Annotated in this window: 119 protein-coding genes and 4 tRNA genes (2 of these 123 cut by a window edge); 84 read left to right on the plus strand and 39 right to left on the minus strand. The window is 66.9% G+C overall.

Translation table 11 applies throughout. The annotated features are described in order from the left end of the window. Positions 1–661 carry the 3' portion of a phosphoglyceromutase gene (locus LDL21_RS01305; protein WP_067485849.1) on the plus strand. The gene continues 77 nt to the left of window position 1, outside the view, so only the last 661 of its 738 coding nucleotides appear in the window; its start codon lies beyond the left edge, outside the window; it ends in the stop codon at positions 659–661. 81 nt (positions 662–742) lie between these two features. Here LDL21_RS01305 and LDL21_RS01310 read toward each other — a convergent pair whose 3' ends face one another. The 4 genes from LDL21_RS01310 to LDL21_RS01325 all read right to left on the minus strand — a co-directional run bounded on the left by LDL21_RS01310 (position 743) and on the right by LDL21_RS01325 (position 4,466). Further along, the gene (locus LDL21_RS01310) at positions 743–1,267 is read right to left on the minus strand and encodes an LpqN/LpqT family lipoprotein (protein WP_225278485.1); all 525 of its coding nucleotides are present in this window, start codon (positions 1,265–1,267) and stop codon (positions 743–745) included. Positions 1,268–1,285: 18 nt separating this feature from the next. Further along, positions 1,286–2,191 carry a hypothetical protein gene (locus tag LDL21_RS01315; RefSeq protein WP_225278486.1) on the minus strand — a complete coding sequence of 302 codons (906 nt, stop codon included), beginning with the start codon at positions 2,189–2,191 and terminating at the stop codon, positions 1,286–1,288. A 903-nt stretch (positions 2,192–3,094) separates the two neighbouring features. Further along, positions 3,095–4,144: a hypothetical protein gene (locus LDL21_RS01320; protein WP_225278487.1), complete on the minus strand. Its 1,050-nt coding sequence runs from the start codon at positions 4,142–4,144 to the stop codon at positions 3,095–3,097. 1 nt (position 4,145) lies between these two features. Next, positions 4,146–4,466 (minus strand): hypothetical protein, encoded by a 321-nt coding sequence (locus LDL21_RS01325; RefSeq protein WP_067641924.1) that lies wholly within the window; start codon positions 4,464–4,466, stop codon positions 4,146–4,148. 189 nt (positions 4,467–4,655) lie between these two features. Here LDL21_RS01325 and LDL21_RS01330 point away from each other — a divergent pair, with 189 nt between their 5' ends. The 6 genes from LDL21_RS01330 to LDL21_RS01355 all read left to right on the plus strand — a co-directional run bounded on the left by LDL21_RS01330 (position 4,656) and on the right by LDL21_RS01355 (position 8,999). Next, positions 4,656–5,012 carry a hypothetical protein gene (locus LDL21_RS01330; protein ID WP_225278488.1) on the plus strand — a complete coding sequence of 119 codons (357 nt, stop codon included), beginning with the start codon at positions 4,656–4,658 and terminating at the stop codon, positions 5,010–5,012. Between the two features lie 7 nt (positions 5,013–5,019). Then, a complete protein-coding gene (locus tag LDL21_RS01335; protein ID WP_225278489.1) occupies positions 5,020–5,640 on the plus strand; it encodes a DUF3558 domain-containing protein in 621 nt (206 codons plus the stop codon). A gap of 2 nt (positions 5,641–5,642) precedes the next feature. Then, positions 5,643–6,992, plus strand: a complete 1,350-nt coding sequence (locus LDL21_RS01340) for a hypothetical protein (protein WP_225278490.1) — start codon at positions 5,643–5,645, stop codon at positions 6,990–6,992. Further along, entirely contained in the window at positions 6,989–7,693 is a 705-nt protein-coding gene (locus LDL21_RS01345) for an ESX secretion-associated protein EspG (protein WP_225278491.1), read from the plus strand. The genes LDL21_RS01340 and LDL21_RS01345 overlap by 4 nt, the downstream gene beginning before the upstream one ends. Positions 7,694–7,880: 187 nt before the next feature. Next, complete coding sequence (locus LDL21_RS01350) at positions 7,881–8,228, plus strand: DoxX family protein (RefSeq protein WP_225278492.1); 348 nt, start codon at positions 7,881–7,883, stop codon at positions 8,226–8,228. A 15-nt stretch (positions 8,229–8,243) separates the two neighbouring features. Next, the gene (locus tag LDL21_RS01355) at positions 8,244–8,999 is read left to right on the plus strand and encodes a class I SAM-dependent methyltransferase (RefSeq protein WP_225279200.1); all 756 of its coding nucleotides are present in this window, start codon (positions 8,244–8,246) and stop codon (positions 8,997–8,999) included. 30 nt (positions 9,000–9,029) lie between these two features. Here the strand turns inward: LDL21_RS01355 and LDL21_RS01360 are convergent, their stop codons facing one another. Beyond that, the gene (locus tag LDL21_RS01360) at positions 9,030–9,713 is read right to left on the minus strand and encodes an NADPH-dependent F420 reductase (RefSeq protein ID WP_225278493.1); all 684 of its coding nucleotides are present in this window, start codon (positions 9,711–9,713) and stop codon (positions 9,030–9,032) included. Between the two features lie 104 nt (positions 9,714–9,817). Here LDL21_RS01360 and LDL21_RS01365 point away from each other — a divergent pair, with 104 nt between their 5' ends. The 3 genes from LDL21_RS01365 to LDL21_RS01375 all read left to right on the plus strand — a co-directional run bounded on the left by LDL21_RS01365 (position 9,818) and on the right by LDL21_RS01375 (position 12,248). Continuing rightward, the gene (locus LDL21_RS01365) at positions 9,818–10,192 is read left to right on the plus strand and encodes a winged helix-turn-helix transcriptional regulator (protein WP_225278494.1); all 375 of its coding nucleotides are present in this window, start codon (positions 9,818–9,820) and stop codon (positions 10,190–10,192) included. A gap of 131 nt (positions 10,193–10,323) precedes the next feature. Then, on the plus strand, positions 10,324–11,562 hold the full coding sequence (locus LDL21_RS01370; RefSeq protein WP_225278495.1) for a sensor histidine kinase: 1,239 nt from the start codon (positions 10,324–10,326) through the stop codon (positions 11,560–11,562). Next, a complete protein-coding gene (locus LDL21_RS01375; protein WP_067484899.1) occupies positions 11,559–12,248 on the plus strand; it encodes a winged helix-turn-helix domain-containing protein in 690 nt (229 codons plus the stop codon). Before LDL21_RS01370 ends, LDL21_RS01375 begins: the two co-directional genes overlap by 4 nt. A 47-nt stretch (positions 12,249–12,295) precedes the next feature. Here the strand turns inward: LDL21_RS01375 and LDL21_RS01380 are convergent, their stop codons facing one another. Together LDL21_RS01380 and LDL21_RS01385 are read right to left on the minus strand one after the other, a co-directional pair. Next, a complete protein-coding gene (locus LDL21_RS01380; RefSeq protein ID WP_225278496.1) occupies positions 12,296–12,625 on the minus strand; it encodes a hypothetical protein in 330 nt (109 codons plus the stop codon). A 64-nt stretch (positions 12,626–12,689) separates the two neighbouring features. Continuing rightward, on the minus strand, positions 12,690–13,499 hold the full coding sequence (locus LDL21_RS01385; protein ID WP_372462147.1) for a DUF3109 family protein: 810 nt from the start codon (positions 13,497–13,499) through the stop codon (positions 12,690–12,692). A 120-nt stretch (positions 13,500–13,619) separates the two neighbouring features. Between LDL21_RS01385 and LDL21_RS01390 the strand changes: the two genes are divergently transcribed. From LDL21_RS01390 to LDL21_RS01430, 9 genes are all read left to right on the plus strand, one after another. Continuing rightward, positions 13,620–14,606, plus strand: a complete 987-nt coding sequence (locus tag LDL21_RS01390; RefSeq protein WP_225278498.1) for a Ppx/GppA family phosphatase — start codon at positions 13,620–13,622, stop codon at positions 14,604–14,606. Beyond that, positions 14,596–16,308 carry an Rv0497 family membrane protein gene (locus LDL21_RS01395; protein ID WP_225278499.1) on the plus strand — a complete coding sequence of 571 codons (1,713 nt, stop codon included), beginning with the start codon at positions 14,596–14,598 and terminating at the stop codon, positions 16,306–16,308. Before LDL21_RS01390 ends, LDL21_RS01395 begins: the two co-directional genes overlap by 11 nt. 31 nt (positions 16,309–16,339) lie before the next feature. After that, positions 16,340–17,197, plus strand: coding sequence for a sugar phosphate isomerase/epimerase family protein (locus LDL21_RS01400; protein ID WP_225279201.1), 858 nt, complete (start codon positions 16,340–16,342; stop codon positions 17,195–17,197). 82 nt (positions 17,198–17,279) lie between these two features. Then, positions 17,280–18,143: a thioesterase family protein gene (locus tag LDL21_RS01405; protein ID WP_225278500.1), complete on the plus strand. Its 864-nt coding sequence runs from the start codon at positions 17,280–17,282 to the stop codon at positions 18,141–18,143. A gap of 34 nt (positions 18,144–18,177) precedes the next feature. Continuing rightward, positions 18,178–18,996 carry a pyrroline-5-carboxylate reductase gene (gene proC / locus LDL21_RS01410; RefSeq protein ID WP_225278501.1) on the plus strand — a complete coding sequence of 273 codons (819 nt, stop codon included), beginning with the start codon at positions 18,178–18,180 and terminating at the stop codon, positions 18,994–18,996. 162 nt (positions 18,997–19,158) lie between these two features. Further along, a complete protein-coding gene (locus LDL21_RS01415; protein ID WP_225278502.1) occupies positions 19,159–19,422 on the plus strand; it encodes a helix-turn-helix domain-containing protein in 264 nt (87 codons plus the stop codon). A gap of 190 nt (positions 19,423–19,612) precedes the next feature. Continuing rightward, positions 19,613–19,714, plus strand: a complete 102-nt coding sequence (locus LDL21_RS01420) for a 30S ribosomal protein bS22 (protein ID WP_003402602.1) — start codon at positions 19,613–19,615, stop codon at positions 19,712–19,714. Between the two features lie 203 nt (positions 19,715–19,917). Next, the gene (locus tag LDL21_RS01425; protein WP_225279202.1) at positions 19,918–20,952 is read left to right on the plus strand and encodes an NAD-dependent epimerase/dehydratase family protein; all 1,035 of its coding nucleotides are present in this window, start codon (positions 19,918–19,920) and stop codon (positions 20,950–20,952) included. Beyond that, entirely contained in the window at positions 20,949–21,965 is a 1,017-nt protein-coding gene (locus tag LDL21_RS01430; protein WP_225278503.1) for a lysophospholipid acyltransferase family protein, read from the plus strand. Before LDL21_RS01425 ends, LDL21_RS01430 begins: the two co-directional genes overlap by 4 nt. On the opposite strand, the gene LDL21_RS01435 is transcribed toward LDL21_RS01430, so the two are convergent. Further along, the gene (locus tag LDL21_RS01435; RefSeq protein WP_372462125.1) at positions 21,966–22,991 is read right to left on the minus strand and encodes an HAD family hydrolase; all 1,026 of its coding nucleotides are present in this window, start codon (positions 22,989–22,991) and stop codon (positions 21,966–21,968) included. An 87-nt stretch (positions 22,992–23,078) separates the two neighbouring features. Here LDL21_RS01435 and LDL21_RS01440 point away from each other — a divergent pair, with 87 nt between their 5' ends. The 5 genes from LDL21_RS01440 (at position 23,079) to LDL21_RS01460 (ending at position 28,563) form a co-directional block, all read left to right on the plus strand. After that, positions 23,079–23,360 (plus strand): glutaredoxin family protein, encoded by a 282-nt coding sequence (locus LDL21_RS01440; protein ID WP_225278504.1) that lies wholly within the window; start codon positions 23,079–23,081, stop codon positions 23,358–23,360. 206 nt (positions 23,361–23,566) lie between these two features. Continuing rightward, positions 23,567–24,511: a redox-sensing transcriptional repressor Rex gene (locus LDL21_RS01445; protein WP_225278505.1), complete on the plus strand. Its 945-nt coding sequence runs from the start codon at positions 23,567–23,569 to the stop codon at positions 24,509–24,511. Continuing rightward, a complete protein-coding gene (locus LDL21_RS01450; protein ID WP_225278506.1) occupies positions 24,508–25,902 on the plus strand; it encodes a glutamyl-tRNA reductase in 1,395 nt (464 codons plus the stop codon). The genes LDL21_RS01445 and LDL21_RS01450 overlap by 4 nt, the downstream gene beginning before the upstream one ends. A 58-nt stretch (positions 25,903–25,960) precedes the next feature. After that, positions 25,961–26,995, plus strand: coding sequence for a hydroxymethylbilane synthase (hemC, locus tag LDL21_RS01455; protein ID WP_067484929.1), 1,035 nt, complete (start codon positions 25,961–25,963; stop codon positions 26,993–26,995). Further along, positions 26,992–28,563, plus strand: a complete 1,572-nt coding sequence (locus LDL21_RS01460) for a bifunctional uroporphyrinogen-III C-methyltransferase/uroporphyrinogen-III synthase (protein ID WP_225278507.1) — start codon at positions 26,992–26,994, stop codon at positions 28,561–28,563. Before hemC ends, LDL21_RS01460 begins: the two co-directional genes overlap by 4 nt. Before the next feature lie 56 nt (positions 28,564–28,619). On the opposite strand, the gene LDL21_RS01465 is transcribed toward LDL21_RS01460, so the two are convergent. Further along, positions 28,620–28,901, minus strand: a complete 282-nt coding sequence (locus LDL21_RS01465; protein WP_067485858.1) for a hypothetical protein — start codon at positions 28,899–28,901, stop codon at positions 28,620–28,622. A gap of 252 nt (positions 28,902–29,153) precedes the next feature. On the opposite strand from LDL21_RS01465, the gene LDL21_RS01470 reads away from it, so the two are divergent. The 12 genes from LDL21_RS01470 (at position 29,154) to ccsB (ending at position 39,229) form a co-directional block, all read left to right on the plus strand. After that, complete coding sequence (locus tag LDL21_RS01470; RefSeq protein ID WP_225278508.1) at positions 29,154–30,332, plus strand: serine hydrolase domain-containing protein; 1,179 nt, start codon at positions 29,154–29,156, stop codon at positions 30,330–30,332. Between the two features lie 42 nt (positions 30,333–30,374). After that, on the plus strand, positions 30,375–31,352 hold the full coding sequence (hemB, locus tag LDL21_RS01475; RefSeq protein WP_225278509.1) for a porphobilinogen synthase: 978 nt from the start codon (positions 30,375–30,377) through the stop codon (positions 31,350–31,352). Beyond that, complete coding sequence (locus LDL21_RS01480) at positions 31,349–31,861, plus strand: hypothetical protein (RefSeq protein WP_225278510.1); 513 nt, start codon at positions 31,349–31,351, stop codon at positions 31,859–31,861. The genes hemB and LDL21_RS01480 overlap by 4 nt, the downstream gene beginning before the upstream one ends. Positions 31,862–32,117: 256 nt before the next feature. Then, entirely contained in the window at positions 32,118–32,396 is a 279-nt protein-coding gene (locus LDL21_RS01485) for a hypothetical protein (protein ID WP_225278511.1), read from the plus strand. A gap of 84 nt (positions 32,397–32,480) precedes the next feature. Further along, the gene (locus tag LDL21_RS01490) at positions 32,481–32,702 is read left to right on the plus strand and encodes a hypothetical protein (RefSeq protein ID WP_225278512.1); all 222 of its coding nucleotides are present in this window, start codon (positions 32,481–32,483) and stop codon (positions 32,700–32,702) included. A gap of 162 nt (positions 32,703–32,864) precedes the next feature. Continuing rightward, positions 32,865–34,211, plus strand: a complete 1,347-nt coding sequence (hemL, locus tag LDL21_RS01495) for a glutamate-1-semialdehyde 2,1-aminomutase (protein WP_225278513.1) — start codon at positions 32,865–32,867, stop codon at positions 34,209–34,211. Then, complete coding sequence (locus LDL21_RS01500) at positions 34,208–34,939, plus strand: histidine phosphatase family protein (protein ID WP_372462126.1); 732 nt, start codon at positions 34,208–34,210, stop codon at positions 34,937–34,939. Before hemL ends, LDL21_RS01500 begins: the two co-directional genes overlap by 4 nt. Next, positions 34,936–35,577 carry a TlpA disulfide reductase family protein gene (locus tag LDL21_RS01505; RefSeq protein WP_225278514.1) on the plus strand — a complete coding sequence of 214 codons (642 nt, stop codon included), beginning with the start codon at positions 34,936–34,938 and terminating at the stop codon, positions 35,575–35,577. Before LDL21_RS01500 ends, LDL21_RS01505 begins: the two co-directional genes overlap by 4 nt. Further along, the gene (locus LDL21_RS01510) at positions 35,574–35,801 is read left to right on the plus strand and encodes a hypothetical protein (protein WP_225278515.1); all 228 of its coding nucleotides are present in this window, start codon (positions 35,574–35,576) and stop codon (positions 35,799–35,801) included. Before LDL21_RS01505 ends, LDL21_RS01510 begins: the two co-directional genes overlap by 4 nt. Further along, entirely contained in the window at positions 35,801–36,613 is an 813-nt protein-coding gene (locus LDL21_RS01515; RefSeq protein WP_225278516.1) for a cytochrome c biogenesis CcdA family protein, read from the plus strand. Before LDL21_RS01510 ends, LDL21_RS01515 begins: the two co-directional genes overlap by 1 nt. Then, on the plus strand, positions 36,613–38,238 hold the full coding sequence (gene resB / locus LDL21_RS01520; protein ID WP_225278517.1) for a cytochrome c biogenesis protein ResB: 1,626 nt from the start codon (positions 36,613–36,615) through the stop codon (positions 38,236–38,238). The genes LDL21_RS01515 and resB overlap by 1 nt, the downstream gene beginning before the upstream one ends. A 37-nt stretch (positions 38,239–38,275) precedes the next feature. Then, complete coding sequence (gene ccsB, locus LDL21_RS01525) at positions 38,276–39,229, plus strand: c-type cytochrome biogenesis protein CcsB (protein WP_225278518.1); 954 nt, start codon at positions 38,276–38,278, stop codon at positions 39,227–39,229. Here ccsB and LDL21_RS01530 read toward each other — a convergent pair. After that, positions 39,226–39,705, minus strand: coding sequence for a hypothetical protein (locus tag LDL21_RS01530; protein ID WP_225278519.1), 480 nt, complete (start codon positions 39,703–39,705; stop codon positions 39,226–39,228). The genes ccsB and LDL21_RS01530 overlap by 4 nt on opposite strands. Before the next feature lie 68 nt (positions 39,706–39,773). Between LDL21_RS01530 and LDL21_RS01535 the strand changes: the two genes are divergently transcribed. The 7 genes from LDL21_RS01535 (at position 39,774) to LDL21_RS01565 (ending at position 44,217) form a co-directional block, all read left to right on the plus strand. Beyond that, a complete protein-coding gene (locus tag LDL21_RS01535) occupies positions 39,774–40,589 on the plus strand; it encodes a protein phosphatase 2C domain-containing protein (protein WP_225278520.1) in 816 nt (271 codons plus the stop codon). Between the two features lie 28 nt (positions 40,590–40,617). Next, positions 40,618–40,962 (plus strand): ArsR/SmtB family transcription factor, encoded by a 345-nt coding sequence (locus tag LDL21_RS01540; RefSeq protein ID WP_255674266.1) that lies wholly within the window; start codon positions 40,618–40,620, stop codon positions 40,960–40,962. Further along, complete coding sequence (locus LDL21_RS01545) at positions 40,962–41,633, plus strand: cation efflux transmembrane domain-containing protein (protein ID WP_225278521.1); 672 nt, start codon at positions 40,962–40,964, stop codon at positions 41,631–41,633. Before LDL21_RS01540 ends, LDL21_RS01545 begins: the two co-directional genes overlap by 1 nt. Before the next feature lie 116 nt (positions 41,634–41,749). Next, positions 41,750–41,962: a hypothetical protein gene (locus tag LDL21_RS01550; RefSeq protein ID WP_225278522.1), complete on the plus strand. Its 213-nt coding sequence runs from the start codon at positions 41,750–41,752 to the stop codon at positions 41,960–41,962. An 89-nt stretch (positions 41,963–42,051) separates the two neighbouring features. Then, positions 42,052–42,831, plus strand: a complete 780-nt coding sequence (locus LDL21_RS01555; protein ID WP_225278523.1) for an ATP-grasp domain-containing protein — start codon at positions 42,052–42,054, stop codon at positions 42,829–42,831. Positions 42,832–43,535: 704 nt separating this feature from the next. Then, complete coding sequence (locus tag LDL21_RS01560) at positions 43,536–43,694, plus strand: hypothetical protein (protein WP_225278524.1); 159 nt, start codon at positions 43,536–43,538, stop codon at positions 43,692–43,694. Positions 43,695–43,803: 109 nt separating this feature from the next. After that, positions 43,804–44,217, plus strand: a complete 414-nt coding sequence (locus LDL21_RS01565) for a DUF4189 domain-containing protein (protein WP_225278525.1) — start codon at positions 43,804–43,806, stop codon at positions 44,215–44,217. A gap of 8 nt (positions 44,218–44,225) precedes the next feature. Here LDL21_RS01565 and LDL21_RS01570 read toward each other — a convergent pair whose 3' ends face one another. The 4 genes from LDL21_RS01570 to LDL21_RS01585 all read right to left on the minus strand — a co-directional run bounded on the left by LDL21_RS01570 (position 44,226) and on the right by LDL21_RS01585 (position 45,992). Next, complete coding sequence (locus LDL21_RS01570; RefSeq protein WP_225278526.1) at positions 44,226–44,666, minus strand: SgcJ/EcaC family oxidoreductase; 441 nt, start codon at positions 44,664–44,666, stop codon at positions 44,226–44,228. Positions 44,667–44,771: 105 nt separating this feature from the next. Then, positions 44,772–45,422 carry a hypothetical protein gene (locus tag LDL21_RS01575; protein ID WP_225278527.1) on the minus strand — a complete coding sequence of 217 codons (651 nt, stop codon included), beginning with the start codon at positions 45,420–45,422 and terminating at the stop codon, positions 44,772–44,774. A 56-nt stretch (positions 45,423–45,478) separates the two neighbouring features. Beyond that, positions 45,479–45,670, minus strand: a complete 192-nt coding sequence (locus tag LDL21_RS01580; RefSeq protein ID WP_225278528.1) for a hypothetical protein — start codon at positions 45,668–45,670, stop codon at positions 45,479–45,481. Between the two features lie 112 nt (positions 45,671–45,782). Next, entirely contained in the window at positions 45,783–45,992 is a 210-nt protein-coding gene (locus LDL21_RS01585) for a BldC family transcriptional regulator (RefSeq protein ID WP_019049435.1), read from the minus strand. Between the two features lie 153 nt (positions 45,993–46,145). Here LDL21_RS01585 and LDL21_RS01590 point away from each other — a divergent pair, with 153 nt between their 5' ends. The 6 genes from LDL21_RS01590 to LDL21_RS01615 are packed head-to-tail and all read left to right on the plus strand — an operon-like array spanning position 46,146 to position 49,448. Next, positions 46,146–46,460: a DUF4229 domain-containing protein gene (locus LDL21_RS01590; protein WP_067641892.1), complete on the plus strand. Its 315-nt coding sequence runs from the start codon at positions 46,146–46,148 to the stop codon at positions 46,458–46,460. After that, the gene (gene cds1, locus LDL21_RS01595; RefSeq protein WP_225278529.1) at positions 46,457–47,542 is read left to right on the plus strand and encodes an L-cysteine desulfhydrase Cds1; all 1,086 of its coding nucleotides are present in this window, start codon (positions 46,457–46,459) and stop codon (positions 47,540–47,542) included. Before LDL21_RS01590 ends, cds1 begins: the two co-directional genes overlap by 4 nt. 57 nt (positions 47,543–47,599) lie before the next feature. Continuing rightward, on the plus strand, positions 47,600–48,142 hold the full coding sequence (locus LDL21_RS01600; protein WP_225278530.1) for a dihydrofolate reductase family protein: 543 nt from the start codon (positions 47,600–47,602) through the stop codon (positions 48,140–48,142). A gap of 54 nt (positions 48,143–48,196) precedes the next feature. Next, positions 48,197–48,418, plus strand: a complete 222-nt coding sequence (locus LDL21_RS01605) for a hypothetical protein (protein ID WP_067484990.1) — start codon at positions 48,197–48,199, stop codon at positions 48,416–48,418. Beyond that, positions 48,418–48,999, plus strand: coding sequence for a Clp protease N-terminal domain-containing protein (locus tag LDL21_RS01610; protein WP_225278531.1), 582 nt, complete (start codon positions 48,418–48,420; stop codon positions 48,997–48,999). The genes LDL21_RS01605 and LDL21_RS01610 overlap by 1 nt, the downstream gene beginning before the upstream one ends. Positions 49,000–49,052: 53 nt before the next feature. After that, positions 49,053–49,448, plus strand: coding sequence for a phage holin family protein (locus LDL21_RS01615; RefSeq protein WP_225278532.1), 396 nt, complete (start codon positions 49,053–49,055; stop codon positions 49,446–49,448). Here the strand turns inward: LDL21_RS01615 and LDL21_RS01620 are convergent. The 5 genes from LDL21_RS01620 to LDL21_RS01640 all read right to left on the minus strand — a co-directional run bounded on the left by LDL21_RS01620 (position 49,445) and on the right by LDL21_RS01640 (position 53,577). After that, a complete protein-coding gene (locus LDL21_RS01620) occupies positions 49,445–50,314 on the minus strand; it encodes a 1,4-dihydroxy-2-naphthoate polyprenyltransferase (protein ID WP_225278533.1) in 870 nt (289 codons plus the stop codon). The two genes, LDL21_RS01615 and LDL21_RS01620, sit on opposite strands and share 4 nt — an antisense overlap. A 22-nt stretch (positions 50,315–50,336) precedes the next feature. Then, positions 50,337–50,801: an SRPBCC family protein gene (locus LDL21_RS01625; protein ID WP_225278534.1), complete on the minus strand. Its 465-nt coding sequence runs from the start codon at positions 50,799–50,801 to the stop codon at positions 50,337–50,339. Positions 50,802–50,893: 92 nt separating this feature from the next. Next, complete coding sequence (gene menE, locus LDL21_RS01630) at positions 50,894–52,018, minus strand: o-succinylbenzoate--CoA ligase (RefSeq protein ID WP_225279205.1); 1,125 nt, start codon at positions 52,016–52,018, stop codon at positions 50,894–50,896. Between the two features lie 259 nt (positions 52,019–52,277). After that, positions 52,278–52,670, minus strand: coding sequence for a VOC family protein (locus tag LDL21_RS01635; RefSeq protein ID WP_225278535.1), 393 nt, complete (start codon positions 52,668–52,670; stop codon positions 52,278–52,280). Positions 52,671–52,683: 13 nt separating this feature from the next. After that, entirely contained in the window at positions 52,684–53,577 is an 894-nt protein-coding gene (locus LDL21_RS01640) for a 1,4-dihydroxy-2-naphthoyl-CoA synthase (protein WP_225278536.1), read from the minus strand. Between the two features lie 141 nt (positions 53,578–53,718). Between LDL21_RS01640 and LDL21_RS01645 the strand changes: the two genes are divergently transcribed. The 3 genes from LDL21_RS01645 to menD all read left to right on the plus strand — a co-directional run bounded on the left by LDL21_RS01645 (position 53,719) and on the right by menD (position 56,738). Continuing rightward, positions 53,719–54,165: a DUF6918 family protein gene (locus LDL21_RS01645; RefSeq protein WP_067485009.1), complete on the plus strand. Its 447-nt coding sequence runs from the start codon at positions 53,719–53,721 to the stop codon at positions 54,163–54,165. Positions 54,166–54,539: 374 nt separating this feature from the next. Beyond that, positions 54,540–54,824 carry a hypothetical protein gene (locus LDL21_RS01650; protein ID WP_067485012.1) on the plus strand — a complete coding sequence of 95 codons (285 nt, stop codon included), beginning with the start codon at positions 54,540–54,542 and terminating at the stop codon, positions 54,822–54,824. 282 nt (positions 54,825–55,106) lie between these two features. Continuing rightward, positions 55,107–56,738, plus strand: a complete 1,632-nt coding sequence (gene menD / locus LDL21_RS01655) for a 2-succinyl-5-enolpyruvyl-6-hydroxy-3-cyclohexene-1-carboxylic-acid synthase (RefSeq protein ID WP_225278537.1) — start codon at positions 55,107–55,109, stop codon at positions 56,736–56,738. Here menD and LDL21_RS01660 read toward each other — a convergent pair. Continuing rightward, positions 56,735–56,989, minus strand: coding sequence for an Rv3202a family protein (locus LDL21_RS01660; protein ID WP_225278538.1), 255 nt, complete (start codon positions 56,987–56,989; stop codon positions 56,735–56,737). The two genes, menD and LDL21_RS01660, sit on opposite strands and share 4 nt — an antisense overlap. A gap of 135 nt (positions 56,990–57,124) precedes the next feature. Between LDL21_RS01660 and LDL21_RS01665 the strand changes: the two genes are divergently transcribed. Beyond that, positions 57,125–57,706 (plus strand): TIGR03086 family metal-binding protein, encoded by a 582-nt coding sequence (locus LDL21_RS01665; RefSeq protein WP_225278539.1) that lies wholly within the window; start codon positions 57,125–57,127, stop codon positions 57,704–57,706. 100 nt (positions 57,707–57,806) lie between these two features. Here the strand turns inward: LDL21_RS01665 and LDL21_RS01670 are convergent, their stop codons facing one another. Further along, a complete protein-coding gene (locus LDL21_RS01670) occupies positions 57,807–58,442 on the minus strand; it encodes a TetR/AcrR family transcriptional regulator (RefSeq protein WP_225278540.1) in 636 nt (211 codons plus the stop codon). Positions 58,443–58,524: 82 nt separating this feature from the next. Here LDL21_RS01670 and LDL21_RS01675 point away from each other — a divergent pair, with 82 nt between their 5' ends. Beyond that, a complete protein-coding gene (locus tag LDL21_RS01675) occupies positions 58,525–59,568 on the plus strand; it encodes an aldo/keto reductase (protein ID WP_225278541.1) in 1,044 nt (347 codons plus the stop codon). Here LDL21_RS01675 and LDL21_RS01680 read toward each other — a convergent pair whose 3' ends face one another. The 4 genes from LDL21_RS01680 to LDL21_RS01695 form a co-directional block, all read right to left on the minus strand. After that, positions 59,569–64,332, minus strand: a complete 4,764-nt coding sequence (locus tag LDL21_RS01680) for a bifunctional nitrate reductase/sulfite reductase flavoprotein subunit alpha (RefSeq protein WP_225278542.1) — start codon at positions 64,330–64,332, stop codon at positions 59,569–59,571. It lies immediately after the preceding gene. Positions 64,333–64,605: 273 nt separating this feature from the next. After that, positions 64,606–65,319 (minus strand): demethylmenaquinone methyltransferase, encoded by a 714-nt coding sequence (locus tag LDL21_RS01685; RefSeq protein ID WP_067485031.1) that lies wholly within the window; start codon positions 65,317–65,319, stop codon positions 64,606–64,608. A gap of 27 nt (positions 65,320–65,346) precedes the next feature. Then, on the minus strand, positions 65,347–66,489 hold the full coding sequence (locus LDL21_RS01690; protein ID WP_225278543.1) for a glycosyltransferase family 4 protein: 1,143 nt from the start codon (positions 66,487–66,489) through the stop codon (positions 65,347–65,349). A 73-nt stretch (positions 66,490–66,562) separates the two neighbouring features. Next, entirely contained in the window at positions 66,563–66,997 is a 435-nt protein-coding gene (locus tag LDL21_RS01695; RefSeq protein WP_067485868.1) for a DUF3592 domain-containing protein, read from the minus strand. Between the two features lie 40 nt (positions 66,998–67,037). On the opposite strand from LDL21_RS01695, the gene LDL21_RS01700 reads away from it, so the two are divergent. Then, complete coding sequence (locus LDL21_RS01700; RefSeq protein WP_067641876.1) at positions 67,038–67,538, plus strand: DUF2505 domain-containing protein; 501 nt, start codon at positions 67,038–67,040, stop codon at positions 67,536–67,538. Here the strand turns inward: LDL21_RS01700 and LDL21_RS01705 are convergent. After that, complete coding sequence (locus LDL21_RS01705) at positions 67,531–68,796, minus strand: geranylgeranyl reductase family protein (protein WP_225278544.1); 1,266 nt, start codon at positions 68,794–68,796, stop codon at positions 67,531–67,533. The two genes, LDL21_RS01700 and LDL21_RS01705, sit on opposite strands and share 8 nt — an antisense overlap. A 144-nt stretch (positions 68,797–68,940) precedes the next feature. Here LDL21_RS01705 and LDL21_RS01710 point away from each other — a divergent pair, with 144 nt between their 5' ends. Continuing rightward, positions 68,941–69,963, plus strand: a complete 1,023-nt coding sequence (locus LDL21_RS01710; protein WP_255674267.1) for a polyprenyl synthetase family protein — start codon at positions 68,941–68,943, stop codon at positions 69,961–69,963. Positions 69,964–70,167: 204 nt separating this feature from the next. After that, positions 70,168–71,022: a zinc metalloprotease HtpX gene (gene htpX / locus LDL21_RS01715; protein WP_225278545.1), complete on the plus strand. Its 855-nt coding sequence runs from the start codon at positions 70,168–70,170 to the stop codon at positions 71,020–71,022. A 4-nt stretch (positions 71,023–71,026) separates the two neighbouring features. Here htpX and LDL21_RS01720 read toward each other — a convergent pair whose 3' ends face one another. After that, on the minus strand, positions 71,027–71,518 hold the full coding sequence (locus LDL21_RS01720) for a YajQ family cyclic di-GMP-binding protein (protein ID WP_067485050.1): 492 nt from the start codon (positions 71,516–71,518) through the stop codon (positions 71,027–71,029). Between the two features lie 177 nt (positions 71,519–71,695). Here LDL21_RS01720 and LDL21_RS01725 point away from each other — a divergent pair. From LDL21_RS01725 to rplA, 10 genes are all read left to right on the plus strand, one after another. Next, positions 71,696–71,778 (plus strand) — tRNA-Tyr (locus LDL21_RS01725). 228 nt (positions 71,779–72,006) lie between these two features. Then, a tRNA-Thr gene (locus LDL21_RS01730) sits at positions 72,007–72,079 on the plus strand. A 59-nt stretch (positions 72,080–72,138) separates the two neighbouring features. After that, positions 72,139–72,214: transfer RNA gene (locus LDL21_RS01735), tRNA-Met, on the plus strand. 36 nt (positions 72,215–72,250) lie between these two features. Beyond that, positions 72,251–72,421, plus strand: coding sequence for a 50S ribosomal protein L33 (gene rpmG / locus LDL21_RS01740; protein ID WP_019049401.1), 171 nt, complete (start codon positions 72,251–72,253; stop codon positions 72,419–72,421). A 113-nt stretch (positions 72,422–72,534) separates the two neighbouring features. After that, positions 72,535–73,608: a fused (3R)-hydroxyacyl-ACP dehydratase subunits HadA/HadB gene (locus LDL21_RS01745; protein ID WP_225278546.1), complete on the plus strand. Its 1,074-nt coding sequence runs from the start codon at positions 72,535–72,537 to the stop codon at positions 73,606–73,608. 218 nt (positions 73,609–73,826) lie between these two features. After that, a tRNA-Trp gene (locus tag LDL21_RS01750) sits at positions 73,827–73,899 on the plus strand. 31 nt (positions 73,900–73,930) lie between these two features. Then, complete coding sequence (gene secE / locus LDL21_RS01755) at positions 73,931–74,311, plus strand: preprotein translocase subunit SecE (protein WP_225278547.1); 381 nt, start codon at positions 73,931–73,933, stop codon at positions 74,309–74,311. Positions 74,312–74,423: 112 nt separating this feature from the next. Continuing rightward, complete coding sequence (gene nusG, locus LDL21_RS01760; RefSeq protein ID WP_225279207.1) at positions 74,424–75,230, plus strand: transcription termination/antitermination protein NusG; 807 nt, start codon at positions 74,424–74,426, stop codon at positions 75,228–75,230. A gap of 239 nt (positions 75,231–75,469) precedes the next feature. Then, complete coding sequence (gene rplK, locus LDL21_RS01765) at positions 75,470–75,904, plus strand: 50S ribosomal protein L11 (protein ID WP_067485062.1); 435 nt, start codon at positions 75,470–75,472, stop codon at positions 75,902–75,904. 148 nt (positions 75,905–76,052) lie between these two features. Continuing rightward, positions 76,053–76,766 (plus strand): 50S ribosomal protein L1, encoded by a 714-nt coding sequence (rplA, locus tag LDL21_RS01770; RefSeq protein ID WP_067485065.1) that lies wholly within the window; start codon positions 76,053–76,055, stop codon positions 76,764–76,766. A gap of 69 nt (positions 76,767–76,835) precedes the next feature. Here the strand turns inward: rplA and LDL21_RS01775 are convergent, their stop codons facing one another. After that, positions 76,836–78,446 carry an MFS transporter gene (locus LDL21_RS01775; RefSeq protein WP_225278548.1) on the minus strand — a complete coding sequence of 537 codons (1,611 nt, stop codon included), beginning with the start codon at positions 78,444–78,446 and terminating at the stop codon, positions 76,836–76,838. A 410-nt stretch (positions 78,447–78,856) separates the two neighbouring features. Here LDL21_RS01775 and rplJ point away from each other — a divergent pair, with 410 nt between their 5' ends. The 6 genes from rplJ (at position 78,857) to LDL21_RS01805 (ending at position 90,505) form a co-directional block, all read left to right on the plus strand. Continuing rightward, the gene (rplJ, locus tag LDL21_RS01780) at positions 78,857–79,387 is read left to right on the plus strand and encodes a 50S ribosomal protein L10 (protein WP_067979605.1); all 531 of its coding nucleotides are present in this window, start codon (positions 78,857–78,859) and stop codon (positions 79,385–79,387) included. Positions 79,388–79,447: 60 nt separating this feature from the next. Then, complete coding sequence (gene rplL / locus LDL21_RS01785; protein ID WP_067485073.1) at positions 79,448–79,834, plus strand: 50S ribosomal protein L7/L12; 387 nt, start codon at positions 79,448–79,450, stop codon at positions 79,832–79,834. Positions 79,835–80,063: 229 nt separating this feature from the next. Beyond that, entirely contained in the window at positions 80,064–81,143 is a 1,080-nt protein-coding gene (locus LDL21_RS01790) for an ABC transporter ATP-binding protein (protein ID WP_067485076.1), read from the plus strand. A 524-nt stretch (positions 81,144–81,667) separates the two neighbouring features. Next, the gene (gene rpoB, locus LDL21_RS01795; RefSeq protein WP_225278549.1) at positions 81,668–85,168 is read left to right on the plus strand and encodes a DNA-directed RNA polymerase subunit beta; all 3,501 of its coding nucleotides are present in this window, start codon (positions 81,668–81,670) and stop codon (positions 85,166–85,168) included. Positions 85,169–85,279: 111 nt separating this feature from the next. Beyond that, positions 85,280–89,233 (plus strand): DNA-directed RNA polymerase subunit beta', encoded by a 3,954-nt coding sequence (locus LDL21_RS01800; RefSeq protein ID WP_225278550.1) that lies wholly within the window; start codon positions 85,280–85,282, stop codon positions 89,231–89,233. A 96-nt stretch (positions 89,234–89,329) separates the two neighbouring features. Beyond that, positions 89,330–90,505, plus strand: a complete 1,176-nt coding sequence (locus LDL21_RS01805) for an AAA family ATPase (protein ID WP_225278551.1) — start codon at positions 89,330–89,332, stop codon at positions 90,503–90,505. A gap of 1,144 nt (positions 90,506–91,649) precedes the next feature. On the opposite strand, the gene LDL21_RS01810 is transcribed toward LDL21_RS01805, so the two are convergent. Both LDL21_RS01810 and LDL21_RS01815 read right to left on the minus strand, forming a co-directional pair. Then, positions 91,650–92,846 carry a Fic family protein gene (locus LDL21_RS01810; protein WP_225278552.1) on the minus strand — a complete coding sequence of 399 codons (1,197 nt, stop codon included), beginning with the start codon at positions 92,844–92,846 and terminating at the stop codon, positions 91,650–91,652. 45 nt (positions 92,847–92,891) lie between these two features. Continuing rightward, positions 92,892–93,875: an EamA family transporter gene (locus LDL21_RS01815; RefSeq protein WP_225278553.1), complete on the minus strand. Its 984-nt coding sequence runs from the start codon at positions 93,873–93,875 to the stop codon at positions 92,892–92,894. Between the two features lie 38 nt (positions 93,876–93,913). On the opposite strand from LDL21_RS01815, the gene LDL21_RS01820 reads away from it, so the two are divergent. Next, positions 93,914–94,444 carry a CGNR zinc finger domain-containing protein gene (locus LDL21_RS01820; RefSeq protein WP_225278554.1) on the plus strand — a complete coding sequence of 177 codons (531 nt, stop codon included), beginning with the start codon at positions 93,914–93,916 and terminating at the stop codon, positions 94,442–94,444. 87 nt (positions 94,445–94,531) lie between these two features. Here LDL21_RS01820 and LDL21_RS01825 read toward each other — a convergent pair whose 3' ends face one another. Next, positions 94,532–95,158: a DUF8020 domain-containing protein gene (locus tag LDL21_RS01825; protein ID WP_225278555.1), complete on the minus strand. Its 627-nt coding sequence runs from the start codon at positions 95,156–95,158 to the stop codon at positions 94,532–94,534. A gap of 168 nt (positions 95,159–95,326) precedes the next feature. After that, the gene (locus LDL21_RS01830; protein ID WP_225278556.1) at positions 95,327–96,583 is read right to left on the minus strand and encodes an FAD-dependent oxidoreductase; all 1,257 of its coding nucleotides are present in this window, start codon (positions 96,581–96,583) and stop codon (positions 95,327–95,329) included. A gap of 126 nt (positions 96,584–96,709) precedes the next feature. Between LDL21_RS01830 and LDL21_RS01835 the strand changes: the two genes are divergently transcribed. Further along, a complete protein-coding gene (locus LDL21_RS01835) occupies positions 96,710–97,042 on the plus strand; it encodes an ArsR/SmtB family transcription factor (protein ID WP_067485870.1) in 333 nt (110 codons plus the stop codon). Then, positions 97,039–97,518: an SRPBCC family protein gene (locus LDL21_RS01840; protein ID WP_225278557.1), complete on the plus strand. Its 480-nt coding sequence runs from the start codon at positions 97,039–97,041 to the stop codon at positions 97,516–97,518. Before LDL21_RS01835 ends, LDL21_RS01840 begins: the two co-directional genes overlap by 4 nt. A gap of 33 nt (positions 97,519–97,551) precedes the next feature. On the opposite strand, the gene LDL21_RS01845 is transcribed toward LDL21_RS01840, so the two are convergent. The 5 genes from LDL21_RS01845 to LDL21_RS01865 all read right to left on the minus strand — a co-directional run bounded on the left by LDL21_RS01845 (position 97,552) and on the right by LDL21_RS01865 (position 100,876). After that, positions 97,552–98,541, minus strand: a complete 990-nt coding sequence (locus tag LDL21_RS01845; RefSeq protein WP_225278558.1) for a pirin family protein — start codon at positions 98,539–98,541, stop codon at positions 97,552–97,554. After that, positions 98,538–98,852: a GNAT family N-acetyltransferase gene (locus tag LDL21_RS01850; RefSeq protein ID WP_225278559.1), complete on the minus strand. Its 315-nt coding sequence runs from the start codon at positions 98,850–98,852 to the stop codon at positions 98,538–98,540. Before LDL21_RS01850 ends, LDL21_RS01845 begins: the two co-directional genes overlap by 4 nt. Positions 98,853–98,952: 100 nt before the next feature. Further along, positions 98,953–99,963 (minus strand): aldo/keto reductase, encoded by a 1,011-nt coding sequence (locus tag LDL21_RS01855; RefSeq protein WP_225278560.1) that lies wholly within the window; start codon positions 99,961–99,963, stop codon positions 98,953–98,955. Further along, positions 99,960–100,421: a MerR family transcriptional regulator gene (locus LDL21_RS01860; RefSeq protein ID WP_225278561.1), complete on the minus strand. Its 462-nt coding sequence runs from the start codon at positions 100,419–100,421 to the stop codon at positions 99,960–99,962. Before LDL21_RS01860 ends, LDL21_RS01855 begins: the two co-directional genes overlap by 4 nt. An 86-nt stretch (positions 100,422–100,507) precedes the next feature. Next, the gene (locus LDL21_RS01865) at positions 100,508–100,876 is read right to left on the minus strand and encodes a VOC family protein (RefSeq protein WP_225278562.1); all 369 of its coding nucleotides are present in this window, start codon (positions 100,874–100,876) and stop codon (positions 100,508–100,510) included. A gap of 48 nt (positions 100,877–100,924) precedes the next feature. On the opposite strand from LDL21_RS01865, the gene LDL21_RS01870 reads away from it, so the two are divergent. After that, positions 100,925–101,125, plus strand: a complete 201-nt coding sequence (locus LDL21_RS01870; protein ID WP_067485129.1) for a hypothetical protein — start codon at positions 100,925–100,927, stop codon at positions 101,123–101,125. 1 nt (position 101,126) lies between these two features. On the opposite strand, the gene LDL21_RS01875 is transcribed toward LDL21_RS01870, so the two are convergent. Beyond that, entirely contained in the window at positions 101,127–101,618 is a 492-nt protein-coding gene (locus LDL21_RS01875; RefSeq protein WP_225278563.1) for a SixA phosphatase family protein, read from the minus strand. A 117-nt stretch (positions 101,619–101,735) separates the two neighbouring features. Between LDL21_RS01875 and LDL21_RS01880 the strand changes: the two genes are divergently transcribed. Next, positions 101,736–103,394: an FAD-dependent oxidoreductase gene (locus LDL21_RS01880; RefSeq protein ID WP_225278564.1), complete on the plus strand. Its 1,659-nt coding sequence runs from the start codon at positions 101,736–101,738 to the stop codon at positions 103,392–103,394. Between the two features lie 207 nt (positions 103,395–103,601). Here the strand turns inward: LDL21_RS01880 and LDL21_RS01885 are convergent, their stop codons facing one another. Beyond that, entirely contained in the window at positions 103,602–104,372 is a 771-nt protein-coding gene (locus LDL21_RS01885) for an acyl-[acyl-carrier-protein] thioesterase (protein WP_225278565.1), read from the minus strand. A gap of 156 nt (positions 104,373–104,528) precedes the next feature. Between LDL21_RS01885 and LDL21_RS01890 the strand changes: the two genes are divergently transcribed. The 6 genes from LDL21_RS01890 to LDL21_RS01915 all read left to right on the plus strand — a co-directional run. Further along, complete coding sequence (locus LDL21_RS01890; protein ID WP_225278566.1) at positions 104,529–106,226, plus strand: serine/threonine-protein kinase; 1,698 nt, start codon at positions 104,529–104,531, stop codon at positions 106,224–106,226. A 53-nt stretch (positions 106,227–106,279) separates the two neighbouring features. Further along, positions 106,280–107,254: an NADPH:quinone oxidoreductase family protein gene (locus LDL21_RS01895; RefSeq protein WP_225278567.1), complete on the plus strand. Its 975-nt coding sequence runs from the start codon at positions 106,280–106,282 to the stop codon at positions 107,252–107,254. Between the two features lie 67 nt (positions 107,255–107,321). Continuing rightward, entirely contained in the window at positions 107,322–108,428 is a 1,107-nt protein-coding gene (locus LDL21_RS01900) for a winged helix DNA-binding domain-containing protein (protein ID WP_225278568.1), read from the plus strand. Between the two features lie 125 nt (positions 108,429–108,553). Beyond that, positions 108,554–109,858 (plus strand): amidohydrolase family protein, encoded by a 1,305-nt coding sequence (locus LDL21_RS01905; protein WP_225278569.1) that lies wholly within the window; start codon positions 108,554–108,556, stop codon positions 109,856–109,858. A 109-nt stretch (positions 109,859–109,967) separates the two neighbouring features. Continuing rightward, complete coding sequence (locus LDL21_RS01910; protein WP_225279208.1) at positions 109,968–110,753, plus strand: ABC transporter ATP-binding protein; 786 nt, start codon at positions 109,968–109,970, stop codon at positions 110,751–110,753. Further along, positions 110,753–111,313, plus strand: the 5' portion of a protein-coding gene (locus LDL21_RS01915) for an ABC transporter permease (protein ID WP_225278570.1). 288 nt of this gene lie beyond the right edge of the window; the window shows 561 of its 849 coding nt (coding positions 1–561); the start codon lies at positions 110,753–110,755; its stop codon lies off the right edge, out of view. The genes LDL21_RS01910 and LDL21_RS01915 overlap by 1 nt, the downstream gene beginning before the upstream one ends.

A 111,313-nucleotide genomic window follows, 5' to 3' on the forward strand; every position in this document is an offset into this window, starting at 1 on the left:
TGTGCACCTGACCGACAAGGGCATCGCCGAGGGCAAACGGGCAGGCGAGCTGCTCGCCGAGCACGACGTGCTGCCCGACATCGTCTACACCTCGCTGCTGCGCCGCGCGATCAGCACCGCCAACAACGCCCTCGACGCGGCCGATCGCCTCTGGATCCCCGTCATCCGCGACTGGCGCCTCAACGAACGCCACTACGGCGACCTGCAGGGCAAGAACAAGGAACAGGTCCGCGAACAGTACGGCCAGGACCAGTTCATGCTGTGGCGGCGCAGCTACGACACCCCGCCCCCGCCCATCGCCGACGACAACGAATACAGCCAGGAAGGCGACCCCCGCTACGCGGGCATCGAGGTCCCCAAGACCGAATGCCTCAAAGACGTTGTCGCCCGCATGATCCCGTACTGGGAGAACACCATCTCCAAGGAACTGCTCACCGGCAAAACCGTCCTGGTGGCAGCCCACGGCAACTCCCTGCGCGCCCTGGTGAAGCACCTCGACGGCATCTCCGACGAGGACATCTCCGGTCTCAACATCCCCACCGGCATCCCCCTGCGCTACGAACTCGACGAGAACCTGCGCCCGGTGAAGCCGGCCGAATACCTGGACCCCGAGGCCGCCGCCGCCGGCGCGGCCGCAGTGGCGAACCAGGGTGGGAAGTAGTCGTTGCATCGAACAGGTGCCGCATCGTTCGCACGGTGCGGCACCGGTTCCTTCCCCGGGGCGCTCCCGCAGGCGCAGGCCTCAGCAGCCGCGCGGTGGCCACACCACCGACAACGGTGACGGAAGGTCGATGATGCCCCAGGCGGCCGAATCCGCGGCGACGGTAGCGGTGTACTGCACCAGGTAGTCGTGGTCGAGAACATCGATGAGCAGATATTGCGTTCTGGTACGGACACGCAGCTCACCGCCGGTATAGAGACCCGAGATGGTGGCCGCCCGGTACCCGTCGCAGTCCACGAATTCGGCCGATTGCTCGATCCAGCTCGGCAGCCGCCGGGAGTCGACGAACGCGCAGTCCATCAACTCCGAAGAATCGACTCGTTCGGTGAGCCGACCGACCATGACCAGGACGTTGTCCGCCCACCCACCTACATCGGCCGACGGATTCGCCCACGCCGCGTAGACACCTGGCATCGCATCCTGGCCGATCTCGAGCCAGCCCTCCGGTGGCACGACACGGATATCCGGCGCTCCGATGGTGTCGGTGTGTACCGGGATGATTCGGATCTCGCGTCCATGGAGATATTCGGCAAGGCTCTGGTTCATACTGTGCTCCTGATTGCGTCAGCCGTTCGGCTCTTGGTGATAACGCACTGTGAACCACTCTGTTGCGGCCTCGGTCGCGAGAAGCTGTCGCGACTCCGGCTCGTCCAGGAGATGTTTCATCAGCGCCAGCAGAAGATCTGAATCGCATCGAAGGATGCAAGCCGGAATTCCTAGTTCACCCACTCTGTCGAATAGTTTGTGCTTCGGTGGCCGGGAGCTGTCTGTCAGTGTCGCCAGGACCACCGGCGCCGCACTGTATTGAGCCGAAAGTTTGCATACATCGCCCCGAATGTTCGAAATATCCGACCAGCTGATCCGTGCGGTGCCTCGCATCGGCGTCCGGCAGATTATTCCTGTCGGATACAACTCCCATCGAATTCGTGCGAACCGCGCGAAAATAATCAGGAGGAGTGCGGTAGCGCCTACGATCGAGAACACCAGTGCGCCGACCGCACCACCACTGTTGTTGCGGGAGAGCGGAAGTAAGCCGTCCGCGCCCCCCGAGTGCCATTCCCGCCAGGCGGCGAAGCCGAAGAGGCAGCAACCGGCGAGGGTCAGTTCGAGCGACAGCAGGCTGGATTCTTGTCGTAGGTGGATCCCCGATCCCCATTCTGGGTCGACAGTTCGACCTATCGAGGGGGTCACTGTTGCGGCCGCATGTGGAAACATCGTCAGCAACCTGGCACCGAACATTCCCGCAGCGCCCAGAAATAGGGCAATCGCCCCTATATGCCCGACGATTGTCATGACGTTGTTGCTGCCGTCGCCTCGGATCGCAATCATCAGCCAAACCGACGCGGCAGCTAGCAATGCGAGCATCATGATCGTTGTGAAGGCAATGACGCCCCGTGACGCTCGTTCGTGCCACTGTCGATCGATGAGTACGACCGGCGACCTTGAATGGGCCGAAATGTTTTCGCGCATGGCTACGCCTCGCCATGGTAATGATGGGTGAACCAATCCGCTGCTCGTGGATGCATGAGAAGTTCTCGAGAACTCGGATTCTTCGCGAGCTCGCTCATGACGGCGAGAAGTAAGTTGGAGTCACATTCCAGTAGGTATGCGGGGATGCCGAACTCGCCCGGGCGGTCGAAAAGTGGGTGGTCGGTGTTCGGTGTTGAATCGAGGAGCTCGGCGACGATCAATGAGGCCGAGCGAAGGTATGGTGAAATGTAACGTTCATCGCCGCGTATCCCGGAGATCGATTCCCACGGTATAAATCGCGATTTGGTAGACCCCGGTAGGGTTGTCTGTCTCAGGATTCCGGATGGGTACAGCTGGTAGGCCACACGCCATCGTGTGGCCAGGATCATGAGTACCAGGCATGCGAGCAGTGCCAAAGATATGAGAAGTGCCAGGGTCGACCCGACGGAGTTGTCTCGTGACAGCGGGAGCAAGGATTCGCTAGTTCCCCCACGCCACGCCCACCAAGCACACTGTCCATAGAGGAAGAATCCGATGAATATCAGGGTGAGCGGAGTGAACATGGTGGACTGAAGCAGTTCGACCCCGGTCCCCCTGGTCGGATCGCTTGTTTGTACCACCACTCGGCGGGTGCCCAAGTGAGCTGATTGAAAGGGAACGGCAGCGATGCTCGAGAACATTGCCGTGATTCCAGCCGAGGCGACAGCTAGGCCTACATGGCCGACGACTACGATCATGGGCTGTTCGGTCCATTCCCGTATCACGATCACGGCCCAAGTCGCGCTCAACAGCGCGAATCCGATCGCCATAAGTATCAGGAATGCCGCCATCGCGATAGGGCGATGATTTCGGTAACGTTCCGAAATCTGAAGGCGAGGTAGTTCGGGATAATCAGTCACCGTGCTACCAGAACTTCTGAATCGATTTGGAAACACCCCAAGCGGTCAGTGCACCCACTCCAGCGCCGACCACAAACCCCACGGCGGTACCGGCGCCGGGTACCACTGATCCGACCGCGGCTCCCGTGAGCGCGCCGGTCGCCCACGAGCCGACCGCAGTCCCCGCCATTGTTCCGACTGCCATTCCAGCTGCTGTGCCCGCGGATTCGCTGACGATCGCCTCGGTCGGATCCATACCGCCGTTGATGTCGTTCGCAATGGCGGGCACGGTACCGATGACGTTGCCGACAATGCCGAACCTGCCGATACCACTCGTCCACTTACCGTCCTGGCCCCACTTGCCCCAGTTCTCGACCCATTTCAACACCCCTTTGTCCGCAGCGTCCTTCGCTGCGGACTCGAGACCCATACGCGTACCTTCGGTCATCGCTCCGGCAATCGCGGCAGCGGTCATCGCTTCTTTGTCCGGTGCCCAATGCGATGCGGGGGATGTGGCGATGGAGTCGGGTATGGCCGAAGGATCTTCGTTCTTGATCGCGGTGATCGCTGCAGCGGTAGCGGTCAATGCCGACGCGGGCGCCATTCGATCGAGCTCGCTGTTCGCATCAGCGATCTTCTGACCCCACGTGGCATCGGCGGTCATCAGGGCTGACGCAAGTCCAGGTAGCCGGGCCAACTGGATACCCGCTTCGGAATTCCAGTCGTCGACTCCGTGCACGCTCCAGTCATCGGTGACCGACACTTTCCCGGTAACGTAATTCTGGTAGATGGTTTTGATGTCGGCCAGAGGTTGATTCATGGCCTGATAGGCGCCGTTGCATGCGGCCCCCAGGTCGTCGTAGGCGACCGCGATAGCGCGCATCTGGGTCTGTTCCTCGTCGGCTTTGTCTTCGGCGGCTGTTTTCGCATCGCCCTTCCAGATCAAGCCGTTGTGGATCGTGTTGTGCATGGTGCCGGCCGCCGCCACGATGGCGTCGGCGATTTCGCCCGCGCTGGTCGCCACAGCAGGCAGGTGCGAAAGATCCCAGGTGAGGACGTCAGCAGGTGGGGCCATGTCACTTCCCCTCGTGGGCGTTGCCGGAGTTCAAGTCGGCAACTGCGGCCAAGCGCCGTGCCGCATCCGCATCGGTGCCCTCGTATTTGTTCGCCGACAGGGCCATCAGGCCCGACAGGTGGTTGAATCGTGCCTTCAGCACATCTTTCGCCGTCTTGCTCCGGGAGTCGGAGCCACCGAGAGCAGAGCCGACCGCTGAGCCCCTGAGCGCTGCGGCCACCGGCGCCGCCCCCAGCTTCTTCGCATTCTCGATGTCGTTGGGGAGGAGGGCGAGGGCTGCGGCGGCCTGTCGCAAGCTGTCAGGACTGACTTCGAGCGCCATGAACCGCCTCCCCCGTTTTCTGCAGAACCTTCACACACCTCTTGGACGCAAGGTAACAGCAGATGGTTCCATCCGGATTCTCTGCCGGGTCTCGAGCCGCGGTGACGAACGGTGGAGATCGCCATGATGTCGGATAGCCTGGGCGGGCGTTAGACTGCGTGCGACCGGCCGGATGTGGGGAGGGAATCTATGGCGATCGGTGGGGAAGCTGCGGCGCAGTTGTGGAACGCTTCGTCGTCGGGGCAGTTGCGGATGGAGCCGGATGCTGCTCGGGAGGTGGCTCAGGCGTACCTGCGGTTTGCGGTGATGTGCGATGGGTGGTCTGATGCCGCCCTGCGATTGGAGAAGATCAGCGGCTTCGGGGGGTTGAAATCGTCGCTGGACCTGCAACAAGGGTTTGCGGATAAGGCGATGGCGGCCAAACAAGTGCTTGAGCAGATGGCTTTGGCGGCGAGGGGCATGGCTGATGGATACCTACAGGCGGCCGGCATCTTGGCTGAGGCGGACGAGCTAGGTGCTGCGGCGGTGCGCGCAATTGGAAACTAGGACGGATATGAAACCGGGATTCGTTATTGCTGGTGCCCTGCTGGCGGTAGCAGTGGCGGCGTGCGGAACGGCGACAGAACCTGGCGCCCCCGCGTCGTCTGCGGCCGGCGTCCCTACGCAGGCGGCTAGACCGACTTTGGCTGATCCGAAGTTGCAGCCGCCGTCACAGGACAACCAGTACACCCGATCGGCCGGGCGGCCGAGGGTGGTGTTCGATCCGTGTACATGGATCGGCGACACCGAGGTCGAGTCGATGGGGTTCGAGCCGGGGTCGCGGAAGCGTGGAGACGATCTGGTGGCCGAATACACCTTCTTGACCTGCGATTTTCGTACTGCGGATCATACGGTGTCGCTCGGCGTGGACTCGGGCAATATCACTTGGGAGGAGAACCTCCACAAGAATGGGGAATGGCTGGAGCCGACGACCGTCAATGGTCGCCAGGCAGGGTTGGTCGACGGCGAGCCTGGCAGCGAAAACGACTGCAGTGTGCACCTGCTGACAAAGGCTGGTGTGGTATTCGTTCGGAAGCACAGTCTCAGCCTCGGTCAAAGACAGAACCTCGATCCCTGCACCAACATCATGGAAATCGCCTCGGTAGTGGAGAAATCCATCGGTAAGGAGAACTGAGCATGGCGGACGGGGGAGGCGGTACGCCGGATCAGTACATCTCGGAGCTGACAGGCTTGCCGCTCGAGCAATCGGTGAGCGGGCTGCGGCAGCAGCAGGGTGCTGAGAAGCAGCAGGAGTCGATGAGTCATGGGGGGACCGATCCGAAGTACATCGCGGACTTCGAAGTGTTCGAAGGTCTTTCGCACCAGGACATCTATGACGCGGTGCAGAAGATGCAGCCAGGAGTGATGCAGCAGTTCGGTGACAAGTGGGTCGAGATGTTCACGGAGATCTCGGGTGCGGTGACCGGGTTGATGATTCAGACAGCTCGGGCAACCTCGAGTCTGGATGGTGCGTTCGCCTCGGCGGGGGAGGCTGCGGGACGGCGGTTCATCACCGACGTCACGGACGTGTACACGGTATTGTCGGTGGTCGGTCGCCGCGTGAAGGCAGCCGCCTACGGTGCAGAGGCAGTGAAAATCGCTGTGCCTGCTCCGGTTTCGTCTACGGATGCGCCTGCCTCCAGTAGCACTTCGATGCCGGCGACCCTTACCGAATTCATACTTCCCGACACAGCAGCCACCACCGCGCGGGAGAAGGAAGACCGGCGGTTGCAGGCGATCGCGGCGATGAATTCGACCTACAAGCCGACCTATGGTCCGGCTGGTGAATCCGTGCCCGCCTTCGTTGCGCCGAGCCAGCCGGGCGACGGAACGGGTGATCCTGGCTCCGGCGGTGGCGGATCGAACAATGGTGGTGCCGGTGGCGGTGGCACCGGCCCGGGCGATGCGGGCGACACCGCGACCACCGAGGACCCGAACCAGCCCGGCACGACCACGGACGACGAAACATCCAGTGCCGGTACCGATGACGACGACAGCAGCGGTACCGACGACTCGCAAGGGCAGAACAGCACCACCAATCCGGCGAGTACCGATCCATCCTCGACCACGCCCTCCGCGACGACCCCTGGCGCTGGCTCGCCGGGTACCGGATCGCCAGGCGGTAGTTCACCGGGTGGTGGTTCGCCGGGAGGTGGGTCACCGGGCGGTTCGACGCCGGGTAGCGGTACACCGGCACCGGGTGGTGCCTTGGCTGGTCGCGGCCCGGTAGTAGCCGGCCAAAACCCCGGCGCCGCAGGTTCTTCGGGTGCGGCGGGATCGAGTGGACGCGGGATGAGCCCCGGCATGATGGGTGCGCCGGGCGCGCGTGGCGGCGGTAAGGACGACGAGGACGAGCACAAAGCGCCCGACTACCTGCGTGGTGTTCAACCCGAACTGCTGGGTGACGAGCAGCATGCGGTGCCCCAGGCCATCGGCGCCGACGCCCCGGCGACCCGCCTGCCGGAACAGGAGTCCGGAAACGCATGAGCTGGCTGTTCACCCCCGACGAATTCGCGCATGTGTGGTTGCGGGAGACGGGCGACGATCGTTATCCGTTCCCGCTCACCGTATATTCGGCCGCCGCGACGGAAAGCGCGTACGAGCAGCTTGCCGCGGCCGCCGCGCAACGCTGGCCCGTCGATGCCGATCTGGACCTGAGCGCGGTACTCCGGCATGCCGCACGGCCCGAGACTGCACTGGCGCTCTTCAGTGAAACCGGTCCCCGACTGCGCGCCTACGGTGCGCGGACGGGAGATCGAGGGGTGGTGATCCGCCAGTACGAAGACCACAGCGTCGAGGTCTTCTCCGGTAGTGCGGGTCTGGTCAACCGTGCGTTCGCCGCCTTCCTCGGTGACCAGCCCGCTGGACAGGTCGGCCATCTGGTCGAGGATGTCGACCGGCTGGCCACACATTTCGAATCCTGGCAGCGCCCACCGGATTCCGTCGCCGCCCGCATGCATCGGCTCACCGAGGCGAAACGGGCGGCCGGTGGCCGGATCGAAATCAGAACCGGATTGCAGTCCAGCCGGCCCGGTCCCACCTCCTACCTCACCTGGCTCGACGTGTTCGACGACGGCCGTTATCTCTCTTACCGCCGGTACCAGGACCTGCACATCGAACCGGCCGGCAAGCAGCGTGTGATCGACGCGATCGAGGCTGCTGCATCGATCGGTGTGCATACCGGCTGACCCAGGCGCAATATCGTCGGCCGCGCTCGCCGGTCGAATCCTGATCGTCGGTCAGTGCAGTGACGGCGTAGTGACCTCTCGGTACAACCGTGGTCTCGCCTGCAATGAGGCGATGTCACACTGCCTGTGGCTGTGTCGTCGACTCTGTGAACGCCGCGAAAAGCGCGGCAGGGCAAGGAGTTGAGTCATGGAGATCGCCTACGTCGTCGTTACCGTTGTCGCCGCGCTCTGGGTCGGGTTCTCGGCGTTCTCGTTGTTGCGGCGGGCACCGTTCGTGGTGGACCCGCTGGTTGATTACGGGGTTCCGGAGAGTTGGTGGACGCCGTTGGGGGTGGCGAAGGCGGCGGGGGCGGTCGGGTTGGTGGTGGGGTTGTGGGTGCCGGTGGTCGGGGTGGCCGCGGGTGTCGGGCTGATCCTTTATTTCACCGGTGCGGTGGTGACGGTATTGCGGGCGCGGTCGTACAAGACGGTGGCGTTTCCGGTGTTGTACCTGGTGCCTGTCGCGGTGGCGTTGGGGCTCGGGTTCGCCGCCTGACCTGGCAGGGTGAGGATCATGCGGACATTCGAGGAGTTGATCGAGGAAGCGGACTCGGTGTCGGTGGCCGGGTGGGACTTCTCCTGGCTGGAGGGCCGGGCGAGCGAGGAACGTCCGTCCTGGGGGTATCAGCGGTTGCTCGGTGCTCGGCTGGCGACCGTGGCCGCCGCGTTGGATATCCAGACCGGCGGTGGGGAAGTGCTGGCCGGGGTCGACCGGTTCCCGCCGACCATGGTCGCCACCGAATCGTGGCCGCCGAACGTCGCCGCGGCCACCGCGCTGCTCCACCCGCGGGGCGTCGTCATTGTCGCCACACCGGACGAGCCGCCACTTCCGTTCGCCGACAACGCTTTCGATCTGGTCACCGCGCGCCACCCGGCCACCGTGTGGTGGGACGAGATCGCCCGCGTGCTACGACCGGGCGGCACTTACCTGGCTCAGCACGTCGGGCCCGCGAGTGCGTTCGAACTGGTCGAATACTTCCTCGGGCCACAACCGCAGGCCCGCCGGGCGCGCCATCCCGATGACGAAGCCGCCGCCGCCCGCGCGGCCGGACTGCGGATCGTCGACCAGCGCACCGAACGTCTCCGCATGGAATTCGACGACATCGGTGCCGTCGTCTACTTCCTGCGCAAAGTGATCTGGATGGTCCCCGGATTCACGATCGAGAACTACCGCGACCGGCTTCGCGAACTGCACGAACAGATCCGGCGAGAAGGACCCTTCATCGCACACTCCAGCCGCACCCTGATCGAGGCGACCAAACCCTGACAACGATCCGGGTGGGCGACAGGCCGTTCATCAATCGGCGACGGCGAAAGCGGCAGTCAGCGGAGGTATGGCGGCGCGGGCGTCCAGTCCGTCGAACCAGAGACCGACCGTGAAGACCGCCGTTGCCTCGAGGTACCTGGCGCGATGCAGGCCGCCTGCGGGAAATGGTTGCAGCGCAAGGTCTTCCGCGAGATCCGCAACGATTCGCATCGCTGTCTCGTCGTCGCCGCAGAACGGGACTGCCAGTCGAACACCGTCGAAGACGCGGTCCTCGCCCGCCCACACCTCGGCGGCGAGCAGATTGAAGGCCTTGACCACTCGGGCACGCGTGGCGCGGGACGCGATCCGCTCGGCTACCGCCGGCTCGCCGAGGACGAAGGCGGTCGCGCCGTCGGGCGCCGACTCGTCGGGCTGGAACGCATTCGTGCAATCGATGACGACACGGTCGGCCAACCGCTCGCTGTGGTCGTCGAGCAGTTCGGTCAGCGCGGCTACCGGAACCGCGAGCAGCACCACCTCCGCGAAGTCGATCGCCTCGGCGATCGTGGCCGCACCGACCCGGTGTCTGGGTTCGCTGCCGGCGTTGATGGTGTCGGCGAGGTCGCGTGCCGAGCGTGCCGAGCGGGCGCCGATGAGCAACTCGTGGCCGACATGGGCCCAGCCGCCGCCGAGCGCGGCCGCCATCGACCCTGCCCCGATGATTCCGATTCGCATGACAACTCCCGTGATCCGTCGATGCCGAGCGGCACCGGCACAACAGACGCTAGGGATTGCGTTAGGCACCTCCGGGTGCCTAACGACGCTGCCAAACTGGACACATGAATGAGCCGATCCGATTCGCTCCCTACGGCGAATTCGAGGCCGACTGTCCGGCCAGGCTCGGCGTCGATCTGTTCGGCAACCGGTGGTTGCCGGTGGTGGTGTACATGCTCAGGGATGGTCCGCAACGTCACAGCGAACTTCTGGCGGGCATCGGCGGCATCAGCCAGAAGATGCTGACGCAGACCCTGCGGCGGATGGAGCGGATGACGCTCGTACGCAGGCGTCGGTTCGCCGAAGCGCCGCCACGGGTGGAATACGAACTCACCGAATCCGGTCGCGATCTGCTCGTGCCGATTCATGCGCTGGGCGCATGGGTCGACGCGCACGGGGCCGACGTGAGCGCCGCGCTCTACGGCGAAATCGACGTTTGACACGCCCGGCGGCCCACTGAGTGCCCGCTGGGTGAACGGCGGACGAACACCACCCCAAGTGCCCGTGACCTGCGCGAAACTTCACCCCACCCGGCGCCGGTAAGTCGGTGTGCACTCGTACGATCAATAACGTGAGCGTTCCGCAGGCCGTGCTGTTGGCAGTCCTCGCGGCTGTCGTCGGACTGGCAGTCGGGGGCCTGCTGATCCCCTACGTCAATGCCAGGCAGGCGGCACGGACCCAGGAGGACACCGGGCTCACCATGTCGCAGGTGCTCGACCTCATCGTGCTCGCCTCCGAGAGCGGCATCGCCGTGGTCGACGAATACCGCGATGTGGTGCTGGTCAACCCGCGTGCCGAGGAACTCGGCCTGGTCCGCAACCGGCTCCTCGACGAACGCGCCTGGTCGGCGGTCGAGAAAGTCCTCGCCACCGGTGAATCCGCCGAGTTCGACCTCACCGCGAAGAACCCGCTACCCGGTCGCGGCCGGATCGCGGTGCGCGGCATCGCACGCAAGCTCTCGCGTGAAGAGACCAGTTTCGTCGTGCTGTTCGCCGACGACGACTCCGAACAGGCGCGCATGGAGGCGACCAGGCGCGATTTCGTCGCCAACGTCAGCCACGAGCTCAAGACGCCGGTCGGCGCGATGAGCCTGCTCGCCGAGGCCATGCTCGAATCCGCCGACGACCCCGACGCCGTTCGGCACTTCGGGTCCCGCGTGCTCGCCGAATCCAGGCGCCTCGGGAAGATGGTCACCGAACTGATCGCGCTGTCGCGGTTGCAGGGGGCGGAGAAACTGCCCGACCTGGCCGTTGTCGATGTCGACACGGTGGTGCAGCAGGCCGTCGACCGCTCGCGCACCGCCGCCGAAGCCGCGGGCATCACCGTCAGCACCGACCGGCCCAGCGGGCTGGAAGTGCTCGGCGACGAAACGCTGCTGGTCACCGCGCTGTCGAACCTGGTGGAGAACGCCATCGCGTACTCGCCGCAGGGCTCGCACGTGTCGGTGAGCCGGTCGCTGCGCGGCGATCACGTCGCGATGGCCGTCACCGACCGTGGCATCGGCATCGCGAAAGAAGACCAGGAACGGGTGTTCGAGCGGTTCTTCCGCTCCGACAAGGCCCGCTCCCGATCGACCGGCGGTACCGGGCTCGGCCTGGCCATCGTCAAACACGTGGCGGCCAACCACAACGGTGAGATCACCCTGTGGAGCAAACTGGGCACCGGCTCGACGTTCACCCTGCGCATCCCCGCCCATCTGGAAACCGATGGGGACGAGGACGCGGGGCAGGCGCCCGAGCTCGCCACGAGAGAAACCATCGCCCAGCGCAATCCCGCTGGACGAACGAACGGTGTGGAGGCACGCAGATGACGAGTGTGTTGATCGTCGAAGACGAGGAGTCGCTGGCCGATCCGCTGGCGTTCCTGCTGCGCAAGGAAGGCTTCGACGTCACCATCGCCGGTGACGGGCCGTCCGCGCTGGCCGAATTCGACCGCTCCGGCGCCGATATCGTCCTGCTCGACCTCATGCTCCCCGGCATGAGCGGCACCGACGTGTGCAAACAGCTGCGGACCCGCAGCGGCGTGCCGGTCATCATGGTGACCGCGCGCGACAGCGAGATCGACAAGGTGGTCGGCCTCGAGCTCGGCGCCGACGACTACGTCACCAAGCCGTACTCGGCGCGCGAGCTCATCGCCCGCATTCGCGCGGTGCTGCGTCGCGGTGCGGGCGACGAACTCGACTCCGGCAGCGAGAACGGTGTGCTCGAGGCCGGGCCGGTGCGCATGGATGTGGACCGGCACACGGTGCACGTCAACGGCGGACAGGTCACGCTGCCCCTGAAGGAGTTCGACCTCCTCGAATACCTGCTGCGCAACTCGGGCCGCGTGCTGACCCGTGGGCAGCTGATCGACCGGGTGTGGGGCGCGGACTACGTGGGCGACACCAAGACCCTCGACGTGCATGTGAAGCGCCTGCGCTCGAAGATCGAAGCCGACCCGGCGAAACCGGAGCACCTGGTGACCGTGCGCGGGTTGGGTTACAAGCTCGAGGCCTGAGCGACGAGACCCGGCATCCGAGGCGATGCCGGGTTTCGTCGTGCGTGTCAGATGGCGCTCCACACGACGCCCAGCGGGGTGTCCATCTTCTTCAACGGAACCCAGCCGTAGGCGTCTTCCTGCATGCAGTCGTAGATCTCCACGTCGGCGCCGTTGCCACGGCAGGCGATGGTGGTCGAGGTGCCCTGGGTGCTGGCGATGATGTACTTGCCGTTCTTCGCCGCGTCGATGGCCGCGGGGTCGGTGTAGCTCACGAAGCTCGAGGTGAAGTCGGCGTACTCGGCCGGGTCACCGTTCGGCTCGGCGTGGGCGAGGCCGGTCATGGACAGGGTGGCGCCGATCGTCAGGGTCGCGAGGTAGAGCGCTTTCTTGGACATGAGCAGCGATCCAACCCGACCTCGATGACGCGGCGATTGCGGGCAGGTGAACCGGACCCTCGGCTCAGGCGGGATGCGGGCCGTGCAGGCGTTCGGCTTCGACCGTGGCGGGGTGCACCGCGATCAGGCCGAGGCCCTCGCGGCGGCGGCACAACTTGGCCAGTTCCTCGTAGGCGGGGGCGCCGAGGAGTTCGCGCAGTTCCGGAGCGTAAGACTGCCAGACCGGTTTCGCGCCGACGTGGGCGTCGGGGGAGCCGGTGCAGTACCAGTCGAGGTCGAGGCCGCCGGGGCCCCAGCCTCGGCGGTCGTACTCGGTGACGACGGTGCGCAGGATCTGCTCGCCGTCGGGGCGCTCCACCCAGTCCTGTGTCCGCCGGATCGGCAGCTGCCAGCACACGTCCGGCTTCACCTCGAGCGGTTCGATGCCCTTGCGCACGGCCATGATGTGCAGCGCGCAGCCGGCGCCCGCGGCGAAACCGGGGCGGTTGAGGAAGATGCAGGCACCGTCGAAACGGCGGGTGCGCAGGGCGGGTTCGTCCTCGAGTTCGTCGAGTTCGAGGTAACCCTTCTTGACGACTTTGCCGTTCTCGGTGGCCTCGCCCATCAGCTGCCAGTCCTGCGGTGTGAGCTGTTTCACAGCGCCCGCGAGGCGCTTGCGGTCGTCCTTGTCGGCGAGGAAGGCGCCGTGCGAACAGCACCCGTCGTCGGGGCGTTCGGCGATGATCCCCTGGCAGGCGGGGGTGCCGAACACGCACGACCAGCGCGACAGCAGCCACGTGAGGTCGGCGACGATCTGGTGCTCGTCGTTTGCTGGGTCGGTGAACTCGATCCACTCGCGCGGGAAATCCAGCTCGACTTCCGGGGCCGGATCGATCTTCCGCCCAGGTCGGAGCCCGGTCTGCGCGATGGGGCCTTCGCCTTCGGTCACAAGTTCTGACGCTAACAGTTCAGTCGCCTGCCCTGTACTCCCGGATCACCAAGTACCGTATTCGGAGTGCGGCTAGGTGTTCTCGATGTCGGAAGCAATACCGTTCACCTGCTGGTGGTGGACGCGCATCGTGGTGGACACCCGATGCCCATGAGCTCGTCGAAGGCGGCATTGCGCCTGTCGGAGAACATGGACGGCGACGGGCGGATCACCGAGGCGGGCGAGGCGCGGCTCATCACGACCATCGCCGAATTCGCCGATCTGGCCCGCAAGGCCAAGTGCGTGGAACTGATGCCGTTCGCCACATCGGCCCTGCGTGAGGCCACCAATTCCGAGGAAGTGCTCACCCGGGTGCGGGCGAGCACGGGGGTCGATCTGCGGGTCCTCTCGGGCGAGGACGAGGCGCGGCTGACGTTCCTCGCGGTGCGCCGCTGGTTCGGCTGGAGCGCCGGGCGCATCCTCAACCTCGACATCGGCGGCGGTTCGCTCGAGATGTCCAACGGCGGCGACGAGGAGCCCGATGTGGCTCTGTCGCTGCAGCTCGGCGCGGGCAGGTTGACCAGGGAGTGGTTACGCGACGATCCGCCGGGCAAGCGCAAGATCGCGGTCCTGCGTGACTGGCTGGAGGCCGAACTCGTCGTCCCCTCCAAAACCCTGATCGAAGCGGGCAAACCCGATCTCGCCGTCGGCACGTCGAAGACGTTCCGCTCGCTGGCCAGGCTCACGGGAGCGGCACCCTCGGCCGCGGGCCCACGGGTGCGCCGTACACTGACCAGCTCCGGTCTGCGCCAGCTGATCGCGTTCATCTCCCGGATGACCGCATCGGATCGCGCGGAACTGGAAGGTGTGAGTTCGGACCGGTCCCAGCAATTGGTGGCCGGGGCTTTGGTCGCGGAGGCGAGTATGCGGGCGTTATCGCTCGACAGCATCGAGATCTGTCCTTGGGCGCTGCGCGAAGGGCTGATCCTGCGCAAACTCGATACCGAACCCAACGGGGGTGGCCCGGTGGCGATGCCGCCGGTGGAACCGGTAGGGAGACAGCATGAGTGGTGAGGATTCCAAACAGCTCTCGGTAGCCGAACTGCTCGCGCGCAACGGTGCGCAGGGCGGGTCGCCGCCGTCCTCCGGTGGCGGCAGGCGGCGCCGCAGCGGTCGTGGGGTCTCGGTCACCGACCTGACGGGTGAGAACGCGGTGGTCCGGACGGGTGGCCGCTCACACGCCGCGCCCACCGAGACACCGCCCGAACCGCCGAGCTACGAACCGCCGAGCTACGAACCGCCCGCGAGCCAACAGCCCGCGCCGTATCCGCCGCCCGGCCCCGCCGAACCGGCGTACTCGCCGATCTCCGGCCCGATCACCCGCCTCGATCCGACCGCGGACCCCCTCGCGCCCACCGCGTCCCGGTCCGGCTCCGATCCGTTCGGCCCCTTCCGTGCCGAAGCCCGCGACACCCGCCAGAACGGCAGGCTCGGTGTGCCCGGCGGGACGGCGCAACCCGTCGACCCCGGTATCGCCGAGATGTTCGGCTCCGGTGCGTTGCCCGCCGTCGGCGGTGGCCGTCGCCGCAAGGCCGACGATGAACCCCAGTACCCGGAACCGACCGCGCCGACCGCACCACCCGTCACCGGTGGCCGCGCCGCGCGCCGCCGCGCCGCCGAGGCAGCGGAGGAAGCCGCCGAACCGCCCGCCGCGAGCGGGTACGCGGCCTCGCTGCACGAGTCGGGGATCGACGCGCCCCGCGCGTTCATGGGTCGTCCCGGCCAGACCCCCGGCTTCAACGCCTTCCCGGATCTCGGATTCGAGAACCACCCGAGCGTCGAGCCGACACCCTACGAACCGCCTGCCTACGAGCCGCAGGCTTTCAACGGCAGGGACGGCGGGTATCCGGCGCCGAACGGTTACCCGCAGCCGACGCAGGCCTACAGCCCCGCACCCGAGGCCCCCGCCGATCCGCGCCCGTCGCTCGAGCGCAGACGCGATGCGGGCAAGGGCGGCGGTCTGCCGTCGTGGTCGGCCCGCAGGCACCGCCCCGCGCAGGATCAGGCGCCCGAAAGCGGCGGTGTCCCGACGGCGGCCTGGTCGCCGATCAGCCAGGAACAGCCGCTGCTCGCCGGTGACTCGGTGGCCGGCGATCTGCTGCGTCAGCGCGCCGAGATCGACGCCACCGCCGACGCGCGCACCGAGGTGTATCGCCTCGGCGGCGTGGAACCGGCGACCGACGACTACGCCGAATCCGACTACACCGACCGCGATTACGCCGACAACGACTACTCCGACACCGACTACGGCGACTACGACGAGTACGAGGACGACGACTACGAGCCCGAGCCGAAACCGAGCCGGGCGAGCAGGCGCGCCGCGACCAAGGCCGCCGCGGCCAAGGTGGCGGGTCGCGCGAGGTCCCGTGCCAAGAGCCGGGTCGCGTCGTCGCGCAACCGGTCGGCCTCGGGTGGCCGGATCTCCCGATTCACTGCCAAGGCGCCCGCCGACGATCATCGCCGCGAATGGATGATGCTCGGTGCGCAGAGTTTTGGTGCGGCCGTTGCGGGCATGTTGCTGTTCAAGGGTTTCGAGACGATGTGGGAGACGCTGCCCTGGGTGGCGCTGGCGCTGGCGATGGTGGTGATCCTCGGTCTGGTCGCGCTGGTCCGGGTGCTGCGCCGCACCGACGACATCTTCAGCACGGTGATCGCCGTCATCGTCGGCGTCTTCGTGACGCTCGGACCGCTAGCCTTCCTCCTCAGTACCAGCTGAATACAGGGAGTGGGCCGTGGGGAACATCGAGATCGGGCTGTCGACGGCGTCGGTTTATCCGGAGAACACCCAGGCGGCGTTCCGCTATGCCGCCGAATTGGGTTACGACGGAATCGAATTGATGGTGTGGGCCGAACCGGCCAGTCAGAACATCGACACCGTGCAGTCCTATGCCAAGCGCTACGGCGTCCGGGTGCTCGCGGTGCACGCGCCGTGTCTGCTGATCTCCCAACGGGTCTGGGGCGCCGACCCCGTGGCGAAGCTGGAACGCAGTGTGCGCGCGGCCGAGGCGCTCGGTGCCGACACCGTGGTCGTGCATCCGCCGTTTCGCTGGCAGCGCCGCTACGCCAGGGGGTTCGCCGAGCAGGTCGGTGAGCTCGAGGCGCACCACCCGGTGAAGGTGGCGGTGGAGAACATGTTCCCGATGCGGGCCGACACCCTGTTCCGTGAGGGTGCGGTGCGCAGGCTGGAACGTCGCGCGGGGCCAGGGCGCGCGGTGAGCGCGTTCAGCCCGTCCTATGACCCGACCGATACCGGTTTCGACCACTACACCCTCGACCTGTCGCACACCGCGACGGCGGGTACCGACGCGCTCGAGCTGGCCCGGCGGATGGGGGAGGGCCTGGTGCATCTGCACCTGGCCGACGGCCGCGGTGCCGCCCACGACGAGCACCTGGTCCCCGGCGACGGCACCCAGCCGTGCGCGCAACTGTGTGAGCACCTGGTGCACACGGGTTTTCGCGGTCACGCCGTCGCCGAGATCAACACCCAGAACGCGCGGACCACGGCCGCCCGTTCGGCCCTGCTGGCGCGCACGCTCGAATTCGCGCGCCGTCACCTCACCGGTGCCACGCCCGACCCGCATCCCCGCCACGCCGACCTGCCGTAAACCATCGCGGCGAACGCGGGAATATGCCTAGCCGCACCATGCTTGTACGCTGTACGAAAGTGCACCGCGACCAGGAGTGACGATGACGCGAGAACTCGCGACCGACGCGCCGTTCAGTCAGGTCATCGACCTGACCGAGCTCACCACCACCGATGCCGAAACCGGCCGCTACGCCGGTGTCATCGACCCCACCTGGACCATCGGCCCCAAGGTGCACGGCGGCACCATGGTGGCCGCCAGCGCCGCCGCGGCGACGCGATGGCTCACCGAGGCAGACGCCTCCTACGCCCGCATGGCGCCCATCGCGGCCAGCTCCGACTTCCTCGGCGCCCCCGATCCCGGCAAGGTCGAGTACGCGGTGCACATCCGCAAGAAGGGCCGCCAGATCTGCCTGGTCGACGCCGAGCTGATCCAGCACGACCGCACCCTGGTGCGCACCGCGTTCACCTTCGGTCACCTCGACGCCACCGCCACCCGCTGGAGCGGCCCCGACAGCGACATGCCCGCCGAACCCACCGACACCGCGCTCCGCTACACCCCGGACTCGCCGATGGGCAAGATCGTGCACGTCAGCCAGGGCGCGCATGTCCTGCTCGACCCCACCTGGGGCGAATTCCTGCGCGGTGAGACCGGTGATCCCCGGCTGCGACTGTGGATCCGCCCCTTCGACGGCGACGAAGCCGACCCCCTGGTCCGCGCAGCCTTCGCGATGATGGCCGCCGACATGAGCCCGCCGGTGCCGATGAACCTCGGGCACTTCGGCTGGTCGCCGACGGTCCAGATGACCACCTACCTGCGCCGTGTCCCGGCGCCCGGCTGGCTGCGCGTCATCGCCACCTCCCGCGAAGTCGGCGAGCGCATGTTCGACGAGGACCAACTGGTCCTCGACTCCACCGGTGCGGTGGTCGCTCAGAGCCGCCAACTGGCACTGATCCCCGCCAAGTAACAATCGCGGCCGCACCACCACTAACCTTGGCCGCATGACGAGAATTGCTGTTGTCGGTGGTGGGCGGATCGGTGAGGCGCTGGTCGCCGGATTGCTGGAAGCCGGTCGGGCGCCCAAGGATCTGGTCGTCGTCGAGACCCTCGCCCCACGGGCCGCCCAGCTCGCCGAGCGGTTCAAGGTGCGGGTCACCGGGTCGACCGCCGACGCCGTCGTGGGCGCCGACATCGTCGTCATCGCGGTGAAGCCGAACGTGGTCGACTCGGTACTCGCCGACCTGTCCAAGGCCGACCTCGACAGCGGCAGCGATCAGGTACTTGTCTCGCTGGCCGCGGGCATCACCACCGGTCACCTGGAGTCGAAGCTACCGGCCGGCTTCGCCGTGGTGCGGGTCATGTCCAACACCCCGATGCTGGTCGGTCAGGGCATGTCCGTGCAGGCGCCCGGCCGCTACGCCAAGCCCGAGCAGCTCGAAGTGGTCGGTGAGATGCTCGAGGCCGTCGGCAAGGTCGTCACGGTGCCGGAGACGCAGATGGACGCCGTCACCGCGGTCTCCGGGTCGGGTCCGGCGTACTTCTTCCTCGTCGTCGAGGCCATGATCGACGCCGGTGTGGGCCTCGGCCTCACCCGCGAGGTCGCCACCGAACTGGTCGTGCAGACCATGATCGGCTCGGCCGCGCTCATCGACGAGAGCGGGCAGAACGCCGTCGATCTGCGCGCGGCGGTCACCTCGCCCGGCGGCACGACGGCCGCGGCATTGCGCGAACTCGAACGCGGTGCGATTCGCTCCACTTTCATGGAGGCATTGCAGGCCGCCAAGCGTCGATCCGTGGAACAGGGCGCGTCCAGCGAATGACGCGCGGTCGCCCGGCGTGATAACCGATTTCTCACACCCGTCGCAGTAATCCCACTGGCACCGCTAAGCTCGTAGAAGCACGTGCGTGTCTGTTCCGCCGGTGGGGAAGCCGGCGGCGCGGACGTGCCGGAGGTCAATGGTGCCATGATGTCTGCGAACAGAATGTCCAGTAATTCACCGGCGTCCGGCGGTGGATCGGGGTCACCCGCTCCACGAGTCGGTGCCACTCCGCAACCGGTGATCGGCGGTGGCACACAGTTTCTCACCGTCGCCGAAGTCGCCGATCTCATGCGGGTGTCGAAGATGACGGTGTACCGGCTCGTGCACTCGGGTGAACTGCCCGCGGTGCGGGTCGGACGCTCGTTCCGGGTGCACGCGAAGGCGGTGCACGACTACCTGGAGACGTCGTACTTCGACGCCGGATGAGATAGCCCGGCCAGCTTGAAAGGGCGGTTTCGTCGCTGCTCTGGTGTCCCGGTAGCATGGACAATCGGTTCGTGTCCGCCTGCCGGTGGCACCGCTTCGTGGTGTCCGGTGCGCCCCGGCGGCGCGGGCACCAGACGACGCACGCGACACCGCGTGTGCATGCCGAGTAGAGAGAACGCGAGGAAACCCTATGGGTTCTGTGATCAAGAAGCGCCGCAAGCGTATGTCGAAGAAGAAGCACCGCAAGCTGCTTCGCCGCACACGTGTTCAGCGGCGCAAACTCGGCAAGTAAGCCTGCGTGCCCGCGAGAGCCCGTCACCTTTCGAGGTGACGGGCTCTCGCGATTACGGGTCGGCCTTGTTAAAAGCTGCCAGATCGTGTCGGCGGGTGGCGCGAATGCGGCTACTCTGGTACGCGGAAATCATGAGAAGCAGGGGGCTTTGAGTGGGGTCAGGTCCGGGTTCCGATACGCGGGAACGTCATGAACCGAAAGTCGTGCTGGTGACCGGTGCCAGCCGCTACTTCGGTAGCAAGATCGCGTCCCGGTTCGCCGCCGATCCCGGTGTCGAACGGGTCATCGCGGTGGACACCATGCCGCCCGGTCGCGAGGTGCGCCGTCGCCTGGGCCGTACCGAATTCGTGCGCGCCGACATCAGGAATCCGCTGATCCGCAAGGTCGTCGAGAACAACAACGTCGATACGGTCGTCCACGCGGCCCTGCTCACCCGCCCACCGGCGCGCGGCGGTCGCGCGGTGATGAAAGACCTGAATGTGCTCGGGTCGATGCAGCTGCTCGCGGTGTGCCAGAAGGCGCAATCGGTTCGCAGTGTGGTGGTGCGTTCGTCGTCGGCCGTTTACGGCTGCAGCGCCAAGGATCCGGCGAAATTCACCGAGGAAATGGGTGCGCGCACGCCACCGGCCGGTTGGTTCGCCCGCGACATGATCGATATCGAGGCGCTCGTGCGCGCGATGGCGCGGCGCAGGCCCGATATGTCGGCGTCGATTCTGCGGCTCGCTCCCATCGTCGGTCCCCGGCTGGCCGACAGTGGCGTGCAATATCTGCGGTCGCCGATCACCCCGACCGTGCTCGGGCGCGAAGCCCGGATGCAGTTGCTGCACGAGGAGGACGCTGTGGCGGTACTCGTACACGCCGCCTCGCGTGCCCACGGTGGTACCGTCAATGTGGCCGGAGACGGTGCGCTGGCGATGTCGCAGGCCATCCGCCGGGCCGGGCGGATCGCCGCCCCGGTACCTCTCTTTGTTTTCCGCACCGTCGGCCGGAGCCTGATGGGCCCGGTCATGCGCGGTTTCAGCGGGGAACAACCCGACTACTTCTACTTCGGTTGCGGTCTCGACACCACCCGCATGCGAACCGAACTCGGATTCACCCCGCGCTGGACGACGGTCCAGGCATTCGACGACTTCATCGCGGGCGCAGCGTTGCGGCCCGTCTTCGATCCGGCATGGATCGACGCCGCGGAACACAAACTGCTCGGCCTCATCGGGGCCGGTTCAGGAGCGCACACATGAACGAAGGAGCGAAAGTCATTCGTCTCGACGTGAATGTCGAGACCCGACACCGGCCGTCGTCCCGGCGTAAACCGGAGGTTCCGGTTCAACCCACCCCCGTCACCGCCCTGAGCGATCATCGGCCGGGCATGCCGACGCGGCCGCCGAAGTCGCTGACGGAAACCCTGCGCGACGCACTCGGCAAGCAGATCGAGAGCACCGCGGAATTCGCGCGGCGCAGGCTCACCGGTGACTACCAGATCGACGAATTCGGCTACGACAAGCACCTGCTCGAATCGGTGATCCTGCCCGCCCTGCGGCCGCTGTCGGAATATTGGTTCCGGGTGGAGGTTTCCGGGATCGAGAACATTCCCGCCACCGGCGGCGCGCTGCTCGTCGCCAACCACGCGGGCACGGTTCCGCTCGACGGGCTCATGCTGCAGCTGGCCGTGCACGACAAGCATCCGGCCCGCCGCGCGCTGCGCCTGCTGGCCGCCGACCTGGTGTTCGAGCTGCCGGTCTTCGGTGCGCTCGCCCGCAAGGCCGGGCACACTCTCGCCTGCCATCCCGATGCCGAACGGCTGCTGCGCTCCGGGCACATCGCCGGGGTGTTCCCCGAGGGCTTCAAGGGTGTCGGCAAGAACTACGCCGACCGGTACAAGCTGCAGCGTTTCGGTCGCGGTGGATTCGTGTCGGCGGCGGTGCGCACCGGTGTGCCGATCATCCCGGTGTCGATCGTCGGCTCCGAGGAGATCTACCCGAAGCTGGCCGACATCAAGCCCCTCGCCCGGCTGCTCGGCCTGCCGTACTTCCCGGTGACCCCGTTGTTCCCGCACTTCGGTCTGCTCGGTGCCGTCCCCGTGCCGTCGAAGTGGTACATCGAGTTCGGTGAGCCGATCGCGACCACCGCCTTCGAACCGGAGGAAGCCGACGACCCGATGACGATGTTCGAGGTCACCGACCAGGTGCGCGAAACCATCCAGCAGACCCTGTACAAGCTGCTGGCCAAGCGCAGGAACCCGGTTCTCGGCTAGCTATTTCTCGCGGTGGCGGGCGACCGCCGCCGCGACCGCACCGCCCGCCGCGCCGAGCGCGAGCGCGGTCGGTACGCCGATCTTGGCGGCCTTGCGCCCGGTGCGGAAGTCGCGAATCTCCCAGCCCCGGTTCTTGGCCACTTCACGCAGATCCGAGTCGGGGTTGATTGCCACGGCCGTGCCGACCAGCGACAGCATGGGCACGTCGTTGTGGCTGTCGGAGTACGCGGTACACCGCTTGAGATTCAGGCCCTCACGAATCGCGAGGGTGCGCACGGCGTGGGCCTTGCCGAGGCCGTGCAGGATGTCGCCGACCAGGCGACCGGTGAACTTGCCGTCGACGCTCTCGGCGACGGTGCCGAGCGCACCGGTGAGGCCGAGCCGCTTGGCGATCACATTCGCCAGCTCCACCGGGGTCGCGGTCACCAGCCACACCTGCTGACCCGCGTCCAGATGCATCTGCGCGAGCGCACGGGTGCCCGGCCAGATCTTGTCGGCGATGATCTCGTCGTAGATCTCCTCACCGAGCATCGCCAGCTCGGCGGTGGGCCGACCGGCGATGAAGCTGAGCGCCTTCTCCCGGCCCGAGGCCATATCGGAGGAGTTCTCCTTGCCGGTGACCCGGAATTTCACCTGTTTCCAGGCGACGTCGACCAGATCGGACGTCTTGAAATACTTGCGGGCCGCCAGGCCACGCGCGAAATGCACGATCGAGGCGCCCTGCACGAGGGTGTTGTCGACATCGAAGAACGCGGCGGCGGTGAGGTCGCGCGGCACCTCGGGGCCGGCGTCGGTGCCCTGTTCGGCCAGTTCGGCATCGTGCAGGGTGAGGGCGGCATCGGCACTGGCCTCACCGGCCAGATTCGCGCGCAGCTCCTCCTCGCTCGGCCCGAACGGGCTGCGCGGCAGCCGCGCGAACTGTTCCTGCAGTTCCTGGCCGAGGCGGCTGGGCTGCCACCGCGCAGGGAACTCGCCGAATCGCCCTGCGACGAATCCGGCCCTAGTCACCTTCGAACGTTCCGGCACCAGTACCCTCCGCTAGTCGCGCGAACATGTCCACAGTAACCGGATTCGCCGACATGCCGTGGCGAGCCCGGGGATTAAATAAGAGCCATGACGAATCCCACACCAACCGTGACCCTGTTGACGCGCGCCGGTTGCGGAATGTGCAGCATCGCACTCGCCCAGTTGGAGACCATCTGTGGTGATTTCGGTCTCCCGGTACAGACCGTCGATGTCGACGAAGCGGCGGCAACCGACCCGGCATTGCGTGCCGAATACGGCGATCGGCTCCCCGTTGTGCTGTTGGACGGCCGTGAACACAGCTATTTCGACGTCGACGAGCCACGTTTGCGGGCCGATCTGAGCCGTTTCGCTGGTCGCGAGCGAAAATGAGGCCAAATTCACCGACTTTGTGAACGCCTGCACAAGCGGTTACGGTGGTGGCACGCAATCCGCACCGCCGCCTTCAGCAGCGGTGGTGATCGGGTTTGTACGCCCCCCATGGCACCGGTCGCTGCCTCGAGACGCAGCGGCCCACAACCGGTGAAGCAACGACAGGTACCGGACCGCGATCAGGCCCGGAACGAGGAGCCGACGACGTGACAGAGCAGCACGAGACGCCGACAGGCGCCTCCGGCAAGGCTCTCGCGCGGGATATCCCGCAGGCCACGGTGACTCGTCTTGCTACCTATCTCCGAGTTCTGGCCGGCATGGCCGACTCCGGTGTTGCCATCGTATCGAGTGAGGAACTGGCTGTCGCGGCGGGTGTCAATTCGGCGAAGCTGCGCAAGGATCTTTCCTTCCTCGGACCCAACGGTGTGCGGGGTGTCGGCTATGACGTAGCCAAGTTGCGCACCAGGATCGAGGATGTGCTCGGTCTGTCGCAGGGACATCGGGTGGTGCTGATCGGCGCGGGCAACCTCGGCCGCGCCCTGGTCGGCTATGGCGGTTTCGGGGTACGCGGCTTCACCGTGGTCGGCATCTTCGACAACGACCCGGCGGTGATCGGTCAGTCGTACGCCGGTCTCGTCGTGCGCGACGTCGAGCTGCTCGTCGCCCAGATTCCCGCTCTCGCCCCCACGATCGCGCTGCTCGCGGTCCCCGACGAAGCCGCGCAGGACGTGTGCGACCGGCTCGTCGACGCCGGGGTGCTCTCGATCCTGAGTTTCGCCCCGTGCGAGCTGCGCGCGCCCGCGCACGTGCAGATCCGCCGGGTGGATCTGGCGATGGAACTGCAGATGCTGTCATTCGACGCCGCCCGCAACGACGCGCCGCCGCTGCCCGAGATCGCCCACGCGAGCTCGGGCCGGGTCGCGCGGCGGGTGCCGCCGCAGAACCATCCCGCCCTCAATCACCCCGCGCCGGTCGAACCGGCGCGCGGCAGGCCGCCGCGTCGCACCGCGCCGCATTCGGCCAACCCGCATGCGGCAACGCCAGCCAAGCACCCAGGGATCGGTGATCACCCCATGAGCGAGCGTCAGCGAGCGAACCAACAGGCAGGCGCGCGTGCGCGCGTGACCGAACCGGGCGAGGTGCAGTCATGAGCATTCTGCTTGTCGGGATCTCCCATCGCAGTGCCCCCGTTTCGGTGCTGGAGAAGGTGGCTGTCAGCGAGGCCGACCGGCCCAAACTGGTCGACCGATTGCTCGAGTCGAGTCACGTGTCCGAGGCGATGATCGTCTCCACCTGCAACCGGGTGGAGGTGTACGCGGTGGTCGACGCCTTCCACGGCGGCCTCGACGTGGTGGGCGAATTGCTCACCGAACACTCGGGGATGGCCTTCGCCGATCTCACCAGGCATGCCTACGTGCGCTACAGCGAGGCCGCCGCCGAGCACCTGTTCGCGGTGGCCAGCGGGCTCGACTCGATGGTCGTCGGCGAGCAGCAGGTGCTCAGCCAGATCCGCAGCGCCTACGCCAGCGCCGACAACCAGCAGGCCGTCGGCCGCACCCTGCACGAGCTGGCCCAGCACGGGTTGCGCGTCGGCAAGCGGGTGCACGCCGAAACCGGGATCGACCGGGCCGGTGCCTCCGTGGTTTCGGTCGCGCTCGACCGGGCGCGCGGCGTGATCGGCGATCTCACCGGGCGCACCGCCGTGGTGCTCGGCGCGGGTGCCATGGGTGGCCTTGCCGTTGCGCATCTTTCGCGGGCGGGCATCGGCCGCATCGTGGTGGTGAACCGCACGCTCGATCGCGCGCAGCGGCTCGCGGAGACCGGGCGGACCATGCACGGTGTCGACGCCGTCGCGGTGGAGACGGGCGGGCTCATCGACGCCATGGCCGGCGCCGACGTCGTCATCACCTGTACCGGCGCGGTCGGGGCCGTGGTGACCCTGGCCGACACCCACCGGGCCCTCGCGGGCCGGGCGAACACCGGTGCGGCCGAACGACCGCTGGTGTTCTGCGACCTCGGCCTGCCCCGCGACGTGGAGCACGCTGTGGCCGGGCTGCCGGGTGTCGTCGTGATCGACATCGAGTCGCTGCAGCGCGATCCGGCCGCGGGTGCCGCGGCCGACGACACCGCCGCCGCCCGCGCGATCGTCGCCGACGAACTCACCAAATACCTTGCCGGGCAACGCATGGCCGAGGTCACCCCCACGGTGGCCGCGCTGCGTCAGCGTGCCGCCGAAGTGGTCGAGGCCGAGCTGCTCCGCCTCGACTCGCGGCTGCCCGACCTGGCCGATCCGGCTCGCGACGAGGTGGCGCGCACCGTGCGCCGCGTCGTCGACAAGCTGCTGCACGCGCCGACGGTGCGGGTGAAACAGCTGGCGTCCACGCCGGGCGGTGACAGCTACGCCGAGGCGCTGCGCGAGCTGTTCGAACTGAAACCCGGTGCGGTGCAAGCGGTTGCCGCGCCCATGGAGGTCGCCGCGGCCGAGTCCGCGCTGGCCGACGACTTCACCGCGGGACACCTCGGCGACGGGCAGTCGGCATGACCGCCCGCGCCGCAACACACAACCAGACGAAGCCCGGACGTGCGAAGAAGGGCACATCATGACCACGACAGTGCAGGAAGAGGACACCGTGACCGCAGGAAGCACTCGTGCGCCCTGGCGGATCGGCACGCGCGGCAGCCTGTTGGCGCTGACCCAGGCGGGCACCGTGCGCGACGCCCTGATCGCGGCGGGCCAGCCCGCCGAACTGGTCGTGATCAAAACTCCCGGCGACCTGTCGTCGGACCCGGTCCAGAAGATCGGCGTCGGCGTGTTCACCTCCGCACTACGTGACGAGCTCGCTCTCGGCGGTATCGATATCGCTGTGCACTCGTACAAGGATCTGCCGACCGCGCAGGACCCGCGTTTCACCATCGCTGCGATCCCGCCCCGCGAGGACCCGCGCGACGCGCTGGTCGCCCGCGACGGACTCGTCCTCGGTGAGCTGCCCGCGGGCGCGAAGGTCGGCACCTCCGCGCCGCGCCGTGCCGCCCAGTTGCGTGCGCTCGGACTCGGTCTCGACATCCTCCCGCTGCGCGGCAACATCGACTCCCGGCTGCGCAAGGTGAGCGAGGGCGAGCTCGACGCCATCGTCATCGCCCGCGCCGGCCTGTGCCGGATCGGGCGCACCGAGGCCATCACCGAATCTTTGGAGCCGGTGCAGATGCTGCCCGCTCCTTCCCAGGGCGCGCTCGCGGTGGAGTGCCGCAGCGACGACCCGCAGCTGATCGAAGTGCTGTCCGGTCTGGACGACGCGCCGACCCGATACGCGGTGGAAGCCGAACGGGCGCTGCTCGGCGAACTGGAGGCCGGTTGCACCGCGCCGATCGGCGCGCTCGCCGAGGTCGTCGAGTCGATCGACGAGGACGGCCGGATCTTCGAGGAACTGTCGCTGCGTGCCTGCGCCGCCGCGATCGACGGTTCCGATGTGTTGCGGGCTTCGATAGTCGGCGCGCCGGAGGATGCCGCCGAACTCGGGCGCACGCTGGCCCGCGAACTGCTCGACCTGGGTGCCCGCGCCCTGCTGAGCGTCGCCGATGAGCCCGCGCCCGCCACAGACTTCCCTAATTCCAGCCCGATGGAGAACAACCGATGAGCAGCCGAGCCACCAAGAAGCAACCCGGGCGGATCCTTTTCGTCGGATCCGGCCCCGGCGACCCGGCCCTGCTGACCGTGCGCGCCCGCGAGGTGCTCGAGCGGGCGACGCTGGCGTTCACCGATCCCGATGTGGACAAGGGTGTGCTCGCCCTCATCGGCGTGGCCGTGGAACCGGCCGAGGACGGTGAACGTCCGGTGGACGTGCGTCCGGCGCTCGGCGAACCCGCCGAGGTGGCCAAGACGCTGATCGCCGAGGCCCGCAACGGCCACGACGTGGTCCGCATCGTCACCGGCGACCCGCTGACGACCGATTCGGTGATCAACGAGGTCAACGCGGTCACCCGCTCGCACATGGTGTTCGAGGTGCTGCCCGGTCTGCCCAACGGTTCGGCGGTGCCGAGCTACGCCGGCATCGCGCTCGGCTCCGGACACACCGAGGCCGATGTGCGCGGGGAAGTGGACTGGGCCGCGCTGGCCGCCGCGCCCGGTCCGCTGGTGCTGCACGCCACTTCCGGCCACCTGGCCGAGACCGCGAGCGCGCTGGTGGAGCACGGGCTCGCGCCGCAGACCCCGGTGGCGGTGACCGTGCGCGGCACCACCCGTCAGCAGCGCACCATCGAGGCGACGCTCGCCTCGCTGAACAACGCCGCTTCCGAGCTGGTCGGCCCGCTGGTCGTCACGGTCGGTAAAGAGGTCGAGAAGCGCTCGAAGATGTCGTGGTGGGAGTCGCGGGCGCTGTACGGCTGGACCGTGCTCGTGCCGCGCACCAAGGATCAGGCCGGTGAGATGAGCGAACGGCTCGTCACCCACGGTGCCATTCCGATGGAGGTGCCGACCATCGCGGTCGAGCCGCCGCGCAGCCCCGCGCAGATGGAACGCGCGGTGAAGGGCCTGGTCGACGGCCGCTACCAGTGGGTGGTGTTCACCTCCACCAACGCGGTGCGCGCGGTGTGGGAGAAGTTCGCCGAGTTCGGTCTCGACGCGCGGGCGTTCTCTGGTGTGAAGATCGCCTGCGTGGGTGAGGCGACCGCCGAGAAGGTGCGCTCCTTCGGCATCAACCCCGAACTGGTGCCGAGCGGTGAACAGTCCTCGGAGGGCCTGCTCGCCGACTTCCCGCCCTACGACGACGTGTTCGACCCGGTGAACCGGGTGCTGCTGCCCCGCGCCGACATCGCCACCGAGACCCTCGCCGAGGGCCTGCGCGAACGCGGCTGGGAGATCGACGACGTCACCGCCTACCGCACGGTGCGTGCGTCGCCGCCGCCCGCGGAGACCCGCGAGATGATCAAGACCGGCGGTTTCGACGCGGTGCTGTTCACTTCGTCCTCCACGGTCCGCAATCTCGTCGGTATCGCGGGTAAGCCGCACGCGCGGACCATCGTGGCCTGTATCGGCCCGAAGACCGCCGAGACGGCGATCGAGTTCGGTCTGCGCGTGGACGTGCAGCCCGAGACCGCGCAGGTCGGCCCCCTGGTTGAGGCGCTGGCCGAGCACGCGTCGCGCCTGCGCGCCGAGGGCTTGTTGCCGCCGCCGCGTAAGAAGAGCCGCCGCAGCAGCAGCCGCTAGCCGTCGTAGATACCCCGAAAGCCCGCCCGTCACGGCGGGCTTTCGGCGTATCAGGGTCATCGGCTGTAGCGCAGCAGCGTGCGCACGAGCCGGCAGGTGGCATCCGACGGCGCGCGCAGGTCGATCTTCTCGGCGGTGCGCCGGATCGTGTCGTTGGTCGCTTGATTCGGCAGGTACACACCGGAATCGAGCAGGGCGATGGTCAGCCGCATGGCCTTGAGCCTGCGGTTGTGCGCGATGTACCAGCGGCGCGGACGGCCGGCGGGCAGCCGCTTCTTCTCCAGCGGGACGTAGGGCTCGGTGATGAAGGTCTTTCGTTGTGCGGCAATGGCGTTCATCGGCGTCCTCCCTCGCGAACGGATCGCGCTGTGTGCTGCGCGATCCTCGAACACGCTTTCGATTGTATCGGGAGGCACCGACAAGTTTCGTCGCTCGCCGTCGGAAGTTGTTGCGCTCCTGAATGTTTGGAAGTCATCCACAGGGTTGCCGAGGGCTGTTGTGCCCGGTGGTGGTGTGCTGCCCGAGGCGATTCGGCGATAGCTGTCGGACCGCTGTGATCTAGTGGCGTCACGCGAACGGGAGGAGATGCGATGACGCTCGACCCGATAGACCAACGCCTCGGCGCCCATGTGGCGGCCGACGAGCTGCTCGGCTTGGCCTGGCTACTCGACGATTCGAACACCGTGGCCACCGGTGCGATCGGTCATCTGGATGCCGCTCGCACGGCACCGGTGCGTACCGACACGATCTTCCGGATCTCCTCGATGACCAAGCCGCTCACGGCCGTCGCGGCATCTATCCTGATCGAGGACGGCGTCATCGACCCCGCCGAACCGGTCGACCGCTTACTGCCCGAACTCGCCGATCGGCAAGTGCTCACCCATCCGGCTGCCGAGATCACCGACACGGTCGCGGCACGACGGCCCATCACGATCGACGACCTGCTCACCTTCCGGCTCGGGTGGGGCATGGATTTCACCGACTTCTCGCCGAAGCCGTTCACCGCGGCCTGTGCCGAGCTGGGCCTCGGCGCTGGTCCGCCGACCCCGGCCGAGATGCCGCCGCCGGACATCTGGCTCGCCCGGCTCGGCACCCTGCCGTTGCAGTTCCAGCCGGGGGAGCGCTGGCTGTACCACGTCGGCTCGGCGATCCTCGGCATCCTGATCGCCAGGGCGGCGGGCAAGCCCCTGTCGCAATTCCTGGCCGAACGGGTGCTCGATCCGCTCGGCATGTCCGACACCGGATTCAGCGTCGCGCCGGGCAAGCTCGACCGCTTCGGCCCGCATTTCGTCGAGGTCGACGGCGAGCGTGTGGTCTTCGATCCGGTCGACGGGCAATGGAGCAGCCCACCGGCGTTCGAGGGTGGTGGCGACGGACTGGTCTCCACGCTCGCCGATTACCACCGTTTCGCGCGGATGCTGACCGGCGGCGGTGAACTCGACGGCACACGGATCCTGTCCGAACGGTCCGTCGCGGCCATCACCACCAACCATCTGACGGCCGAGCAAATCGCTCGCGGCGGGCCCGAGCCGGACGGCAGCGCCGGCTGGGGCCACGGCGTGGGCGTGCAGCTGACCGACCGGCCCGACGGCCCGCGCGCAGGTGCCTACGGCTGGGCGGGTGGTCTCGGCTCGAGCTGGACCAACGACGGCCCGGTGACCGCGATCCTGCTCACCAACCAGATGTGGAATTCGGCCGGACCGCTACCGGTGTTCGCAACCTTCGAGCAGATTCTCGGCGAACGCAGCCGCCTGTCCGGCGGGGTATAGGCGCCGGTGCGGGCCGTATAGCGCAGGCGTATTCTGCGGGCTATGACCGCTTTCGACCGCCCGCGGCGGTTGCGCAGGACACCCGCATTGCGTCGGCTCGTCGCCGAAACCACGCTCGAGCCGCGCCACCTGGTGCTGCCGATGTTCGTGGCCGACGGGATCGATGAACCGCGCGCGATCAGCTCGATGCCCGGTGTGTACCAGCACTCGCTCGACTCGCTGCGCAAGGCCGCCGTCGAGGCGGTGACCGCCGGCGTGGGCGGTCTCATGCTCTTCGGTGTGCCGCTGCCCGAGGACAAGGACGCCACCGGCAGCCAGGCCAGCGACCCCGACGGCATCCTCAACCGCGGGTTGCGCGCGCTGGCCGAGGAGGTCGGTGACTCGACCGTCGTCATGGCCGACACCTGCCTCGACGAGTTCACCGATCACGGCCACTGCGGTGTGCTCGGGACCGACGGCGCCGTCGACAACGACGCCACCCTGCACCGCTACGTGGAGATGGCGCTGGCCCAAGCCGAGGCGGGCGCCGATCTGCTCGGTACCAGCGGCATGATGGACGGCCAGGTCGGCGCGATCCGGCGCGGCCTCGACGCCGTCGGCCGCACCGACACCGCGATCCTGGCCTATGCCGCCAAGTACGCCTCGGCGTTCTACGGCCCGTTCCGTGAGGCGGTCGGTTCGTCGCTCGAGGGCGACCGGCGCACCTACCAGCAGGACCCGGCCAACCGCCGTGAGTCGTTGCGCGAGCTCGATCTCGACCTGGCCGAGGGCGCCGACATCGTGATGGTGAAGCCCGCGATGTCCTACCTCGACATCCTGCGCGATGTGGCCGACCGTTCGACCGTCCCGGTCGCGGCCTACCAGATCTCGGGCGAGTACGCGATGATCACCGCCGCCGCCGAGCACGGCTGGATCGACCGCCGTGGCGCCGTGCTGGAATCGCTGGTCGGCATCCGGCGGGCGGGCGCGGACATCGTGCTCACCTACTGGGCGACCGAGGCCGCACACTGGCTGTCGTGATCGTTCCACCGAACAAACCGGAAACCCGTCCGATGCCCGAGGACGTGGGCACCGCCAAGCAACTGTGGTTCGCCGTCGCGGGCCTCGGCGTGGTGTACACGGGCGCGAGCGTTGTCGCCATGACCGGGCAGCGCGACGAGCTCAGCAAGCAGTTCCTCGACGAAATGCACAAGAGCGACCCGAACATCCCCGCCTCGACCGTCGATCTGATGGTGACGGCCGCCTTCGTGCTCACCGCGATCGTCGGGGTGCTGCTGGCGGGTGTCACCGTCGCCATCGCCCATCAATTGGGGCGCGGTAAGAACTGGGCGCGCACAGTGCTGACGGTGGTCGCGGTGTGGCTCGGGATCGGGGCTGTGGCCACCATGTTCAGCTTCTCCGGCGACACCGGCGCGGCCGCGATGGTGAGCGGTGGCACGTCGATCGTGCAGGGCGTGCTGGCCGTCGGCGCGGCGTACCTGTGTTTCCGACCCGACTCGGTCGGGTACTTCCAGACGAACCGGAGATGAACAACAGGCCCCATTGGCCGCTGATGCGCCGCCGTGTATCGTGAGGATTGTCACACAGTGGCAGTAATGGTGCTGCCAGGGGAGCGGAGGCAACGATGCGCGTGGTGATCGAGCAACCCCACAGTCTGCGGCGCGATTGTTTGGTGATCGGGCTGCTCGTGCTGCTCGGGCTGACCACCATCGCCCTCGTGCTGCTGCCCAGCGTCGTCTGACCCGAGGCCCTGCGCTCACTCACGGCCCTGGCAGGATCGCACGCATGAAACGCTGGATCGTCGCGGTGTCGGTCGAACTCGGCCTGGCCGCCGTTTGCCTTGCCGGTGCCGTCGCCAGTTGGGGCAATGCCCGGCGCGGTACCGAATTCGTCGGCAGCGATGAGCATCCCGGTTTCGAGGCCGTGCGGTACGTGCCGCCGATGCTGGCGTTGTCGACCGGGCTCGTGATCCTCGCCGGGTTGTTCCTGATCGACGCGGTCGCGCGAATCCTTTCGGCCCGCGAACGACGTGTAGCGTTGCGCGCCGCGGGTCCGATGGTCTGAGGGAAGTCGAATTCCGATGTGCGCGTTGGGATTCGAACACCCGATGCCGGGTCCGTCGAGGCGGGCCCACCAGGAGGAAACTCGATGACCAAGTTCACCGCAGGGATATTCGCCGTCGGCGCCGCGTTCGCCACCATCGCGCTCGCCGCGCCCGCTCAGGCCGAGGCCGGTCTGCCGCTCACCCCGATGGTGGCGGACCCCGCCGCGGGCGGCTTCGCCCCGGAGACCGGTTCGAGCGGGATCTACAACGGCATCATGTGCCAGCTGCACACCATCTCGGCCGACGTGCCCTGCATGTACACCTAGTACCTCCCGCCGCCGACGTGCGCCGCGACCTGCTGTAGCCGGGCGCGGTAGCCGTCGGCATCGCGGCGTGTCGGGCGTGTCGCCGGTGGGTCGCTGCGGTCTGGGTCACTGTGCTCCACCCTGTCGTCCGGCGTGCCGAGGCGAGCTGAGACACTGGAATTCGTGAGTTCTTCTCCGCGCGCGACCACGGCCAGTTCGTCGCAGGTACCGATTTCCGCCCAGCTCTTCGAGCGGGCGGCCTCGGTGATCCCGGGTGGTGTCAATTCCCCGGTCCGTGCGTTCAATTCGGTCGGCGGCACGCCCCGGTTCATCTCCTCGGCCAGCGGCTACACCCTCGTCGACGCCGACGGCAACCAGTATGTCGACCTGGTGTGTTCGTGGGGTCCGATGATCCTCGGACACGCGCACCCCGCCGTCGTCGAGGCGGTGCAGCGGGCCGCCACCGGCGGACTGTCGTTCGGCGCGCCCACCGAGGCCGAGATCGAACTGGCCGAGGCCATCGCCGCGCGCGTGGAACCCGTGGAGCGGGTGCGCCTGGTCAACTCCGGCACCGAGGCGACCATGAGCGCGGTTCGGCTGGCGCGCGGCTTCACCGGGCGCTCCAAGATCATCAAGTTCTCCGGCTGCTACCACGGCCACGTCGATGCCTTGCTGGCCGACGCGGGCTCGGGCGTGGCGACGCTCGGCCTGCCGACCTCGCCGGGCGTCACCGGTGCTCAGGCCGCCGACACCATCGTGCTGCCCTACAACGACCTCCCCGCCGTCGCCGCCGCCTTCGAGGCGCATCCGGGCCAGATCGCCTGCGTCATCACCGAAGCCGCCGCGGGCAACATGGGTGCCGTCGCCCCGCTGCCCGGTTTCAACGAGGGCCTGCGCACGCTGGCACACGACAACGGCGCTCTGCTCATCATGGACGAGGTCATGACCGGCTTCCGGGTGAGCGCCTCGGGCTGGTACGGCCGCGAAGGCGTGGCCGGTGACCTCTACACCTTCGGCAAGGTGATGAGCGGTGGTCTGCCCGCCGCCGCCTTCGGTGGTCGCGCCGAGATCATGAACAACCTCGCCCCCCTCGGCCCGGTCTATCAGGCGGGCACGCTGTCGGGTAACCCGGTCGCCGTCGCGGCGGGCCTGGCGACGCTGCGCGCGGCCGACGACGAGGTGTACGCGGCGCTGGACCGCAACGCCGATCGGCTCGGCGGCCTCTTCGCGAAAGCGCTCGCCGAAGCCGGGGTGGAGCATCAGGTGCAGTTCGCAGGCAATATGGTGAGCGTGTTCTTCGCCGATCGCCCGGTCACCGACTATGCCGCCGCCAAGGCGAGTCAGACCTGGCGTTACCCCGCCTTCTTCCACGCCCTGCTCGACGCGGGCGTCTACGCGCCGCCGAGCGCGTTCGAGGCATGGTTCGTCTCCGCGGCGCTCGACGAGGACGCGTTCGACCGTATCGCCGCCGCTCTGCCCGCCGCCGCCCACGCGGCCGCGGCCGCCACCCCCGAAGGATCGCAAGCGTGAGCTCCGACCAGCCCGACGCACTCCCCACCCCCGTCGCCGACGAGGCGCCGAACCCGGCGCCCGCCGCCGCCCCGCCCGGTCTCGACCACGATCCGTCGAGCGTGGAAACCATCGTCCACGTGCTGCGCCACGGCGAGGTGCACAACCCCAACGGCATCCTCTACGGCCGCCTGCCCGGTTTCAGCCTGTCGGTGACCGGTCGTTCGCAGGCCGCCGCGGTGGCCCGATCGCTGGCCGATCACGACATCTCCCTGGTGATCGCGTCGCCGTTGCAGCGCGCCCAGGAGACCGCCGCCCCGATCGCGGCCGCCCACGACCTCATCGTGCGTACCGACGAGAACCTGATCGAAGCGGGCAACACCTTCGAGGGTCTTCGCGTGTCGGTCGGTGACGGCGCGCTGCGCAAGCCGAGGCACTGGTGGAAACTGCGCGACCCGTTCACCCCGTCGTGGGGCGAGCCGTACCTGCAGATCGCGCATCGCATGCTCGCCGCCGTGAACAAGGCGCGCGTCGAGGCAGCGGGCCACGAGGTGGTGCTGGTGTCGCATCAGCTGCCCGTGTGGACGCTGCGCCGTTTCCTGCAGGGTCAGCGCCTGTGGCACGACCCACGCAACCGCCAGTGCTCGCTCGCCTCGCTGACCTCGCTGGTCTACCACGGCGACACGCTGGTCGACATCGTCTACTCCGAGCCCGCCGGCGCGTCGGATCCGTCGGTCCACGGCGCATGACACGCTGCATCGCATCGGGTAACGCCCGTGGCCATCGGCTGCGGGCGCTGACCGCCGTCCTGTCCGCCCTGCTGGTCGTCGTGGCCGCCGCGGGTTGTTCGACCGGTACCGATGCGGTGGCCACCGGTGGCGGCACGTTCGAATTCGTGTCGCCCGGTGGTAAGACTGATATCAGATACGATCCGCCCGCCACGCGCGGCACGATCGGTACGCTCGCGGGGCCCGACCTGATGAACGAGGGAAAGACCGTGTCGGTCGATGATTTCCCCGGTCAGGTCGTGGTCGTGAATCTGTGGGGACAGTGGTGCGGCCCGTGTCGCGCCGAGTCGCCCGCGCTCGAGAAGGTGTACGCGGCGACCAAGGACAAGGGCGTCGCATTCCTGGGCATCAATGTGCGCGACCACCAGCGTGACAAAGCCCAGGACTTCGTAGTGGACAACAAGATCGAGTATCCGTCCATCTACGACCCGTCGATGCGAACCTTGCTCGCCCTCGGCGGAAATTTCCCAACCAGTGTTATCCCGACCACGTTGATCCTGGATCGTCAGCACCGGGTCGCCGCGGTCTTCCTTCGCTCGCTACTGGCCGAAGACCTGCAGCCCGTGGTCGAGCAACTCGCCCTCGAGGAGAAGCAGTGAGTCGTCGTCGTCCCGGAAATCTGACCGCGTGTCGCCCCCGCCAGGGTGCCCGCCGCACGGGAGCGGGGTGGACCGTCGATGATCGTTGGGCGGGCATCGCCACCGTCCCGCGCAGCGTCGCCGGTGCGGGCCTGTTCGAGTTCGGTCCGGTCGAACCGGCCGAGACCGAGCGCACCCTGTCGTTGCCCCGCGACGAGCAGCGTGACGAGGACACCTCCGAGTGATGGTTCTCGCCGCAGTCGGGGACTCGTTCCAGCAGACCGCGGCATCGGGACCGTTGCTGTTGGCGCTGGGTGCCTGTCTGCTCGCGGGCCTGGTGTCGTTCGCTTCACCGTGTGTCGTGCCGCTCGTGCCCGGCTACCTGTCGTATCTGGCCGGCCTGGTCGGTGCCGAGGCGCCGCCTGCCTCGACCGCCCAGGTCGCCACGCTCACCGAGCAGCGCCGTAGCGCGAAGCTGCGGGTCGCCGGTGCCGCCGGTCTGTTCGTCGCCGGGTTCACGGTGGTTTTCGTGCTGGCCACGGCCACCGTTTTCGGTGTGATCCAGACGCTCAACGTCAACCGCGAGCTGCTGCAGCGCATCGGTGGCGTGGTGACGATCCTGATGGGTCTGGTCTTCATCGGCCTGGTGCCCGCGCTGCAACGCGATACGCGGATGGAACCGCGCCGGTTCACCAGCATCGTCGGTGCGCCCCTGCTCGGTGGGGTGTTCGCGCTCGGCTGGACGCCGTGCCTCGGCCCGACGCTGTCGGGGGTGATGGCGGTGTCGGCCGGTACCGAGGGCACCACCGCCGCGCGCGGTGTGGTGCTGATCGTGGCGTACTGCCTCGGCCTCGGTTTGCCGTTCGTGGTGCTGGCCTTCGGGTCGGCGGGTGCGCTGCGCGGGGTGGGCTGGTTGCGGCGTAATTCGCGCACCATTCAGGTAATCGGGGGTGTTCTGCTCGTCGCCGTCGGCGTCGCGCTGGTCACGGGGGCATGGGATCAGTTCGTCGGCTGGGTGCGTGACGGGTTCGTCTCCGAGGTGACCCTGCCGATCTGATGACTGACACACTGACTCCCCCCGCTGCCTCCGCCCCGCCCCGCCAGTCGCTTCCCGGCCGCGCCTGGGCGCTGGTCCGCAACACCTGGCGTGGCCTGACCAGCATGCGAACGGCGCTGGTTCTGCTGTTCCTGCTCGCCCTGGCCGCCATTCCCGGCGCACTGCTGCCGCAACGCAGTCTCAACGCGCAGAAGGTCGACCAGTACATCGCCGACCGGCCGACGCTCGGCCCGTGGATGGACCGGTTCGAACTGTTCGACGTGTTCGGCAGTTTCTGGTTCACCGCCATCTACGTGCTGCTGTTCATCTCGCTGGTCGGCTGCATCCTGCCCCGCTGCTGGGACCACTACAAAGCGCTGCGCACCCCGCCCGTCGCCGCCCCGCGCAACCTCGGTCGGCTGCCGCATCATTTCGACGAGACCGTCGACCGTGATGTCGACGCCGTGATCGAACAGGCGCGCGAACAGTTGCGCGGCTGGCGCACCGAGGTCCGTCCGGGCAACCGCGACGGCGAGATGACGATCTCCGCCGAGAAGGGCTATCTGCGCGAATTCGGCAACCTCGTGTTCCATCTGTCGCTGGTGGGGCTGTTGGTCGCGATCGCGCTCGGCAAACTGTTCGGGTACGAGGGCAATGTCATCGTGATCGCCAACGGTGGTCCCGGTTTCTGCACGACCTCGCCCGCGGTGTTCGACTCGTTCCGGGCGGGCAATGTCAACGACGGCACCGGGATGACCCCGCTGTGTGTGAAGGTCAAGGACTTCAAGGCCGATTACCTGCCCACCGGTCAAGCCGAGATGTTCACCTCGAACATCGACTACCAGGCGGGCGAGGACCTGACCACCGACACGTGGCGCAGCACCGAGCTGCGGGTGAATCACCCGTTGCGCGTCGCCGGTGATCGCGTCTACCTGCAGGGTCACGGTTTCGCGCCGACGTTCACCGTCACCTTCCCGAACGGGCAGACCCGCACCGAGACCATCCAGTGGCGTCCCGACGACGCCCAGACCTTCCTGTCCAGCGGTGTGCTGCGCATCGACCCGCCCGGCGGCATGTACGCCACCGAGGAGGAACGCCGCCAGAACCAGATCGCCATCGAAGGTCTCTTCGCGCCGACCGCGATGTTCCACGGCAGTCTGCTCACGTCGTCGTTCCCGAAGATGGACGATCCGGCCGTCGCGGTCGACATCTACCGGGGCAACACCGGTCTGGACACCGGCCGTTCGCAGTCGCTGTTCGCACTGGACACCGAGATGGTGAAGCAGGGGCGGCTCACCAAGGAAGCGCGCGTCAACCTGCGTCCCGGCGAGTCGACCACCCTGCCCAACGGCACCAAGGTGACCTTCGACGGTGCCGAGGAATTCGTGAACCTGCAGGTCTCGCACGACCCGGCCCAGCAGTGGGTGCTGGTGAGCGCGCTGACCATGATGGCCGGTCTGCTGGTTTCGCTGCTGGTGAAACGACGCCGGATCTGGATCCGGGCGTACCCCGCCGACACCGGGGCAGGTACCGTGGATCAACGACGAACCGTAGTAGAGATGGGCGGCCTCGCCAGAAGCGATCAAGCGGGCTGGGGCGGCGAATTCGATCGACTGCGGGCACGGTTGCTGGGAGCGGAGAAGTGATGCGGACGAGCGCACGCGACATCGAGGCGGAGTTCTGATGCCGATCGACGAAACGCTGGCACGCTACAGCGACTATTCGTTCATGTCGGCGATCGCCGTCTACACCCTGGCGACGGTGCTGCTGATCGTGCAGTACGCCTCGGCGCGCGCCAAGCAGGTCGCCGCGCGCGACCACGGCTCCGTCGATCCGTCCCTGCCCGGCCGGATCGCGATGCCCGAGGCGAAGTCGCGCGCCGAACGCTTCGGCGACATGGCGTTCTCCGTGCTCTCGGTGGGTGCGGTCCTGCACATCGCCTCGATCGTGCTTCGCGGCTTCGCCACCCACCGCTTCCCCCTGGGCAACATGTACGAGTTCACCACCATGGCCACCGCGGCCGCCGTGGTGATCGGCCTGATCTTCCTGCGCGATCAGCGTTTCCGCGCGATGTGGGCATTCCTGCTCGTGCCCGTGCTGATCCTGATGTTCCTCGCGGGCACCGTCCTCTACGCCGACGCGGCCCCCGTGGTCCCCGCCCTTCGCTCGTTCTGGCTGCCCATCCACGTCACCATCGTGAGCGTGGGCAGCGGCGTCTTCCTGGTCTCGGGCGTCGCCAGCCTCCTCTACCTCTACCGCATGCGCCAACCGGCAGGCGAAGAGTCCTCGAACATCTTCGGCACCATCGCCCGCCGCCTCCCCGACGCCCGCACCCTCGACCAGCTCGCCTACAAAACCACCATCATCGGCTTCCCCCTCTTCGGCGCAGGCGTCATCCTCGGCGCCATCTGGGCCGAAGCCGCCTGGGGCCGCTTCTGGGGCTGGGACCCGAAGGAAACCTGCTCCTTCATCGCCTGGGTCCTCTACGCCGCCTACCTCCACGCCCGCGCGACGTCGGGCTGGCGAGACACCAAGGCGGCGTGGATCAACATCGCCGGGTTCGTGGCGATGCTGTTCAACCTTTTCATCATCAACATGGTGATCTCGGGCCTGCACAGCTACGCGGGTCTGAACTAACCGCTTCTGCCAGTGCGTTCGGGTTGTGCTGAGCTCGCTTTGTGGGACTCGATTGCTGTGCTGAGGTCCTGGATAGCTGTGTCGTAGCGGATGCGGTCGAAGAGGAACGGGCCGAATGCGGTGTAGTCGCGAGTGGGGCGGTGGGGCTGTTCGAAGTGGTCCCAGACGACGAGGTCGCCGGTCAGGCTGATTCGGGTGAATAGCGGCCAACAGCCGACTTCCCCGCAACTGCACGCGAGAACGGGGGTCTTTCGAGGCTTGCGGGATCCGTGGAAATGCTCTGTCGCCGAGTCGAACCGGAAGAATTGGGGCGCGAGGCCACCGTACATGTCACCGGAAGGCTCCATACCGGCACCGATTTCGAAGGTGTCGACGAGATCGATCAGGGGGATGCTGTCGATGCGGGGCATGATTTGGTGGACGTCGGCACGGTCGAGGGATCCCGGCTGGTAATCGAAACTGATCTCGCTGGTCACGGCGTGACCGTATCCGGTGGTCGCCCATCCTGGAAGAGGATTACCGCGCGCCCGTACTCTGTGGACGTATGGGGACAACCGTCGAATCCGCACAACTGGCTGCCGGCTCCGACGAGGACCGATTGGTGGTTACCGACGGTGCGGTGATCGTCCTCGATGGTGCTACGGCTCACGATCCGGCGATGCCATCCGCAGGTGCGTACGTCGACTTTCTCGCCGCGGATCTCGCGCGGACGATCGGTGAATCATCGTCGCTGGCTGACATTCTCGCGCGGTCGATCGCGAGGGCTGTGGACGTGCTCGGTATCGAGCCGGGGGCTGCGCCGTCGAGCACTGTTGCCCTCGTCCGGATCGAACCCGACGTGGTCGATGTGCTGGTGCTGGGTGATTCGTCGGTGATCGTCGGGCTCCGCACCGGTGCGGTGGACGTGCACACCGACGATCGGCTGCCGCGATTGCAACTGCCCGAGGCAGACCTGTTCCGCCGCTTTCTGGCCGACGGACAGGGCTACAGCGGGCGCCACCAGAAGGTTTTGCAGGAGCTTCAGGTCGCCGAACGGGCGCGACGCAACCGCCCGGACGGTTACTGGATTGCCGAAGCCGATCCCCGCGCGGCCGAACACGCTCTGCGCGTTCGATATCCGCGCGATCAGGTCGAGTGGATCGTCGCCGCCACCGACGGTGCCTTCGACCTCGTTCCCACGCTCGGGGTGAGCTGGCCCGAAGTCGCGAACATGTCCACGCGGCAGCTCGAACATCTGCTCCGTGATGTGCACATCTGGGAGGCCGAAGTCGACCCGGACGGCCAGGCGCTCCCGCGGGCCAAACGCCACGATGACAAGGCCGTGGCCGTCGTGCGCATCGCTGACCGAACCGAGTCCTAGATTCATCATTTTCTGAATACAGATTCTGATGTACTGTCGCTGCGTGGATACCTTGATTCGTCGCGACGCGCTGGCACGCTTCGGGCACGCGCTCTCCGATGCCACGCGCACGCAGATCTTGCTGAGCCTGCGTGAAGCGCCGGCGTACCCCTCGGACCTCGCCGAACGTATCGGGGTGTCGCGTCAGATCCTGTCCAATCACCTGGCCTGCCTGCGCGGGTGTGGGCTCGTGGTCGCGGTGCCGGAGGGGCGGCGTTCGCGTTACGAGCTGGCCGATGCGCGCATCGGGCGGGCTCTGGACGACCTGACCGGGCTGGTGCTGGCCGTGGATCCGGCCTGCTGCCCGGACTCGGCTACGCAAGAGTGCTGCTGATGTCATCCTCGGTGTCCGAGGCTTCGACGCAGCGTCGGGCCTTGCTGGCTCGCCGGATCCGCTGGTTCGTCGCGGCCACCATCACCTACAACATCATCGAAGCGATCATCGCCTTGACCGAGGGTGCTCGCGCTTCGTCAGCCGCGCTGATCGGGTTCGGTCTGGACTCGATCATCGAGGTGTCCTCGGCTGCCGCCGTCGCATGGCAGTTCGCAGGCCGCGACCCGGAGAAGCGAGAGAAGGTCGCGCTACGGATCATCGCGTTCTCGTTCTTCGCCCTGGCTCTCTATGTCACCGTCGACTCGATCCGAGGGCTGCTCGGAGTCGGCGAAGCCCGACCTTCCCCGATCGGGATCACCCTGGCGGCGGTGAGCCTGGCGGTGATGCCGGTGCTGTCATGGGCTCAGCGCCGCGCCGGTCGCGAGCTCGGATCAGCTTCTGCGGTGGCCGATTCCAAGCAGACCCTGCTGTGCACCTATCTCTCGGCGGTGCTGCTGGTCGGGCTGTTGCTCAACAGCTTGTTCGGGTGGTCGTGGGCCGATCCGATCGCCGGCCTGCTCATCGCCGCAATCGCGGTCAAGGAAGGCCTTGATGCGTGGAGAGGCGACACCTGCTGTCCAACACCTGTTGTCATGAGTACGAGCGATCACGACTGCGCTTGCTGCGACTGATCCGCGCATTCCGCCCATACAGATGGGACCACGGAAGCGGGGTCTCGTGGTTGCGCTGATGCCCCAATAGCCTGCTCGACATGACAGTTCGAAACTCGGCGCGGTAAGGAATCTCGATGAAACGATCTTTCGCGGTGGCTACGGTGGTCGGCGCCCTGATGCTGGCACCGATCGGCTCCGCCCAAGCTGCCACTCAGCCCGTTGCACCCGTTGCCGCGTGCGTCGAGTTCCCGATCGGTGCGCCGGGTGGATGCGACTTCATCCAGAACATCCTGCAATTGCTGAGCCTCGGCTCGTCCACACTGAGCGCAGGCCCGACAGCATCCTGAATCGACTCTCGCCGCCGCAGGGATCTCGCCGCCGGTCCATTCCGGATCCCTGTCTGTTCCGGGACGCCCGCAGTGGATGATGTGTAGAAATGTCGACGCTGATCCTTTCACCCCGCTATTCGGAGGACTCGCGCGTCATGCGGGCCGCCGCCATTCGCGCAGGGTGGAATGTCGTCCGGCTGACGAATTGGCGCGTTCCCGACGATACGGCCGCGACAGCCATCTACGGCGAGACGATGTTCGCCGAGGTGATCGCCGCGCAACTGGGCATCACCTTGCTCGACGACTGGCTGCCGAATCTGCCGAAGTCCCTACTGCAGCGAAAGATCCAGATCTCCACCCTTGGTGAAGCTCGGCGCCATACCGACCCGGTATTCGTCAAGCCCGCAGACGGCCGCAAAGGATTCGCTGGCGCGGTATATCGCAACGGGATCGGTCTGCCCTCACCGCAAGCGTGCCCTGACGACACACTGGTACTTATGGCCGAGCCCGTCGAATGGCGCTCGGAATTCCGTTGCTTCGTCAAAGACGGTGCGGTACTGACGATGTCGCCCTACCTCCGCAACGGTGACCCCGCCCGCGCCGAGGATGGCAGCTGGCCGACCACGCCATCGGAAGTGGCCGCGGTCCAGGCGCTTATCGAAAAGTTGGCCGCCGAAGTACCCGTTCCGCCATCGATCGTCATCGATGTCGGTCTGATCGAGGGACGTGGTTGGGCAATCGTCGAAGCCAACTGCGCTTTCGGTGCCGGGGTATACGGCTGCGATCCGCACAAGGTCCTCGCGGTTCTCGAAAGAGGTTGCGTGCCCACAGTCGAACTGACCGCGAGCGACGCGTCGTGGGCCAGACCTGCCGCTCAGCTCGAGTGACCGATGTATGACGGCACCACGTCCTGAGGCATCTATGGCTCGAATGTCGCGGATTTCATCGCGGCGATGGAGGCCGAGGCACTGGCCCTCGCGGAGATATGACGACGCAGGCCCACGGAAGTAGGGGCGTTTCACTTTCGCTGATCGGCGTTACCGTCTGCGGTATCTACCGGTGGTTAGAGAGGTTGAAGAAATGCGTCGTGTGAGTGTGATTGCTGCTGTTGCGATTTCGTTGGGGGTCGGGCTGGCCGGTACTGCGACAGCTTCACCCGCCACAACCCCGAGCCCAGTGGCCACCGATTCGGGATCGGCCGGCCCGCTGACAGCCTCCGCGGACCCGGATTCGGGCTCGGCGGCCCTCCCCGGCGTGCTGCTGCGATGCCTGTCCACGGGCACAAGCCTCCTCATGGGAATGCCGACCTGCGCCTGACATTCAGGCAAGGGCCCTGAACGTTTCCGATGCCTCGGTGACGAGCCGTTGTCGGGCTGTGCTGGCACCATGTCGTCCGTGGTGACGATCGAGTGGGACGCCGCCCGTGAATGCCAACAAGCGGCGGCCACTTCGGAGGACAGGGATGGGACGTGATCGGCGGTCGAATGACCCTCGCCGCGCAACGCCCACCGAGTTGCAGCTGATCCGGGGTGCCCACCGCTGGGCGCTGGCGATTCACCACGATGGTGTTGGTGGGCCCGTGTGCGGATCAGTGGGCGAGCCGCTGGATTGCGTGCCGGAGCGCGCGCAAGCGGCCGCCGTCGCATCGGCTGAATTCTTCACGCGCCGCCGTCTGGCAGTCGAATGGCTGGGCACCGGCGCGAACTCGTGGTTGGGCACTGTCACCGACAGTGAGCCCGGCCTGACCTGAGCTCTGCTATGAAGCACCTTGTGCCGCAACAGAGTTGACGTCGATCACGAGGCAGGTCATGCTGTCCGGTTCGGTTCGACAGGAGCCGATGATCGACTGGAGGATCCCTGTGGGGAAGCAGATTTCGATGGTGTTGGCCGCTGCGGCGATGGTGGTCGCGGGTGCCGGGGTGGCGGCGGCCGAACCCGGGGAGGACGGGCGGTACTACGGGGTCGTCACGATGGATCGGGCCGATTCGTCGCATCTGATCTCGGCGGTGAACTACCCGAGCTGGGAGGCTGCCGAGGAATCCGCACGGGAACTGTGCCACCGGCCGAACTGCGAAGTCGTCGCCCGATTCGTCGACGAATGCGTGTCGTTGGCGAGGAACATGGTGAATGCGGGCGGGCCCGCGCGCGACGGTGACTTCCGCGCCCGGGTCGCCCCGACGGCCGAGGAGGCCGAAGCGGCGGCGATCGCCGCTGCCGCGAAGATCGGGCCCGGTCCGGTGATGGTGATGAAGACGGTCTGCAGCGGCGTGTAGCGCCGCGATCAGGACGCGGGAACGAGGGTGTTCTGGCGGGCCGACACCCACCACCGCCCGTTCTCCTTGACCAGCACGTACAGGGCGACCATGGCCGGGTGTGTGTCGATCAGTGTGCCGTCGGCGGTGGTGGCCCTGGCCTTCTTGTGAGCGATAGCGACATCGGGGCGCAGGAAGGTGATGTCGGTGACGTCGTACCGGACGTACTCGTCGGCGAGAAACCCCGCCAAGCCCCGCCGATTGGCCTCGAGCAGCGCATCCCGCCCACGCAGCACCATGCCGGCCGCATTACCCACAACCGCGTTCTCCGCGAACGGAGCCGTCATCAACTCGGCATCGTTGGTGTTGTACGCGGTCTGGGTATCGGCGACGATCCGACGGATAGCGGCGATATCGGCGGTGTGATCCACGGTGTCGTCCTCGACCACCGGTGGTTGCATCGTGTTCATAGCCCTGGACGCTATTTGCTCAACTTCGGTTGAGGTCAAGCGTGGCGGCCCGGAGACACCTGTGCCCGGGTGCTCGGGTGAGCATCCGGGCAGTTGGCGGCGAGATCAGCAGTAGTAGCAGATCTTGTTGGCCGGGAGTTCGACGTGGCAGTTCAGGCAGACCGGTTTGCGGACCGGTTCGGGCTTGGGGGTGGTGACGCTGGGGCGGGAGGTGGCGGTGCGCTTGGCTTCGGCGGCTTCCGCGGCCTCGGTGGTGGCCAGGTCCTGGGAGGTGCGCTGGCGGATGGCGGCGACCTTCGGAGGGAGGGTGGGGAGGCCGCCGTCGGCGGGGAGGTCGGTGGCGTAGTGCTGGTAGCACTGCCAGCGGGCGGCGGCCGCGTGCATCTCGAGGTCGTCGGGGATGGGCAGGCCCGCGAGTTCGAGGATGTAGCGGTAGCCGGTGCCGACGGTCTGGTTGCGGCGCACACACAGCGCGCTCAGCGGCGGCTCGTTGTTGTTGTGACAGTATTCGGCGACCCGGTCGAGCACGACCGGCAGCCAGTGCTGCCACTTCACCTGGGTGCGGATACCGGACTCTTCCTGCACCAACTCGGCCAGCTCGGTATTGACGATGAAGTTGTTGAAGCGCGACGCGGTGGCGGCGAGCACGTCGTGTGCCGCGCGCGTCCACGCCGACCGCGCCTCGGTGAACGTCACGGCGCTGCCGTCGGCCGCGCGCCAAGTGGTCGGGATGGAAGCCTGCTGCACATCGATCACCGGAATACGTTATCTACCCAGCTGTTTCGTGCGCAATGGGGGGTATGTGGGTCAGCTCACGCCTCGGGACCGAGATCGTCGCGAGGTTGCTTGCCGAGCCGCCACAGGAATTCCGGGTCGTCGTCCGGACCGAGGATCGGCCTGCGTGCGGCCGGGCCGGGATTCGGGCTCGGGCGTTCGGGGCCGAACGCCTTCCAGCACAGCACCGCGATGGCCACGATCGCGATGAGTGCCAACAGGTACGTCACGTCGCTCACCTCCTGCTATCGAGGGTAGCCGTGTCCGCACCGTGTGCACATCGGCAACGGAAGGGAAATTCCCGGCAAACGCGAGCCGAACCGGCTCGCGCCGCCGGTGAGGTCAGCGGGGGGCTGCCTCGGTGGTGAGCGATTTGAGCAGCTGCAGAACCTCGGACTCGCGGAATCGGCGGTGTCCGCCCGGCGTGCGCAGCGAACCGAGCCTGCCCGCATGGGCCCACCGAGTAACGGTCTTCGGGTCTACGTGGAACATTGCGGCCACTTGGCCTGGTGTCAGCAGAGTGTCCTGGCCGCCGACGGTGATCGCAGTCATAGCTAACCTCTCCGTTCTCGACAGTTCCCTCATCAGATGGCGCCATCGTCGCACTGCGACCCCCACGTAGTCGAACCACCTACAGTTGGTAAAGGGGAAGTAATAGACAAATGCCGCGAACGGGGCCGCGCGCGCCGGGGTTACCCTGTCAAGGTGAGTGAAGCAACTGGTCAGCAAGGTTCTGCGGGGAAGCGGCTGGCCCGCAACCTTGCCCTCTACACGCTGGCCCGGCTCGGGCTTGTCGTGGTGATCGCCGCGTTGATCGTCGGCGTCGCCAAGCTCATCGGGGTCGAGGTGCCGATCATCGTAGCGGCTCTGTTCGCGCTGATCGTCGCGATGCCGCTCTCGCTGACCCTGTTCAAGAAACTGCGCATGAAGGTGAACGAGGACATCGCCGTCGTCGACGAGCGCCGCCGCCAGGACAAGGCGCAGCTGCGGGCTCGTCTGCGGGGTGACGACGACGCGTGAAGTACCTCGACCGCAGTGCACCGCGTGACTGGGTCGACAACGCCGTGCGGCTGATCGACGCCGACGCCCAGCGTTCCGCCGACACCCACCTGTTGCGCTACCCGCTGCCCGCCGACTGGCCGGTGCAGCTATATCTCAAGGACGAATCCACCCACATCACGGGCAGTCTCAAGCACCGCCTGGCCAGATCGCTGTTCCTGTACGCGATCTGCAACGGCTGGGTCACCGAGGGGACGACGGTGGTCGAGGCGTCGTCAGGGTCGACGGCGGTGAGCGAGGCGTATTTCGCCAAGCTGCTCGGGCTCGATTTCGTGGCGGTGATGCCGGCGAGTACGTCGCCGCAGAAAATCGCGCTGATCGAAGCCCAGGGTGGCCGTTGCCATTTCGTCGAGCGGCCGCCGGAGATGTACTCCGAGGCCAAGCGGTTGGCCGCCGAATCGGGCGGGCACTTCATGGACCAGTTCACCCACGCCGAACGGGCGACGGACTGGCGCGGCAACAACAACATCGCCGAATCCATCTTCCAGCAGCTGGCTTTGGAACAGCACCCGATCCCGGAGTGGATCGTGGTCGGCGCCGGAACCGGTGGCACGAGCGCGACGATCGGTCGCTACATCCGCTACCGCAGGCACCCCACGCGCCTGGCCGTGGTCGACCCCGAGAACTCCGCGTTCTACGGCGGTTACGAGACCGGCGATGCCGGGTACGAGACCGGAATGCCTTCGCGTATCGAGGGAATCGGCCGCCCACGGGTTGAGCCGTCGTTCATCGGTCAGGTCGTCGACCGCATGATCGTGGTGCCCGACGCGGCCTCGATCGCGGCCACCCGGCACGCGAGCACCGCCCTCGGCCGACGTGTCGGTGGTTCGACGGGGACCAATCTGTGGGGCGCGTTCCACCTGGTCGCCGAACTGCTCGCGGCTGGACGTAGCGGCAGTGTCGTCACCCTGCTGTGCGACGGCGGCGACCGCTACGCGGGCACCTACTTCGACGATGCCTGGGTCGAGAGTCAGCGCCTCGACCTGACCGGACCGAGCGCCGTCCTCGCCGAATTCGCCGCGACGGGTCGCTGGACCGGCTGATTTCCCACCCCGAACCTTGACAGTGGATGGCAGGTTTCACTGTCAGGATCGTTGTTCATGACGACCACCTATTACACGGCTTCCAGTCTCGACGGCTACATCGCCGACCCCGACAATTCGCTGGATTGGCTGATGGCGGTAGCCGATGCCGATCCGGCCACCGGGGATGTCGGCGTTTTCCTGGAAGGCGTCGGCGCCATGTGTCTCGGGTCGACCACCTACGAGTGGATGGTGAACAACAACCCGCCCGAGACCTGGCACGACGAGTACGGCGACCTGGCGACCTGGGTGTTCACCCACCGGGAACTGCCCCGGCTGCCCGGTGCGAACGTGCGTTTCGTCGCCGGCGAGGTGGGTCCGGTCCACGAGCAGATGACCGCGGCGGCCGCGGGTCGTGACATCTGGGTGATGGGTGGCGGCGACCTCGCCGGACAGTTCGCCGATGCGGGGCTGCTCGACGAGGTGATCGTCGGCGTCGCACCGGTGACTCTAGGTGGCGGCGCGCCCGTGCTCCCGCGCCGCATTCTGGCCGACCGGATGCGGCTGGTGGGAGTGGAGCACCTGGGCCAGTTCGCCAAGCTCGTCTACCACCTGACCTGATCTCGCTGTCAATTTTTGTTGACAACTCCCGGAATGTCAATCAAAATTGACAGCATGACCGATGCAACCACGCTCGCCGCCGCGGCGGGCAATCCCGATCCCTCGGTCGGTCTGCGCGCGGTGCTCGCCCTGCGCAGACTGGCCGACCGGCTCGAAACCATCCAGGTGGCCAATGCCCGCGCCAACGGTTGGTCGTGGCAGGCGATTGCCGACGCGCTCGAGGTGAGCAAGCAAGCGGTGCATCAGAAACACAACCGGAAGGGTGGCACCCGCTGATGTTCGAGAAATTCACCAAAGGCGCCAAGGTGGCCGTTGTCCTGGCGCAGGAAGAAGCCAAGGAACTGGGCGCCCAGCGAATCGGACCCGAACACGTCCTGCTCGGCGTGCTGACCAACGCCGAGCCGCCGCTGCGCGCGGTTCTCGACGCCGACGGCATCACCGCCGAGGGTGTGCGCTCCACGCTCGCCGCACGGGCGAACGAAACCCCGCTCGGTGCTGACGACGCCGAGGCGTTGCGCTCCATCGGCATCGACCTCGACGCGGTGCGAGCCAGCGTCATCGAGAACTTCGGCCCGCAGGCGTGGGATCAGGCCGAACCCGAACCCAAGCGGGGGATCTTCGGCCGCGTGAAGGGCACCAACTGGGGCCATTTCCCGTTCTCGGCGCCCGCCAAGAAGTCGCTCGAGCTCGCCCTGCGCGAAGCACTGCGCCGCAAGGACCGTGAGATCGGCACCGCCCACCTACTGCTCGGCATTCTCCGCAGCGTCGATCCGGCGCAGGCCGATCTGCTCGGTGGCAGCGACGGCATCGCGACGTTGCGTGAGGACATTCACCGGATGCTCGACCGCGCCGCCTGAACTTGCCGCGCCGGACACACCGCGATGTCCGATTTCGGGCCTAGCATGGGTCTATGCAGCTAGCCATACGGTTGGTCATCAACGCCATAGCCATCTGGGCCGCGGCGGCGTGGATCGACAAGATCACTATTTCCGTGCCGCCGGAATGGTCCGATGAGTGGGGCAACTGGGGCAAGGCCCTGGTCATCCTCATCGTCGCGATCGTGTTCACCGCCGTGAACGCCGTCATCAAGCCGATCGTGAAACTTCTGTCCCTGCCGTTCGTGATCCTCACGCTCGGCCTGTTCCTGCTGGTGGTGAACGCGGCCATGCTGTGGCTCACCGCCAAGATCACCGAACTCACCGACTACGGCCTGCGGGTCGACGGCTTCTGGGCAGCGGTGCTCGGCGGTGTCATCATCACGCTGGTGAACTGGGTGCTCGGCATCATCGTGCCCGACGGCGACTAGCCGAAACCGACGGCCAGCGCGCTCAGCGCCGACCAGGCCAGCAGCGCCAGCCCGGAATCGCGCAGGGCGGGAATCAGTTCCAGCCCGCCCTTGCCCGTACGCACCGGGGCGTTGGCCCGGACTGCCAGCGGAATCGCGAGCAGTCCGGCCAGCGCCAGCGGCGTGCGGGCGATCAGCGCGAGACTGATGACGAACGGCACGGCCAGCAGCACCAGGTGCAGGGTGCGGGTGCGCGCGTCACCGAGTTTCACGGCGAGGGTGACCTTCCCGGACTCGGTGTCGGTGGGAATGTCACGCAGGTTGTTGGCGACCAGCACGGCACTGGAGAACGCGCCGACCCCGATCGCGAGCAACAGACCCACCCAGTCGACCCGCTCCGCCTGCACGAACTGGGTGCCCAGTACGGCGATCAGCCCGAAGAACACGAACACCGCGATCTCACCGAAACCGCTGTAGCCGTAGGGCTTGCTCCCACCGGTGTAGAACCAGGCACCGGCCAGGCACAGCGCGCCGAGAAGTACCAGCCACCAGGCGGTGGTCGCGGCGAGCACGAGCCCGGCGACGGCCCCCACGGCGAGGCTCACCACGGCGGCGGTGCGAACAGCGCTGGGAGAGGCCAGTTTCGACCCGACCAGTCGCAGCGGCCCAACCCGCTCGTCGTCGGTGCCGCGGATTCCGTCGGAGTAGTCGTTGGCGTAGTTCACCCCGACGATCAGGGCGAGCGAAACGAGCAGGGCCAGTAGTGCTTTCCACCAGACGGCGCCGTCGATCGAGGCGGCGGCACCGGTGCCCGCCAGGACCGGGGCGATCGCGTTGGGCAGCGTCCGCGGCCGGGCGCCTTCGATCCATTCCGCAGCTGTAGCCATGAATCGAAGCCTAGTCGCGTGTTCAGGACCCGGCTGATTCGGCGACCGTCTTCAATCGGGCCAGGCCCTTGTCGAAGTCCTTGCCGATCATGTTGTCGATCGGGAACACCTTGCCGAGCACACCCATCAGGCCCGAGTGGGTACCGGTCATCCGCCAGGTCACCTGGGTACCGCCGGGTACCGGATCGAGGGTGAAGGTGACCGTATTGGTTGCCTTGAACGGTTTCTCGAATTCCAGTTGCACGCCGACCTCGCGCTCGGCATCGGCTTTGATCTCCATCAGCCCGGCACCGGCCTTGCGGTTGCCGCGCCACGCGTACCGCGCGCCGACACCGGATTCGGGACCGCTGTAGGTGCGGGCCAGCTGCGGGTCGGAATCCTCCCAGGGCGACCACAGCCGCCACTGCCGGAAGTCGTTGATGAAACCACGGATGCGTGCCGGCTCGGCGGCGATGGTCGCGCGCCTGCTCACCTCGAAGTCGCCCATGCGAGTGAGCCTAGAACCCGGCACCGACAAATTCGCGGCATGCGGGCCGGTGTCATCGCGGCTGGTCGGCACCCACCCGTCGGCCGCAACGACTATCCGGCCAGCAGGCGTGCCCGCACGGCCGCGCGATCGGGCTTACCGGGCCCACGCAGCGGAATCTCCTCGAGCACCACGAGTTCCCTCGGCGCCGCGATCGAGTCGAGCTCGGCCACGACGTGCGACCGGATCTCCTCCAGCGTGGGGGCGGCGCCTGCGTTCGGCACGATCGCCACGGCCACCCGCTGACCGAGCCGTTCGTCGGGCAACCCGAGCACGATGCATTCCCGGATCCCCGGATGAGTGGCCAGCACGGCCTCCACCACCTGCGGAATCACCAGCAGGCCACCGGTCATGATGGCCTCGTCGAGACGCCCGCTGATCGAGAGCTTGCCGTCTTCGAACGAACCCGCGTCCTCGGTGCGGAACCAGCCGGGTTCGGCGAAAGCGGGGTGATCGGGCAGATTGCGGTACCCGCGCGCGACCATCGCGCCGCCGAGCACCACCCGGCCGTCCTCGATGCGTACGCGGGTGCCGTCGAGCGGTACGCCGTCGTACACGCAGCCGCCGCACGTCTCGCTCATGCCGTAGGTGCGCACCACATTGATCCCGGCGTCGCGGGCCCGTTCGTACACCGGTGGCGGGGTGGCCGCCCCGCCGACCAGCACGGCGTCGAGCTCGCTGAGCGCCTTGGCCGCGATCGGCGAGTCAAGCGACTTGATGAGCTGGGTCGGGACGAGCGCGGTGTAGCGGCGCGGCCCGCGCATCGCACCGACCGCCCCGGCCAGCGCCTCCGGCAGGAATCCGCCCGATACGTCGAGCACGGTCGGCTCGGTGCCCGCGAGGATGCTGCGCAACAGCACCTGGATGCCCGCGATGTGATGGGTCGGCAGGGCAAGTAGCCAGCTGCCGGGTCCGCCGAGGCGCGCGTGGGTGGCGTTTCCGCTGGCCCGCAGTGCCTCGGCGCCGAGCAGCGCGCCCTTGGGGATGCCGGTGGTGCCCGAGGTCGTCACGACGAGCGCGACGTCGTCGTCGATCGGGTCGCCCGGCTTGAGCGCGTCGGAGAGTCGGCGTGCCTCGCGACGGTCGGTCGTCGGGATCGGCAGCCATGCCGGTCCGCTGCCGTCGAGGGCTTGCCGCAGATGGGGAAGTACTTCGCCGACACCGGAACCGGTGGGCATCTGCAGCGTCCGAAGGGTTCTGCTCACGCCACCACCTCCGGATACAGCAAGCTGTGCGACCTCACGACTTCGATCGTGTCATGCGTGCGACAAGACCCGGCCAACGGGTCGGTTTGCTCTGCGGGAAAAAGCCAGGCATAGCGTCTGCGATTCAGTAGATGGACAGAACTCGCTGCGCGGTCCGGACGTCGGCGGTCGGGCGCTTGCTCCCAGTCATCGTGCTCGGGCACGCGCGCATCGGCAAATCGGGCGACCCGGCTCACTCCGGCGACCAGCGCTGGTCGCGCCGGATGGGATGTTCGGCGGGCACCTCGACCAGCACGATCGGCACGCCGTCGGGGTCGGCCACCCACATCTCCCACAGCCCCCACGGCTCGAGCACGGGTTCACGGACGATGGGAATTCCCTTCAGCGCCAGCTCCGCCGCCGCGTCGGACACGTCGCGCACCTGCAACCACAGCGCGCCGTCGAAGGTGCCCGGCTTTCCGCTGCCACCGTGCGCGGCGACCTCCACCAGCGACTGCCCGGCGAAGAACACCGTGCCGCCCGGGTACTCCCTGGCGATCGCGAGACCGAGCCCGTCGCGGTAGAACGCGAGGGTGGCCGCATAGTCGCTGGGCCGCACGATGATCCGGCTGTTGAGAATTTCCATCGCCCGTCCGTTCTCAGAAGTACCAGGGGTAGGGCGTCCAGTCGGGATCGCGCTTCTCCAGGAAGGCGTCGCGCCCTTCCACCGCTTCGTCGGTCATGTACGCCAGCCTGGTCGCCTCACCGGCGAACAGCTGCTGACCGACCAGACCATCATCGAGCAGGTTGAAGGCGTACTTCAGCATGCGCTGGGCCTGCGGCGATTTGCCGTTGATGTCGGCGGTCCACTCCAGCGCCACGTTCTCGAGCTCGTCGTGGTCGACGACCTTGTTCACCGCGCCCATCTGATGCATCTCCTCGGCCGTGTACGGCCTGCCGAGGAAGAAGATCTCGCGCGCGAATTTCTGGCCGACCATCTTCGCCAGATACGCGCTGCCGTAACCACCGTCGAACGAACCGACATCGGCGTCGGTCTGCTTGAACCGCGCGTGCTCGCGCGAGGCCAGCGTCAGGTCGCACACCACGTGCAGGCTGTGCCCACCGCCGGCCGCCCAGCCGTTCACCAGGGCGATTACCACCTTGGGCATGAACCGGATCAGCCGCTGCACCTCGAGGATGTGCAACCGGCCGGCACGCGCCTTGTCGACGGTGTCGGCGGTCTCGCCCTCGGCGTACTGGTAGCCGCTGCGGCCGCGGATGCGCTGGTCACCGCCGGAACAGAACGCCCAGCCACCGTCTTTCGGGCTCGGCCCGTTGCCGGTGAGCAGCACCGCACCCACGTCCGGCGACATGCGCGCGTGGTCGAGCGCGCGATACAGCTCGTCGACGGTGTGCGGGCGGAAGGCGTTGCGCACCTCGGGCCGGTCGAAGGCCACGCGCACGGTGCCCTGTTCGACGTGCCGGTGATAGGTGATGTCGGTCAGGTCTTCGAACCCGGGGACGGGCCGCCACAGCTTCGGATCGAAAGTCACGACACCGATTATTGCCTTACCGTGTGGGGCGAGCCTACGAGGCGGTAACACCGCAGGTCGAGCGGTCGCGCGATCCTCGCGCGCGCGGGTGCGTATAGTTGCGCCTGCTCGTTCATCGAACCGATCCGGAGGAACCTGAAAGTGGTTGCAGCACTGTCTGAATCCCTGCTCGACGACGCCAAGCGTCCGGCTTTCCTTGCTGACGCCGTCGAGGTTCTCGACGCCGAGGTCTCGGACAAAGGTGGTGCGTCCGGCCTGGCCGTGAAGGGTGGATACGCGGCGGTCAAGAAGATCAGCCCCACCATCGTTCCCGACGCGCTGGCCTCGCTGGCGCCGAAGCTGCTCGACCAGCTCCAGCCGTACTGGGCCGAATTCACCGCCTCGGGCACCGGCACCTTCGCCGATCTGCTGAGCGCCAAGTCCGACGAGGTCGCCGAGTCGCTGCTGGCCGTCACCGACGCCCGCGCCGAGGCGTCGACCCGTCCCGCGCTGCAGAAGGTGTACTCCTCGATGCGCGGTTCGGCCAAGAAGCACGTCATCGAGGCGCTGCCGCGCGTCGGCGATCTGGTGCAGAAGCACGCGGGCTGAGTTTCCCGCACACACCGCGAAGGCCGGTGTGGTTCGTACGCGAACCACACCGGCCTTTCGCATGTCCTGTGACCACTGTCACCCCGAAGGATTCGCCGGATCCGTCCGCTACGGCCACGCCCGGTCGCGGGTAAATTCCGCCGCCGCGACTGTGAGCGAGATAACCGCGCCGGTAAACGGCGGGAAAATTGCGGGTTGCCGTGAATTATGGAGCGCGCGAGGATGCCGCGAACGATTGGCTACTGCCGACCGGAATCGATTACCGTGCCTCTCGAGCGGTTCGGAAAGAGGAATTGCTTGCTGCGGAAATCGCATCTTCCGCTGGGTACAGATGAAATGACTGCATTGCGCAGGTCGAAAGGAAGTCCGGTCACATGATCTCTCGTAAGGCCCTCGCCGCCACCGGTGCCGCCGCTACCGCCGCCGTCATGTTCTTCGGTCCGGCCGCTATGGCGAACGCTGAGGACAGCGGCTCCGCCAGCGGTTCCGCCGAGCTGCTCGAGCTGTCCACCGGCTCGGCCGGCCTGCTCGAAGGCCCCGCCGCCGGCTCCAGCGTGCTCGAGTCGGGCAGTGGCGCCATCGACGGCCTCACCTCCGCCGTCCTCAACATCGTCGACGCCGTCACCGGCATCAAGGACCTCACCGCTCCCGCCGAGTGAGCTGATCCCACCGTCGGCCCTTGTGCCGAAACGAAATCCGGCGACCGGGCCACGGCCTCGTCGCCGGATTTCTTTGTCTTGACGACTTGTTTGCGAACCGATGTATCTCGAACAGATAAACATAGTAATAGCCATACCTTTCGAGTCATCGGCAGCTAATTGCCCGGAACCGCCGGGGAATTGGTCTCCGGCACCATGACGGTGCCGAAGGGCTCCGGCGGTGACGTATCCAACGTGGGCCGGAGGCAGACGCGCCCCGCCCCGTCTGACAGGCTGGTGATTGTGAATCCGTCAACTGCGCAGGCACGAGTGGTCGTCGACGAGTTCGTGCGCGGCGGCGTCCGCGAGGTGGTGCTGTGCCCCGGATCGCGCAACGCCCCGCTCGCCTTCGCCCTGCAGGCCGCCGACGCGGCCGGTCGGCTGCGGCTGCACATGCGCATCGACGAGCGCACCGCGGGATTCCTCGCGATCGGCCTGGCGGTGTCGTCGGGGCGGCCCGTCCCAGTGGTGATGACCTCCGGTACCGCCGTCGCCAACCTGGCCCCGGCCGTGCTCGAGGCGAACTATGCGCGGGTGCCGTTGATCGTGGTCAGCGCGAACCGGCCCTACGAGATGCTCGGCACCGGCGCCAACCAGACCGTCGAGCAGCTCGGCCTGTTCGGCAGCCAGGTGCGCGCGACCATCAGCCTCGGTCTTGCCGAAGGCGAGGCCGGTGAGGCGAGCTATCCGAGGCAGAACAGTGTGTGGCGCTCGGCCGTGTGCCGGGTGCTCGCCGCCGCGCGCGGTACCCGCTCCGGCAACGCGGGACCGGTGCAGTTCGACATCCCGCTGCGCGAGCCGCTGGTCCCCGAGCTGTCCGACGACGTGATTCCCGTCGGCCGCGAGGGCGACAAGCCGTGGACGGCCACCCAGTACGCGACGCTCGACGTGCCGCTCGACATCGACCTCACCCCCGACACCGTGGTCATCTCCGGCCACGGTGCCGGCCTGCGCCCCGAGCTCGCCGCGCTGCCGACGGTCGCCGAGCCGACCGCGCCCATGCACGGCCCGGCCCTGCATCCGCTCGCGCTGTCGCTGCTCGCGCCGAAACAGGCGATCATCACCGGTCGGCCCACGCTGCACCGGCAGGTGTCACGGGTGCTCGCCGATCCGAACGTCACCGTGTACGCGCTCACCACGGGGCCCCGCTGGCCCGATGTGTCCGGCAATGTCGTCGGCACCGGCACCCGCGCGGTCACCACCGGAACCCCGGATCCAGCTTGGCTGGCCCGCTGCTCCGACCTGAACAACCAGGCCGAAGCGGTGGTCCGCGCCGAGCTCGCGAGCCACCCCAAGGCCACCGGCCTGCACGTCGCCGCCGTGGTCATGGACGCGCTGCGTGAGGGTGATCAGCTGCTGCTCGGCGCGTCGAATCCGGTGCGCGACGCCGCGTTGGTGTCTAGCCCGCGCCAGGGCGTGCGGGTGCTGTCCAACCGTGGCGTCGCGGGCATCGACGGCACCGTCTCCGGCGCGGTGGGTGCCGCGCTGGCCCACCCCGGTCGCACGATCGCCCTCATGGGTGACCTGACATTTCTGCACGACGCATCCGGTCTGCTCATCGGCCGCGGCGAACCGCGCCCCGGCAACCTGACCATCGTGGTCGCCAACGACGACGGCGGCGGCATCTTCGAGCTGCTCGAACAGGGCGACCCGCAGTACGCGGGCGTGTTCGAGCGGGTGTTCGGCACACCGCACGGCATGGATCTGGCCGCGCTGTGCGCCGCCTACCGCATTCCGCATCGTGGCGTCGACCCCGCCGAACTCGCGGAGGAACTCGCCGCCGACGCGCACGGCATGCGTGTGCTCGAGGTGGCCACCGAACGGTCGAGCCTGCGCGAGCTGCACGCCGCCGTGCGCGCCAAGATCGCCGGCTAGAGCTCGTCCTCCTCGTCGACGAACGCGTCACCGTCGTCGAGCGGCACCTCGATGCTCTGCTCGATCACATCGGCCGGATTGGCCCGGTCGGCGTCCTGATCGACCCGGGCCGCCATCTCCTCGGTGTAATCGGCGCTGTCGACGAAGGCCGGGTCGTCGGGGACATCGTCGTGGAAGGCCGACTGCTCCTGTTCCACGCGATCGGCCTCGGGGACCTCGTCGAGCGGGCGGGCGGTGTCGTAGTCGATCATCGGTACTCCTCTGTCGTCGTCGTTGCCTCGGACGGGTGTCGCTGATCGGGTCGTGCGCTGTCCAGAGTGCGCCGTTCGCCGGTTCTCGGCAACCCGCACCGATGATTCCGGCACCGTCGGGTCGTCTCGTTCTGTATGGAGCCGCAATTCGATTTCGCCCCTGCCGCCCGTTCGCTGGCCACCGTCGTCGCCGGGATCACCGACGACGACTTCACCGCCCGCACCCCGTGCGTCGGCCTCGACGTTCGCGATCTGCTCCGCCATGTCGTCGAACTCACCGAAGCGTTCCGCCAGGCCGCGACCAAGGAGTCCGTCGGTCGGTCGACGCCACCCGGTGTGGTCGACGACGAGCTGGCCGCCGATTGGCGCACCAGGATTCCCACGCAGCTCGACGCGCTCGTGGAGGCATGGCGGGTGCCCGAGGCCTGGGACGGTGAGACCGAGGCCGGTGGGGTGGTGATGCCCGCTGCGGCGATGGCGGTGGTCGCGCTCGACGAACTCGTCGTCCACGGGTGGGATCTGGCGGTGTCGACCGGTCAGGTGCTCGAGGTCGACCCCGGTCATCTGGGGATTCTGCTCGAGTTCCTGGGGGAGACCGACCCGGAGGGGACGCCCGGGTTGTTCGGGCCGGTCGTCGCTGTCGCCGAGGACGCGCCCGCACTCGACCGGGTGTTGGGGCTCACCGGTCGTGATGCGGGATGGAAGACTCCGGCCTAGCGCTTCGGGGTGGAAGCCGCGGGCCCAGCGCTGCGGGGTGGAGCCGCTGGCCCGGGCGCTGTGGGGCCTGTGCTGCCCGACCTCGCGGGTCGAACGCGTCCTACGTCCGTTGGTCCGCGTAGGCCGCGTCGACGAAGGTGCCTGCGATTGTCGCCACGGTCGCGGCGCGCGCGGCCCGGTCGGCTGCCTCTCGATCGATCGGATCGCCGCTGGCCAGGAGGCGGTAGTAGAGCGGTGCGGAGACCGCTGACAGCACGGCGCGGGCATCCGTGCCCGCGGGGGCTTCGCCGCGAGCGACCGCGTCGTGGACGCAGGGCGCCCACTCGTCGAGGCGGGTGTCGTAGAAGGCGTGCAGCGCGTTCGCGGTGTCGGCGTCGACGGTAGCGGCGGCGATCACGGCCCGGAACAGGTTGCCTTGGCGTGGGTCGGTGAGGGTCTTGGCGACCAGGCGGGCGTTGGCTGTCAGGTCGTCGAGCAGGGCGCCGGTGTCGGTGCGAGGGAGAGATTGCTCGGCCATGTCGATCAGGAGGTCCGCGACCAGGCCCGCGGGTGTGCGCCAGCGCCGGTAGACGGTGGTCTTCCCGACGCCCGCCGTCGCCGCGACTTCGGTCAGATCGAGTCCGGCCAAGCCGCGTTCGGCGAGCAGATCGCCGGTCACCTGCAGGACGGCTTCACGGACCCGCGCGGTGCGCCCACCTGGGCGAACAGACCCGGGCCAAGCGATATCGTGCTGCATAACGGAACTCCTGTTTCATTTACGGCGAATCGGGTGTACTGTCCGAAGCGTTAACGAAACTATAGACCCTTTAGGAGTTCTCATGGAGTATCGGCGGCTCGGCGCTTCGGGTCTGCACGTTCCGGCCCTCGGTTTCGGGGCAGGCACCTTCGGCGGGCGTGGTCCCCTGTTCAGCGCGTGGGGCGATACCGACGCGGCCCAGGCCAGGCGGTTGATCGACGTCAGCCTCGAGGCCGGGGTCACCCTGTTCGACACGGCCGATGTCTATTCCGACGGTGCGTCCGAGGAGGTGCTCGGTGCCGCGATCAAGGGCAGGCGCGACAAGGTGCTGCTGTCCACCAAGTCGGCGCTACCCACCGGTCCCGGCGTCGACGACGCCGGTGCGGGCCGGGCCAGGCTCATCCGCGCGGTCGATGCGTCGCTACGCCGTCTCGGCACCGACTATCTCGACCTGTTCCAGCTGCACGCCTTCGACGCGGGCACACCCCTGCTCGAAACACTCTCGGCGCTGGGCGATCTCGTGCGGGCGGGCAAGATCCGCTATGTCGGTGTCTCCAACTTCGCCGGTTGGGAGCTGATGAAAACCCTGGCCACCGCCGAGGCGCACGGCCTACCGAAACCCGTTGCCCACCAGGTGTACTACTCGCTCATCGGGCGCGATTACGAGTGGGAGCTCATGCCGCTCGGCGCCGACCAGGGTGTCGGCGCGGTGGTGTGGAGCCCGCTCGGCTGGGGCCGGCTCACCGGGAAAGTCCGTCGTGGACAGCCACTTCCGGCGGGCAGCCGACTGCACGACACGGCACAGGCAGGCCCACCCGTCGATGACGAACACCTCTACGACATCGTCGACGTGCTCGACACTGTCGCCGCCGAGACCGGCCGCAGCGTCCCGCAGATCGCCCTGAACTGGCTGCTCACCCGGCCCACCGTCGCCACCGTCCTGATCGGCGCCCGCAACGAGGAACAGCTGCGGCAGAACCTCGGCGCCGTCGGCTGGCAACTCGATCCGGAACACCTGGCGGCCCTCGACGCGGCAAGTGCCACCACACCCCCGTACCCCTACTACCCGTACCACCGCTTACCGGACTTCGCCCGGCTCAACCCGCCCGTGGTCCGCGCGGCCTGATCAGTACACGTCGCGCACGTAGCGCTTCTCGGCGACCAGTTGCTTCTTGAAGGCCAGCGCGCCCGCCTCGTCGAGCTTGCCGTGGATCTGGGCGATCCGCAGCAAGGTGTCGTCGACATCCTTGGCCATGCGGGCGGCGTCGCCGCACACGTAGAAGTGGGCGCCCTCGCACAGCCACGACCACAACTCGGCACCGTGCTCGATCATTCTGTGCTGCACATAGATCCGCTCGCGCTGATCACGAGAGAAAGCCAGGTCGAGGCGGGTGAGGAAGCCCGAGCGGAACATGTCCTCCAGCTCGGTGCGGTAGTAGAAGTTGTGTGCCGCGTGCTGGTCGCCGAAGAACAACCAGTTGCGCCCGGTCGCGCCGACGGCCCGGCGTTCGTGCAGGAACCCACGGAAAGGAGCGATACCGGTACCGGGGCCGACCATGATCATCGGCACGGTCGGGTCGAGCGGTGGACGGAAATGCGGTGCCCGCTGGAGGAAAATCGGCACCTCGCCACCAGCTCGGTCGGCCAGGAAGGTCGAGCACACCCCGCCTCGGCGCACCGAATCACCGACGGGGTCGCCGTAGCGCAATACGCCTACCGTCAACTGCACCTCGTCCGGTGTGGTGAGCGGGCTGGACGAAATCGAATACTGGCGGGGCTGCAGCTTTTTCAGTGCACCGAGCCAGTCGACCAGGTCGGTCCGCACCGGGAAGTCCCGCAGCACGTCCACGGCTTGGCGGTCCCACAGGTAACTCGCCAGTTCGTTGCGGTTGTCCCGGCGTAGGAGTTTGGCCAGCTGCGGGTGCGGATTCCGTTCGGCGATGAACCCGAGCAGATCGTTGCTCGCCTTGGTGATGTCGTAATGCGTGCGCAGTGCGTCGGCGAGCGGCAGCTCCCGCCCGTCGACCTCCACCGCGCGTCGTCCGTCGAGGCCGGTGGTCTCGAGCCATTCCGCCACGAGGTCGTCACCGTTGGTCGGCAGCACGCCGAGGGAATCACCCACCTCGTAGGCGGCATCCAGGTTGTGGAGGTCGAAGCCGAAGCGCCGCACCTCTTTCGGTGATCCCGGCGCGCTGAGCACTTCGTTGCGCATGAGGGTGGCGAGTACGGGGGACTGACGGGTGAAGGGTGCGGCGGGTGCTCGCCGCGCAGGTGTTGTCTGCGGGCGATCGAGGACGGAGGCGCCGCCTCGACCACTGGGCCGGCTCGCGGCCTGCGCGGGATAGGTCTGCGGCGCGGACCCCTGCGCTGCGGAGTGCTGGGTCGTCGCCGTGAATCCAGGGGGCCACGTCCCTGTTGGTACAGGTCCGAATCCCGGCGTGGCGGGGGCCGTCGATCCGGGTACAGCGCCGCCGAAGTGACTGCCCGTGAGAGCTGAGGGGGAACCGACGAGTGGCGCTGCGGACGGGTAGGTGTCTGCGTGCGGGACGGAGGCGAACTGGGGCGTGCCTGCGGTTGAGGAGATGCCGGTCAGAGCAGATCCCGCTGGCCTGGTGCCGAATGGTGTGGGAGAGCCGGTCGGTGAACCGACTTCGGACGCCGAACCGGGGCCGGACGGCGGGGTGTGGTCCGGGGTGAGGACAGCGAGGACGTCGGTGAGCCACTGGTCGGCGGCGTCGTCGAAATCGGGTTCGCTGTCGACGCGGGGGAGCAGGCGGTGGGCGCCACGGGCGGCGAGGAGGGTGTCGAGGGTGCGGCCGTGGCCGCAGAAGTCGTCGTAGGAGGAGTCGCCGAGGGCGAAGACCGCGTAGCGGACTCGGGGGAGGCGGATGGCGGTGTCCTCGAGCCGGGCGAGGAAGTCGGCACCGTTGTCCGGCGGACCACCGTCACCGAAGGTGCTGGTGACGACGAGAACATCACCTTCCAGCGCGGTGGGCTCGCAGGAGTCCATGTCGAGCAGCTTGGGCGCGAAACCGCCATCGGCGAGCCGCGCCGCCACCGAGGCGGCCAGCTCTTCCGCGTTCCCGGTTTGCGAAGCCCACAACACCGTCACGGTTGTGGATAACGCACGACCCGCTCCTTGCTCGGCTCCGCCCGCCGAGACGCCTACGGCACCCGGTCGGTCGAGAACCGCATCGCCGGTGGGTCCGCCGTCGGCTACCGCACCGCCTGAGCTGAAGTCTCCGAAGGGAGGGTTACCGAACGGCTGGCCACCGACCGGCATTCCGGTGCCAGGACTGCCGGCGGATTCACCGGCAGTGCCGGCACCCCGGGAGTACATGCCGGCCAACATGCCGTCGATCCACAAGCGGGCCTGCGGTGACAGCGGGGCGGTCGCCGGCAGCACGGGCTGACCGGACACCGGAAGAGATTGCAGCGCAGCGAGGTACCCACCGAGATAGATGCGCTCGGCTTCGCTGAGCAACGGCGAGATCCCCGTATCGAGCCCGAGCATGACAGCCAACGGATGCGGACCACCGTGACCGGACCCCGGGATCGCCGGGCTCTCCGGGGCGAACCGAACCGCATGACCGGTGTCGGCTGACGGCTGACCAGCGTGCGCTGTCGGCGGCGCGGGTTGCCCGGCCGACATGGTGTGTTGGGCCCGCTGGCCAGTCTGTGGCGACCCCTGCTGCGTCGGAATGCCCGCCGACGCCTCGGGCGCCGGACCCACACGGCGCAGCGCCACCGCACAGGCCTTGAACTCCGGTTGCAGGGAGGTGGGGTCGACGGCGTCGTTGGTGACGGCGTTGATCGTCAGATATTCGCCCTGTTCGTCATTCCAGTGGAAAGGAGCGAAGCAGTCGCCGGGACGGACCCGGTCGCTGATGCGGACCGGGAGAACGGCTCGCCCACGGCGGGAGGCGATTTCGAGTTGGTCGCCAGGTTTCAGATCGAGGCGGGCGGCGTCGTCGGGGTGCACCTCGACGAACGGTTCCGGGTTGAGTTTGGTCAGTTTGGTGACCTTGCCGGTTTTGGTCATGGTGTGCCACTGATGTTGCAGCCGACCGGTATTGAGCAGGAAGGGGTAGTCGTCATCAGGGAGTTCAGCAGCGGGCAGGTGGGGGCGTGGGAAGAACACCGCGCGCCTGCTCGGCGTCGCGAAGGCCAGGGCGGGAGTGTGTCCGTCGGCTTCTACGTGCAGCGGCTGGTGGATGCCGTCGTTGCGGTAGCGGATCGGGTTGCGTGGGCTGTCGCTGTCGTTGCACGGCCACTGCATCGGGCCCTCACGCAAGCGGTCGTAACTCATACCACTCAGGTCGTAGCCGGTGGCGGGATTGGTGAACCGGCGCAACTCGTCGAAAACCTCGGCGCTGGAGGTGAAGTCGAAACCGGGGAAACCCATGGCGGTGGCCACCTGTGCGATGAGCAGCCAGTCGGGCCGGGCTTCACCGATCGGGTCGACGGATCGGCGCAGCAGGGTGACATTGCGTTCCGAATTCACCATCACCGCATCGCTTTCCGCCCACAGCGTGGCGGGCAGGAGCAGATCGGCATAGGAGTTGGTGGCCGTCTCGGTGTAGGCGTCCTGCACCACCACCAGTTCGGCCGCCTCGAGCCCGGCGATCACCGTCTTCCGGTTGGCAACGGTGGCAACGGGATTGGTGCAGATGATCCACGCCGCCTTGATCTCACCGTCGGCGAGACCGGCGAACATGTCGATGGTTCCCGGCCCCGCTTCGGTGCGCAGTGTGCCCTCGGGCAGGTCCCACGCGGTCTCGACGAAGGCGCGGTCGGCGGGGGAGAGCAGGCTGCGCTGGCCGGGCAGCCCCGGTCCCATGTAACCCATCTCGCGCCCGCCCATCGCGTTGGGTTGGCCGGTCAGCGAGAACGGGCCGCTGCCGGGTCGGCAGATCGCCCCGGTTGCCAGGTGCAGGTTGATCAGGGCATTGGTGTTCCAGGTGCCGTGCGTGGACTGGTTGAGCCCCATCGTCCACAGCGACATCCACTCGCCCGCCTCGGCGATCATGGCCGCCGCGGTCCTGATGTCGGCTTCGGCGAGCCCGGTGAGTTCGGCGACCCGTTCCGGCGGGTAGTCGGCGAGGAACTCGGGCATCGCCTCCCACCCCTCGGTGTGTTCGGCGATGAAGTCGGTGTCGATGGCGCCGTCGGCGACGAGCAGGTGCAACAGGCCGTTGAGCAGGGCGAGGTCGGTGCCCGGCGCGATCTGCAGGAACAGGTCGGCGCGGGCGGCCGTTTCGGTGCGGCGCGGGTCGACCACGATGAGCTTGGCGCCGGCTTTGAGCCGGTCGGCCATGCGAAGGAACAGGATCGGATGGCAGTCGGCCATGTTCGCGCCGGTGACGAAGAACAGGTCGGCGAGTTCGAAGTCGTCGTAGGAACCGGGGGGCCCGTCGGCGCCGAGCGACTGCTTGTAGCCGGTGCCGGCGCTGGCCATGCACAGCCGCGAGTTGGCTTCGATGTGTTTGGTGCGCAAGTACCCCTTGGCGAGTTTGGTCGCGAGGTATTGGGCTTCCAGCGACATCTGCCCGGACACGTAGAGCGCGATGGCGTCGGGCCCGTGTTCGTCGAGGATCGCGCGCAGCCGGTCGGCGGTTTCGCGCACCGCGTCGTCCACCGGCAGCGCGACAGGCGCCTGTCCACGTTCGGGACGGTGGTAGGCGGTGGTCATCCGGCCGGGCGCCGCCATCATCTCCGCGTGCGTCGCGCCCTTGGTGCAGAGCCGGCCCGCGTTCGCGGGGTGCAGTTTGTCCCCGCTCACCTTGGCGATCACGGGTGCCCCGGACTGGTCGATCGTGGTCCGGACGGAGATGCCGCAGCCGACGCCGCAGTACGAGCACTGCGTGCGCACAGAGTCGTCGCCGGTCATGCGCGTCCCCCTCGGCATGCTCGGGCGCCCTGCGTGGTGACGCGGGTAGGCGTGTCCGAGCGCTGACCTGTCATGGCACCGATCATCCGCACCCGGCGTTGCGCTCGATTTAACGAACGTTATGTCCAGGTGACAATCGACCTCACCGGTCGAAAATCCGACTGTGAGGTTGCCACCGAAATATAGTCCCTGATCAGGGGATCTTTCGAGGTTTGCCGCAGATCCGAGCGGGTGCCGAAGGTGACCGGACTCACCCGGTGAAATCGGGGCAGGTCAGCCCATTTTGTAGCCGCGATGCAGGGCGACGACACCGCCGGTGAGGTCGCGCCACTGCACCGAGTCCCAGCCCGCGTCGGCGATGCGCCTGGCCAGCCTGCGCTGGTTCGGCCACGCCCGGATGGACTCGGCCAAGTACACGTAGGCATCCGGGTTGGAGCTCACCGCGCGAGCCACCCGGGGCAGCGCCTTCATGAGGTACTCCATGTAGACGGTGCGGAACGGCCCGAACACCGGGGTCGAGAATTCGCACACCACGAGCCGACCGCCCGGCTTGGTTACGCGCAGCATCTCGCGCATCGCCAGGTCGATATCGGCCACATTGCGCAAACCGAAGGAGATGGTCACCGCATCGAACGAGTCGTCGGCGAACGGCAGCGCCATCGCGTCGCCGGCCACCATCGGCACCTGCCGGAAGCGGCCCGCGGCGAGCATGCCCTGGGAGAAGTCGGCGGCCACACACCAGGCGCCGGACTTGCCGAGTTCCACGGTGGACACACCGGTGCCCGCGGCCAGGTCGAGCACCCGCTCACCGGGGCGCAGCGCGAGCGCGCGTCGCGTCGCCCACCGCCAGTACCGGTCCTGACCACCGGAGATGACCGTGTTGGTGAGGTCGTAGCGTTTCGCCACACCGTCGAACATCGACGCGACCTCGTGGGGTTGCTTGTCCAGCGAAGCCCGAATCGGTTCCCGCTGCTCTGTTGTCGCCACGATTCGAGCTTATCCGCACGCTTGCGGCTAGGCCGAGCGCGGCAACCGCTGCCGCATCCCGGTGACGTCGGCGTAGTGGCCCATCAGTTCGGTGCAGACGGCGGGCCAGGTGCGGTGCAGCACCGACTTGCGTGCCGCTGCCGCGAACCGGGCACGCTGATCGGCGTCGCGCAGCGCCGACACCGCGCTCGGCAGCAGTTCGGCGAACCGGTCCACCGGCAGGAGATAACCGTTGCGGCAGTGGGCGATCAGGTCACGCGGGCCGCCGGCGTCGGGCCCGATCACCGGCACCCCCGACGACAACGCTTCCTGTACGCCCTGGCAGAACGTCTCGTGCTCGCCCGGATGCACCATCACATCGAGGCTGGCGTAGTGGGTGGCCAGTTCGGACCCGCCCAGTTCGCCGGTGAACACCGCGCGCGGCATCAGCCTGCTCAGCCGCGCCCGCTCCGGCCCGTCACCGACCACGACGAGCTGAATGGAGGGGTCGTCGGCGAGCGCGGCCAACCGGTCCACATGCTTCTCCGGCGCGAGCCTGCCGACGAACCCGACCACCAACCGCTCGCTCGATCCCAGCCAGCTCGCCCGCAATTCGGCACTGCGTGCGGCCGGGTCGAACCGGTCGATATCGACGCCGCGCCCCCACCGGTGCACCCGGGGAATTCCGTGTTCGGCCAGGTCGGCCGCGGCGGCCGACGACGGGGCGAGCGTGCGCGTCGCTCCCTCGTGGATCCGGCGCGTCCACGCCCAGGCCGCCCGCGCAGCCAGTCCGAGCCCGTAGCTCTTGGCGAAACCGGCCACGTCGGTCTGGTACACCGCGATCGAGGGCAGGTCGAGGCGGGTGGCGGCGGCGAGCCCGCCCGCGCCCAGCAGAAATGGCGAGGCCAAATGCACCACGTCCGGGTCGAACTCGGCGATCGCGGCGGTGATCCCGGGTTGTGGCAGGCCGACGGGCAGCGAACTCACCTTCGGCACCATCATCGCGGGCACCCGATGTACCGGGAACCGGCCGTGCAGGCGCGGGGCGGGCGGTGCGCCGCGCAGCGTATCGGGCGCCACGATCATGGCATCGTGCCCGTGCTGGTCCAGGTGATCGAGCACCCGGAGCACGGAATTGACGACGCCGTTCATGTTCGGCAGGAAAGACTCCGAGACGATGGCTACGCGCACACTCCAAGAGTGACCGCCACACCGCGCGCCACGCCCACACCGACATGAAGCCGGGACGAACAGCAGGGGAAAGTTACCGCTGTCTGCGCCGCACCAGCCACAGGGCGGGCAGCGCGAGCGCCCACACCACCACGATCACCGACGCGGCGGGCACGATCGCCACCCGCGCGTCGCGTCCGGCCACCCGGACCAGGTCGGGGTCGCGGGTGCTGTATTCCACGTTGATGCGCTGACCGGCGGTGAGATTGGTGGGGTACAGGATCCCGACCTTCGGATTGTGGGTGACGCTGTCGGGCGTCACATACATCACCGCCGAACGCAGCCGCCCCGCCGAGAGCACCTCACCGGAGGTGACCCCACGGTTGTGCTCGATCTCGTAGTCGTTGCGCCACGCCGCGAGTACCAGCAGCACCATGAGCACGCTGATCACCGTCGCGGTACCGAGGATTCCGGTACGAACCCGCCGCAGGCGATCGGAGTACCTATCCGACTGGCTGGTTTCCGACACCACGCCACCCTAACGGTGGGCTGCACTAGCGTGTGCCACCATGTCCCGAAAATTCAGCTTCACCGTGCCTTATGCCGTCCCGGTCGAAGATCTTCACCGGGCACTCGTCGACGACGCGATCTGGCAGGAGCGGTTCGCCGCCGCCGAGACCGCGACGCTGGAACTCTCCCATCCCGACGGACCGGATTCGATCCGCATCGAGATGACCGAAACCCCCGGCCGGGACAAGGTTCCCGCGCTGGTCCGTAAGGTTCTCAAGAGCGATCTCGTGCTCGCCCGAACCGATGTCTGGCAGCCGCTGGACGGCGAGGTCGCCAAGGGCAGCTTCACCGGGCGCACCGGCGGCATCACCACCGAGATGTCGGGCACCTACGAGTTGCGTCCCACCGCCGAGGGCAGCGAGATCGAGGTCGTCGGCACCGTCACCGTCAAGGTGCCCTTGGTCGGCGGCGCCATCGAACCGCTGGCCGAACAACTGCACCAGCGCGTCCTCAACAGCGAACGCAAGTTCATCGAGGGTTGGTTCGCGAAGCTCAGCTGAACGGCGCCAGTTCGTCGGCGCGTAGGGAAGCGCGACCGGCCGTTCGCCACAGGCGGGCGGTCAGGTCGTCGTCCTCGTCGGTCACGAGGTTTCCCATCACGCGAACGGCGGTGCGCTGCAAGTACTTCGAACGCATCACCGGGGGGCCGCCGCGGGGGACCATCTTCGGGTGCGTGGCCAGCCCGGCCAGCCTGCGTGCCACGGAGAACGTGCGCCCGTAGCGCTCGCGCAGCAGTTGCGGCCACACCTGGGTCAGGTCCGGTTCGTCGAGCAGGTCGGCGAGCAGATGACCACCTTCGAGCCCGTAGTCGATGCCTTCGCCGTTGAGCGGATTCACGCAGCCCGCGGCGTCACCGACCAGCACCCAGTTGCGTCCGGCCACGTTCGACACCGCGCCGCCCATCGGCAGCAGCGCCGAGGCCACCGCGCGCAGTTCGCCCTCGAACTCCCATTCCTCGCGGCGCAGCCGGGTGTAGTGCTCGAGCAGCGGTTTCAGCGCGATATGCGACGGCCGTGCCTCGGTGGCCAGCGAACCGACACCGATGTTCACCTCGCCGTTGCCGAGCGGGAAGATCCAGCCGTAGCCGGGAACCAACTGGTCGTCGGCATTGCGCAATTCCAGGTGCGAGGAGATCCACTGGTCGTCGCTGCGGCCGGAGGTGATGTAGGCGCGGGCGGCGGTGCCGTAGGCGTAGCGGCGATGCCAGGTGCGGCCGAGCTGTTTGCCGACGGGGGAGCGAACCCCGTCGGCGACGACGAGCACCCGACAGTTCACGGTGTGCGTGGTGTCGCCGATGCGCACCGTCACCCCGGTCACCCGGTCGCCGTCGCGCAGTACCTCGGTGACCTTCGCGCCGTCGACCATCCGGGCACCGGACTTGATCGCCGTCTCCCGCAACGTGTTGTCGAGTTCGGTTCGCGGAACGGCGCTTCCGTAGGTGGGGAACGACCCGCCCGGCCAGGGCAGCAGTGCCTCGCGCCCGAACCCGGCCATCCGCAAACCGTGGTTCACCGTGTGCGCGCGCAACCACTCGCCGAGCCCGAGATGTTCCAATTCGGCCGTGGCGCGCGGGGTGAGACCGTCACCGCAGGTCTTGTCGCGCGGGAAGACGGCCGAATCGAGCAGCAGCACATCGCGTCCGGCACGGGCCGCCCACGCCGCCGAGGCGGAACCCGCAGGTCCGGCCCCCACCACGAGCACCTCTACGGTGTCGGGCAGCGTCGCGTGGTCGGCGGGGACGACATCCGGTGAACCCATGGCTCAATACTGGCACCTCGCGCGGTTGTGCGAGAGTGTCGGGTGCACCGGGAAATCTCACGTGTGACGGGGTTCATCGGCTGTAGCGCAGGAACACGCTAGGTTGCTACCCGTCGGGGTCGGACGCATCGCTGGGAGAAACTAATGAGCACATCGGCTGTGAGCGACGAGAGCACCGTGGTTGCCGGGGTCGATCTCGTCGATCCGGAACTCGCCGCCACCGTGCGCGACGGGTTGGCCGCAGTCGAGAAACTGCTCGTCGACGAACTCTCCGACGGCGAGGAATTCCTGCAGGAGGCCGCGTTACATCTGGCCAGGGCGGGCGGTAAGCGGTTCCGGCCGCTGTTCACGCTGCTCACCGGTCAGCTCGGCCCGAATCCCACCGATCCGGCGTTGGTCACCGCGGGCACGGTCGTCGAACTCGTGCACCTGGCCACCCTCTACCACGACGACGTGATGGACGAGGCCACCCAGCGCCGCGGCGCCGAGAGCGTGAACTCGCGCTGGGGCAACAACATCGCCATCCTCGCGGGCGACTACCTGTTCGCCCACGCGTCGCGCCTCACCTCGACCCTCGGCCCCGACGCGGTGCGCATCATCGCCGAGACGTTCGCCGAGCTGGTCACCGGTCAGATGCGGGAAACCATGGGCGCCAAGCAGACCCAGGACCCCGTCGAGCACTACCTGAAGGTGGTGTGGGAGAAGACCGGGTCGCTCATCGCCGCCGCGGGCCGCTTCGGTGGCACCTTCTCCGGCGCCGACAGCGAGCACGTCGAACGCCTGGCTCGCCTCGGTGACGCGGTCGGCACCGCCTTCCAGATCTCCGACGACATCATCGATATCTCCTCGTCGTCGGAACAGTCGGGCAAGACGCCCGGCACCGACCTGCGCGAAGGCGTCCACACCCTGCCGGTGCTCTACGCCCTGCGCGAGTCCGGCGCCGACGGCGACCGCCTGCGCACCCTGCTCGACCACCCGCTCGACACCGACGCCGAGGTCGACGAGGCCCTGGAACTGCTGCGCCGCTCGCCCGGCATGGCGATGGCCAAGGACAAGCTGCAGGAATATGCCGACCTGGCCGACACCGAACTGGCCGCCCTGCCCGCGGGCCCCGCCAACGACGCCCTCACCCGCCTCGTCCGCTACACCATCGAGCGAGTCGGCTGACCCGGAACTTCTCGCACTGCGCACCCGTTCAACAAACGCGAGCTGCCGTAGCGCACCCACCCGTGTGCGAACGCAACACCGGATCTCGTACGAACATGGGTAACTCGTCGGGAACAGGCTGACCAGACCACCACCTCTGTCTGGCCGCCGACGTGAGCCCGTACGTACCCCAGTCTGGCCAAAAGTCGCGGAGAGGCGGAACAGATGCTGCGAACGATCGGGCTGATGGTTGCCATGTCGGCGCTGATCGTTGCCATCGGCGCGATGTTCCGCAGCCCGACCATCCTCGTCATCTCGATCGTGCTGGCCGTGGCGATGAACGCCTACGCCTATTTCAACAGCGACAAGCTGGCGTTGAAGGCCATGCACGCCCAACCGGTGAGCGAGCTGGAAGCCCCGGTCGTGTACCGGATCGTGCGCGAACTCGCGACCGCGGCGCGACAGCCGATGCCGCGCCTCTACATCAGCCCCACCAACGCGCCCAACGCGTTCGCCACCGGTCGCAATCCCCGGCACGCCGCGGTGTGCTGTACCAGCGGCATCCTGCAATTACTCGACGAACGCGAGCTGCGCGCGGTGCTCGGCCACGAACTGTCGCACGTCTACAACCGCGACATTCTCATCTCGTCGGTGGCGGGTGCGATGGCCTCGGTCATCACCGGCCTGGCCAACTTCGCGTTCCTGGCCAGTTCGTTCGGCAACCGCGACGGGCAGGGCCCCAACGTCATCGGGGTGTTGCTGGTCTCACTACTCGGCCCGATCGCGGCCGGGCTCATCAAGATGGCGGTGTCACGTTCCCGCGAGTACCAGGCCGACCGGTCCGGCGCCGAACTCACCGGCGACCCGCTCGCTCTCGCCTCGGCACTGCGCAAGATCGAACGGGGTGTCCAGGCGGCCCCCCTGCCGCCGGACCCGAAGATCACCAGCGAATCGCACCTGATGATCGCCAATCCGTTCCGCACCGGCGACCGCATCGCCCGCTGGTACTCCACCCACCCCCCGACCGCCGATCGCATCAGGCGGCTCGAGGAGATGGCGGGCGGAACGCACCGCTACTGACGAACTAGCGGTAGTTCACGAACTGCAGCGCGATACCGAAGTCCTCGCCCTTGAGCAGCGAGATCACGGCCTGCAAGTCGTCGCGCTTCTTGCTGCTCACCCGCAGTTCGTCGCCCTGGATCTGCGCCTTCACGCCCTTGGGGCCCTCGTCGCGGATCTTCTTGGAGATCTTCTTGGCCTTCTCGGTGTCGATGCCCTGCACCAGCGTGCCGGTGATCTTGAACACCTTGCCCGAGGCCTGCGGCTCGCCGGCGTCGAACGCTTTGAGCGAGATGTCGCGCCGGATCAGCTTCTCCTTGAACACCTCGAGCGCCGCCTTCACCCGCTCCTCGGCATTGGCGGTGAGGACGATGGCCTCCTCCCCGGACCAGGCGATCGAGGCGTCGGTGCCCTTGAAGTCGTAGCGGGAGTTCAGCTCCTTCTCCGCCTGATGCAGCGCATTGTCGACCTCCTGCCGGTCGACCTTGCTCACCACGTCGAATGACGAATCAGCCACACTGCGCTCCTGTTCTTCGGAAGGTCCGTAAAACTCCGCGGCAAGACTGCCTCACCGCCGAGACAGTTGTACCCGCAACGCGCCGCAGCGTGCGCCCGCAGGGGGTCTGTGCAGGCGGTTTGCATCCCCGGGGTGGGTTCGTTGTAAGCTGCTCAGCGCACCGGAAACGGCGCACAAGGCAGATTGCCCGAGCGGCCAATGGGAGCAGACTGTAAATCTGTCGGCGCAAGCCTACGTAGGTTCGAATCCTACATCTGCCACATCGAACCCCGTCGATCACAGGATCGGCGGGGTTCTTTGGTTTTGCGGCGAGCTCCACCACCACGCCGGTCCCACTGCGTGTCCAGCAGGTTGAGATGCGGTGAAAAATACGTCCTGATCAGGCGATTTGGTGGTGATCGCCAGGAGTGTGTAATCTCTTTCAGGACGCCGGAGCACGGGGTCGCTCTGATCGGTTCGCCGACCAAGACTCTGTGCCACGTAGTCATGCCCCCTTAGCTCAGTCGGCAGAGCGTTTCCATGGTAAGGAAAAGGTCAACGGTTCGATTCCGTTAGGGGGCTCGCCGGATTGCCGGTGGTGACCGACTTTCCCGCCGGCCCCACCGTAATAGGTCCGCCGTGGCGGTGTAGCTCAGTCGGTAGAGCAAACGACTCATAATCGTTGTGTCGCCGGTTCAAGTCCGGCCATCGCTACCAATAACGACTCAGCCCAGACCGGAAAGAAGGCATATCGTGGCCGCGAAGTCCACCGATGTCCGGCCAAAGATCACCTTGGCCTGCGAAGAGTGCAAGCACCGCAACTACATCACCAAGAAGAACCGGCGCAACGACCCGGACCGCCTCGAGCTGAAGAAGTTCTGCCCGAACTGCGGCACCCACCGGGCGCATCGCGAATCGCGCTGATTCGAACAAAAAACATCTGCCGAAGGCCGGACGAAAGTCCGGCCTTCGTGCGTTTTCCAGACCGGTCGACAGGGGTGCGCGCGCACAAGTCGGTAATGTGCCACGCTGTGACAGTGAACACCGGAACTGACGAAGCGGTCTCGGCCGCAGCCGCCGAACCATTCGATCCCGCCGCTCACGCGGCCTCGATGGTCGGCCACCACTACCGGGTCGACGACTATTACGAGGTCGGTCGCGAAAAGGTGCGTGAATACGCCCGCGCCGTGCAGGACTACCACCCGGTGCACTGGGACGAGGACATCGCGCGCGAGTACGGCCATTCCGGTCTGCTCGCCCCGCTCACCTTCATCTCCCTGGTCGGCATCCTGGCCCAGCGCCGGTTGTTCGAGGAGATCGTCACCGGATACGACCTCAGCCAGATCATGCAGACCGATCAGATCCTGGAATTCCATCGGCCGATCCGGGTCGGCGACCGGCTCACCTGTGACGTTTATCTGCATTCGTTCCGGCAGGCATTCGGCGGCGACATCATCGTGACCAAGAACATCGTCACCGACGCCCACGACGAATTGGTGCTCACCACCTACACCACGCTCATCGGACGCAGCGGCGGCGATATCGATCCGAATATGTCGGCGGCCGTCCGCAATGTGCTCATGCACGGTCTCGGCGACGACGAACCGGCACACCACGCGCCGAGCGACGCCTTCGCCGCGATCACCCCGGATCCGGTGACCAAGGACCCGGAACCGCAGGTCAGTACCCACGCGCTCGCCTTCGAAAGCATCGCGGTGGGCGACGAACTGCCCGCGCGGACCGTCCGGCTCACCCGCGGCGACCTGGTGAACTACGCCGGCGTCTCCGGTGACGCGAACCCCATCCACTGGAGTGACGAGATCGTCAAACTCGTCGGCCTCGACAACGTGGTGGCCCACGGCATGCTCACCATGGGCCTCGGCGGCGGATTCGTCACCTCCTGGCTCGGCGACCCCGGTGCGGTGAAGGAATACAACGTGCGCTTCACCAGCCCCGTCTACGTGCGTGCCGATGCCCCGGCCGAGGTGGATTTCACGGGTAAGGTGAAGTCGGTCGACCCGGAGACCCGAACGGCCGTCGTCGCCATCACGGCGAAATCGGCGGGCAAGAAGATCTTCGGCCGCGCCACGGCAACAGTTCAGCTGGCCTGACCTGGTCGAGCGTCCCGATTGGCACATTGCCCACGCGGTAACGTACACTCGGGACTCTGGGGTCACCGGCTGCTGCGCGCTGACTTCCCGGGAGCCTGCTCCCACGGAAGCGGCGCGCGTGTTGTGTGTGATGCCAACCCTGGAAGAAACGGCTCGCAAGGGCCGATAATCGAATATCGATTGTGGTTGGACGTATCGGCCCAGGCCGGTCCAACCGAAGGGGCGTAGCTCAATTGGCAGAGCAGCGGTCTCCAAAACCGCAGGTTGCAGGTTCAAGTCCTGTCGCCCCTGCCCTGAATGCCAGCGACGAGAGAGGATCGACGTGACGGACGAGCGGGATACTCGCGCCGAAGACGGCGACGATACCGCCGCTGCCACTCGGCCGAGCGGCAAGCGGACCGCTCGTCGTGCGCGCACGTCGGATGCTCCGGCGACCACCGGTTCGGTGGCCACGCTCGACCGGCCGTCGGGCTCGCGCAAGGCAGACAAGACTGCCGGTAAGGCCAAGACGGGCAACCCGTTCAAGCGGCTGTTCAAGTTCCTGCGAGAGGTCATCGCGGAACTGCGCAAGGTGATCTGGCCCAACCGGAAGCAGATGGTCACCTATACGACCGTCGTTCTGGTGTTCGTGGTCTTCATGGTCGCGTTCATCGCCGGGATCGACGTAGCGTTCGTCAAGGGTGTCGACTGGCTGTTCGGCTGATCGCCGACACCCACGCCGGTAGCCGATCGCGGGCCGGAACGGCGGAGCGCGCCTCCGCGCACCCGACCCGGCCCAGAGGATGTACGTGACGACACAGGAAGCGAGTGCCTCAGTGAGCACCCCGGAGAACGACACCAACGACGAGTTCCCGGTTGACGACACTGTCGCGGCGGACAACGCCACCGACGAGGTCGAGGCCACCACCGAGCTCGCTGACGAGGCTGCCGACGCCGTCGTCGAGGACACCACGGTTCCCACCGAGGAAGACCCCGAAGCCGACCCCGTCGAGTCGATGAAGGCCAAGCTGCGCCGCGTCCCCGGCGACTGGTACGTCGTGCACTCTTACGCCGGTTACGAGAACAAGGTCAAGACCAACCTCGAGACCCGCGTGCAGAACCTCGGACTCGAGGACTACATCTTCCAGGTCGAGGTACCGACCGAAGAGGTCACCGAGATCAAGAACGGGCAGAAGAAGAACGTCAACCGCAAGGTGCTGCCCGGCTACATCCTGGTCCGGATGGAACTGAACAACGAATCGTGGGGCGCGGTGCGCAACACCCCCGGCGTCACCGGCTTCGTCGGCATGACCGGCGGCGGCCCGGGCGCCAAGCCCACCCCGCTGACCATCAACGAGGTCGTGAAGTTCCTGGTCCCGGCCGGTGCGCAGGCCCAGAAGAAGGCGGCCGCCGCCGCTGCTTCGGGTGGCGCCGACACCGGTGCCACCGCCGCGGGCAAGCCGACCATCGAGGTCGACTTCGAGGTCGGCGAGTCGGTCACCGTGATGGACGGCCCGTTCGCGACGCTGCCCGCCAGCATCAGCGAGGTGAACGCCGAGCAGCAGAAGCTCAAGGTGCTCGTGTCGATCTTCGGTCGCGAGACCCCGGTGGAGCTGAACTTCACCCAGGTTTCCAAGATCTAGCTCGAACCAGCTTCGCAACGGCACCGCCTCGGCGGTGCCGTTGTCGTTTCCCGACCCCTCCCGGCTGCGGCGCCCGCGACGCGGTTCGGTAGAGTGTGACAGTTCGTGTGTAGACCCCCTCCAGGCGTTTTCCGCCCGGTGTGACGGTCGTGCGCGAATGCCGGGCTTGGACCCGGCGTGGGAGCGATCCCGCAACAGGCTTACGGCAACCGTAAGGAACCGAAACCCAAGGAAGAAAGATGCCCCCCAAGAAGAAGAAGCTCGCCGGGATCATCAAGCTGCAGATCCAGGCCGGCGCCGCGAACCCGGCCCCTCCGGTCGGCCCCGCGCTCGGTCAGCACGGCGTCAACATCATGGAGTTCTGCAAGGCGTACAACGCCGCGACCGAGTCGCAGCGTGGCAACGTCATCCCGGTCGAGATCTCGGTGTACGAGGACCGGTCGTTCGACTTCAAGTTGAAGACCCCGCCCGCCGCCAAGCTGCTGCTCAAGGCCGCCGGTGTGCAGAAGGGCTCGGCCGAGCCGCACAAGACCAAGGTCGCCAAGGTCACCATGGACCAGGTCCGTGAGATCGCCAAGACCAAGCAGGAAGACCTGAACGCCAACGACATCGAGCAGGCCGCGAAGATCATCGCCGGTACCGCGCGCTCGATGGGCATCACCGTCGAAGGCTGAGCGTCAGCGCCGAAGGCGGCAGCGCAGCGTAACCACGCAGGCGCAGCGAAGCCTTCAATGGGCGCCGAGGCTGATCTTCCAGCAATCCGAGTGGGAGGGCCGGCCAGGCCCGACAACCACTTCTGAACCAGATTAAGGACAGACAAACATGGCAAAGCGAAGCAAGGCGTATCTCGCCGCTGCTGAGAAGGTCGATCGCGACAAGCTGTACTCCCCGCTGGCCGCCGCGCGCCTGGCGAAGGAGACCGCGACCACCAAGACCGACGCGACCGTCGAGGTCGCCGTTCGTCTCGGCGTGGATCCCCGCAAGGCCGACCAGATGGTCCGTGGCACCGTCAACCTGCCGCACGGCACCGGTAAGACCGCCCGCGTCATCGTGTTCGCCGCCGGCGAGAAGGCCGCCGAGGCCGAGGCCGCCGGTGCCGACGCCGTGGGCGCCGAGGACCTGATCGAGCGGATCCAGGGCGGCTGGCTCGACTTCGACGCCGCGATCGCCACCCCGGACCAGATGGCCAAGGTCGGCCGCATCGCGCGTGTCCTCGGCCCGCGTGGTCTGATGCCGAACCCGAAGACGGGCACGGTCACCAACGATGTGACCAAGGCCGTCAACGACATCAAGGGCGGCAAGATCAACTTCCGCGTCGACAAGCAGGCCAACCTGCACTTCGTCATCGGTAAGGCGTCGTTCGACGACTCGAAGCTGGTGGAGAACTACGGTGCCGCGCTGGACGAGATCCTGCGTGTGAAGCCGTCGACCGCCAAGGGTCGCTACGTCAAGAAGATCACGGTTTCGACCAACACCGGCCCGGGCATCCCGGTGGACCCGAACCGCACCCGCAACCTCCTCGACGAGGACGCGTGAGCTTCTGACAGGTAGCTCCTGATCAACCGCGAGGGTGGGAACGCACTGCGTTCCCACCCTCGCGGCGTTTCAGCGCTCGGTGTCGTCGGTGTCGCGCCAGGCGAGCAGTACGGACTCGCCGCGGTGTGGTTTCCAGGGCAGGAAGATCGCCACGATCACCGCGCAGACGAGGACCGCGCCGGTCGCGACGAGGGAGGCGGCGTGCGCGCCCTGCAGGGTTGCCGTCTTCATGGCGACGATGAGGTTCTCGCGCTGGGTTTCGAGGAACGGGGCAAGTTCGCGTTTGCGCAGCTCCAGGACGCTGAGGGGACTGGCTTTGACCAGGCTCTTCTCGTTGTCGTTCATGATGCCGACCGGGATGGCGTCGATTCGGGCGCCGATCCGGCTGGTGTAGTAGGAGGCGACGATCGAGCCGAGGACCGCGACGCCGAGGGTGCCGCCGATCTCACGGGTGGTGTCGTTGACGGCCGAACCGGCGCCCGCCTCCTCCAGCGGCAGCGCCGACATGATCGATTCGGTGGCCGGACCCTGCACGATGCCGAGGCCGAGTGCCATCGACACCATCGACGGCAGCACTCCGATCAGATAGCTGCTGTCCACGGTGACCTGTCCACCCAGGTAGAGGCCGAGGCCGGTGAGCAGCAGGCCGATCACCAGGACCGCCGTGGTGCCGACCCGTTGCGCGAGCAGGGTCGCGACGGGGGCGCCGATCGCCACCGAGAACGCGAACGGCAGCGAGGCGATGCCGAACTCGAGTGGCGTGTATTCGCGGACGCCCTGGAAGTACTGCGTGATCAGGAACAGGAATCCGAACATCGAGAAGTAGCCGATGGCAATGGCCAAGGCCGGCAACGAGAATCGCCGGTTGCGGAACAGTCGCATGTCGAGAATCGGTGCGGGCGTATGTAATTCCCAGATCACGAAGGCGGCGAGCAGCAGGGCGCCCAGCGTGGCGGTGCACAGGGTGGTGAGCGAGAGCCAGCCGTTGTGCGGTGCCTCGATGATCGCCCACACCACCAGCGTGATGCCGGCGATCGAGAGCCCGATCCCGGGTAGATCCAGCCTGCCGACCTGGTTTGCTCGCGATTCCGGCACCCAGATCAGCGTCGCGACCAATGCGGCCAGCGCCACCGGCACATTGATCCAGAACACCGAGTGCCAGCTGAAGTGCTCGAGCAGCCACCCGCCCGAGATCGGGCCGATGGCGATGGCGAAGCCCGCCATCGCGGTCCAGGCGGCGATGGCGAGCGCGCGTTCGCGCCGGTCGGTGAAGATGTTGATGATCAGGGCGAGGGTGGCGGGGAAGACTGCGGCCGCGAAGACGCCCATCGCCGCGCGGGCCGCGATGACCTGCGTCATCGACTCGGCGAGCGCGCCGCCGACCGACATGACGGCGATGCCGACCAGGCCGATCGTCATGATCCGCCTGCGGCCGTACCGGTCACCGAGGTTGCCCGCGGCCAGGAGCAGTCCGGCGAAGGTGAGGGTGTAGGCGTCGACGACCCACTGCAGGCCGGAGACGCCGGTAGCGAGCTGGACGCCGATGGAGGGGAGAGCGACGTTGACGATGGTGTTGTCGAGGACGACCAGCAGTTCGGCCAGACAGATCACGGCGAGTGCGAGGAATCGCCGGGAACGCCGGTCCAGCAACACTGGTGGAGCGACTACGGAGGTTGTCATAGGCCAGGAGTGAACCAGGTTACTGTCACCCCGCGTAACACCTTTCGAGTGCGATTGCTACCACAATGTAGGAATCAAAGTGGCCTGGCTCACAACATATTCGGGCGTTCCGGGCGCCATCGACCCGTTTTGGCAGAGGAGGGTGGGTGCAGGTACAGTGGACTCCGGTCGTCGACCTGTTCGATGACTACCCATTCGTTCTACCGAAGACCGTTGGTCGTCGATGCCGCTCGCGCGGTATTCGATCGAAGGTCCGGCGACATTGCCGGCGGCCCACGCAGGGAGAGCTGAGGCAGAAGAATTTATTCTTTCGCGCCCCGGTACGCCTTGCGTCCGGGGCGTTAGTTTTGTCGCCGGCCCCTGATTCGGTAGTGCGCGTTCACGAACCGACATCAGAGAGGAGGCGAAGTATGGCGAAGCCTGAAAAGGTCACCGCTGTCGCGGAGATCGCGGAGCAGTTCAAGAACTCCACGGCCACTGTTGTCACGGAATACCGTGGCCTGTCGGTCGGCAAGCTCACCGAGCTGCGTCGCGCGCTGGGCGCCGGTGCCACGTACTCCGTCGCCAAGAACACCCTGGTCAAGCGTGCGGCCGCGGAAGCGGGCATCGAGGGCCTTGACGACTTGTTCGTCGGACCGACCGCCATCACCTTCATCCAGGGTGAGCCGGTCGACGCCGCGAAGGCCATCAAGACCTTCGCCAAGGAGAACAAGGCGCTCGTCATCAAGGGCGGCTACATGGACGGCGCTGCGCTGTCCGTGTCCGAGGTCGAGAAGATCGCCGACCTCGAGAGCCGTGAGGTTCTGCTGGCCAAGCTGGCAGGCGCGATGAAGGGCAACATGTCCAAGGCTGCCGGGCTGTTCTCGGCTCCTGCCGGTCAGGTGGCCCGTCTGGCCGCCGCGCTGCAGGAGAAGAAGCAGGCCGAAGGCGCTGCCGAGTAATACCCCCGCACGGGTGTTACCGCCCGCGCACTCAGACATTCACCACCGAAAGGAACAATCATGGCCAAGCTGTCCACCGAAGAGCTGCTCGACGTTTTCTCGGAGATGACCCTGCTGGAGCTCTCGGGCTTCGTGAAGGCGTTCGAGGAGAAGTTCGAGGTCACCGCTGCTGCCCCCGTCGCCGTTGCCGCCGCCGGTGGCGCCGCTGCTCCGGCCGAGGCCGCTGAGGAGCAGGACGAGTTCGACGTCATCCTCGAGGGTGCCGGCGACAAGAAGATCCAGGTCATCAAGGTGGTCCGTGAGATCGTCTCGGGCCTGGGCCTGAAGGAAGCCAAGGACCTGGTCGAGGGTGCCCCGAAGCCGATCCTGGAGAAGGTCGCCAAGGACGCCGCCGAGGCTGCCAAGGCGAAGCTGGAAGAGGCCGGCGCCAAGGTCTCGGTCAAGTAATTCAGCGCTTCGCGTAGACGAACGGGCGGTCCCTCAGGGGGCCGCCCGTTTGTTATATATACGGACATGGGAAAGTGATACGCGCTGTAGCGCATGGTCGGGGTTACTCTTCAGTCATGTAGAGGTGTGCCCCGTCTCACTCATGGGTTACAGTGACCGGACCCACAGTGTCGTGACGCACCGCCGAGATGTGAGCGCGCGGTGAGCGGGTGGGGTGCTCGCAGGATCAATGGAGGTAGGCGTGGGCGTCGAGGTCAGGACCGAGGGTGTAACCAAGTCCTTCGGTTCACAGCGAATTTGGCAGGACGTGTCGATCACGCTCCCTTCGGGCGAGGTGAGCGCGCTGCTCGGCCCCTCGGGTACGGGTAAGTCGGTGTTCCTGAAATCGCTCATCGGTCTGCTGCGGCCCGAGCGCGGGTCCATCTTCATCGATGGCACCGATATCACCACCTGCTCCAACAAGGAGCTCTACGAGATCCGCAAACTGTTCGGCGTCCTCTTCCAGGACGGCGCGCTGTTCGGCTCGATGAATCTGTTCGACAACATCGCGTTCCCGCTGCGCGAGCACACCAAGAAGTCGGAAACCGAGATCCGTCGCATCGTGATGGAGAAGCTCGAGCTGACCGGTCTGCTCGGCGCGGAGAACAAACTGCCCGGTGAGATCTCCGGTGGTATGCGCAAGCGCGCCGGTCTGGCCCGCGCGCTCGTGCTCGACCCGCAGATCATCCTCGTCGACGAGCCCGACTCCGGCCTCGACCCGGTGCGTACCTCCTACCTGGCGCAGCTGCTGCTCAACATCAACGCCCAGATCGACGCGACGATCCTCATCGTGACGCACAACATCAACCTGGCCCGTACCGTGCCCGACAACATCGGCATGCTGTTCCGCCGTCAGCTGGTGATGTTCGGACCCCGCGAGGTGCTGCTCACCAGCGAGGAGCCGGTGGTCAAGCAGTTCCTCAACGGCCGCATGATCGGCCCGATCGGTATGTCCGAGGAGAAGGACGAGGCGCAGATGGCGCGCGAGCAGGCGCTCGTCGACGCCGGCCACCACCATGGTGGCGCCGAGGAGATCGAGGGCATCATCCCGCAGATGAAGGCCGAGCCGGGCATGCCCGCACGGCAGGCGGTCTACCGTCGTCAGGCCCGTGTGCGCGAGATCATGCACACCCTGCCCGCTGCGGCCCAGGCCGCCATCCGCGAGTCGCTGGCCGAGTCCGACGACACCCAGGTGATGGCCGCCTACGGGGGCAACGATCACCCCACCGAATCGTTCAAAGCGATGCCGCACGGCCAGACCAACGGCTGACAAGTTTCGTCTCGAAAGGCCCCGGGTTCGCCCGGGGCCTTTCGCGTTCCCGTGCCGGAAAGCGCCCTGACCTGGTGTTTTACGGGATGGCGCGCACGGCGTGCCGCGGGTAAAATAACCGCGGTTCGGGCGGGGATGCCCAGCGCGCCAGGCGATCTCGATCTCGGACACAGGGCCGCCGCGCCACTTGACGAGCCGGGCGCGAACCGTCACCCTATTCACAACAGCGTCTGCTGTTACAGGGGCTTCGGCGCCCGAGTTTCCGACGCGGCCAGCGTCCCGGGACTTCGGCGCGTTTGCCGTCCGAGTGATGACTCGGATGGTATGTTGACACCCCCTTGTATAGGGGTGTAAGTTTGGACGTTGCGCTGGCTGCCTCCTGTCCACACCTTGATTCGCACACGTAAGTTCCACCCTTCCGGTGTTACTTCCGCTGCTGCCTGTTCGGGTTTCGTTCGGGTTGTAACCAGCGGAATTCGTAGCAGACAAGCGACGGTCGCGGACCACCACGCGACGCGCGTGAGGTGCTGGAAGGACGCATCTTGGCAGTCTCCACCCAGACCAAGGCTGGTATCCCCGGAGCCCCGTTGAGGGTTTCGTTCGCGAAGATCCGAGAGCCCTTGGAGGTGCCCGGACTTCTCGACCTACAAACGGACTCGTTCGCCTGGTTGGTCGGTTCTCCCGACTGGCGTGAGAAGGCGGCCGCACGCGGCGACGTCGGTCTCGCAGGCGGCCTCGAAGAGGTGCTCGAAGAGCTCTCGCCGATCGAGGATTTCTCCGGTTCGATGTCCCTCTCGTTCTCCGACCCGCGCTTCGAAGAGGTCAAGGCCTCCATCGATGAGTGCAAAGAGAAGGACATGACCTACGCGGCGCCTCTGTTCGTCACCGCGGAGTTCATCAACAACAACACCGGCGAGATCAAGAGCCAGACCGTCTTCATGGGTGATTTCCCCATGATGACCGACAAGGGCACCTTCATCATCAACGGCACCGAGCGTGTCGTCGTCTCCCAGCTCGTGCGTTCCCCCGGCGTCTACTTCGATCACAGCATCGACAAGGCCACCGAGAAGGACCTGCACAGCGTGCGCGTGATCCCGTCGCGCGGCGCCTGGCTGGAATTCGACGTCGACAAGCGCGACACCGTCGGTGTCCGCATCGACCGCAAGCGCCGTCAGCCGGTCACCGTGCTGCTCAAGGCACTCGGCATGACCACCGAGGAGATCGTCGAGCGTTTCGGCTTCTCCGAGATCATGATGTCGACCCTGGAGAAGGACAGCACGCCCGGCCAGGACGAGGCGCTGCTCGACATCTACCGCAAGCTGCGTCCGGGCGAGCCGCCGACCAAGGAGTCCGCGCAGACCCTGCTGGAGAACTTGTTCTTCAAGGAGAAGCGCTACGACCTGGCCCGCGTCGGTCGCTACAAGATCAACAAGAAGCTCGGCATCAACCTCGACAAGCCGGTCACTTCCTCGGTGCTCACCAAGGAAGACATCGTCGACACCATCGAGTACCTGGTGCGTCTGCACGCCGGTGACCGCTCGATGACCGCCCCCGGCGGCGAAGAGGTCCCCGTCGAGATCGACGACATCGACCACTTCGGTAACCGTCGTCTGCGCACCGTCGGCGAGCTGATCCAGAACCAGATCCGCGTGGGCCTGTCCCGCATGGAGCGCGTGGTCCGCGAGCGGATGACGACTCAGGACGTCGAGGCGATCACGCCGCAGACCCTGATCAACATCCGGCCCGTGGTCGCGGCGATCAAGGAGTTCTTCGGAACCTCCCAGCTGTCGCAGTTCATGGACCAGAACAACCCGCTGTCGGGTCTCACCCACAAGCGCCGCCTGTCGGCGCTGGGCCCGGGTGGTCTGTCCCGTGAGCGTGCCGGTCTGGAAGTTCGTGACGTCCACCCGTCGCACTACGGCCGCATGTGCCCGATCGAGACCCCGGAAGGCCCGAACATCGGCCTGATCGGTTCGCTGTCGGTGTACGCGCGGGTCAACCCGTTCGGCTTCATCGAGACGCCGTACCGCAAGGTCGTCGACGGCAAGGTCACCGACGAGGTCAAGTACCTCACGGCCGACGAGGAAGACCGTTACGTCCGCGCGCAGGCCAACTCGCCGGTCGACGCCGAGGGTCGCTTCATCGAGGAGAAGGTCCTCGTGCGGCGCGCCGGTGAAGAGGTCGAGTTCGTCTCGCCCGCACAGGTCGACTACATGGACATCTCGCCGCGCCAGATGGTGTCGGTCGCGACGGCCATGATCCCGTTCCTCGAGCACGACGACGCCAACCGTGCCCTCATGGGTGCGAACATGCAGCGTCAGGCCGTGCCGCTGATCCGTTCCGAGGCTCCCATCGTGGGCACCGGCATGGAGCTGCGCGCCGCGGTCGACGCCGGCGATGTCGTGGTGAACGAGAAGTCGGGTGTGGTCGAGGAGGTCTCGGCCGACTACGTCACCGTGATGGCCGACGACGGCAGCCGCAAGTCCTACCGGATGCGCAAGTTCAACCGCTCCAACCAGGGCACCTGCTCCAACCAGCGTCCGATCGTGGACGAGGGTCAGCGGGTCGAGGCCGGCCAGGTCCTGGCCGACGGTCCCTGCACCGAGAACGGTGAGATGGCGCTCGGCAAGAACCTGCTCGTCGCGATCATGCCGTGGGAAGGCCACAACTACGAGGACGCGATCATCCTGTCGCAGCGCCTCGTGGAAGAGGACGTTCTCACCTCGATCCACATCGAAGAGCACGAGATCGACGCCCGCGACACCAAGCTGGGCGCCGAGGAGATCACCCGGGACATCCCGAACGTCTCCGACGAGGTGCTGGCCGACCTGGACGAGCGCGGCATCATCCGCATCGGTGCCGAGGTTCGTGACGGCGACATCCTGGTCGGCAAGGTCACGCCCAAGGGCGAGACCGAGCTCACCCCGGAAGAGCGCCTGCTGCGTGCCATCTTCGGTGAGAAGGCGCGCGAAGTGCGCGACACCTCGCTGAAGGTGCCCCACGGTGAGTCCGGCAAGGTCATCGGCATCCGCGTGTTCTCGCGCGAGGACGACGACGATCTGCCTCCCGGCGTGAACGAGCTGGTCCGTGTCTACGTGGCGCAGAAGCGCAAGATCCAGGACGGCGACAAGCTCGCCGGCCGCCACGGCAACAAGGGCGTCATCGGCAAGATCCTCCCCGTGGAGGACATGCCGTTCATGCCCGACGGCACCCCGGTCGACATCATCCTGAACACCCACGGTGTGCCCCGTCGTATGAACATCGGCCAGATCCTGGAAACCCATCTCGGGTGGATCGGTAAGGCCGGCTGGAACATCGACGTGGCCACGGACGGCACTCGTCCCGAGTGGGCGGCCACGCTGCCCGAGGAGATGCTGGCCGCACCGGCCGACTCGAACATCGCGACGCCCGTCTTCGACGGCGCCAAGGACAACGAGCTCACCGGTCTGCTCGGCTCGACGCTGCCCAACCGTGACGGTGAGCGGATGGTCGACGCCGACGGCAAGGCGACCCTGTTCGACGGTCGTTCCGGCGAGCCGTTCCCGTACCCGGTCGCGGTCGGTTACATGTACATCCTGAAGCTGCACCACCTGGTCGACGACAAGATCCACGCGCGTTCGACCGGTCCGTACTCGATGATCACGCAGCAGCCGCTGGGTGGTAAGGCGCAGTTCGGTGGTCAGCGTTTCGGTGAGATGGAGTGCTGGGCCATGCAGGCCTACGGCGCGGCGTACACGCTGCAGGAGCTCCTGACCATCAAGTCCGACGACGTGGTCGGCCGCGTGAAGGTCTACGAGGCCATCGTCAAGGGCGAGAACATTCCGGAGCCGGGCATTCCGGAGTCGTTCAAGGTGCTCCTCAAGGAACTCCAGTCGCTGTGCCTCAACGTGGAGGTCCTGTCTTCGGACGGCGCCGCGATCGAGATGCGTGACGGTGACGACGAGGATCTGGAGCGCGCCGCGGCGAACCTGGGCATCAACCTGTCCAGGAACGAAGCGGCCACTGTCGACGATTTGGCGAACTAGGTGGTAAGCGCGGTGCGGGCGTCTCCGGAAAAGGCGCCCGCATCGCGCACCGCGCTCGACAACTAGTGAACTTTTGCTCGAATTCGACCCGAACAGGGGAAAGGAAGTTACGTGCTAGACGTCAACTTCTTCGATGAACTCCGGATCGGCCTGGCCTCTGCCGAAGACATTCGCAACTGGTCCTACGGCGAGGTCAAGAAGCCGGAGACCATCAACTACCGCACGCTCAAGCCGGAGAAGGACGGGCTCTTCTGCGAGAAGATCTTCGGCCCCACCCGGGACTGGGAGTGCTACTGCGGCAAGTACAAGCGCGTCCGCTTCAAGGGCATCATCTGTGAGCGCTGTGGCGTCGAGGTGACTCGCGCCAAGGTGCGTCGTGAGCGCATGGGCCACATCGAGCTGGCCGCACCCGTCACTCACATCTGGTACTTCAAGGGCGTTCCGTCGCGCTTGGGTTACCTGCTGGACCTGGCGCCGAAGGATCTCGAGAAGATCATCTACTTCGCCGCCTACGTCATCGTCGGTGTCGACGAGGAGCTGCGCCACAACGAGCTCAGCACCCTCGAGGCCGAGATGGAGGTCGAGAAGAAGGCTGTCGCCGATCAGCGCGACGCCGATCTCGAGGCCCGCGCGCAGAAGCTCGAGGCCGACCTGGCCGAGCTGGAGGCCGAGGGCGCCAAGTCCGACGTGCGCCGCAAGGTCAAGGACGGCGGCGAGCGCGAGATGCGTCAGCTGCGTGACCGCGCCCAGCGCGAACTGGATCGTCTCGACGAGATCTGGACCACCTTCACCAAGCTGTCGGTCAAGCAGCTCATCGTCGACGAGGTGCTCTACCGCGAGCTCGTCGACCGTTACGGCGAGTACTTCACCGGTGCCATGGGTGCGGAGTCCATCCAGAAGCTGATGGAGAACTTCGACATCGACGCCGAGGCCGAGTCGCTGCGCGAGACCATCCGCAGCGGTAAGGGCCAGAAGAAGCTGCGTGCGCTCAAGCGCCTCAAGGTCGTCGCGGCTTTCCAGGCCAACGGCAACTCGCCCATGGGCATGGTGCTCGACGCTGTTCCGGTGATCCCGCCGGAGCTGCGCCCGATGGTTCAGCTCGACGGTGGCCGCTTCGCCACCTCCGACCTGAACGACCTGTACCGCCGCGTGATCAACCGCAACAACCGCCTCAAGCGACTGATCGATCTGGGTGCGCCCGAGATCATCGTCAACAACGAGAAGCGGATGCTGCAGGAGTCCGTCGACGCACTGTTCGACAACGGTCGTCGTGGTCGCCCGGTCACCGGTCCGGGTAACCGCCCGCTGAAGTCGCTGAGCGATCTGCTCAAGGGCAAGCAGGGTCGTTTCCGTCAGAACCTGCTCGGTAAGCGAGTCGACTACTCGGGCCGTTCGGTCATCGTGGTCGGTCCGCAGCTGAAGCTGCACCAGTGTGGTCTGCCGAAGCTGATGGCGCTCGAGCTGTTCAAGCCGTTCGTCATGAAGCGTCTGGTGGATCTCAACCACGCGCAGAACATCAAGTCCGCCAAGCGGATGGTCGAGCGTCAGCGTCCCCAGGTGTGGGATGTCCTCGAAGAGGTCATCGCCGAGCACCCGGTGATGCTGAACCGTGCGCCCACCCTGCACCGCCTGGGTATCCAGGCCTTCGAGCCGCAGCTGGTGGAAGGCAAGGCCATCCAGCTGCACCCGCTGGTGTGTGAGGCGTTCAACGCCGACTTCGACGGTGACCAGATGGCCGTGCACCTTCCGCTGTCGGCGGAGGCGCAGGCCGAGGCGCGCATCCTGATGCTGTCGTCGAACAACATCCTGTCCCCGGCGTCGGGTCGCCCGCTGGCGATGCCGCGTCTGGACATGGTGACCGGCCTGTTCTACCTGACTCGTCTCGACGAGAACGGTGTCGGCACCTACAAGGCCGGCGGCAAGGACACCCCGGAGTTCGGTGTGTACTCCTCGCCCGCCGAGGCGCAGATGGCCGTCGACCGCGGTGAGCTCACCGTGCGTTCGATGATCAAGGTGCGGCTCACCGAGCAGCGCCCGCCGAAGGAGATCGAGGCGGAGCTGTTCCCCGAGGGCTGGCACCGTGGCGATGCCTGGCTCGCCGAGACCACGCTCGGTCGCGTGATCTTCAACGAGCTGCTCCCGGCGGACTACGCGTTCATCAACGAGCCGATGCCGAAGAAGCGTCAGGCCACGATCATCAACGATCTGGCCGAGCGCTACCCGATGATCGTCGTCGCCCAGACCGTCGACAAGCTCAAGGACGCCGGCTTCTACTGGGCCACGCGTTCGGGTGTCACCGTCTCCATGTCGGACGTGCTCGTTCCGCCGGAGAAGGCCGACATCATGGAGCGCTACGAGGGCATGGCCGACCAGATCGAGAAGAAGTACCAGCGTGGTGCTCTCGATCACCAGGAGCGCAACAACGCCCTGGTCAAGATCTGGCAGGAAGCGACCGAAGAGGTCGGTGCGGCGCTGCGCACCCACTACCCGGCCGACAACCCGATCATCACGATCGTCGACTCGGGTGCCACGGGTAACTTCACCCAGACCCGTACCCTCGCCGGTATGAAGGGCCTGGTGACGAACCCGAAGGGTGAGTTCATCCCGCGCCCGATCAAGTCCTCGTTCCGTGAGGGCCTGACCGTGCTCGAGTACTTCATCAACACCCACGGTGCTCGTAAGGGTCTGGCCGACACCGCGCTTCGTACCGCCGACTCGGGTTACCTGACCCGTCGTCTGGTCGACGTCTCGCAGGACGTCATCGTGCGCGAGCACGACTGTGGCACCGAGCGCGGCATCGTGGTGCCGATCGCGGAGAAGCAGGCCGACGGCACGATCATCCGTGACGCGCATGTGGAGACCTCGACCTTCGCCCGCACCCTGGCACAGGATGCGGTCGACGCGAACGGCAACGTCATCGTGGCGAAGGGCGCCGACCTCGGCGACCCCGCGCTCGAGGCGCTGCTCGAGGCCGGTATCACCGAGGTGAAGGTCCGCTCCGTGCTGACCTGCACCACCGGCACCGGCGTCTGCGCCACCTGCTACGGCCGTTCGATGGCCACCGGCAAGCTGGTCGACATCGGCGAGGCCGTCGGCATCGTCGCCGCCCAGTCCATCGGTGAGCCCGGTACCCAGCTGACCATGCGTACCTTCCACCAGGGTGGCGTCGCCGGCGACGACATCACCGGTGGTCTGCCGCGTGTTCAGGAGCTCTTCGAGGCCCGTGTCCCCAAGGGCAAGGCGCCGATCGCGGAGGTCTCGGGCCGGGTGCGGCTCGAGGACGACGACCGCTTCTACAAGATCACGATCATCCCTGATGACGGGTCGGAGGAAGTCGTCTACGACAAGCTCTCGAAGCGTCAGCGTCTGCGGGTGTTCAAGCACGACGACGGCTCCGAGCGTCTGCTGGCCGACGGTGACCACGTGGAGGTGGGTCAGCAGCTGCTCGAGGGCGCTGCCGATCCGCACGAGGTGCTGCGCGTGATGGGTCCCCGTCAGGTGCAGGTCCACCTGGTCCACGAGGTCCAGGAGGTCTACCGCTCGCAGGGTGTGTCGATCCACGACAAGCACATCGAGGTCATCGTGCGCCAGATGCTGCGTCGCGTGACGATCATCGATTCGGGTGCGACCGAGTTCCTGCCCGGTTCGCTCACCGAGCGCGCCGAGTTCGAGGCCTCGAACCGTCGCGTGGTCGCCGAGGGTGGCGAGCCCGCCTCCGGTCGTCCGGTGCTGATGGGTATCACCAAGGCGTCGCTGGCCACCGATTCGTGGCTGTCGGCGGCCTCCTTCCAGGAGACCACCCGAGTGCTGACGGACGCGGCCATCAACTGCCGCTCGGACAAGCTGATCGGCCTGAAGGAGAACGTGATCATCGGTAAGCTCATCCCGGCCGGTACCGGTATCAACCGTTACCGCAACATCCAGGTGCAGCCGACCGAAGAAGCCCGTGCCGCCGCGTACGCGGTGCCGTCCTACGACGACACCTACTACTCGCCGGACAGCTTCGGCTCCTCCACCGGCGCCGCAGTGCCGCTGGACGACTACGGCTTCAGCGACTACCGCTAAGCAGCAACAGCATTCGGCCCCCGCTCGGTTCTCCGTGCGGGGGCCTTTTGCATGTACGATCAGATGAAACCGCAACGAGAAGACGTGGAGTGAAGCATGCGCATCGTGCACGTGAGCGCGAGTAATTGGCGTAACTTCAAGAACGTAAACTTCGCCATCCGTGACCGTCTTTTCGTCGTCGGTCCGAATGCTGCAGGTAAGTCGAACCTTCTTGATCTTTTCAGATTCATCGGCGATATTGCCGATACAACGGGTGGAGGGTTATCCGCTGCACTTGACCGACGTGGTGGGCTCGGTAAAGTTCGAAGCTTGTTCGCTCGCAACAATCGCAAAGGACGTCTGGTTCTAGATTTTGAACTGTTAGAAGGGGATGATCGCTGGCGATACACTTTGGCGGTAAAGGGTGAGGGAAAAGGGAAGAACAGGCCAATCGTCGAGGAAGAGCGTGTCGAACGAAACGGCGAAGTCCTTCTTCTTCGTCCAGACGAGGCGGACATCGACGACCCTGAACGCCTGACTCAGACGCACCTTGAGCAGATATCGGCAAATCAGAAATTTCGCCAGATATCCGAGTATTTCGCCAAAGTTAGATATTTTCATCTGGTTCCTCAGGTCATTCGAGACCCAGCTCGTGCTGGGCGAGTCGGCGACCCGTTTGGTGGTGATTTTATTGCGCAGATGAATAGCGTCCAACCGTTGAAGACCAGAAATGCATGGCTAACGCGGATGCAGACGGCCCTGGTGGCTGCGGTACCGGGCTTTGAAACCCTCGGAATCGAGGTCGATTCAACTGGTCGGCCACATCTGGTGGCGGGTTATAGAAACTGGATGCCGTCTCCTGCGCGGCATACCGAGGCGGAATTCTCCGACGGAACACTGAGGCTGATCGGTTTGTTATGGACGCTGGTTAGTGCTCCGGCGAATGGAGGAATTCTGCTACTGGAAGAGCCTGAGCTCTCCTTAAATGCCTCAATTGTCCGTACCCTCCCTACCGTGCTTGCGACCGTTCAGCGAGATCGAGAACTCCAGGTACTCCTGTCGACTCATGCGCCGGAGTTGCTTGACGACGAGGGGGTAGTTGCGGACGAGGTTCTGGTGCTTCAAGTTACAAATGATGGCACCAGTGCGACTCTCCTCGCTGATATTCCAGAGTCTATAGACGAAGTGGAGGCCGGAATACCGGTTTCGGATATTGTTCAGGGATTGATTTCTCCCAAGAATCTGAATGGCTTAATTGAAATCGGGTCAGGACGGTCCGGTCGACGGAAATGATAAATGTTGTAGTCGAAGGTGAATCTGACCGAGGTATGGCCGAGGCGCTTGTGCGAGCTGCTGGCCGAGAGGTCGGCAAAATTGTCGTAAAGGGTGGGAAGTCGCGGCTAGATCCGCTCGTGCCGAACTACAATCGGGCTGCCACCCGATCGTTATGGTTGGTCATGCGAGATTCTGATACTGAGTGTCCTGTTACGCTGCACGCTCGGCTGACTGCGAAGATTGACTCTATGTCGCCAAATTTCTTACTGCGTGTAGTGCATCCGATGACTGAAGGCTGGTTGTTGGCCGACCCGGCGGGTTTTGCGGAATATTTCAGTGTGCGAGTGTCTAGCATCCCACGTGATCCGGATTCTCTGATGCACCCGAAGCAGACGGTTTTGGGATTGTGTGCAAAGTCGAATTCATCCGGAGTGCGGACGGATATGGTAGCGCCCGGAGGTCGTCCCGGTCCGCTATATGTATTGCGGATCAATGAGTTCGCCTCGACTCATTGGAATGTGATTGCGGCATCCGAAGTAAGTGATAGTTTGCGGCGGGCGGTCGATCGGATTCGGAAATTGCCGGTACTGTAACGTGTAGATGGGCCGCTTCGCTGGTGGAGCGTTTGGAGTTGGGTGCGGCTCACGGAGTGACCTATAGCGACCGTTTGCTGACAGCGAAGCATCTGAATCTTCCTGCACATCACACAATGCGAACTAGAAGGCTTTCTCCTCAGTTGTTGGTTGTCTACACGGCCCGCGAACTGTTTAGCGAGCTCGAACCGAACTCGCCGCTACCTGCAGCTGCGTACTGACCCACGACCAACTCGACGTCCTCCTGCGGGCCCGAGGCCGCTGCTGCGTCAACTGTTCCAAGACCGCGCCGACCTGACCGCGACCCAGAGAACAACGGTGCCTTCGGGTCACCGGCGGGTACCAGTATTTACCGTTACCGCAATATTCAGGTGCAGCCGACCGAAGAAGCCCGTGCCGCCGCAGTGACTCTGGAGGACTACTGCTCAGCGACTACCGCTGACAGTAGCAAGGTAATAGATTTCGGCCCCCGCTCTCCGGATCGGGGGCCGTTTTCGTTCTGATCACCGCTGCCGGTCACTGGTCTGACCATCACCGAGGACGAGTACCGCGACCGGTAACGTCCGGCGTCAGTTTGCGTTGGCGCGCTTGCCGGTTCGGCGGGCGAAGTCGTCGAGGGCATCGAGGACTTCTCGGGTCTGCCAGAGGCGATTGCGGCGCATGCCGGTGAATTCGGTGAGGATGCCCGCGTCGACGAGGGTGCCGATCGCACGCACCGCGTTGGAGTCGGTGATATCCAGGGCTTCGGCGACGGTTTTGGCGTCGAAGACCGGTTGGCGCAGCGCGACATCCATCAGTCGCCAGGGGGTAGCGCCTCGGCGGGCTCGGACGACAGCTTCCCAACGGGCGCGGATCTGATGGATGTCGTCGACGAGCATCCGGGCGTTGCCGAGTGCGGCAAAGGACGCTTCGGCGACCTGCCGCACGATCGGCGCCGGGTCGCCGGCACGGTACGCGGTGAGCGCGCCGAAGTAGTCGTCGACGCGGGTCAGCAAGCCTGCTGCGATGGGAACGGTGACTTGTTCGGTGACGCCTTTGGCCCGAAGCATGGCGTGCATCAGGGCCCGACCGGTCCTGCCGTTGCCGTCCGTGAAGGGGTGGATCGTTTCGAACTGCGCGTGGGCGATGGCGGTATGTGCCAGCGCAGGGATGTTGTCACGGCGGATGAAGGCGAGAAGGTCGGCAATCGAGTCCTGAACGCGGTCGTGGTGTGGGGCGACGAAGGCCGCGCCATGGGGGCCGACATTGTCCCCACCGATCCAGACCTGCTGGTTGCGCCACCGACCCGCCGTGTCGGGTTCGTGGACCATGAGTGCGGCATGTGTCCGCAGGATCAGTTGATCGTCAATGGCGCCGTCGAGGCTCAACGCCGTCCGCATCGCTCGGACGTTGCCGACGATCTCGACGGCGTTTCGCTGATCACCGCTGCCGATCTCGGCCAACGCAATCGCCTTCGCGCCCGAGGTGAGATGTTCGATCTGCGAGGACGATGCGGATTCGGTGCGCAGCAGAATCGCCCCGAACGGCGTGAGATCGGCACCGACCAAGGTGTCGAATCGTGCGATTTCGACCGTGACTTCGTCCGCTACGGCGAGGACGTCGGCGGGCAGTCGAACATCATGGTCGGCGATAGCAGGGGCGATGGTGGCCTGGTACGGCCCTTGATGGCGCTCGCGGACCCGCCGAGAAAGGAGTTCGGCCGGAATCGTAGGCACCCAGTCATGCGATTCCCACGTGATAGCAGGCCACACGATATCTGATGACATCTTTCAACCTTATACTCAATTGTGGGATAAATGAGTATAAGAAAATCAGGTTCGGTCGAGTTGGGGTTCGGCGGTGGGGGATTCGGGGTCGCCGAGGGTGGTGACGGTGGGTTCGCCGAGGCGGACGGCTATGACGCCGAGGAGGATCAGGGCGCCGCCGAGGAGTTGGATGGGGCCGGGGGCTTCGCCGAGGAGGAGCCAGGCGAAGAGCAGGGCGGCGAGGACTTCGGTGAGGGCTACGAAGGAGGCCAGGCGGGAGCCGAGGCGGCGGGTGGCGGCGATGCCGGTGACGTAGGAGATGGCGGCGGTGACGATGCCGATGAGGAGGATGGGCAGCCACCAGGGGGTGGTGAAATCGTCGAAGACGACGGGGTTCGTGGTGGCGCGCAGGGGGACGATGCCGATGGTTCCGGCCGCGAGCAGGACCACGCCGCCGATGAGGAGACCGCCTGCGGCGAGGACGGTGCCGGGTAGGTCGCTGCCCTGGTCGGAGAGCACGAAATAGGTTGCGGCGCCGACCATCGAGCCGAGCGCCCAGATGACGCCGACGGGGTCGGTGGAGACGCCGGAGACCACGTCGAGCACCAGCATCAGGCCGGTGATACCGAGAATCGCACCGGCGACGGTCGCCGCGCCTGGGCGCTGCCGGTGCCGCACCCACAACCAGCCGACCACCGCGATCGGCGCCGCGAATTCGATGAGCAACGCGGTGCCGACCTCCATGCGCGCGACCGCGTTGAAATAGGCGAGCTGCGTGCCCGCTACGGCGACCAAACCGTAGGCGACGATGAGTTTCGCATTGTCGCGCAACAGCTTCCGGTTGTCGCGCAGATGCGGCCAGGCCAGCGGCAACAACACGACTCCTGCGAGCAGCACCCGCACGGCGACCACCGCGGCCGCACTCCAGCCCGCGTTCATCAACCCACGCGCGAGTGGCCCGGAGAGACCGAACGAGGTGGCCGAGGCGAGGGCGAAGAGCAAGCCGGTGCGCAGCCGCCGGGCCGTCGCGTCATGGGTCAAAGTCGCCATGACTAATGACGGTAGGAACCATGGCGTAATCTGTCAACATGGTTTTTGCTCATGACACCGAGGCGGCGCTGCTGTCGGCTGTGGAGCTGGTGAATTCCGCCGTCGAGCCGGATACGCTCACCGAGATCGCCCAGCTCGACGAGTTCTTCGTCCGGCACGACTACACGGGCGCACACCGAGGCGACGAGGCGGAACTGTCGGAGGTGCGTGCCCTGCGCGGCCCGCTACGTCGGCTGCTGACCAGCGACCGCGACACCGCGGTGACGCTGGTGAACGAGATCCTGCGCGAGCACCGCGCGGTGCCGCAGCTGGTCCGCCACGGCAGCGTCGACTACCACGTGCACGCCGTCCCCGCCGAGGCCGCGCTCCCGGTGCGCATCGCGGTGGAAACCGCCATGGCGATGATCGATGTCATCCGCGCCGACGACCTGAGCCGCCTCTCGATCTGCGCCGACGACGACTGTGCAGGCCTGGTCCTCGACCTGTCCCGCAACCGCTCGAAGCGCTACTGCAGCACCACCTGCGGCAACCGCAACGCAGTCGCCGCATATCGCGCACGTCAGCGGTGAGGCGGCAGCGTCGGTCGACGCCCTGAACGGGGTGCGAGCGCGCGTGACCGACGGCGGAAGGACGCGGCCTACCCGACGTATCGCGACTCAGGGCGCCCCGGTGACGTAGGCGATCGCGGTGTCGATCGCCGGCTGACCACCGGCCATCGCGTACCCCGCGAGCGCACCGATGGCAGCACCGGCGACGGTCGCCACGGGCACCGTGATGAAGTCGAGGACGAACAGCCCGAGGGGGAAGCCGAGGACGAATCCGATGGCGGCGCCGATCGCCGCGCCCTGGATGATCTCCGGTTGCAGCCGTTGGGTTTCGGCGAAGAACCGTTCCTGCGCGCTGATGTCGCGGACGGGGGTCTCGGATTCGCCGACCGGGGTGAGGGTGAGTCGCGAACCCTCGGCGTCGATGCTCGGAGTGAGCGGCACCGCGTGCTCGCCGACCCGCACGACCATCGGCAGCGCTGCCACTACCGCACCCGAATCATCGGTGATGGCAACGACTTTCGCGTCGTGGACGAGCTGGAAGCGGCCGGTGTCGATGCTGGTGACCACCGCGCGCCGATCGTCGGTCGCGCTGACCTCGTAGTTCACGCCGTTGTCGACCCCACGCAGTCCCAGGGATTGCGGGGCGGGCGCCGGCTCGGCGTGTCCGATCCCGACCCCCGCGACACCGACTCCCACCGCCAGCACCGCCGCGCCGAACACCTTGCCGAACCTCATCGCGCCATCCTCCTACTGCCCGCACCGGGCCACGCACGCCCGGTCATCGCGGCAAACTTAGCCGCTGATCAGCTTTTCGGAAAGTTCTCCCCGGATGTTGTGCCGTCGCGACTCGGGCCTCGGGCAAGACCACAACCAACAGTCGTGATCGGCGTACGAATCCACAGTTCAATGAGCCGGCTTCAGCGGGTCCGCACCGACCGGTGGACGCCGGGCGAAGTCGGGTGCGTGCTCCGGTCGAAGTCCGATACCGCCCAAGTACGCGGTAAGCCCCGCGAGCGCAGGCATCGCGTCGACCACGCGCAGCGGCAGCGGTGCGGCATACAGTTCGCCGCGGAGGGCGGGAGCGATGAGCAGCTCGTGTTCGCCGCGTTGCGAGCGCTGGGTGAAGCTCGCGGGCAGCATCCGCCTGCGCTGCACCTTGTCGAGGTCGGCGGTGGTGACGACGCCGTCGAGCAGGGGTCGGGCGAGAAGACGGGCGGCGGCGACGGCGTCTTGGATGGCGAGGTTCACGCCAACACCGCCGACCGGCGACATGGTGTGCGCCGCGTCGCCGATGCACAGCAGGCCGGGCACGTACCAGCGTTCGAGCATCCCGACGGTCACCTCGAGCAACTTGACGTCGTCCCAGGACCGGATGTGTGCGAGCGCCTCGGCCGGCCAGTCGAACAGCTCGCCGATCCGATCCCGCAGCCACTGCACGTCGTGCTCGGCCCGCAGCGTTGCGTCGCGACCCTTCTCGATGATGTATCCGGTTTGGTAGTAGTCGCCACGATCGATCGCCACTGCCGAATTTCCACTGGTGAAACGGGTCTGTACGGCACCGCTTTCGCTGTCGTCGACGGCTTTGGGGATGCGGAAGAACCACATGTCCATCGGCACATCCTCGCTTCGCTGAAGCAGGCCCGCCGACTCTCGTGCCACGGAATCGCGCCCGTCGCAGGCGATGACGAGGTCGGCGCGCAGCGTGTGCGTGTCGCCCGTCGCGTCGAGGTAGTGCACGCCGACGACCGTGCCGGACTCCTGGACGAGCCCGGTGACGGTCGAGCGCATCCGCAGGGTGAACCCGGGTTCGGCAGCGGCGGCACCGGCCAGCAGGTCGAGGAAGTCCCACTGCGGGACCATCGCGACGTGCCGGTAACGGCCGGGGACCCTGGTGAAGTCGGCGGCGACCACCATGCGGTCGCCCGCGTAGACGCGCAGGGTGGTCAGCGCGGACTGGGGGAGACGGGCGAATTCGGCGCCGAGCCCGAGCTGGTCGAGCAGCCGAATCGTCGACGGATGGACGGTGTCGCCGCGGAAGTCGCGCAGGAAGTCGGGGTGCTTTTCCAGCACAGTGACCTCGACACCCGCCCGCGCCAGCAGCAGACCCGCCATCATCCCGGCCGGTCCGCCGCCGACGATGCAGCACGTTGTCTTGTCCATCGTTTTCCCCTCCGCCGGAATGTCTACGACGAAGCGTAGTAGTAAATCCCACTGCCGGTACAGGGAATTCGGCAAACTCCCGATCGCCCCTTGACGCGCCTGGGTGCGCACGCAATACTGAACTAGATGGTTCAGTATGACTTCCTAGACGCCTCGTTCGGGGCGCTCGCGGACCCCACCCGGCGGGGCATCCTCGAGCATCTCGGTCGTGGGCCCGCCACCGTCAGCGAGTTGGCCGAGCGGTTCGAGATGACGTTGACCGGCATCAAGAAGCACATCGGGTTGCTCGAGGATGCGGGCATGGTGGTCACCGAGAAGCGTGGGCGCGTGCGGTACTGCCGCATCGGCGAGCACGTGTTCGATCGGGAGGTGGCCTGGATGCAGGGTTATCGCCAGATGCTGGAAGCCCGGATGGACCGTCTCGATGAATTCCTGCGACGAACGGAGCCAGAGCAATGAGCACCACAACTAAGGACGCGGTCATCACCTCCACCTCGGACCGCGAAGTGCACATCGAACGCGATTTCGACGCTCCGCTGGATCGGGTGTGGGACGCCTACAGCCGCGTCGAGCAGCTGTCGCGCTGGTGGGCGCGCGGCCACGAGGTCGACATCGAGCGCTGGGAGTTCCGCAAGGGCGGGCACTGGCGTTTCGTCGAGCACGAGGGCGACGAGTCCTACGGTTTCGAAGGCCGCTTCCGTGAGATCACCCCGAAGGAGCGGATCGTGCAGTCCTTCGAATGGGACGGCATGCCCGCCCACATCTCGATCGACACGACCACCTTCGTCGACCTCGGCAACGGCGGCACCCGCGTGGTCACCGACAGCATCTTCCACACCGCCGAGGAATGCGCGGGCATGCTCGCCTCCGGCATGGAGACCGGCCTCAACGACAGCTACCGCGCCCTCGACGCCCTGCTCGCCGGAAACCGCTGACCGCGCGCGGACGCACGACGCCGGCCCGGCTGCTCAGCTGTGCGAGCAGCCGGTCGCACGTTTACGCGGCTTCAACCGCAGCGGCGGCAACGGCGGAGCGGGAATCCGCTCCTGTTCCGGATGGCCGACCACCCGCCCGAACCGGCTGGTGTCGTGGGCTTCCCACGCCTCACGCGCCGCGACGATCTCCTCGTGACTTCGCCCGACGAAGTTCCACCACATCACCAGTTCCTCGGTGAACGGCTCACCGCCGATCAGGGCGAAATGCGCGCGGTCGGTGCTCGTCAAACGCACCTCGGCCCGATCGGTGCCCAGGTACAGCAGTGGTCCGGGACCGAGCTCGACGCCGTCGACGACGACCGTGCCCTCCACCACGAGCACCGCGTGCTCGAAGGCGCGTTCCAGGGGTAGCCGCACGTCCGCGCCGGGATCGAGGACGATGTCCGCGCCGACGATCGGCGTATAGGCCTTCGCCGGTGAGGTGACGCCGCCCAGCGAACCGATCAGCACGGTCGCCCGTAGTCCCGGTTCCTCGTACACGGGCAGCTCACGATGCTGCTCGAAGTGCGGTTCGACGCCGGTCGCGTTGTCGGGCAGGGCGATCCACAGTTGCAGGCCGTTGCCCGCGTTCGCGCCCGGCACGCCGAACTCCGAATGCGCGATGCCGCGACCGGAGGTCATCAGGTTCAGCTGACCCGGTTCGATCCGCACATCCGAACCCACCGAATCGCGGTGCCGGATCTGCCCGTCGAACGGCCAGGTCACCGTCTGCAGGCCGATGTGCGGGTGGGGCAGGATGTCGGGTGAGGCGCCGGTGCGGGTGACGGTGGGTGAGCCGAACCGGTCGAGGAAACACCACGCGCCGACGGTCGGCAGATCTCGTTGCGGCAGGGTGCGTTCCACATACACGCCGCGCACGCCGCCGAGCGGGACTTCCCTGGCCGGGTACAGCTCGGTGATCGGGCCGGGGCTCGGCGACGGTTCGCACAGCACCTCGGTGGGGTCGGCCTCGAGGTCGCTCATCCGGGGATGCCCTTGCCGACCACATGCGCGTCGAACTCGGGGTGCTTGTCGAGCCAGCCACGGATGAACGGGCAGTGCGGGGTGATGGTTCGCCCGCGCGCGATCACGTCCTCGACGGCGTAGCGGGCCAGCTTGCTGCCCAGGCCCTTGCCGCCGAAGGCGTCGTCGATCTCGGTGTGCACGAAGTCGGTGTCGTTGCCGCGCTCGATGTACTCGGCGAAGCCGGCGAGTTCGTCGCCGTAGTAGATGTCGTAGCGGTTCTTGTCGTCGTTGCGGACGACTCGGGCCTGCGACGCGGTGGTCTCCGACATCTTCGCGCTCCTTCCGCACCGCCAACAGGTGCGCTCGTGACTTGGTATACCGACCAACCCGGGCGCGGCGTGAGTATTCCCGCCGCGCCCCGAGCCGATGCTATTCGCGTCCCGCCGAGGTGAACGACATGTCCGCGTACCGTGGGCCCGCCACCTGTCCGGCGATCGGTTCCAGCGTCGCGAGTTCGTCGGCGCTGAGCCGCACCGCGGCCGCCGCGACGTTCTCGGCGAGCCTGCCGCGCTTGCGGGTGCCCGGGATGGGCACCACGGGAAGGCCGTGTGCCTCGGCGCGCGCGTGCACCCAGGCGAGGGCGACCTGGGCCTGGGTGATGCCGCGTGTTTGCGCGATCGCCGCCAGCGGTGCGAGTAGGTCGGCATTGCGTTCCGCGTTTTCGCCGGTGAAGCGGGGCATCCGCTGCCGGAAGTCGTTGCCGCCGAGGCTGTCCGCGTTGCGGAAGGCGCCGGTGAGGAACCCGCGACCCAGCGGCGAGTACGGCACGAACGTCACACCGAGTTCGGCCGCGGCGGGCACGGCGGTGCGCTCCACATCGCGGGAGAACAGCGACCACTCCGATTGCACGGCCGCGATCGGGTGCACCGCGTGCGCGGCGCGCAGTTCGTCGCCGGTCACCTCCGACAGGCCGAGCGCGCGGACCTTGCCCGCGGTGACCAGCTCGGCCATCGTGGCGACGGTGTCCTCGATCGGCACGGCCGGGTCGCGGCGGTGCATGTAGTACAGGTCGATGGTGTCGACACCGAGCCTGCGCAGGCTGGCGTCCACGGCGGCGCGGATGTATTCGGGGGAGTTGTCGAAGCCGCGGAACGTGGGATCGTCGGCCTTGCGGACGATGCCGAATTTGGTGGCGATCACCAGCTCGTCGCGGTGTTCGCGGACGAAATCGGACAGGAATTCCTCGTTGTGGCCCGAGCCGTAGATATCGGCGGTGTCGAACAGGGTCACGCCGAGTTCGAGGGCGTGCTCGAGGGTTGCCCGCGACTCGGCCAGGTCGGAGTCGCCGTAGAACTCGCTGATGCCCATGCAGCCCAGACCCTGGATGCCGACCCGTGGGCCGTCGGCGCCGAGGGTGGTGGTCGGCAGAGTGGTGCTCATGTATCGGTTCCTTCGCTCGTGTGCGCGGTGAGCGTGACGGGCGGGACGAACTCGGATCGGCCCTCGTACACGGCGATCTTGTAGTCCAGCACGGCCACGGTCTTCTGCAGTTCCGCGATCTTGTCGAGCACGTCGGCCCTGGTCTGCCGGAACATCGCCAGTCGTTGCGGGAAGGTCTGCTCACCCGCCCGCACCAGTTCGGCATACCGGATCATGTCGGCCACCGGCATGCCGGTCGTGCGCAGCCGCGCGATCAGCTCCAGCCACTCCAGGTCGCGATCGCTGAAGCGGCGGTTGCCGGTGTGGTCGCGACCGATGTAGTTCATCAGCCCGATCCGCTCGTACCAGCGCAGCGTGTCGCGACTGAGGCCCGACCGCTCGGCGACCTCGCCGATCGAGTATTTCGGGCGCTCCCGTTCGTTCGCGCCCTCGGTGTGCCGAACCGGTTCCGGATCCATCGTGCTCGTCCCTTCTCGTGGAACTCCACCGACGCTAGCCACCTGGAGTGCACTCCAAGCAAGCCTATTCGCGGGACGAGCCGATCTCAGTTGTACTTCGGCAGTTCCTGTACCGCCCAGCGGTTTCCGTCGGGGTCGGCGAAGAAGGTGAACAGGCCCCAGCCCAGATCCTGCACCGGACTCGCCTCGACGCCTGCCGCGACGAGTTGTTCGTAGGCCTGCTGGGCGCTCGGCACCACCATCTGCATGCCCTCGACGCTGCCGGGAGCAGCCTGGGTGATGCCGCGGCCGATGCAGATCGAGCAGCCCGAACCCGGCGGGGTGAGCTGGACGAAGCGGATGTCGGGGCTCGGCGTGTGGTCGTGATCGGCGTTGAATCCGATGCTGGTGTAGAAGTCCTTGGCCCGATCGATATCGGTGACCGGGATGGCAACGAGCTCGATTTTCCAATCCATGCGGTCAAGCATCCCACCGCCCACCGACAGAAACGTAGTGTGGATCACATGGCTAAGGAGATCGACCGCATCCGGGCCCGCTCGGCCTGGGAAACGGTGAAGGAGAGCCCGGTGATCACCGCCATCGCGGTGGCACCGGTGGTACTGGTACTCGGCGTGGTCTGGTGGCTGACGAACGGCGTGGTCGCCTTCGTGCTGCTCGCGTTGCTCGGCGTCGGGATCGTGGTCGGGGGCAAGCTGCTGAAGTAGGTCAGCGCGGCACGTGGAAGTGCGTCAGTTCGCCGGTTCCCTGGTCGACCCGCGCCCACGGCCGGTCGAACTCGAGTACCGCCAGCGCCGAGGTGGGGAATTTGCGGCTCAGTTCGGTGGCCGCGTCGGAATCGCGGTTGTTCGCGAGATCCCAAGCAGTCCAAGGGATTCCGGGAACATGACCGACAAGGAGGAGAGTCGAGACAGCATCGTCGGTGAGCTGGATCAGCTCGATCAGGGTGTGCGGGTTCGCCTCGTAGATGTCGTCGCGGTACTCGACGGGTGCGTCGATTCCGGTGGCGGCCAGGGTGAGCCGGGTGCGCTTGGCGGTGGAGCAGCGCACCGCGTCGATCGCCGGCTGGGTGGCGCGCAACCAGTCGCCCGCGAGTGCGGCTTCGCGTTCGCCGCGCGGTGCCAGTGGCCGTTCGTGGTCCTCCACCCCGTCCGGGTACGCCGATTTTCCGTGCCGCATCAGGATCAGGGTCACCGCCATGTACTACACGGTAATCGTGCACACCGGTGAGGTCGCAGTCACACTCGAGGCACACTGAAAGCTGCGTCACTCATACCCGAGGTGACGTCCGACCACACATTTCGAGGATCTGCACCCATGGCCTACGTCATCACGCAGCGTTGTTGCAACGACGCCAGCTGCGTCACCGAGTGCCCGGTCGACTGCATCCGCCCGACCCCGGATCAGCCGGAGTTCGCCACGGCGGAAATGCTCTACATCGACCCAGACACCTGTATCGACTGCGGCGCCTGTGTCGATGCGTGCCCGGTGGACGCCATCTTCTCCGAGGACGACCTCCTCGCCTCGCTCGGCAGGTACCGCGAGATCAATGCCGACTACTTCCGGCGTCACCCGCTGGAGACGAATTTCGACCCACTCGCCACCCCCGTGCGCCCACCGAAGAGTCTCGGCACCTTGCGCGTCGCGATCGTCGGTGCGGGCCCGGCGGCCTGCTACGCCGCCGACGAGCTGTTGCGGCGCAGCGATGTCGAGGTGGAGATGTTCGACCGGCTGCCGACGCCGTGGGGCCTGGTTCGCGCGGGTGTGGCGCCCGATCACGCGGGCACCAAGAACGTCGCGACGATGTTCGAATCGGCCTTCCGTCGCGACACTCTGCAGTACTACCTCAATGTCGAGATCGGCGAACACATCGATCACCGTGAGCTGCTCGAGCACCACCACGCCGTGATCTACGCCGTCGGCGCGTCGAGCGACCGCAAGCTCGGTGTCCCGGGTGAGGACCTGCCCGGCAGCCATTCGGCCACCGAGTTCGTCGCCTGGTACAACGGCCATCCCGATTTCGCCGAGCGCGAGTTCGACCTGTCGGGTGAGCGGGCGGTGATCGTCGGCAACGGCAATGTGGCGCTCGACGTGGCGCGCGTGCTCACCGTCGACCCCGACGAGCTGGCCAAGACCGATATCGCCGACCACGCCCTGGACGCCCTGCGCCGCAGCAACATCCGCGAGGTCGTGATTCTCGGCCGCCGTGGTCCGCTGCAGGCGGCGTACAGCTCGCCGGAGTTCCTCGCGCTCACCCATCTGAAGGGCGTCGACGTGGTCGTCGATCCCGCCGACCTCGAACTCGACGAGCACAGCCGCGCGATCCTCGACGACCCGAACATCGAGCCGTCGCTGCGCCTGAAATACCAGCTGGCCCAGGAGTATTCGACCGGCCGTCGCGATCCGGCGAACAAGCGCATCGTCTTCCGCTACCTGGCCACCCCCACCGAGGTACTCGGTGACGACCACGTCACCGGTATCGAGTTCGCGCACAACGAACTCACCGCCGACCTCGTCGCCACCCCCACCGACCGCACCGAACGCCTCGACACCGGCCTGGTGCTCCGCTCGATCGGCTACCGTGGCGTCCCCGTGCCCGGCCTGCCGTTCGACGAACGTCGCGGAGTGGTGCCGAGCGAGCACGGCCGCGTGCTCGCCGACACCCAGCCCCTGCCCGGTGTGTACGTGGCGGGATGGATCAAGCGCGGTCCGCGCGGCGTGATCGGCTCCAACCGGATCGATGCCGAGGAAACCGTCGAAGCCCTGATCGCCGACTTCATCGCGGGCAGACTCACCACCCCCACCGGTGACCGGGCCGCCCTGCGCGCCCTGCTCACCGAGCGTCAGCCCGACCTCGTCGACCGCGCCGCCTGGAAGACCATCGACCAGGCGGAAAAGGCCGCAGGCAAAGCGGCAGGCCGGCCCCGCGTCAAGTTCACCACCCGCGCCGACCTCCTCAAGGCCGCGAAGGGCTAGACCGACCCGCGACGGTTCTCGGTCGCCTCGATCCTGACCAAGAAGCAGGCCGAGAACCCCACCGCGAGCCCGAAAGGGCTAGGCAAAACCCGCATCCGGTTCTCGGCCGCCTTGATCTGGACTGACCGGAGGGTGCGACGAAGGAGTGCCCGGAGGGAGGGAAGATCAAGGGAACAGGCCGAGAACCCGCGGCGCCAGCCGCAAAAATCACGGCAGTGGCATGACCTTGACGACCGTGGTCGTGATCCCACCGACCACGAACCACAACCGCAACACCGGTCGCCCACTCACATCACCCGGCTCATACCGCCCGCGCACCGTGATGTGTTCCCGCGCCAGCACCGGCGCCACGTACTCGATCACCGCCCGATGCGGCACCGCGAGCAGCTTCGGGTAATCGACGAGGAACTGCTCCACGGCCTGCCAGTAGCAGGCGTTGTTCACGTGGTTGTACTGGTCGATGTCGGTGGCGCGCACCGGGAACGGCACATCGGTGTCGGATTCGCGCGGCGCCGGATCGGTGAGGTAGGGCCGCCACCGCAGCCGGTGTTCGTCGGTGGTGCGGGCCAGGTAGGCCAGGCCTTCGTCGCTGATGCGGGCGGGCAGGTTGCTCGACTCGCTGAGGTTGATCCAGAATCCCTCGGTCTCGATCAGGCCGCCGCCCTCGCTGGTGATGCGCACGCGCATGTTCGTCCACCTGGTCGACATGCTCGCGCACCACCGCGTGAGGTGTACGCGATCGGGGAAGACGACCGGCCGGATCACGTCGATGACGGTGCGGCGCACGATCCAGGTGGGGTCGGTGCGGTGCAGCGCGGTCTGATGCAGTTCCTCGTAGGCGATATCCTGCAGGTAGCGGGCGACCCCGTCGAAGCGCAGCCGATGGTACGGGTCCACGTCGCCGGCCCGGACAGGCCACGCCGTGGCGAAACCCGTGCCCTCCTGGGGTAGCGGGGCCAGTGGCTGATCGAGTGACACGTGTGCTCCTTGCGCGGTCCACACAGGTGAGCCGCGACTTCTTGCGTAGTTCTGCCCTCGACTTTACGGTGCGCAGATCACACCCTCACGTCGAGCCGGGACTAGCCCCCACCGGCGTACATGACAAGTGCTGTAGGCGCCCGGTAACCTGCTGGAATGGCCGGCGGGGCGATGGCAGGCGCGATGTTCGGTCGCTATGAGTTGCGTCGTCTTCTCGGAGTCGGCGGTATGGGCGAGGTCTACGAGGCTTTCGACACCACCAAGGATCGCGTCGTCGCGCTCAAGGTGCTCAATCGTGAGCTGGCGGCCGACCCCACCTATGTGCAGCGTTTCCGCCGCGAATCCCATGCGATGGCCAGTGTGCAGGAGCCGCACGTCATCCCGGTGCACGACTGGGGCGAGGTCGACGGTGTGCTCTACATCGACATGCGCCTGGTGCGCGGTTCCGATCTCAAGGAGCGGTTGCAGCAGCACGGCAAGCTCACGCCCGGCGAGGCGGTGCAGGTGGTCGAGCAGATCGCGGCGGCGCTCGATGCCGCGCACGAGCTCGGCCTGGTGCATCGCGACGTGAAGCCGGCCAACATCCTGCTCACGGCCAACCTGTTCGCCTATCTGGTCGACTTCGGTATCGCGCACGGTGCGTCCGATCCGCAGCTCACCAGCGCGGGCAGCGCCGTCGGTTCGATGGCCTACATGGCGCCGGAACGGTTCGAGGACGTGCCGATGACGCCTGCCGTCGACACCTACGCGCTCACCTGTGTGCTCTACGAGTCGCTGGTGGGGCGGGTGCCGTTTCCGGTGAACAGTCTCGCGGGCGCGATCGGTTCGCATCAGATGGCGCCGCCGCCCCGGCCGAGCGCGGCCGATCCGACGCTGTCGGCGTTCGACGCGGTGATCGAGCGTGGCATGGCCAAGCGGCCCGAGCAGCGCTACGGCTCACCGGGCGACCTGGCTCGCGCCGCCCGTGCCGCGCTGGTGCAAGCCGAACGCGACGCCCCCGCAACCGTTCCCGGTCCACGGGTGACGCCGTTGGTGAAGCAGCCGCCGCCGCGCTCGTTCACCGGGCAGACGCGGGTCACCGGGCCGCAACCGCCGCCGCCGACCGCTCCCTCGCCGGCTCAGCCACCCGCCGCGGCGCACCGGTCCGCACCGCAGCAGCCGATCGCCGGTTTCGCGCAGTCCGGGCGGCAGCAGACCAGGATGAGCACCGGCCCCCAGTTCTCCTCGGGCGCCTACGCCCATCCGTCGGAACCACTGCCCCTGCCGCAGCGGAATTCGGCGACGCCGATTCTCGCCGGTGCGCTCGGCGCGCTGATCGTCGTGGCCGCTGTCGGTGTGGCGGTGTGGGTGATGTTGAGCGTCAACGATTCCGGAACCGACCGCGCAGGTCAGCCGGTGTCCTCGTCCAGTCTGCAGATGCCGCCGCCGGTGGTGGTGTCGGTCAGCCAGGAAGTGCCCACCGGCATTCCGCAGGCACCGCCGACGGAGCCGAAACCGACCACAACCACTGTGCCGCCCTTGAATTCGGCCGTCACCGGCGCCGACGGGCAGGGTTTCCGCAGCGGTGGCCCGCGCTGCAACGACAACGACGCCGCCATGACGATCGCGCGCACCACCACCTCACGCGTGGTCATCTGCCACACCGGGGACGACCGCTTCTACTACAAGGGTGTCGCGGTGAGCAACGGCAACGCGATCGAACTCGACGATCCCGTCCCGACCGGTGGCGGCGGTTTCACCGCGACCAACCCGAGCGACGGAACGAAGTACCAGGTCACGCCTGCGGGCCTGACCATCATCAAGGGTGGTTCGGTGCTCTCCAGTGAGGCGATGCTGGAATTCGCCCATCGCTGAGCGTGGCCGGGATATGTTCGACAGGGGTTTGATCGTCGAGAGAGGTTTCCCAGATGCGTGCAGCTCAGGTGAGCAAGTTGGAAGGTCCGTCGTCGATCGAGATCGTCGACCTGCCCGAACCGGTCGCTTACCCGGGCGGTGTCCTCATCGATGTGCACGCCGCCGGGATCGCCTTCCCCGATGTGCTGATGACGCGCGGTCTCTATCAGATGAAGCCGGGTCTGCCGTTCGTCGTCGGCGGTGAGGTCGGTGGCGTGGTGCGCGAGGCGCCCGCCGAATCGGGACTGCGTGCCGGTGACCGGGTCGCCGCACTGACCATGCTCGGCAACGGCGTCGCGGAGGTGGCGGTGGCGCCTGCGGACGCGGTCTTCAAGCTGCCGGACAACGTCTCGCTCGAGGCGGGCGCGGGCATCCTGTTCAACGACCTGACCGTGCACTTCTGCCTCACCAAGCGCGGCAGGCTGGCCGAGGGCGAGACCGTTCTCGTGCACGGTGCGGCCGGTGGCGTCGGTACCTCGACCCTGCGGCTGGCCAAGGCGCTCGGCGCGGGCCGGGTGATCGCGGTGGTGAGCACCGAGGCCAAGGCGCAGGTCGCCAAGGCCAACGGGGCCACCGACGTGGTGCTCACCGACGGCTGGCTGGCGGCGGTCAAGGACCTCACCGGCGGGCGGGGCGTCGACATCGTGCTCGACCCGGTGGGCGGCGACCGTTTCACCGACAGCGTCCGCAGCCTCGCGGGTGGTGGCCGGTTGCTCGTCGTCGGGTTCACCGCGGGCGAGATCCCTACGGTGAAGGTGAACCGGCTGCTGCTCAAGAACGTGGAGGTCGTCGGCGCGGCCTGGGGTGAATGGGTGATGACTCACCCCGGTTACCTGGCCGAACAGTGGGCCGACCTGGCGCCGCTGTTCGCCTCCGGTGCCGTCACTGCGCCGGAACCGGTCCTCTACCCCTTGGAGCGCACGGCCGAAGCCGTTGCCGCCCTGGACAACCGGACCGCTACCGGCAAGGTCGTCGTACAGCTGCGCTGACTCGGGGTGAGGTTGTCGGACCGCCGGGGTAGCGTTCGGTTCGTCGCCGGGACCGAAGGAGCGCGCCGTGCAGTTGTCGAAGCGGGTACTGAACCGGACGCTGCTCGCGCGGCAGCACCTCCTGGAGCGGTCCACGCTGAGCACACCGCGGATGTGCGAGCATCTCGTCGGGTTGCAGGCGCAGGATGTCCCGCCGCCGTTCATCGGTTTATGGAGCCGGACAGTCGATTTCGATCCCGATACGGTGTCGCGCGGATTGGACGACCGCACGCTGGTGCGGATCACCCTGATGCGCGGCACCATCCACCTCGTCACCCCGCCCGACGCCCTTCGCATCGCCCCGCACATTCAGCCCGAACTCGAAAAGGTGCCCTTCCGTAAGGGTTTCAACTACGGCGCGATGGTCGGTCTCGACCCTGAGGAGGTCCGAGCCGACGGGGAAGCGGTGCTCGGCGACGAACCGATGGCGGCCGCCGACCTGCGCGCCGAAGCCGCCATCCGCTACCCGGATCGCGATCCGGGCGCGGTGTCGCAGACCTGGCTCTACCAGCTCCCGGTTCTGCAGACCCCGCCGCGCGGCCGCTGGCGGGACAACAGCAGGCCGGTCTGGTCGCGGGTGCAGCCTTGGCTCGGTGCCCCGCTCGACCCGGATTACCCCGTGGCCGAACTGATCCTGCGCTACCTGCGCGCCTTCGGCCCGGCCTCGACCATGGACATGCAGACCTGGTCACGCCTGCCCGGCATGAAACAGGTGGTCGCCGACCTGGGCGACCGCGTCCGCACCTACACCGACGAGCGCGGCCGGACCCTCTACGACGCCGCCGAACTCGAACTCGCCGACCCCGACCTGCCCGCCCCGGTACGCCTGCTCGGCTGGTACGACAACGCCCTGCTCTCCCATCAGGACCGCAGCCGCGTGATCGGCGAAACCATCGCCCCGCGTTCCTTCGGCGCCAATGTCTCGCCGGTCCTGATCGACGGCTTCACCGCAGGGGTCTACAAAGTCTTCGTGAAGTCGGGAACCGCCCGCCTCCGCGTGAGCCCTACCCGCGCATGGACGAAAGCCGAAGCGGCAGAGGTCGAATCGGAGGCCGCTGCCCTGCTCGCATTCCTGGAACCGGAATCCGCTCCGGCCGTCGAGATCCTCGACCCGGAGGCCGACCTCCGTCCGTGACACGGGTTTAACGCCGGGGAAATACCGGATTCCTAGGGTCGGTACCACGACGTTCATGGCTGAAACGGGTGTCGTGCTCGGCTGAACCCGGCGAGCGAACCAGCCGCAACCGAAAGGGTGCGCGCATGGGTTCGTCCGTGGTCATCACCGATGTCACCGTCTACACACCGCAGGGGTGGTGCCCCGGCGAGGTCGTCGTCCGCGACGGCCGGGTCGTCGCATTGCGGGCGGGCCAGGAGCACGCGGCGCTTCCACGCTTCGACGGTGGCGGCGGCTATCTGCTTCCCGGCTTCGTCAACACCCACACCCACCTGCAACAGGCAGTGCTTCGCGGCGTGGGTGAAGGGCTGCCGCTGCTGGAATGGTTGCGCTGCGTCGGCGAGCACACCGTCGCCGCCACGCCCGAACAGACCTACCTCTCGGCTCTGGCCGGCGGCTTGGAACTGCTGCGCAGCGGGGTGACCACGGTGGTCGAGCACCTGTGGCCGAACCCGTCCGACCAGGTGCACCAGGCCGTGATCCGCGCGCTCGACGAGCTCGGCATCCGGGTGGTCCTCGGGCGCGGCATCGTCGACCGCGCCGACGTCACCCGCAAATGGGGCCTCGACCCGCGCCTGATGCAACCGCTCGACGAGGCGTTCGCCCATATCGACGCACTCGACCGGCAGCTGGCGGGCTCGCGCATCACCACCGCGCTGGCCGTGCCCAACCCGCGCTGCCTCACTCCCGACGGCATGGCGGCGGCCCGCGCCTACGCCGAGTCGACCGGTAAAACAGTGTCGATCCATGTCCTCGAGACCACCACCGACGACGACATGTGCCGCCTGCATGCCGGTATGGGCGCCGTCGACTACCTCGACACCAACGGCTTCCTCGGGGAGCGCACTCTCGCCGTCCACTGTGTGAACCTCGACGCGCACGGTCGCGCGGTCTTCGCCGAGCGCGGTGTCACCGTCTCCTACAACCCGATCTCGAACATGCGCCTCGGCAGCGGCATCGCCCCGATCGGTGACATGCTCGCCGCCGGGATCGACGTGACCCTCGGCGTCGACGGCGCGGCCAGCAACGACACCCAGGACATGCTGCTGACTTTGCGCATGGGCGCGTATCTGCAGCGCGCCGCACACCGGCGCGCCGACCTCTTCGGCATCGACCGCATGCTGCACATGGCAACGGGTGCGGCCGGTCGGGTGCTCGACGGACCGGTGCACAGTGGTATCGCCGTCGGCGACCGGGCCGACCTCACCCTGGTCCGCTTCGATCGCGATTTCGCCTGTCTGCCTGTGCTCGACCCGGGCGCGACCCTGCTGACGACCGCGTCACCGCGTGTGGTCGACACGGTCTGGGTCGACGGCGAGGCAGTTATCCGCGACGGCCACAGCACGAGAGTCGACACCGAGGAACTGACTCACCGCCTGATCCACATGTGATGAATGTTAATCCGGCAGAAACAGGCCACATATTGCATGTAATCCAGCAAGTCCACACTGAATTCATTCACATGTTGCACGCAACATCCACCGTAGGAAGGTGATCACGGTGACGCTCTACGACACAGTGAACGACGCGGATGCGAGAACGCTGCTCGCCGGACTCGAGGTTTCCTTCGCGGGCGTCGGCAAACGTTTCGGCGGTGACGACGGCACCTTGGCCCTCACCGGCATCGATCTGGATATCCGCGAGGGCGAGTTCGTCGCCGTGGTCGGGCCGTCCGGTTGCGGCAAGTCCACCCTGCTCCGCCTGGCTGCCGGCCTCGAGCGGGTGAGCGCGGGAGCCGTTGCGGTGCGGACGAACTCGATCGGCTTCATCTTCCAGGAAGCCACCCTGCTGCCCTGGCGCAAGGTGCGGCGCAATGTCGAACTCTCGGCGGAGCTGGCCGGGGTGCCGCGCGCTGTGCGCCGGGCGCGGGTGGAACGGGCCATCGAGGCGGTCGGTCTGGCCGACTTCGCGAATGCCTTGCCGCGCAAGCTCTCCGGCGGCATGCGGATGCGGGTCTCGCTGGCCAGGGCGCTGGCACTGGAGCCGCGCCTGATGCTGCTCGACGAACCCTTCGGCGCGCTCGACGAGATGACGCGACTGACCATGCAGGAGGAACTGCTCCGCCTCTACCGCGACAACGCCTTCACTGCCCTGTTCATCACACACTCGGTGGCGGAGGCGGTCTTCCTCGCGTCGCGGGTGGTGGTGATGTCGGCGCGGCCGGGGCGGGTGCACGAGGTGATCGACGTCGACCTGCCCTATCCGCGCGACCGTGAACTGCGCTTCGATCCCGCCTTCACCGAACTGGTCGCGCGCGTGTCGCACTCGTTGAAAGAGGCTTCCTGATGGTGAGTATCGCTGCCCGGGCCGTAATACCGGCGAAGCCGGAGACCGAACTGTCCACCGCACGCGTGCGCAAGATCGCCAAGACCCTTGCCGCGCCGGCTATTTCGATCACTCTTGCCCTCGCTGCCTGGTATGCGGTGTCGATGCTGGTGCTCAGCGAGGGCCGCCGCTTCCTGTTGCCACCGCCGCATGTGGTGTTCACCGAGTCGCTGGCCGATCCGAAGAAGCTCGAGGTGATGGGCGAGGCGCTGGCGGTCACCGCGCGGGTCGCGCTCACCGGGCTGCTGATCTCGGCCGTGCTCGGCGTCGCCATCGCGGTGCTGATGAGCCAGGCCAAACCGATCGAGAACGTCGTCTACCCGTATGCCGTGGTGCTGCAAGCGATTCCGGTGCTCGCCGTGGTTCCCTTGATCGGGCTGTGGCTCGGTTACGGATTCGCCGCGCGGACCACGGTCTGTGTGCTCATCGCCATTCATCCGATCATCGCGATGACGCTGTTCGGCATCAAATCGGTCGACGCGAACCTGCGCGAGCTGTTCACCCTCGGCCGCGCCGGGCGC

Origin of the sequence: Nocardia rosealba (genome assembly GCF_020216065.1) — a bacterium.
Classification (GTDB): domain Bacteria; phylum Actinomycetota; class Actinomycetes; order Mycobacteriales; family Mycobacteriaceae; genus Nocardia; species Nocardia rosealba.

Bases quoted from the DNA above. Each gene is read 5' to 3' on its own strand.
- LDL21_RS01470 (WP_225278508.1), top strand. From the start codon at position 29,154: ATGACGCTCGACCCGATAGACCAACGCCTCGGCGCCCATGTGGCGGCC.
- LDL21_RS01790 (WP_067485076.1), top strand. From the start codon at position 80,064: ATGGAGGTAGGCGTGGGCGTCGAGGTCAGGACCGAGGGTGTAACCAAG.
- LDL21_RS01310 (WP_225278485.1), bottom strand. From the start codon at position 1,267: ATGAACCAGAGCCTTGCCGAATATCTCCATGGACGCGAGATCCGAATC.
- LDL21_RS01620 (WP_225278533.1), bottom strand. From the start codon at position 50,314: ATGGCTACAGCTGCGGAATGGATCGAAGGCGCCCGGCCGCGGACGCTG.
- LDL21_RS01835 (WP_067485870.1), top strand. From the start codon at position 96,710: ATGGTTCAGTATGACTTCCTAGACGCCTCGTTCGGGGCGCTCGCGGAC.
- LDL21_RS01650 (WP_067485012.1), top strand. From the start codon at position 54,540: ATGATCTCTCGTAAGGCCCTCGCCGCCACCGGTGCCGCCGCTACCGCC.
- LDL21_RS01405 (WP_225278500.1), top strand. From the start codon at position 17,280: ATGACGCGAGAACTCGCGACCGACGCGCCGTTCAGTCAGGTCATCGAC.
- LDL21_RS01550 (WP_225278522.1), top strand. From the start codon at position 41,750: ATGAAACGATCTTTCGCGGTGGCTACGGTGGTCGGCGCCCTGATGCTG.
- LDL21_RS01665 (WP_225278539.1), top strand. From the start codon at position 57,125: ATGGAGCCGCAATTCGATTTCGCCCCTGCCGCCCGTTCGCTGGCCACC.
- LDL21_RS01330 (WP_225278488.1), top strand. From the start codon at position 4,656: ATGGCGATCGGTGGGGAAGCTGCGGCGCAGTTGTGGAACGCTTCGTCG.
- LDL21_RS01585 (WP_019049435.1), bottom strand. From the start codon at position 45,992: ATGACTGCGATCACCGTCGGCGGCCAGGACACTCTGCTGACACCAGGC.
- LDL21_RS01850 (WP_225278559.1), bottom strand. From the start codon at position 98,852: ATGTCGGAGACCACCGCGTCGCAGGCCCGAGTCGTCCGCAACGACGAC.
- htpX (WP_225278545.1), top strand. From the start codon at position 70,168: ATGCTGCGAACGATCGGGCTGATGGTTGCCATGTCGGCGCTGATCGTT.
- LDL21_RS01825 (WP_225278555.1), bottom strand. From the start codon at position 95,158: ATGAGGTTCGGCAAGGTGTTCGGCGCGGCGGTGCTGGCGGTGGGAGTC.
- LDL21_RS01905 (WP_225278569.1), top strand. From the start codon at position 108,554: ATGGGTTCGTCCGTGGTCATCACCGATGTCACCGTCTACACACCGCAG.
- LDL21_RS01335 (WP_225278489.1), top strand. From the start codon at position 5,020: ATGAAACCGGGATTCGTTATTGCTGGTGCCCTGCTGGCGGTAGCAGTG.
- LDL21_RS01345 (WP_225278491.1), top strand. From the start codon at position 6,989: ATGAGCTGGCTGTTCACCCCCGACGAATTCGCGCATGTGTGGTTGCGG.
- resB (WP_225278517.1), top strand. From the start codon at position 36,613: ATGACTGACACACTGACTCCCCCCGCTGCCTCCGCCCCGCCCCGCCAG.
- LDL21_RS01615 (WP_225278532.1), top strand. From the start codon at position 49,053: ATGCAGCTAGCCATACGGTTGGTCATCAACGCCATAGCCATCTGGGCC.
- LDL21_RS01705 (WP_225278544.1), bottom strand. From the start codon at position 68,796: ATGGGTTCACCGGATGTCGTCCCCGCCGACCACGCGACGCTGCCCGAC.
- LDL21_RS01660 (WP_225278538.1), bottom strand. From the start codon at position 56,989: ATGATCGACTACGACACCGCCCGCCCGCTCGACGAGGTCCCCGAGGCC.
- LDL21_RS01450 (WP_225278506.1), top strand. From the start codon at position 24,508: ATGAGCATTCTGCTTGTCGGGATCTCCCATCGCAGTGCCCCCGTTTCG.
- LDL21_RS01680 (WP_225278542.1), bottom strand. From the start codon at position 64,332: ATGACCGGCGACGACTCTGTGCGCACGCAGTGCTCGTACTGCGGCGTC.
- LDL21_RS01890 (WP_225278566.1), top strand. From the start codon at position 104,529: ATGGCCGGCGGGGCGATGGCAGGCGCGATGTTCGGTCGCTATGAGTTG.
- LDL21_RS01610 (WP_225278531.1), top strand. From the start codon at position 48,418: ATGTTCGAGAAATTCACCAAAGGCGCCAAGGTGGCCGTTGTCCTGGCG.
- LDL21_RS01700 (WP_067641876.1), top strand. From the start codon at position 67,038: ATGTCCCGAAAATTCAGCTTCACCGTGCCTTATGCCGTCCCGGTCGAA.
- LDL21_RS01350 (WP_225278492.1), top strand. From the start codon at position 7,881: ATGGAGATCGCCTACGTCGTCGTTACCGTTGTCGCCGCGCTCTGGGTC.
- rplL (WP_067485073.1), top strand. From the start codon at position 79,448: ATGGCCAAGCTGTCCACCGAAGAGCTGCTCGACGTTTTCTCGGAGATG.
- LDL21_RS01380 (WP_225278496.1), bottom strand. From the start codon at position 12,625: ATGTCCAAGAAAGCGCTCTACCTCGCGACCCTGACGATCGGCGCCACC.
- LDL21_RS01815 (WP_225278553.1), bottom strand. From the start codon at position 93,875: ATGGCGACTTTGACCCATGACGCGACGGCCCGGCGGCTGCGCACCGGC.
- proC (WP_225278501.1), top strand. From the start codon at position 18,178: ATGACGAGAATTGCTGTTGTCGGTGGTGGGCGGATCGGTGAGGCGCTG.
- LDL21_RS01775 (WP_225278548.1), bottom strand. From the start codon at position 78,446: ATGACAACCTCCGTAGTCGCTCCACCAGTGTTGCTGGACCGGCGTTCC.
- LDL21_RS01895 (WP_225278567.1), top strand. From the start codon at position 106,280: ATGCGTGCAGCTCAGGTGAGCAAGTTGGAAGGTCCGTCGTCGATCGAG.
- hemB (WP_225278509.1), top strand. From the start codon at position 30,375: ATGACCGCTTTCGACCGCCCGCGGCGGTTGCGCAGGACACCCGCATTG.
- LDL21_RS01870 (WP_067485129.1), top strand. From the start codon at position 100,925: ATGGCTAAGGAGATCGACCGCATCCGGGCCCGCTCGGCCTGGGAAACG.
- rplK (WP_067485062.1), top strand. From the start codon at position 75,470: ATGCCCCCCAAGAAGAAGAAGCTCGCCGGGATCATCAAGCTGCAGATC.
- LDL21_RS01605 (WP_067484990.1), top strand. From the start codon at position 48,197: ATGACCGATGCAACCACGCTCGCCGCCGCGGCGGGCAATCCCGATCCC.
- LDL21_RS01395 (WP_225278499.1), top strand. From the start codon at position 14,596: ATGAGTGGTGAGGATTCCAAACAGCTCTCGGTAGCCGAACTGCTCGCG.
- LDL21_RS01635 (WP_225278535.1), bottom strand. From the start codon at position 52,670: ATGGAAATTCTCAACAGCCGGATCATCGTGCGGCCCAGCGACTATGCG.
- LDL21_RS01420 (WP_003402602.1), top strand. From the start codon at position 19,613: ATGGGTTCTGTGATCAAGAAGCGCCGCAAGCGTATGTCGAAGAAGAAG.
- LDL21_RS01430 (WP_225278503.1), top strand. From the start codon at position 20,949: ATGAACGAAGGAGCGAAAGTCATTCGTCTCGACGTGAATGTCGAGACC.
- LDL21_RS01820 (WP_225278554.1), top strand. From the start codon at position 93,914: ATGGTTTTTGCTCATGACACCGAGGCGGCGCTGCTGTCGGCTGTGGAG.
- LDL21_RS01880 (WP_225278564.1), top strand. From the start codon at position 101,736: ATGGCCTACGTCATCACGCAGCGTTGTTGCAACGACGCCAGCTGCGTC.
- LDL21_RS01340 (WP_225278490.1), top strand. From the start codon at position 5,643: ATGGCGGACGGGGGAGGCGGTACGCCGGATCAGTACATCTCGGAGCTG.
- LDL21_RS01415 (WP_225278502.1), top strand. From the start codon at position 19,159: ATGTCCAGTAATTCACCGGCGTCCGGCGGTGGATCGGGGTCACCCGCT.
- LDL21_RS01670 (WP_225278540.1), bottom strand. From the start codon at position 58,442: ATGCAGCACGATATCGCTTGGCCCGGGTCTGTTCGCCCAGGTGGGCGC.
- LDL21_RS01810 (WP_225278552.1), bottom strand. From the start codon at position 92,846: ATGTCATCAGATATCGTGTGGCCTGCTATCACGTGGGAATCGCATGAC.
- LDL21_RS01710 (WP_255674267.1), top strand. From the start codon at position 68,941: ATGAGCACATCGGCTGTGAGCGACGAGAGCACCGTGGTTGCCGGGGTC.
- LDL21_RS01365 (WP_225278494.1), top strand. From the start codon at position 9,818: ATGAATGAGCCGATCCGATTCGCTCCCTACGGCGAATTCGAGGCCGAC.
- LDL21_RS01465 (WP_067485858.1), bottom strand. From the start codon at position 28,901: ATGAACGCCATTGCCGCACAACGAAAGACCTTCATCACCGAGCCCTAC.
- rplA (WP_067485065.1), top strand. From the start codon at position 76,053: ATGGCAAAGCGAAGCAAGGCGTATCTCGCCGCTGCTGAGAAGGTCGAT.
- LDL21_RS01855 (WP_225278560.1), bottom strand. From the start codon at position 99,963: ATGAGCACCACTCTGCCGACCACCACCCTCGGCGCCGACGGCCCACGG.
- ccsB (WP_225278518.1), top strand. From the start codon at position 38,276: ATGCCGATCGACGAAACGCTGGCACGCTACAGCGACTATTCGTTCATG.
- hemC (WP_067484929.1), top strand. From the start codon at position 25,961: ATGACCACGACAGTGCAGGAAGAGGACACCGTGACCGCAGGAAGCACT.
- LDL21_RS01460 (WP_225278507.1), top strand. From the start codon at position 26,992: ATGAGCAGCCGAGCCACCAAGAAGCAACCCGGGCGGATCCTTTTCGTC.
- LDL21_RS01860 (WP_225278561.1), bottom strand. From the start codon at position 100,421: ATGGATCCGGAACCGGTTCGGCACACCGAGGGCGCGAACGAACGGGAG.
- LDL21_RS01555 (WP_225278523.1), top strand. From the start codon at position 42,052: ATGTCGACGCTGATCCTTTCACCCCGCTATTCGGAGGACTCGCGCGTC.
- LDL21_RS01545 (WP_225278521.1), top strand. From the start codon at position 40,962: ATGTCATCCTCGGTGTCCGAGGCTTCGACGCAGCGTCGGGCCTTGCTG.
- LDL21_RS01360 (WP_225278493.1), bottom strand. From the start codon at position 9,713: ATGCGAATCGGAATCATCGGGGCAGGGTCGATGGCGGCCGCGCTCGGC.
- LDL21_RS01845 (WP_225278558.1), bottom strand. From the start codon at position 98,541: ATGAGCGACCTCGAGGCCGACCCCACCGAGGTGCTGTGCGAACCGTCG.
- LDL21_RS01375 (WP_067484899.1), top strand. From the start codon at position 11,559: ATGACGAGTGTGTTGATCGTCGAAGACGAGGAGTCGCTGGCCGATCCG.
- LDL21_RS01540 (WP_255674266.1), top strand. From the start codon at position 40,618: ATGTACTGTCGCTGCGTGGATACCTTGATTCGTCGCGACGCGCTGGCA.
- LDL21_RS01485 (WP_225278511.1), top strand. From the start codon at position 32,118: ATGAAACGCTGGATCGTCGCGGTGTCGGTCGAACTCGGCCTGGCCGCC.
- LDL21_RS01600 (WP_225278530.1), top strand. From the start codon at position 47,600: ATGACGACCACCTATTACACGGCTTCCAGTCTCGACGGCTACATCGCC.
- menE (WP_225279205.1), bottom strand. From the start codon at position 52,018: ATGCCCACCGGTTCCGGTGTCGGCGAAGTACTTCCCCATCTGCGGCAA.
- LDL21_RS01570 (WP_225278526.1), bottom strand. From the start codon at position 44,666: ATGAACACGATGCAACCACCGGTGGTCGAGGACGACACCGTGGATCAC.
- LDL21_RS01315 (WP_225278486.1), bottom strand. From the start codon at position 2,191: ATGCGCGAAAACATTTCGGCCCATTCAAGGTCGCCGGTCGTACTCATC.
- LDL21_RS01675 (WP_225278541.1), top strand. From the start codon at position 58,525: ATGGAGTATCGGCGGCTCGGCGCTTCGGGTCTGCACGTTCCGGCCCTC.
- LDL21_RS01440 (WP_225278504.1), top strand. From the start codon at position 23,079: ATGACGAATCCCACACCAACCGTGACCCTGTTGACGCGCGCCGGTTGC.
- LDL21_RS01535 (WP_225278520.1), top strand. From the start codon at position 39,774: ATGGGGACAACCGTCGAATCCGCACAACTGGCTGCCGGCTCCGACGAG.
- LDL21_RS01325 (WP_067641924.1), bottom strand. From the start codon at position 4,466: ATGGCGCTCGAAGTCAGTCCTGACAGCTTGCGACAGGCCGCCGCAGCC.
- LDL21_RS01865 (WP_225278562.1), bottom strand. From the start codon at position 100,876: ATGGATTGGAAAATCGAGCTCGTTGCCATCCCGGTCACCGATATCGAT.
- LDL21_RS01805 (WP_225278551.1), top strand. From the start codon at position 89,330: ATGCGCATCGTGCACGTGAGCGCGAGTAATTGGCGTAACTTCAAGAAC.
- LDL21_RS01625 (WP_225278534.1), bottom strand. From the start codon at position 50,801: ATGGGCGACTTCGAGGTGAGCAGGCGCGCGACCATCGCCGCCGAGCCG.
- LDL21_RS01490 (WP_225278512.1), top strand. From the start codon at position 32,481: ATGACCAAGTTCACCGCAGGGATATTCGCCGTCGGCGCCGCGTTCGCC.
- LDL21_RS01320 (WP_225278487.1), bottom strand. From the start codon at position 4,144: ATGGCCCCACCTGCTGACGTCCTCACCTGGGATCTTTCGCACCTGCCT.
- LDL21_RS01830 (WP_225278556.1), bottom strand. From the start codon at position 96,583: ATGGACAAGACAACGTGCTGCATCGTCGGCGGCGGACCGGCCGGGATG.
- LDL21_RS01875 (WP_225278563.1), bottom strand. From the start codon at position 101,618: ATGGCGGTGACCCTGATCCTGATGCGGCACGGAAAATCGGCGTACCCG.
- LDL21_RS01505 (WP_225278514.1), top strand. From the start codon at position 34,936: ATGACACGCTGCATCGCATCGGGTAACGCCCGTGGCCATCGGCTGCGG.
- LDL21_RS01840 (WP_225278557.1), top strand. From the start codon at position 97,039: ATGAGCACCACAACTAAGGACGCGGTCATCACCTCCACCTCGGACCGC.
- LDL21_RS01515 (WP_225278516.1), top strand. From the start codon at position 35,801: ATGGTTCTCGCCGCAGTCGGGGACTCGTTCCAGCAGACCGCGGCATCG.
- rplJ (WP_067979605.1), top strand. From the start codon at position 78,857: ATGGCGAAGCCTGAAAAGGTCACCGCTGTCGCGGAGATCGCGGAGCAG.